Origin of the sequence: Lysobacter claricitrinus (genome assembly GCF_045866565.1) — a bacterium.
In the GTDB taxonomy this organism is placed as follows: Bacteria; Pseudomonadota; Gammaproteobacteria; order Xanthomonadales; family Xanthomonadaceae; genus Cognatilysobacter; species Cognatilysobacter claricitrinus.
On sequence record NZ_BAAFZV010000001.1, the window covers coordinates 57,672 to 172,465 of the forward strand.

The window sequence follows — 114,794 nt, forward strand, 5'->3', positions numbered from 1 at the left end:
CGCGCCGCGTCGCGCGCGTCGCCGATGCCCCGACGATGTCGCGCAGGCGTTCCGGCAGCGGCATGCGCAACGCCGCGCCGTCGCTGCGCGGCGCCGGCATCAACCTCGATGCGATCCAGGGCAGCGGAATCGCGAGCAGCCACGCGGGCCATTGCAGCAAGTCGTATGCGTCGCGAAGACCCATCATGCGCGGCGCTCCATCAACTGCACGAAGCGTTCGCGTGCGAGACGAACGGCTTCGTCGGTCGCGCGCGCGTCGACATGTGGACGGAATGCGCCGTCGAGCACCAGGCGACCGGGTCCGTCGATGAAACGCAGGTCGCGTGTCTGGAGGAAGCGGAGCCAGTCGTCACCATCGAGCCGATCCGCGTCGGCGCGAATGCGGCGCGCGGCGCGTCGCAGCAGCTCGGAACTTCGTGCGAGTCGCGCGACGCTCGTGTCCGCGGCGGCGAGTTCGGTATCGAACATGGCGATGGCCGTCGCGCGTCGGCGCGCGCGGCGTCGGAGCACGATCACGACGATCGCCGACAACGCCACCACCGCGGCCAGCAGCAGCCACCAGCCCGGCGCCAGCGGCCAAAGCGGCGGCGGCGGTGGACGATGTACGTCGCGCAGCAGCAAGCCGTCCGCCATCAGGCCACCTGCGCGACGCGGCCGCGAAGCAATGCTAGGCAGGCCTCGGATGGGTCGGTGGTCGACAGCGCCATGACGCGCACGCCGCGACCCGGCAGCGCTTCGGTCGCACGTTGCAGGGGCGCCGCGAACCGTGCGAGCCATCGATCACGCGTTTCGCGGTCGTCGAGTGCGACTTCGACACGGCCATCGCCGGTCGAGAACGGCACGCTCAGCGATGGTGGCGCGGTTTCGATCGGGTCGTTGAGCAACACGATGGCCGCGTCGTGATGGCGCGCAAGCGCGCTCCATCGATGCAATGGAACGGTTTCAAGACTCGACGGGTCGGCAAGCACGACGACCCGCGCGCCGGGACGCAGCAGTCGCTGCGCGCGTTCGAGCGCGGTCGGCAGGCCGAGGTCGTCTTCGGGACGCGTCGCATACCAGCGCGACAGCGCATCGATTACGCGCAACGCACCGCGCGGACCGCCAGCGGGCGACACCGGCGCCTCGCGCGGACTGGCGCGCAATACGGCGACACGGTCGCCCTCGCCGACCGCATGCCAAGCGATCACCGCGCCGGCGCGCGCCGCCTGCACGGACTTGAAGCGCACCCGCGTGCCGAAATACAGCGCCGCATTGGTGTCGACCACCAGCAGCGTCAGCCGTTCGCGTTCGGCGTGGAAGACCTTCGTGTGCGCGCGGCCGGTGCGCGCGGTCAGCCGCCAATCGACATGGCGCGCGTCGTCGCCGACCGTGTATTCGCGCGATTCGGCGTACTCCATGCCGCGGCCGCGCATCGGTGAATTGGCGAGGCCGGCGTGGGTCGTGCGCACGCGGCGCGCATGACGCGGGCTCGCCGCGACGCCGCGCAACGCGACGAGTTCGGTGATCGTCGGCGTGACGCCGTCGGGAACTTGCGGGGTGGCGTTGCGCATGGCGGCGCGCTCAGGGCAACGGCACCCGCGCCAGCAGCTCGCCGACGAGTCGACCACCATCCCAGCCTTCGGCCGTGGCCTCGAAACTGGGTAGCACGCGATGGCGAAGCACGTCGGGCGCAACGCTGCGCACGTCGTCCGGCGTCACGTAATCGCGGCCTGCGAGCCAGGCATGCGCGCGTGCGCAGCGTTCGAGTGCGATCGAGCCGCGCGGGCTCGCACCCCAGGCGATGCGTCGCGCGAGTGCGGCGTCGTAGCGCTGCGCATCGCGAGAGGCCAGCACGATTTCGACAAGGTAGCGTTCAACGGCCGGCGCGACGTGCAGCGACAGCACGTGGCGGCGCGCAGCGAACACGTCATCGACCGACAGCCGCTCGATCGCGGCCGTAGATGCGGACGTCGACCCATCGAGCGCGTCGCGCGCGCGATCACGTGCGAGCCGCAGGATTTCGGTTTCCACGTCCGCGTCGGGATAGCCGATCCGCACATGCATCAGGAAGCGATCGAGCTGCGCTTCGGGCAGCGGGAACGTGCCTTCCTGTTCGATCGGATTCTGCGTCGCCATGACGAGGAAGAGCTGCGGCAGCGCATACGTCGCGCGCCCGACCGTCACCTGACGTTCGCCCATGGCCTCCAGCAGCGCCGACTGCACCTTCGCCGGCGCGCGATTGATCTCGTCGGCAAGCAGCACGTGATGGAAGATCGGCCCCGGCTGGAACTCGAAGCGCCCGTCCTGCGGCCGCCACACCTCGGTGCCGGTGAGATCGGCAGGGAGCAGGTCCGGCGTGAACTGCACGCGCGCGAAATCGGCGTGCAGCCGGGCCGCGAGTGCGCGGATGGCGCTGGTCTTGGCCAGCCCGGGCGCGCCTTCCACCAGGAGATGGCCGTCGGCGAGCAGCGCGACCAGAAGGCGCTCGACAAGCGTCGACTGGCCGACGATCTCCGCTTGCAGCGCATCGCGCAGGTCGCTGAAAAGACGGTGCAGGCGCTCGGCGCCGGGGTCCGCATCCATGGTGTGTTCCTGCGCGTTCATTCGCGCATTCTGACCTGATCGCCCGCCGGGAGTTCCGACAGTGCCTTCACGAGCGTAATCACGCCGCCACCAACGGAAACGGGGCCGCTTGGGCCCCGTCCGTCGAACATCATTCGTCGATCGCTCAGCGCTGCGCGACGTGCAGCACCTTCGGCGTCACGAAGATCAGCAGCTCGGCCTTGTCCTTGGTGCGACCGTTCTTCTTGAACAGGTTGCCCAGCCACGGGATGTCGGCGAGGAACGGCACCTTGGTGATGTCCTTGCGATCCGTGAACTCGTAGACACCGCCGATCACGACCGTCTGGCCGTCCTCCACGAGCACCGCCGTATTGACTTCGCGCTTGCTGATCTGCGGAACCTGGCCGATCGAGGTGTCGATGAAGCCTTCGACCTCGTCCTTCTTGACCGACATGTTCAGGAACACGCGACCGTCGTTGGTGATCGTCGGGGTCACGCGCATCTGCAGGACGACGTCCTTGAACTGGACGTTCGGGGTCGGGACGCTACCCGCGACAGCAGGCGAAATCGTCACGTAGCCGACTTCCTTACCCTGAGTGATCACGGCCTCGCGCTGGTTGCTGGTGACGACGCGCGGGTTGGAGATCACCTCGCCACGCCCTTCGGTCTGAAGCGCGGACAGCTCGGCGTCGAGCAGATAGCCCGCGTTGAGAATCGACAGGCCGATCGCGCCGGCCGGGCTCGCAACCGGGAGGTTGGTCATCAGCGTGCGACTGATGGTGGCAGCAGTACCAGTCGATACGGCGTTGCCACGGGATGTGGCGTTAGCGGCCGATGCTTCCGCCGACCCGCCGAAACCGAGCGAGCTACGGTCGCCCGTCTTGCCTGAAGCGCCGCTTACACCGAATTTCGCGCCAAGCTCCCGCGAGAACGTATCCGTCGCGATCACGACGCGGGCTTCAATGACAACCTGGTCGACGGGCCGGTCGATGACGCGAATCAACTCCTTCATCGCCGCGACTTTCTTCGGAATGTCGCTGATCATGAGCGTATTGGTGCGCTCGTCAGAGACGAGGCGCCCACGCGACGACAGGAAGCCCGTGTCGCCGGTCTGAGCGCTACCTGCGCCAGATCCGCCGGCGCCGCCCGCGCCCTGGATACCCTTCGCTTCCGTCAACGCCTTAAAGATCGCATCGGCGTTGTGATAGTTGATCTGCACATACTCGGTAACGAGATCCGTGCGGTTGTCGATCGCGATGCGGGCGTCTTCGCGATCCTGCTCGTACTTCGCGATTTCGGACTGCGGCGCGACCCACACAACGTTGCCGCTGCGACGCTTGTCGAGGCCCTTGGCCTGCAGGACGATGTCGAGTGCCTGGTCCCACGGCACGTTGACGAGGCGCAGGGTCACGTTGCCCTGCACCGTGTCCGACGCGACCAGGTTGAGGCCCGATTCCTCGGCGATCAGCTGCAGGACGGTGCGTACCGGCACGTCCTGGAAGTTGAACGTAACCGGCTTGCCCGAGTAACGCGTCGCCGCGTTCGCAGCAGTGACCTGCGCAGCGGCGGCACGGACGTCAGCGGTGCCACCGACGGCGCGCGAACTTGTCGCGGCCTTCGGTGAAATCTCGACGATGTAGTCGCGGCCGGTCTGGTAGGCCATCGAGTCGAACGACCCGCTGGTATCGAGCACAAGCTGCGTGCCCGCGCCGCTGTTGCGCGGGTCGATGCGCGTGACCGGCGTGGCGAAGTCGCTCACGTCCAGCGTCTTGCGCAGGTTCGCTGGAAGCTGTGCGTTGCCGATGTCGATGACGACGTTCGAGCCCGTCTTGCGCAGGTCGGGCATCGCGCCGTCACCGCTGAAATGCACGACCAGGCGGCCTGCACCGTCTTCGCCGCGCTTGAAGTCGATGTCGGCGACGGAGACGGCCCCGGGCAATTGCTTCGCCGGGTCCAGGCTCGGTGCCGGGGCGACCGGCGCCGCGGGTGCAGGCGGTGCCGCCTGGACGCTGCCGAGAGCGGCCAGCATGCCGAGGGCGAGTCCCGCGAGCCGCACCCCGATCAGGGGACGGGCCGTCCTTGCGGATTGGGCAGTGTTCGAAATCATGATCCTCATCCCCTCAGCATCACTTGTTGTCGTCGAGTGCCAGCGTGGCCGGCCGTTCAAGCCAGCCACCCGCCCCGTCGGGCACCAGTTCCACTACTTCGATGCGATCCTCGAACACCGCGGTGACGCGGCCGTCGGACTGCCCCATGTAATCGCCCGGCCGCACGCGGTAGGTCACCTTGTCGGGTGCCATCACCAGCGCGGTGACACCCGCGCCCTTGCCGAGCGTGCCGACCATGTCGAGGCTGTCCAACGGGAAAGCCTCGAGCGGTTGCTTGCGTCGCGCCGAATCCGGACGCGGGCCGTTGCCGCCGCCGTCGTCGGTGAAGGCGCGGCTGAACGGATCACGCAGCGACTGCGCGGCGTATTCGAACGTTTCGAACTGTTGCATCACCGGAAGCGGGTCGAGCGGCGGCGCGGGACGCGCCTTCGTGTCGTCGAGCCACTTCTGGAGGTTGGGTGCGTCGCCGGGCCGGCTCGTGATGCCGCGCGCGCAACCCGCGAGGGCGGCGGCGAGCACGAAGCTCCGGACGATCGTGGATCGCATCGTCTGCATGTCAGCCTCCCTTCGCGCCGTTGGCCGGCTGACCGTTCGCGGGCGCCGCGCCGTTTGCCGGCGCTGCCTGCTTCGCGACTTCGTCTTCGTCGAGGTAGCGGTAGGTCTTGACCGTTCCCGACAGCTCGAGGAGGCCGTCGTTCGCCGCGACGCCGTTGCCGGCCTGCGCATTCTTCGGCTTCAGCGAGATGTCGTGCATGGTCATGATGACCACGCGCGGCAGCGAGGCCACGCCACTCATGAACGCGCCGAACTGGTGGTAGGTACCCACCATGCGGAGCGCGATCGGCTTCTCGGCGTAGAAGTCCTTCGGCTGCTCGTCGCCCGGCTGGAACAGCTCGTTGGTGATGCCGGTGGCGAGCGCGGTCTGCGAAATGTCGACGATGAGGTCGGGCATCTCGTTCTTGCTCGGCAGCTGGCGGAGCATCTGCTGGAGCTGCGCTTCCATCTGCACGAGCTGCTGCTTGAGCGCACCCAGATTGGCCGCCTCGCCCTGCTTCTTCTCGTAGGTCTGGCGCAGGTCGGCTTCGGTGCGTTCCAGGCCGGCGAGTTCTTCACGCTTGTCGCTGATGAAGAGGAACCAGAACAGGACGAGGATCACTACGGCGATGATCGCGCAGAACCCGGCCTTGGCCTGGCGCGACCACGAGCCGATGTTGTTGAAGTCGAGATCGAGTTTGCTCACGACTTGGCTCCCGGGGTGGTCGACGCCGCGGCAGGTGCCGGCGCGGGCGCAGCGGGGGTGGCAGGTGCGGCAGTCGCCGGAGCGGGCGTCGCCGCCGGCGCGGCCGGAGTCGTCGTTGCCGGCGCAGTCGTCGACGTGGCGGCCGGCGTCGCAGTCGCGGCATCCGGCACGCCGTCACCGTCGGTGTCGCGCGGTGCGTTCGGATCGGCGAGCTTGACGCTCAGGCTGAACGTGTACGGGAGGCCCTTGTCCTCGCCCTTTGCCTCGATGATCGAGAGCTGCGGATCCGTCATCCAGCCCGAACTCTCGAGGCTGCGCATGTAGGTACTGACGCGCGCATTGGACTGCGAGCGCCCTTCCAGCGTGAGCGACTGGTCGTCCTGCTTGATCGAGGTCAGGACGACGCCATCGGGGATGGTGCGGACCAGCGAATCGAACAGGTGGACCATCTGCGAACGGCTGGCCTGCAACTTCTCGATGACTTCCTTGCGGGCAAGCAGGCGCGCCTTGGTCTTGTTGAGCTCGGCGATCTCGGTGATCTGCTTGTCGACGTCGTCGATCTGCTGCTGGACGAAGGTATTGCGCTCCGTCTGGCCGTCGATCTGCGCGCCGTAGTACATGTTGATGCCCATCGCGAGCACCAGCGCACCGATCGCGGTGGCGCCGAGCATCACGCCAAACTCTTTCTGGCGCTGCTTGCGGCGCTCGACGCGCCACGGGAGGAGATTGATGCGTGCCATCAGTCGAAGCTCCTCAGCGCGAGCCCGCAGGCGATCATGAGCGAGGGCGCGTCCTGCGCGAGGGCGTGCGGCTGCACGCGCGGCCCCAGCGTCATGTTCGCGAGCGGGTTGGCGACCATCGTCGGCACGCCGAGCTGGTCTTCGAGCATCCGGTCGATGCCGGTAATCGACGCACCGCCACCGGCGATGACGAGCTGGTCGACGCGATTGAACTCGCTGCCCGCGTAGAAGAACTGCAGCAGGCGGCTGATCTGCTGGACCATCGCCTCCTTGAACGGCTCCAGCACTTCGGTCTGGTAGCCCTCGGGCAGCCCGCCCTGGCGCTTGGCCTGGCCGGCTTCCTCGTAGGACAGCCCGTAGCGGCGCATCACTTCGTCGGTGAGCTGCTTGCCGCCGAAGACCTGCTCGCGCGAGTAGATCGTGCGGCCGTTGCGGAGGACGTAGAGCGTCGTCATCGTCGCGCCGGAGTCGACCAGCGCGACGAGCCCGTCACGCGGCGTCTTCAGCTGCTCGGACAGGAGCGCGAAGGCGTTTTCGATCGCGAAGCTCTCGACGTCCATCACTCGCGCCGTGAGCCCGCCGAGTTCCAGCGCGGAGGCGCGGATCTCGACGTTCTCCGAGCGCGACGCCGCCAGCAGCACCTGCACGGTGTCCGGCGTGTTCGGCATCGGGCCGAGGACCTCGAAGTCGAGGTTCACTTCGTCGATCGGATACGGCACGTAGTTCGCCGCTTCCAGTTCGACCTGCGCCTCGAGCTCGTCACCGTCTAGATCCGACGGCATCGGAATGACCTTGGTGATGACCGCCGACCCGGCGACCGCGGCAGCGGCCCCCTTGGCGCGAGTGCCCGACCGGGCCACGGCGCGCTTGATGGCTTCGCCCACCGCCTCGACCTCGACGATGTTCTTTTCCACCACGGCATTGGGCGGCAGCGGTTCCACCGCGTAATGCTCGACGCGGTAGCGGTTGCCAGCCCGGGTGAGCTGCAACAGCTTGACTGCGGTCGAGCTGATATCCACGCCAACCAGGACCGGCTGGCTCTTCGTGATCACGCCCACATCGAATCTCCCCTGCCACAGGCGTTTGGACGCACTTCTTGCGGCACTGCCTAGATAACGGACTTTTCACCCCAAGGCAACCGGGCCATCACGATTCGTGATGCCTCCGACAAAAACCCGTCACCGGCTGGATGAACGGTTGAGGGGCCGGATCGCCGGAATTCCGACGTAGACGCCGACTTTGCCCGCCAGACCGTCCTCTATACTCACTTATCGATTTCTTTACGCGACGTCCTCGATGCCCCGTTTCCGTCGTCTTCTCCGCTGGGCGCTGTTCGCGAGCGCCGGCCTGCTGGTCCTCGGCCTGATTGCCGCCGGTGCGCTCTACGCGGTCATCGCCCCCAAGCTCCCGGACGTCGAGACCCTCCGCGACGTGCAGCTCCAGGAACCGATGTACGTCTACGCCAAGGACGGGCGCCTGATGGCCCTGTTCGGCGAGACCCGCCGCTATCCGGTCGACATCGAGAAGGTCCCGGACCTGCAGAAGAAGGCGTTCATCGCCATCGAGGACTCGCGCTTCTACGAGCACCACGGCGTGGATTTCACCGGTGTGGCCCGCGCGGTCTGGCTGCTCGCCACCACCAACGACAAGCGCGTGCCGGGTGGCTCGACCATCACCCAGCAGGTCGCCCGCCAGTTCTTCCTGAGCAACGAGTACAGCTACACCCGCAAGCTGGCGGAGATGATGCTGGCCATGCGGATGGAGCGCGAACTCAGCAAGGACGAGATCTTCGAGCTCTACCTCAACGTCAGCTTCTTCGGCAATCGCGCCTACGGCGTGGCGGCCGCGGCCGAGTACTACTACGGCAAGCCGCTCGACAAGCTCTCTCTGGACGAGATGGCCTCGCTGGCCGGCATCCCCAAGTTCCCGTCCGCGGCCAACCCGATCAGCAATACGGCACGCGCCAAACGCCGTCGCGACTACATCCTCGATCGCATGGCCGAGCTGAAGTTCATCAGCGCGGCGCAGGCGGCCGAGTCCAAGGCCGTGCCGATGCATGCGACGCCGCACGAGCGCCCCGTGGAGGTCTACGCGCCCTACGTCGCCGAGATGGTCCGGCAGGAAATGCTGACGCGCTATGGCCCGGAAGCGCTCACCAAGGGCTACCACGTCTACACGACGATCGACCCGACGCTGCAGGCGGCGGCCGACTCGGCGATCCGCGACGGCCTGCATACCTACGACCGCCGCCACGGCTGGCGCGGCGCGGAGCGTCATTTCGACCTTGCCGACGCCGACGACGCGGTCGCCGCCGGACGCCGCCTCGCGCCGTTCCCGGCGCAGGGCGAACTGCTGCCCGCGGTGGTGCTGTCGGCGCAGGCCGGCAATGCGCAGCTCGCGCTGGCCGACGGGCGCACCGTCACGATCGACGGCTCGCACGCCTGGGAAGGCATGAGTCTGGCGACGCTCAAGCGCGGCGACATGGTGCGCGTGCGCAACGTCGCGCCAGCCAGCGATGCGAAGGCGAGCGACGCAAAGCCCGCGCAAACCGCAGCCGCCGCCGGCTATCGCCTCGACCAGCTGCCGAAGGCGCAGGGCGCGCTCGTTTCGATCGACGCCATGAACGGTGCGCTGCGTGCGCTCACCGGTGGCTACAGCTTCGCCGGCAACAAGTTCAACCGCGCCGTGCAGGCCAAGCGCCAGCCCGGATCGAGCTTCAAGCCGTTCGTGTACTCGGCCGCGTTCGAACGCGGCTTCAATCCGGCGTCGATCGTTCTCGATGCACCGGTCGTGTTCAAGGATCGTGTGGGCCATCTATGGCGCCCGCAGAACGACACCGGCAACTTCGCCGGCCCGATGCGTCTTCGCGAAGCGATGGTGCAGTCGCGCAACCTGGTGTCGGTGCGCCTGCTCGACGCCATCGGCGTCGACTACGCACGTAAGTACATCAGCCATTTCGGCTTCGAAGAAAAGGACCTTCCGCCGAACCTGTCGATGTCGCTCGGCACCGCGTCGCTGACACCGATCTCGGTCGCGCGCGCGTACGCCGCGCTGTACAACGGCGGCTACCGCATCACGCCCTGGTTCATCGACACGGTGAAGGATCGCAACGGCGCGGTGATCTTCAAGGAGAAGCCACTCGTGGGCTGTCATGGCTGCGCGGTCGTCGCCGGCGCGACCGGCACCACCGTGCAATCCGCGAACAGCGTCGTCGACGGCTTCGATCTCGGCCCGTCGCCGAGCGCGTCCGCGCAGGCTGGCGCGAGCGCAGCGCCGCCCCAGGGCGGCGCGGATGCCTCGAAGTCCAAGAAGGTCGACACGACGGGGATGGCGATCGCCCCGCGCGCGATCGACGAACGCATCGGCTACCAGATCGTCTCGATCCTGCGCGACGTCGTGCTGCGCGGCACGGGCACGCCTGCGCGCGTGCTCAACCGCGAGGACGTCGGCGGCAAGACGGGCTCGACCAACGATCACCGCGACGCCTGGTTCTCCGGCTTCGGCGGCCCGTACATCACCACCGTCTGGGTCGGCCGCGACGACTTCAAGTCGCTCGGCTACCGCGAGTACGGCGGTCGCGCCGCGCTGCCGATCTGGATCGACTACATGCGCGTCGCGCTGAAGGATCAGCCGATCCAGCCGAACGATCCGCCGGATGGCATGGTCAAGGTCACCGTCGGCGCGGGCGGACGCCTGATCCCCGGCGGAACCGGCGGCATCACCGAGTGGGTCAAGACGGAAGACCTCGAGCGCATGCAGAGCGACATCGACTACGGCCCGTCGTCGCAGCAGCAGGACACCGGTTCGGAAGAGTCGTTCGACATCTTCTGATCCTCTGAACGGATGTCGACGCCGCGACAACGGGCGTCGACATCGGCGTGCTAGCGTGAAGGTGCCGGCGCGTGCCGGCGGCGGTTTCATCGCCTTGCCTGCCCACGGAGCCCCGCCATGCGCCCTGCCCGTCAGCACGCTCACCTGCACGCACAGTCGCGACTTCGCGAACGGCGCGAACGCCTCGCCGGTGAAGCCGCCCGGCTGATGGCCGAGAGCGGCATCGCCGATTACCACCAGGCCAAGCTCAAGGCGGCCGAGCGCCTCGGCATCCACGACGATGCGTCGCTGCCACGCAATACCGAGATCGAAGCCGCGCTGCGCCAATACCAGCGCCTGTTCGTCCGCGACAGCGCGGGCGAACTGCGCCGTCGTCGCGAAGCCGCGTTGGAAGCGCTGCGGTTCTTCCGCGCGTTCGATCCCCGCCTCGTCGGCCCTGTGCTGGAAGGCACGGCCGATGCGCGCTCGCCGGTGATGCTGCACCTGCATGTCGACGACGCGGAGTCGGTGCACCGCTTCCTCGACGACAACGACGTGCCCGCGCAGTCGCGCAGCCGACGCGTTCGCCTGGATCGCCATCGCGACGAGGACTTCCCGGTCTGGGTGTTCAGCGCGGACGGGCTGCCCTTCGACGTGACCGTCCTGCCGCACGACGTGCTGCGGCAGGCGCCGCTGTCGCCCGTCGACGAAAAGCCGATGCGTCGCGCGAACGTGGCGCAGCTGAGGCAGATCGTCGCCGAGGCGGAGATCGACGATTTCGAGCGCGGGCTGGGCTGAGCGCTGCGCGCGCGTTGCGGTTCACTGTCCACTAGGGACGAACCGGACAGTGAAGAGCACGACCGTCGCCCATCGGCGGTCGATGCGCCATCGAGCGTGGTCATCGATATTTCAGGACGCACCGAAACGACGAAGCCGCGGGCATGCCGCGGACGTGCCGCGGCTTCGTGAGCTTCTACTGCGACGAACGCAGGATCAGCGCTTCGACACGTCCTTGTAGTCGCGCTGCACCGCGCCCGTGTAGATCTGGCGCGGACGACCGATCTTGTTCTCCGGATCCTCCTGCTGCTCCAGCCAGTGGCTGACCCAGCCCGCGGTGCGCGCGATCGCGAACATCACCGTGAACATCTCGACCGGAATACCGAGCGCCTTGTAGATCAGGCCCGAGTAGAAGTCGACGTTCGGATACAGCTTGCGCTGCACGAAATACTCGTCCTTCAGCGCGGCTTCTTCCAGCTTCAGCGCGACTTCGAGCAGCGGATCGTTGACGCCCAGCTGGCCGAGCACGTCGTGCGTCATCTTGCGCACCAGCGCGGCGCGCGGATCGTAATTCTTGTAGACGCGATGGCCGAAGCCCATCAGGCGGAAGCCCGAGTTCTTGTCCTTGGCCTTGTCGACCGCACTGCTGACGTTCTCGGGACGACCGATCTCGGCGAGCATCTTCAGCACCGCCTCGTTCGCACCACCGTGCGCCGGGCCCCACAACGCAGCGACGCCGCCGGCGATGCACGCGTACGGATTGGCGCCGGTCGAACCGATCAGGCGCACGGTCGACGTCGACGCGTTCTGCTCGTGGTCGGCGTGCAGGATGAAGAGCAGGTCCAGTGCCTTCGCGGCGACAGGATGCAGCTCCAGCGGCTCGGCCGGCACTTCCTTCATCATGTGCAGGAAGCGCGTGGTGTAGTCGAGCGAATTCTTCGGATACCGGATCGGCCAGCCGATCGAATAGCGATGGCAGGCGGCGGCGATCGTCGGCACCTTCGCGATCAGGCGGATCGCGGCGAGGCGGCGCTGCGCCGGGTCCTCGAGGTCGAGTTCGTTGTGATAGAAGCTCGCCATCGAGCCGAGCATGCCGACCAGCATCGCCATCGGATGCGCGTCGTGGCGGAAGCCGTAGAGGAACGTGCGGAAGGCCTCATGCATCATCGTGTGATGCGTGACCTCGTGTTCGAACTTGTCGAACTCCTGCGTGGTCGGCAGTTCGCCGTTCATCAGCAGGTAGGCGACTTCGAGGAAGTTCGACTTCTCGGCGAGCTGCTCGATCGGGTAGCCGCGATACAGCAGCACGCCGGCGTCGCCGTCGATGTACGTGATCGCCGACTTGCAGCTGGCGGTGGCGGTGAAGCCGGGGTCGTAGGTGAAGCAGCCGGTTTCCTTCGGCAGCTTGGCGATGTCGATGCACGGAGCGCCCAGGGTCGGGTGCTGCACAGGCAGGGTTACGTTGGCATCGCCGGCGGTCAGGGTGACCTGCTGCAGGCCGGATTTGGTGTCAGACACGGAGCGCTCCTGTGAGGCATGCGCGGTGTCGCCGCGCGAAGGAGAAAGGTCGTTAGCGGTCGCTTTGCAAGCCGCGGATTATCGCACATACGCCTGCGTCGGCTGGCTGTGCCGATCGTCCAATGGCGTGGTCTCGGCCACGTGACCCCGCCGGCAAAACGCGCGCATCGACGCCGGAAACGCCAACGGCCGCCCTGGGGCGGCCGTCAACGAATATCGGTGCGGGCGAACCCGCGACCGGATTACTTCTGGGCGTAACGCTTGCGGAACTTGTCCACGCGACCGCTGGTGTCCACGATCTTGTGCTTGCCCGTATAGAACGGGTGCGAGGCCGAGGAGATATCGACCTTCACGAGCGGGTACTCGTTGCCGTCTTCCCACTTGATCGATTCCTTGGAGGGGATCGTCGAACGGGTCAGGAACGAGAAATCGGTGGTGACGTCCTGGAAGATGACGTCGCGGTACTCGGGATGGATGCCGGCTTTCATGGCATTCACCAATCTAGATTCGGGGAGCCCGGCAGTATACGGGCCGCCCCGGCGCCGTGCAAGCCATGTGACGGGTCGACCGCCTGAACGCCGTCAGGCGCCCAGGGCTTCGCGCATGAGCCGCTCGAACCGACCCTGGTCGTAGCGCATCAAGATCCGGCAGTTGTCGGCCGCCCCGCCCTCGCGGCGCCAGTCGACTATGGTGGCGCCGCGTGTGTGGCGACCCTCCAGCTCGATCGCGACCGGCCTTTCGACCAGCTCCGTCGCGCCCTCGGGCTCCAGCGCGTACGCCATCGCCAGCGCGTCGGCCGCGTGCCAATGGTCGCCGCGACGATTGCTCGACCACGTGCGCGTCTGCTTCGAGATCGAATCGTAGAAGCGCGCCTTCGGGTGGTTGGCCTGCATCCAGCGCTCGGCCTCGTCGTGCGAGAAGCCGTGCGCGACGGTCGCCTCCCAGTCGGAGAGGTCGATATGCGGAAACGCCTCGAACACGATCTTCGCGGCTTCCGGGTCGAACGCGATGTTGAACTCGGCGGCGGGCGTGATGTTGCCGTGCGCGGTGACGGCGCCGCCCATCACGACGAAGCGCGCGATGCGCGACGGCAGCGTGGGATCAAGCTTCAGCGCCAGCGCGATGTTCGTCAGCGGACCGAGCGCGACGAGCAGGAGTCTGCCCGCGTGCTCGTGCGACAACCGCAGGATCGCGAGCGCGGCGTGCTCGGACTCGGCTTGCTTCGCGGCCTTCGTGTAGCCCGTGTCGCCGAAGCCGTCGCGACCGTGCACGTACGCGGCGTCGCGCGCGGGATGCAGCAGCGGCGATGCGCAGCCGGCGAACACTGGCACGTCGACCTTCGCGACTTCGCAGAGCTTGAGCGCGTTGGCGACGGTGTGTTCGAGGCCGACGTTGCCGGCCGCGATCGTCAGACCGACGACGTCGTGGCGCGGATCGTTGAAAGCCATCAACAGGGCCAGCGCGTCGTCCACGCCGGGGTCGGTATCGATGAGGAGCGGGATGCGTTCGTTCATCGACCGATTATGCGCGAAGCACGCGGGACATCACGCCGAGGCGTAGCGGACGGCACCGCCGACCCAGCGCGCGACCACGCGCGCCGCCAGTTCCGGCGCGTGATCGGCGATGCGTTCGCCGAGTTCGTGCACGCGCGGCAGCAGGTCCGCATCGCGCGTGAGGTCGGCGACCCGGAATTCGGCGAGGCCGGTCTGCCGCGTGCCCAGCAGTTCGCCGGGGCCGCGCAGTTGCAGGTCGCGCTCGGCGATTACGAAACCATCGTTGGTCTCGCGCATGGTCGACAGACGTTCGCGCGCCATCTGCGACAGCGGCGGCTGATACAGCAGCACGCAGCTCGACGCCGCGCTGCCGCGCCCTACCCGCCCGCGCAACTGGTGCAGCTGCGAGAGGCCAAGGCGTTCGGCGTTCTCGATGATCATCAACGATGCATTCGGAACGTCGACGCCGACTTCGATCACGGTGGTCGCGACCAGCAGATCGGTCTCGCCATTCTTGAAGGCAAGCATCGCGGCCTGCTTCTCCGCGGGACGCATGCGACCGTGCACGAGTCCGAGCCGCAGTTCGGGCAGCTGCGCCGTGAGTTCGTCGAACGTGGTCTGCGCGGCCTTGGCGACCACTTCGTCGCTCTCGTCGATCAGCGTGCAGACCCAGTACGCCTGACGGCCTTCCGCGCATGCGCGACGGATGCGTTCGACCAGTTCGGGGCGACGGTCGGATCCGAGCACGACCGTCGTGACCGGCGTGCGGCCCGGCGGTAATTCGTCGATGGTGGAGACATCCAAGTCGGCATACGCGGCCATCGCGAGCGTGCGCGGGATCGGCGTCGCGGTCATGACGAGCTGGTGCGGCACGGTGCCGTGCGCGAGCGAGCCCTTGTCGACCAGCGCGAGTCGCTGGTGCACGCCGAAGCGATGCTGCTCGTCGACGATGGCGAGCGCGAGGTCGTGGAACGCGACGCCTTCCTGCATCAATGCGTGCGTGCCGACGACGACCTGCGCCTCGCCGGAGGCTACGTCGGCCAGCACCTTCGCACGCGCCTTGCCGGTGACCTTGCCGGCGAGCCAGGTGACACGCACGCCGAGCGGTTCCAGCCAACCGCGCAGGTTGTTGAGGTGCTGCTCGGCCAGCAGTTCGGTCGGCGCCATCAGTGCGGCCTGCTTGCGACCGCCGACGGCGAGCAATGCCGCCATCGCGGCTACGACGGTCTTGCCCGAGCCGACGTCGCCCTGCACGAGGCGAAGCATCGGTACCGGCTCCGCGAGGTCAACGGCGACTTCGGCGAACACGCGCGACTGCGCGCCGGTCAGAGCGAACGGAAGTCCATCGCGCAGACGATTGGCCACGCGGCCATCAGCGAGTGCGGGCGCGACGTGTGCGCGATGCGCGCGGCGCTGGCCGCGCAGGCTCAGGTGATGCGCGAGCAGCTCTTCGAGCGCGAGACGACGCTGCGCGGGATGCCGACCCGACAGGAGGGCGGCGATGTCGTCGTCGGCCGACGGGCGATGCACCGTCATCAACGCGTGTCGCAACGACGGCAGGCCGAGATCGGCCCACCACGCGGTGGGCAACAGCTCCAGCGCGTCGTCGGGCGGCAGGCGTTCGATCGCGAGGCCGATCAGGCGACGCAATGTCGCCGGCGCAACGCTCTCGATCTGCGGATAAACAGGATCGAGCGCACTGCCGAGCACTTCGTCCGCCTCGACGACGCGATAGCTCGGATGCACGATTTCCAGTCCCTGCGGGCCCAGCCGCGGTGTTCCGTAGCAACGCAGGCGCGTACCCGGTTGGAACTGTGCAACCTGCGTGGCGCGGAAGTGGAAGAACCGCAGTATGAGCGTGGCGTGCGAGTCGTCGGAGATCGCCACGCGCAGCATCGGGCGATAGCGGAAACCCTTCTCGACCGCTTCGACCACGCCCTCGACCTGCGCGGCGGCGCCGGGCTGCAGGTCGCGGATCGCGACGATCTTCGTGCGGTCCTCGTAACCGCGCGGCAACTGCAGCCACAGGTCCTGCAACGTGGCAAGCCCGCGCGAGGCGAGCTTCTCCGCAAGCGCGGGCCCACAGCCGCGCAGCGACGTCAGCGGCGCATCGCCGGCCGGCGCGAGGGCTGGCGTCGGTCGCGCCGCGCGGGCCATCGATCAGCCGAGGACGAGGATCGCGTCGACCTCGAAGTGCGCGCCCTTCGGCAGGCCCGACACCTGGATCGTGGAGCGCGCCGGGTACGGCGCCTGGAAGTAGTCGGCCATCACCGCGTTCACCGCGGCGAAGTCGGCGAGGTCGGTGAGGTACAGCCCGAGCCGGACGACGCCGTCGAGCGATCCACCCGCGGCTTCGCAGACCGCGCGCAGGTTGTCGAACGCACGCCGCGCCTGCGTCGCGATATCGCCGCTGACGAGCTCGCCGGTGGCGGGATCGAGCGGGATCTGGCCGGAGAGGAACACGGTGTCGCCGGCACGCACGGCCTGCGAATACGGGCCGATGGCGGCGGGGGCACGGTCGGTATGGATCGGCTGGCGCATGGCGATGAGGTCGAAGGGACGTGCGCGGAATGGTACGCGGTGATGCGGCATCGATTGTCGCGGGTCGCGTCGCATGGCGCGCGACGCGGCCGCCCGGCTGTTGCTAGACGCGCACCACCCACGGAATGACCGCGATCACCACGCCGACCAGCGCGAGCAGCAGGACGCTCGAAATGAAGTACGGCACCACCATCAGTGCGATGCCGCACAGCAGCGGCACGCCGGCGCCCTGTTTGCGACCGTACACGGCATAGCCGGCACCCACGGAGCTCAGCAGCACGCCGAGCAGCAAAATCGATGTATTCACGGACAGGCGCCGCCTGGCGACGCGTGACGCCGCCGCACGTCGCACGTGGAAGACCGTGCGCGGCTCATGCGCCCCGCGCGCGCACCGCGTCCATCAACGCGACGAACGCCGGTGATACCGACGCCCATGCGTCGCGGTCGTCGCCGAACAGCCGCGCCAGCATCTTCAACGATGCCACCGCGGTTTCGGTGGGCAATTGCGCGGCCTGCACCAAACGATCCGCGAGTTGCTCGAGTTCATCGGTTTCCAGGCCGACCAGCGTCGCGTTCGCTGCGCGCTGGCGCACTTCGAGGGCCGCCTGACCCAGCAGTTGCGGGATCGTCGACACGTCAGATGCGCTGCACGCCGAGCGCGACCGTCAACTTGCGAACCTTGCGCATGACATCGGCGAGGTGGCGGCGGTCGCTCACTTCGATGCCGAAGCGCAGCACGGCAACGTTGGCGTCGCGCTCGATGTATTCCACGCGGTCGATGTTCGCCTTGGCCTCCGCAATCGCCGCGGCGATCTGCGCGAGCGCGCCCGGGCGGTTGTCGACTTCGATCTTGAGCGCGGCATGGAAATCACCGTGCACTTCGCGATCCCAGCCGATCGGCACCCAGCGATCCGGCGACTTGCGGTAGTCGACGACGTTCGGGCAGTCCAGACGATGCACGACGATGCCGCGACCGGCCGTGTGGTAGCCCATGATTTCATCGCCGGGCACCGGCAGGCAGCAGCTTGCGAACGAGATGACGCCCTTTTCGTTGCCGGTGATCAGGATCTTGTCCTGCACGCCGTCGATCAGGTCTTCCGCGCGGCGCTTGAGGTTCGCGCCGCGCTCGCGTACCAGTGCGAGCGCCACCTGCGACGGCATGCGATTGCCGAGCGCGATGTCGGCCAACAGTGCTTCGAGGCGCGGATAGCGGTTCTCGCCGAGGTACGCCTCGAGGCGGATCGCCGGCACACGCTCGAGCGAGGTGTCGAGCGCTTCGAGCGCGCGGTCGAGCATGCGATGGCCGATCTGAACCGCGTCCTCGTGCTCGAGCTGCTTGAGCTGCTGGCGGATCGCGGTGCGCGCCTTGCCGGTGACCACGAACTCCAGCCACTGCGGCTTCGGCGTCGCCGAGCGCGCGGTGATGATGTCGATGCGCTGGCCGCTCGCAAGCTTGGTGCGCAACGGAACAAGCTTGCCGTCCACGCGCGCCGCGACCGCCGTCTTGCCGATGTCGGTGTGCACGGCGAACGCGAAGTCGAGCGCGGTGGAATTGCGCGGCAGCGACAGGATGTCGCCCTTCGGCGTGAACACGTAAACCTCGTCGGGGAACAGGTCGACCTTGACGTTCTCGAGGAACTCGAGCGACGAACCGGCCGAACGCTGCGATTCGACGAGATTGCTGATCCAGTGATGCGCGCGGCTCTGCGCGCCGTTGAACCCGTCGCCACCGAACTTGTACGACCAGTGCGCCGCGATGCCGCGCTCGGCGACGAGGTCCATCTCCTCGGTTCGGATCTGCACTTCGACGGGCGAGCCGTAGGGCCCGAACAGCACCGTATGCAGCGACTGGTAGCCGTTCGCCTTGGGAATCGCGATGAAATCGCGGAAGCGCGAATCGAGCGGCTTGTAGACGCTATGCGACACGCCGAGCGCGCGGTAGCAGTCGCCGACGTTGCGCACCACCACGCGGAATCCGAAGACGTCCATCACCTGGCGGAAGCTCTTATGTTCCGTGCGCATCTTCGTGTAGATGCTCCACGGCGACTTCACCCGGCTCACCAGCCGGTGAATGAGTTTTTCCTTCGCGAGCTTCTGGGCAAGGTTCGCTTCGATCTGGGCGAGCAGCTCGCGCCGCATCACCGGCTGCGTGCGGATGCGCTTGGCGATGACCGCGTGCCGCCACGGATGCAGGCCGCGGAAGCCGTGGTCCTGCAGCTCGGCCTTGAACAGGTTCATGCCGAGGCGCTGCGCGATCGGCGCGTAGATCTCCAGCGTCTCGCGCGCGATGCGCTGGCGCGATTCCGGGCTCTGCGCGCCGAGCGTGCGCATGTTGTGCAGGCGGTCGGCGAGCTTGATCAGGATGACGCGCAGGTCGCGCGACATCGCCAGCAGCATCTTGCGGAAGCTTTCGGCGGCGGCTTCCTGGCGGTCGCGGAACTGAAGCTTGTCGAGCTTGGTGACGCCGTCGACGAGCTCGGCGACGGTGGGCCCGAACTCTTCGGTCAGCTGCTCGTGACTGAGCTCGGTGTCTTCCAGCGTGTCGTGCAGGATGGCCGCGATCAGCGTCTCGACATCGAGCCCCTGTTCGGCCAGCACCTTGGCCACCGCGACTGGATGGGTGATGTAGGGCTCGCCGGATTTGCGGGTCTGGCCGGCATGCGCGGCGGCGCCGAGACGCCAGGCCTTGCGCAGCTGCGCGCGCTGTTCGTCGCTCAGGTACGCGGCCGCGCGCTCCAGCTCGAGGACGTACTCCGGCACCTCGTCGGTGGATACCGGCGGAGGCGCGACGGTCTTCGGGCTGGTGACGCGATCGAACGAACTCATTACGACCGACTATACGTCCGCGTCCCGACCACGCAACGTTTTCAGCGGCAGCGTCCGGCCGCCGGTTCGTCGCGAGCCATGAAGCGTGACGAGGCTCAGAAACGACAAACCCCGCCGAGGCGGGGTCTGTTCATCACGCGACGATCGAACTGATCAGTCGTCGCCCTTCGACAGGTCGTCGTCGGCGACCACTTCCGCGGCGGCCCACTCCAGCGCCTCGCGCTCCTTGCGCTCGCGCTCGGCCTTCTCGACCGCGTCGATGTATTCGTTGTCGATGCGGCGCGCGGCGATCTCGCGCAGCGCCAGCACGGTCGGCTTGTCGTTCGCTTCGTTCTCGAGCTGGGCGTCGACGCCGGCGGCGAGCTGGCGGGCGCGCTTGGAGGCCATCATGACGAGCTCGAAGCGGTTGTCGACGACCTGCAGGCAGTCTTCTACGGTGATGCGGGCCATGGGGCTCCCGGCGGCCGGACGGCACGCCACGTGATGCGAAAGGGGGTCGCAGTGTAGGGCCGGCCTGTCGAGGAGGCAAGCCTTTCCTTTGGAATCAGTCAGTTAGCCGGCGACCGGCCGCTCAGGACGGGTCGTCGACCAGCAGCGCGGTGATCAGACGCGAATGCCGCGCGACCTGCGGGTCGCGGCGCAGGCGGCTCGCGGTGAAGATCGCGCACATCTCCGACACCGCGGTCTCGAAGTCCTCGTTCACGACGAGGTAGTCGAACTCGCCGTAGTGACTCATCTCGTCACGGGCGGCGGCGAGACGCTGCGCGATCACGTCTTCGCTGTCCTGCCCGCGCTTGCGCATGCGCTCGTCCAGCGCGGCACGCGACGGCGGCAGGATGAAGACGGAAATCGCGTCCGGCACCTTGGCGCGGACCTGGCGGGCGCCCTGCCAGTCGATCTCGAGCAGGACGTCGCGGCCCGCGTTGAGCTGCGGCTCGACCGACTGCCGCGCCGTGCCCTTCCAGTCGCCGTGCACGCGGGCATGCTCGAAGAAGTCGCCGGCCGCGACCATCGCCTGGAACTCCTCGGCGGTGACGAAGTGGTAGTGCTCGGCGTGGCGTTCACCCGGCCGCGGCGCGCGCGAGGTGAACGAGATCGACAGCGAGATGTTCGGGTCGCGGGCGAGCACCGCGTTGACGATGCTCGATTTGCCCGCGCCCGAGGGTGCCGCGACGATGAAGAGGGTTCCGCGCATGGGCCGGTTCTGGTCTGCGGGTGTCGGCGGGGCCGGGCTGCCGAATCCTACCCGCTCCTGCGGAGCGGCGGTCCGGACGGGCCGTGGCTATTCGATGTTCTGGACCTGCTCGCGGATCTGGTCGATCAGCACCTTGAGGTCGATCGCGGCCGCCGAGGTGCGGCTGTCGACCGACTTGCTGCCCAGCGTGTTCGCCTCGCGGTTGAACTCCTGCAGCAGGAAGTCGAGCCGGCGACCGACGGCTTCCTTCAGCTTCAACACGCGACGCGCTTCCGACAGGTGGGCGTCCAGGCGGTCCAGCTCCTCGTCGACGTCGAGCTTCTGCAGCGCGAGCACCAGTTCCTGTTCGAGACGACCGGGGTCGACCGGCGTCGGCAGGTCGGCCAGGCGCGCTTCCAACCGCGTGCGCTGCCCTTCGCGGATCGCCGGGATGCATTCGCGGACGACTTCGCGGATGGCCGCGATGCCGTCGATGCGTTCGGTGATCGCCTGCGCGAGCTTGGCGCCTTCGCGTTCGCGCGAGGCGACGAATTCGTCGAGCGTGCGATCGAGCAGCCCCAGTGCGTCGGCATGCAGTGCGACGGGATCGATGCCCTCGCCCTTCACCACGCCGGGGATCTGCAGCAGCTGCGAGAAATCGGTGCGCAGGCCCGGGAAGTCGGTTTCGAGTTCGCGCGACAGGCGCGCGAGCTCGGCCAGGCGGTCGCGATTGACCTGCAACGCCCCGCCGCCGTCTGCAGCACGCAGGCGGAAACTGACGTCGACCTTGCCGCGGCTGATTCGCGCGCCGATGCGTTCGCGCAGGGCGGGCTCGAGCGCGCGCAGCTCGTCGGGCAGTCGCGTGGCGATCTCGAGGAAACGGTGGTTCACCGAGCGCAGTTCGCAGGCGAGCGTGCCCCACGGCGTGATGGATTCGCCGCTCGCGAAGGCGGTCATGCTGCGGATGGACATGCGGTTCGCTGCCGGTACTGCGGGGCGTGGATGGTACGCTCACGCGCCGTCGCCCGGATATCGCCGCCCATGAGCGCGACCGCTCCTTTCGCCCGTCCATCCGGGCGCGCGCCCGATGCACTGCGCCCCATCCGCATCACCCGCGGGTTCACCAAACATGCCGAAGGCTCGGTGCTGATCGAGTTCGGCGAGACGCGCGTGCTGTGCACCGCGACGGTCGAATCGAAGGTGCCGGGCTTCCTGCGCGGCAAGGGCGAAGGCTGGGTCACGGCCGAGTACGGCATGCTCCCGCGCTCGACCAACACCCGCAACGACCGCGAGGCCTCGCGCGGCAAGCAGGGCGGGCGCACGCTCGAGATCCAGCGACTGATCGGCCGCTCGCTGCGCGCCTGCGTCGACCGGCGCGCACTCGGCGAACGCACGATCACGCTCGACTGCGACGTGCTCCAGGCCGATGGCGGCACGCGCACCGCGGCGATCACCGGCGCCTATGTCGCGCTGGTCGATGCCGCGCAGTGGCTGCTCGCGCGCGGCGAGATCAAGCGCGATCCGGTCGTCGGCGCGGTGGCCGCCGTGTCGGTCGGGGTGTATCGCGGCGTGCCGGTTCTCGACCTCGACTACGCAGAGGACAGCGACTGCGACACCGACATGAATGTCGTGATGAACGACGGCGGTGGTTTCATCGAGTTGCAGGGCACGGCGGAAGGCCACGCGTTCCGGCGCGACGAGCTCAACGCGCTCACCGACCTGGCCGAGCGCGGAATCGCGCAGCTCGTCGCATTCCAGCGCGAGGCGTTGGGTCGCTGATCCACCCGGCGTACACCCGCCGGGCGTCAGGATGACGCGCATGAAGGTCGTCGTCGCCAGCGGCAACCCCGGCAAGCTCGCCGAGTTCGAGCGCCTGCTCGCGCCGCTGGGGTTCGACTGCGTCGCGCAGGGCGAACTCGGTGTCGAGGACATCGACGAAACCGGCCTGTCGTTCGTCGAGAACGCGCTGCTGAAGGCACGCCACGCCGCGCGCGTGACCGGCCTGCCCGCGTTGGCCGACGACTCGGGGCTTTGCGTCGATGCGCTCGACGGCGCGCCCGGCCTGTATTCCGCGCGTTACGCCGGGGAGCCGGCGGATCCCGCCGCGAACATCGACAAGCTGCTCGGCGAACTGCACGGCCGCGCCGACGATGAGCGCGGCGCGTACTTCCACGCCGCCATCGTGCTGCTGCGCCATGCGACCGACCCGCGACCGCTGATCGCCGAAGGCAGCTGGCACGGGCGCATCCTCGAATCGCGGCGAGGCGCCGGCGGGTTCGGCTACGACCCGGTGTTCCTCGACGTCGAACGTGGCGTGTCCGCGGCCGAGCTCGACGCCGACACCAAGGCGCGCGTCAGCCACCGCGGGCGCGCGGTCGACGTATTGCGATCCCGCCTGGCGGACTGGAGGTCGGCATGAGCATGCTTCGGGAAGACCTCGACGTCGGTTGGCAGTCGCGCATCGTGGCGATCGTCGCGGCGAGCGTGGCGACGGTGATCGCCTCCGTGGTCGCGGGCCTCGCCGCGGGGCCGATGGTCGCCACCGTCGTGCTGCTCGCGATGGCGCTGGCGGTGATGTCGCGCGTGCAATGGGCGGCGCTGGACGGGCCGGCATTGCTTCTGCGCGACGCCAGGACGGGTTATGCGTTCCGGCAGCTGCCCGCGCGACAGGTCACGCAGTTGCGCTACCGGCGCACGCTGCTGCCGTGGTGCCGGCTGCGGCTGGAGGCCGACCGGTTCGGCGTCGGACTGGTGCTCACCGGGCCGTCGCCATCGCATCCGACAGCGCGGGCAATCGCACTGTGGTTGATCGTGCACGGTCGACGCCGCACACGGATCGATACACCGCTGCTCGACGCGCTGGCCGGCATGCCGGAGCATGGTCCGACCCGGCAGCCGCACGACGCCTCACCCGCATGAGCCTCACCACCCCGCCGCTCTCGCTCTACGTGCATGTGCCGTGGTGCGTGAAGAAGTGTCCGTATTGCGACTTCAATTCCCACGAAGGCCGCGGCGCGCTTCCGCTCGCGCAGTACGTCGACGCGTTGATCGCCGACCTCGACTTCGATCTTCCGCTGGTCTGGGGACGCACGATCCGCACCGTATTCTTCGGCGGCGGTACGCCGAGCCTGATGCCGGCGGACCTCGTCGACCGCTTCCTGCAGACCGCCAGCTCGCGCCTGCGTTTCGCGCCGGACTGCGAGATCACGCTCGAAACCAATCCCGGCACGTCCGAGTACGGCAAGCTCGCCGATTACCGCGCCGCGGGCGTCAACCGCCTCAGCTTCGGTGTGCAGAGCTTCGACGACGGCTGCCTGGAACGACTCGGCCGCATCCATGATTCCGCGCAGGCGGCCACCGCGATCCGCCAGGCGCAGGACGCCGGCTTCGACGAACTCAATCTCGACCTGATGTACGCGCTGCCGGGGCAGGACCTCGCGATGGCCGAGCGCGACGTCGCCCGCGCGATCGAACTCGCGCCGACGCACATCTCGCATTACCAGCTCACGCTCGAGCCCAACACGGTGTTCGCCGCGCGTCCGCCCAGGCAGTTGCCGGACGACGACCTCGCCTGGGACATGCAGGAGCATTGCCAGTCCATGCTGGCGAAGGCCGGCTACGGCCACTACGAGACCAGCGCCTACGCCAGGCCCGGGCACCAGTGCGCGCACAACCTCAACTACTGGCGGTTCGGCGACTACCTCGGCATCGGCGCCGGCGCGCACGGCAAGATCACGCTCGGCGCGGAGCAGGCGATCCTGCGCCGCTGGAAGCACAAACACCCGGCGAAGTACCTCGAAACCGCGGGAACGGCCGCGGCGATCGGTGGCGACGAACGCGTCGAACCGGCACGCCGACCCTTCGAATTCATGCTCAACGCACTGCGCCTGCACGAAGGTTTCGCGTGGTCGCAGTTCGAATCGCGCACCGGACTGCCCCGCCATGCGATCGACGCGCCCATTACCGAAGCGCTCGAACGCGGCTGGCTCGCGCAGGACGCGGCGCGCGTCTGGCCCACCGACACGGGCCGTCGGTTCACCAACGACGTGTTGGAATTGTTCCTCGACGCGCCGGTCGAAGCTGACATCGGCGCCTGACCGTGGTTAGATCGTCTCAGTCAACGGGGAGAACTAGGTGTCCGTCCCATTTCCACCCCATCGGCGGATCCCGTCCGCAGACGCGATCGCGTCTGCGGCGCTGCCGCGGCGGGTACGGGACACCCTGGAGGCGGTGCATGCCGCCGTCTACGAGCTGGTGGTCGACCCGCTCGACCGCCTGATCCCGCACATCGAAGGTCGCTTCACGCACCTTCGCGACGCCGGCTCGCGCCACGCCGTGGGCGTGAGCTACATGGAGCAAGCGCAACTCCTGCTGAGGCGCCAGTCCGCTTTCATCGCGCAGTTCTCGCGCAACATCGACGCCGAGCTCGCCGGCCTGCGTGAAGTCGCACGGCAGCCGCAGCGCGCGCCCGACGCGATGCCGCTGATGCCGTCATTCGAGAACCTGCGACTGGTCGATGACGACGAAGCCGACGAGGTCACCGAGATCAAGGCGATCGCGCTGCGCCTGGAATCGCGCACGCCCCTTCCCATCCACCTGCTATGCCAGCGGTTCGCGGTGCTCGCCGAATCACCGGCGTTCGAACCGTCGCGACTGCCCGTCGGCCCGCAGCGCCTGTGCGAGCTGATGCTCGCCGCGGCCGAGTCGAACGGTTTCAGCCTGACGCTGCGCGTTGCGCTGCTACGCGAATTCGACCGCGCGATCCTCGGCGAATACGCGGGTGTCGCCGAATCCATCAACGACCTGCTGGTGCGGTTGCGCATCATGCCGGGCCTGTCGTTCGTGCCGTTGCGTCCGCGCGCGCGCGTAGCGACGACGTCGGGCGACGTGCTCTCGGCGGCCGCGGAACGCGAGCGTCCGCACACCGGCTGGACCGGTGCCGCGCCCAGCGAAGGCGACACGCCGACCTTCGAATTGCTGCAGGAACTGCTGGCGTCGCGGCGGTCGATGGCCGATCGCTTCCGCGGCGGCTTCGGCGGTGCCAATGCGAGTGGCGGGGGCGCAGGCGGCGGAACGCCGTCCGCTGACGGAAACACTGGCGCCGGCGGCCCCGGCGGTCCGTCGGCCGCCTTCGAAGCCGGCCGCACGACGGGCACGATCAGCACCAGTGCGCTCGCCGCCGCGACCGCGCGCCCGGAGCTTCCGACCGCCGTCGCGTTGCAACTTCTCGCATCCGCGGGCGACGACGTAGACGGCCTCGACATCGACGGCATCCGCCAATGGCTGCTGCTGCATGCGCGGCAGAAGCAGGGCGAAGCGGTTGCGCTGACGCGCGAAGACGCCGACATCTTCGAGCTGCTCGCATTGATGTACGCGCATCTCGAACGCGACATCCGTGCCGACGCGCCGGCGAAGACGATGCTCGATCGCCTGCGCCTGCCGCTGCTGCGACTGGCGCTGGCCGATCCCGGTTTCTTCCTGCGCGCCGCGCATCCGGCGCGCGAAGTGCTCAACGCCGTCGCCGAATCCGGCGCGCGCTGGTACGCGTCCGACGACATCGACCCGCAGCTGCTGCTGCAACTCGAACGCATCGTCGACGCCATCGCGCGCGCGCCCGACGACCTGTCCGGCGCGTTCCGCAGCGGCCTGTCGGCGCTCGAACAGCAACTGCAGGCGGTGGCGCGACGTTCGGAAATCGCCGAGCGCCGCAACGTCGAAGCCGCGCGCGGCAAGGACAAGCTCGCGGTCGCGCGTCGTCGCGCTGCGGACGTCATCGACAACGCATTGCAGTCGGTGCGCATGCCCGCGTTCCATCGCGGCATGTTGCGCAACGCCTGGGCCGATGTCCTCACCCTCGCGCACCTTCGCAATGACGAGGACAGCGCGGAGTGGACGTCGCTGGTCGAAGCCACCGATGAACTCGTGCACGCGGCCGCAGGCAAGGGCAGCGCCGGGCACGACCTCGTGCTGCTCGTCGACCAGTGGCTGTCGACGGTCGGCTACCACGCGGACGACGCCGCGCGCATCGCACGCATCCTCACCGGCACCGAAGACGAGGCCGGCGACGACGCCGCGACGCGCACCGAACTCGCGATGCGGCTCAAGTCGCGCGCGCGGCTGGGCGAAGAAACCGGTGCCGACGGTGACGGTAGCGGGCCGCTCGACGCCGAAGGCGAAGCGCAGGCGCGTCGCGTGCGCGACCTGCCGGCGGGCACGTGGTTCGATCTGCGTGGCGAACGCGGAGCGACCATGCGTCGGCGCCTGTCGTGGTTCAGCACGGTCACCGGCCAGACGCTCTTCGTGAATCCGCGCGGCCAGCGTGTCGCCGACGGCACGGTGGACGCGCTTGCGCGCGATCTCGCCGCGGGCCGCGCGCAGGTCGTGACTGCGGGAGACGGTCGCATCGTCGATCGCGCGTGGCGCGCCGCGCTGCAATCGCTGGGTGCCGGCGCGGGCGCCACACGCCGCCCGGAGCGCACCGCATGAACACCCTCGCCGACGAAGCACGCCGCAGCCGGCGGCGTCGCGTGGACGATCGCGTCGAAGTCATCGATGAGATGACCGGCGAGACGGTCGGCCAGCTCGGCAACGTGTCCGAAAGCGGCATGCTGCTGCTCGCCAGCGGCCCGCTGCGCGAAGACTGCCTGTACCAGTTGCGTTTCGTGCTGTCCGACCGCGCCGGCAATCGGCACCCATTCGAGGTCGGCACGCACCTGCTGTGGCAGAACGCCGCGGCCGCACCTGGCCAGGCGTGGACCGGTTTCCGTTTCCTCTCGCTCGACGACGGCCAGATCGACCGCCTGCGCGACTGGATCGACGCGCCCGGCGCGACCTACGTCTGATCGCGACGATGCAGTTGCGCCGGCTCGGGCCGGTGCAACGCAAACCCCTGCGCATGGTCGACACCGATCTCCGTGAGCATGCGGATGATGGCGTCGCTGTCGACCCACTCGGCCACCACCTGCATGCCGCGCTGATGGCCGATGTCGGTCACCGCGCGCACGATGGCGTGGCTCATCGGGTCGCTGGTGAGGTCCTGCACGAAGCTGCCGTCGATCTTGATGATGTCGACCGGCAGGTTCTTGAGGTACCCGAACGACGACATGCCGACGCCGAAGTCGTCGAGCGAAATGCGGCAACCGGCCTTGCGCAGCTGCCCCATGAAGCGCGAGACCTGCGCCAGGTTGCGCACCGCGAGCGTTTCGGTGATCTCGAAGCACAGGCGGCGCGGATCGATGCCGTGTTGCTCGATCAGCTCGAGGATGCGCGCGACGAAGGATTCGTCCTCGATGGTCGCGCCTGAAAGATTTATCGCCACCATCGACAGGCCGCGTCCTTCCGGATGCAGGTTGTCGATGTTCGCCAGCGCGGTTTCCACCACCCAGCGATCGATCGACGGCATCAGGCCGTAGCGTTCGGCCGCGGGAATGAAGGCGCCGGGCGGCACGATGCGATCGTCTTCATCGAGGAGCCGAAGCAGCAACTCGAGTCGCGTGCCGCCCGACAGGCTCTTGAGCGGATGCACTTCCTGGAAGTACAGGCGGAAGCGGTCGGCTTCCAGCGCCCAGCGCAGGCGATGCGCCCACTCCATCTCGGTACGACGCTGCGCCATCGCGTTGTCGCCGGTCGAGAAGAAGTGCACGCGATTGCGGCCGGCCTCCTTCGCCATGTAGCAGGCGCTGTCGGCCTGCGCGAACAGTTCCTTCAGGGAACTCGATGGATCCAGCAGCACGCCGCCGATACTCGCGGTGATGCCGTAGCTCGCCTGCTCCCACACGAAGGTGTAGCCGTCGATGTGCTGGCGCAGGCGTTCGGCCACCAGGCGCGCGGCGGCTTCGTCCTGCACGTCGCAGGCGAGCACGCCGAATTCGTCGCCGCCGAGTCGCGCGAGCACGTCGCCCGATCGCAACTGCTCACGCATCACCTGCGCGAGTTGCGACAGCAGCTGGTCGCCCGCGGCATGGCCCGAGGTGTCGTTGATCAACTTGAACTGGTCGAGATCGACGTACAGCAGCGCGTAGCGCGCGTGGCCCTGCGCCGAATGCGCGAGCGTGCGCTCCACATGGCGCTCGAACTCGCGACGGTTGTACAGCTCGGTCAGCGCGTCGTGCGAGGCCTGGTAGCTCAGCAGCTCGGTGAGCTGGCGCTGCTGCGAGATGTCCGATGCGACCACGAGCCGCTTCCACCGCCCGTTGATGCGTACGCGCGACATCGACACGCTGGCCCAGAAGCGGTCGCCGTTCGTGCTGCGCAACATCGCTTCGACGCTTTCCCAACCCGGATCCTCGACCTGCAGAACTTCCGCGCGACGGTGCGCATCCTCGAACAATGCGTCGATCGGCGTTCCGTCGACGTTCTCGCCGAGGCGAACGCGTGCGGCCTGGTTCGCGTACATGATGCGGCCGTCTTCCTCGCGCGCGAGCAGCACGAGCGCCGGAAGCAACTCGTTGACGACGCGGAAGCGCTCCTCGCTTTCGCGATAGCGATGGCTCATCGCTTCGCCGACTTCAAGTGCACGCCGCCGCGCACCGGCCAGCGCGGCGATCCACAGCGCGAACAGGACGCTGCCGGTGATTCCGGCGATCAGCAGCGGAAGGCTTTCGCGCACGTCGACGCGGCCATGGAGCGCGTCATGCATTTCCACGCGCCAGCGGCGACCGGCGAACGCGATGGTGTGGTTCTTCTGCCAGTCGCCCGCGCGCGGCGCGTCGCCGGGGCTGGAATCGAACACGATGGCGTTTGGCTGCGTGTCGACGTCGGTGACGCGCAGGTGCAATGCGCGACGCCACTCCGGACGGAACGCATCGGTCGCCAGCCGCGAGATGCGAAACGACATCGCGAGCGATCCGACGAAGCGTGCGCGTCGCGATTCCGGCGTCACCGGCGGCTCGCCCGGGCTGTAGGCCGGCAGGCGCAGCAGCAGGCCGTCGGGGACATGGTCGGGCGGATCCTGGATCAGCCGGAACGGCGCCGACATCACCGGCCGGTTGGTGTCGCGCGACTGCTGCAGAGCGACGAGGTTGGCCGGCTGCGTGCGCACATCGAGTCCGAGCACGCGCTCGTTGCCGGCACGCGGGGCGGTGTAGAGGGTCGGATAGTGCACACCATCGGCACGCATCTGCGGCACGGAATAGACGACGGCCTGCAGGCCCGGCAGGCGATGGCGCAGGTCGAGCGCGCGATAGAGGCGATCGAAACCCTGCAGGTCGACGTCGTGCGCCAGGAATCCCGTCTGCAGCGCGCGCAGGGCGAGGTCGTAGGAGCGCAGCTGCTCTTCCAGCGCGCCGATCTCGCCGTCGGCCAGCGCATCGAGCTGTTGTGCGTGTTCGAGGCGGGCGCGATGCAGCTGCGCGCCGACCAGGGCGGCGGTGAGCGCGAGGCCGACACCGAGTGCGACCAGGCTCGCGGCCCACGCGCGACGCGGGCGACGCACCGCACTGCGCGACGTACCGGCGGATCGGTCAGAATCCACGTCGTCGTCCCACGATGCTGTCGACATGACCGATCCTTCGCTCCCGTCCCTGTACGCCCGCCACGTCGAAGTACTTGCCGCGCGGACCGCCGTCGCGCTCGAGCGGGGTGGCTTCGACCACCTCGTCGTTCCCAGTGGCAGCCTGCACTACCAGGCGTTCGACGACCGTGACTACCCCTACGCGGTCAACCCGCAATTCAAGGCGTGGCTGCCGCTGGTTCGCAACCCCGGAAGCTGGCTGGTCGCTACCCCGGGTCAACGGCCGAAACTGATTTATCTTCAGCCCCGCGACTACTGGCACGTTGTTCCCCAGGCGCCCCGGGGTTGGTGGGTCGACCATTTCGACATCGTGGTGATCCGGACTGCGGAAGAAGCGGCGAACCACCTGCCCCCTCCCGGCAGGTGCGCGATCGTCGGTGAGCCGCAGAGCGCGCTCGGCGAGTATGCCCCGAACAATCCGCCCGCGGTCGTCGCGTACCTTGAATACCATCGCGCATTCAAGACGCCGTACGAGATCGCGATGATGCGCGAAGCATCGCGCATCGGTGTCCGCGCACATCGCGCGGCCGAGGCCGCGTTCCGCGAAGGGCTCTCCGAGTTCGACATCCACCTCGCCTATTGCGCGGCGGCCCGGCAGGACGCCAACGACCTGCCTTACGGCAACATCGTCGCGCTCAACGAGCATGGCGCGGTGCTGCACTACACCGAACTCGATAGCGATGCGCCGGCCGACATCCGCAGCTTCCTGATCGATGCGGGCGCATCGTTCGGCGGCTATGCCTGCGACATCACGCGCACCTATGCACGCGACACCAACGGCGAGTTCCAGGCGCTGATCAACGACGTCGACGCCGCGCAGCGTGGCATGTGCGCGCAGGTGCGCTCCGGCATGGATTACCGCCAGCTGCACCTCGGCGCGCACTTGGCGCTGGCCCGCGTGCTGCGCGAGCACGGCGTGCTGCGGGTATCGCCCGAAGCCGCGGTGGAAACCGGCGTCAGCGGCACGTTCTTCCCGCACGGCATCGGTCACGGCATCGGCCTGCAGGTGCACGACGTCGCGGGCTTCGCGGCGGACGACGCGGGCGGCGCGACGTTGGCGAAGCCCGAAGGTCATCCCTACTTGCGCCTGACGCGCACGCTGGCGCCGGGCATGGTGGTGACGATCGAGCCGGGCCTGTACTTCATCGACATGCTGCTCGACGACCTGCGCGCCGGGCCGCATGCCGGCAGCGTCGACTGGGTACGCGTCGACGCGTTCCGCCCGTACGGCGGCATCCGCATCGAGGACGATGTCGCCTGCACCGACGGCGAGCCGCTGAACCTGACGCGCGACGCGTTCGCCGCCGCCTGATCAGCGCGCAAACGCGACCGCCTTCATCCCGATCCAAACGGCGGCGAGGCCGAGCACCACGCTCGCGACGACATATCCCGTCGCGAGCGCGGCGTCGCCGCGGCGGATCATGAGCATCGTCTCCAGGCCGAACGCCGAGAACGTGGTGTAGCCGCCGAGGACGCCGGCGACCAGCACCAGGCGCGCCGGGCCGTTCAGACCGGGAAGCTGCTCGGCGATCGCGGCGAACAGGCCGATGAGCAGGCAGCCCGACACGTTGATCGCGAGCGTGCCGACCGGAAAGCGCCACGCCGTCGACGTCGCCAACAGCGCGGCGCCGACCGCATGACGCGTCATTGCACCCAACGCACCGCCGATGCCGACTAGGAACAGGTCGCGCATGTCAGCCCGTCGGCTCCGGTTCGAAGTCCAGCGATGCGGAATTGATGCAGTAGCGCAGGCCGGTCGGCGGCGGGCCGTCGGGGAAAACGTGGCCCAGGTGCGATTCGCAGTGCGCGCACTTCACTTCGACGCGGCGCATGCCGTGGCTCTCGTCCGCATGCTCGGCGACCGCGTCCGGCGTCGCCGGGCGCACGAAGCTCGGCCATCCGCTGCCAGAGTCGTATTTGTCGACCGAGAGAAACAGCCGCGATCCGCAGGCGACGCAGGTGTAGGTGCCCGCTGCCTTGTGGTTCCAGAACTTGCCGGTGAACGCGCGCTCGGTGGCGGAGCACCGGCATACCGCGTACTGCTCCGGAGTGAGTTTCGCGCGCCATTCCTCGTCCGTCGGCGCCCGCGCGATGTCGTTCCGCGTGTCGTCTGAACTCATGCCGCCTCCACTTCGAAAACCCGATCCTGCCGCGTTGCCGCCCCGTCGGGGATACGGCAAGCTACCCGCCCGATGGCCGGAACGCCATTCATCTAGACGGATGCCCCGCGTGCGACCGACTTTCCGCCTGCTCCCGTTATCGCTGTGCATCGCCATCGCCCTTCCCGCGATGGCAGCCGAGGAGCCGGAGGACTGGAGCCTGTGTCCGCTGCGCGATGCCGTGCCGACGTTCGAAGGGGTCGGTACGCCGACCTCCGGCGACACCAGCACGCGCATGACGCAGCCCACCGACATCGAGGGCGACACGCTGCAGGGCTCGGAATCGGCGGACACGCTGGTGCAGGGCAACGTGCAGCTGCGTCGCGGCGACCAGTTCCTCGGCACCGACCGCCTGACCTATAACCAGACCTCGGGCGACTACCGTGCCGAAGGCAGCGTGCGGTACCAGGATTCGGGCATGCGGATCGTCGCCAAGAGCGCCGAGGGCAACCAGGAATCCGACACCCACACGATCAACGACCTGCAGTACCAGCTGATGCGTCGGCGCGGCAACGGCGGTGCCGAGAAGATCACGCTGAAGGACCAGACCGGCGCGCTGTTCGGCGGCACCTACTCCACCTGCGACCCCGGCCAGCGTGCATGGGAGCTGCGTGCGAGGGAAATCGACATCGACCTCGCCAAGGGCCGCGGCGTCGCGCACAACGCCACGCTGCGCGTCGGCAAGGTGCCGGTGCTGTACGTCCCGTGGTTCGCGTTCCCGACCGACGACCGCCGCCAGACCGGCCTGCTGTATCCGTCGATCTCCAGCTCGAACCGCAACGGCTTCGACTGGAAACAGCCGATCTACCTCAACCTCGCGCCGAACTACGACGCGACGCTCTACCCGCGCTACATGAGCAAGCGCGGCCTGCACCTGGGCGCCGAATTCCGCTGGCTGTACGAGCAGGGCAGCGGCACCGTCTACGGCGCCTGGATGCCGAAGGACGACCTGCCGGGCCGCCGCCCGGAGCGCTACCTCGAAGACCTCAACGGCACGCCGATTCCCGGCGCGACGCTGCCCGACAGCAATCGCGGCCAGTTCGGCCTGACCGCCATCCACAACTTCGATGCCACCTGGTACGCCAGCGCGAACCTCGGCTGGGTCAGCGACACGCATTACCTCGAAGATTTCAGCAACAGCCTGTACGGCGTTTCCAGCTACTTCGTACACAGCGAGACCGGCGTGTTCGGTCGCGGCCGTTACTGGAATGCCGGCCTGACCGCCGACCATTACCAGCTCGCCGACTACACGCTGAGCGATGCCAACCTGCCGTACGACCGCCTGCCGCGCCTGTACGGCCACTGGGCGCAGCCGTTCGGTCGCTGGCTGGAAGCCGGTGTCGACGCCGAGGCCGTGCGTTTCCAGCACGTCACCTATGACAATCAAGCCGGGCAGTTCGATGGGTCGCGCCTTGACCTCAAGCCCTACGTCGCCGCCAACTTCGACGGCGCGAGCTGGTTCCTGCATCCGAAGCTGGCCTGGCGCTACACCGACTGGCAGCTCGACAACGAGTGGCAGACGCGCACCGCGACGCCTGTCACCAACCTCTCGCCGTCGCGCAGCCTGCCGATCGCCTCGGTCGACGCCGGCATGTACTTCGACCGCGACACGACGGTGTTCGGCACGCGCTACCTGCAGACCTTCGAGCCGCGCCTGTTCTATCTGAACGTCCCGTATCGCGACCAGAACGGCATTCCGCTGTTCGACACCGCGCCGATGACGTTCAGCTGGGGCCAGCTGTTCCGCGACAACCGCTACACGGGACCGGACCGCCAGACCGACGCCAACCAGCTCACCGTCGCGGCGACCACGCGCTTCATCAGCGAGAACGACGGCCGCGAGCGGTTGTCGCTCAGCCTGGGCCAGATCCGTTACTTCGAGGACAGCCGCGTCTTTCTTCCGGGCGCCGAGTCGCCGGTGTCGCAGGGCAAGTCTGCATGGGTCGCGGAAGCCAGCTTCGCGCCGAGCGATCGCTGGCTGATAAACGGCGCCTACCAGTGGGATCCGAAGATCCATGGCCAGGACCTCGCGAGCCTGCGCGCGCGCTACCTCGTGGGCGACCGCGGCATCGTCAACTTCGGCTACCGCTATCGCCGGAACACCACGTTCAACCCGGCGGTCGGCGGCAGCCCCGATCTCGTTCGCCAGGCGGATGTCTCGTTCCTGTACCCGATCACCGACAACTGGAGCGTGGTCGGCCGGTACTACTACTCGCTGCTCGACAAGAAGCCGCTCGAGGAGATCGCGGGCGTCCAGTGGGAAAGCTGCTGCCTCGCCGTCCGCGCCGTCGCCCGCCGCTACCTGCGCGACCGCACGGGCGACCTGAACAACTCTCTCCAACTGGAAGTTGAACTGAAGGGTCTGGGGTCGGCCGGGCAGAAGACGGAGCGCGTATTGCGCCGTGCTATCCTCGGTTACGACCGCGACGACCTGTATCTCGTCCCGCCGCAGACGGTGAGTCCGCCCGTCAACAACGGCACCTCCACGACTTCCGACCCGACCCCATGAAGACAACCTCCCGCCCGGTGAAGACGCTGCTTGCGTGCCTGCTGTCCGCCACGCTGCTCGCGCCCGCGTTCGTTCCGCTCACCGCCGTCGCGCAGCAGCAGTCGCAGACGCTCGATCGCATCGCCGCCGTGGTGAACGAGGACGTCGTCCTGCGCAGCGAGCTCGATCGCGCCGTCGCGAACATCCGCTCGCAGTACGCCGGCAAGGAAAACCAGCTTCCGCCCAACGACGTGCTCGAACGCCAGGTGCTCGAGCGCCTGATCCTGAGCAAGCTGCAGGTCGCGCGCGCCGAGGAAACCGGCATCCGCGTCAACGACGAGGAAGTCGACCAGGCGATCGCCGCGGTCGCGCAGCAGAACAACGTCGGCGTCGAGCAGTTGCGCCAGCGCGTCACCGCCGACGGCTCGACCTACGCCGATTTCCGCGCGTCGATCCGCGAGGAGCTGCTGATGCAGCGTCTGCGCCAGCGCTTCGCGCAGAGCCGCGTCAACGTCAGCGAAGCCGAGATCGAATCGGCGATGGCCGCTACCGCCCAGACGGGCAAGCAATACCACCTTGCGCACATCCTCGTGTCGCTGCCCGACGGCGCGACCGCGGAGCAGATCGACACCGCGCAGAAGAAGATCGACGGCATCAAGGGCCTGATCGACCGCGGCGAGCTCGACTTCCAGGCCGCGGCCGTGCGCTACTCCGACAGCCCGAACGCGCTGGAAGGCGGCGACCTCGGCTGGCGCGCGGCGGATGAAATCCCGAATGCGTTCGCGCAGCTGGTCAACAACCTGCAGCCGGGCCAGGTCACCGCGCCGATCCGCGGCCCCAGCGGCTTCCAGCTGCTGCGCCTGGTCGAAGTGCGCGACGCCTCGCAGGGTCCGGCGCAGATGGTCACGCAGTACCACGGCCGCCACATCCTGATCCGCATCGGCGACGGCAAGACCGACGACCAGGCGCGCGCCGAGGCCGAAACGCTGGCCGCACGCCTTGCCGGCGGCGCGGACTTCGCCGAGCTCGCCAAGGCGAACTCGCAGGACCAGAACTCGGCCGCACGCGGTGGCGACCTCGGCTGGTTCACCGCCGACGAATTCGGCCCCGAGTTCCGCAGCCAGGTCACGCTGCTTGGCGACAACCAGGTCTCCAAGCCGTTCCGCACGCAGGCCGGCTGGCACGTCCTGCAGCGTCTCGGCACCCGCGAGGCCAACGTCGGCGACCAGAACCGTCGTGCACAGGTCGCGGAAACGCTGGGCCGTCGCAAGCTCGAGGACCAGTGGAACCTCTACCTGCGCGAGCTGCGCGGCGAAGCCTATGTCGATGTGCGCGTCGGCGCGCAGGCCACGCCGGCGCCGGCCGCAGCGCCGGCGACCACGCCCGCGCCACCTGCGCCGGCATCCGGCGGCTGAGTGACCTCGCCCCGGCTCGCGCTGGTCCCGGGTGAGCCGGCCGGCGTCGGGCCGGAGTTGTGCGTCGCCCTTGCCGGGCGACCCCGCAGTCATGCGCTGATTGCCTACGCCGACCCCGGCGTGCTCGAAGCCGCCGCGCGCCGCGCCGGCCAACCGCTCCGACTCGTCGATCCCGACGACGCCGACGCCGCCCGCGCCGGCGCGCTCGGGATCGTTCCGTTTCCGGTCGCACAGACCGTGGAGCCCGGGCATCTCGAAGTCGCCAACGCGCGATCGGTGATCGATGCGCTGACCGCAGGGGCCCGCGCCTGCCTCGATGGAACGCTCGACGGCCTCGTCACCGGGCCTGTCCACAAGGCGGTCGTCAACGACGCCGGCATCGCCTATTCCGGCACCACCGAGCTGCTCGCCACGCAGGCCGGCTGCGAGGTGGTGATGATGCTGGGCCACGACGCGCTGCGCGTCGCGCTCGCGACCACGCATCTCCCGTTGCGCGACGTGCCCGACGCGATCACGCGCGACCGTCTGGCCCGCACGCTGCGCATCGTCGACGCGGCGCTGCGACGCGACTTCGGCATCGCATCGCCGTGCATCGCGGTGCTCGGCCTCAATCCGCACGCCGGCGAAGACGGGCATCTGGGGCGCGAGGAGATCGACGTCATCGAACCGGTGATCGAACGCCTGCGTGCGGACGGGCTGTGGCTCGCAGGTCCGTTGCCGGCGGATACCGCATTCCTGCCCCAGAAGCTCGCGGGCTTCGACGCAGTGCTCGCGATGTATCACGACCAGGGCCTGCCCGTGCTGAAGTTCAGCGGCTTCGAGCGCGCCGTGAACATCACGCTCGGCCTGCCGTATCCGCGCGTCGCGGTCGACCACGGCACCGCGCTCGACCTCGCCGGCCGCGGCCGCGCCGATCCGTCGAGCCTGTTCGCCGCCGCCGACCTGTGCGCGCGCCTCGCCGCGCAACGCCGCTCCATTCGCGCCTGACGACGTCGCGCCGGCGCCGGTCGCGCATCGCGGACGCGGGCTACGGGATAATCGCGGCATGACCACGAGCCACTTCACCGAGCCGCCGAAGAAGCGCCTCGGCCAGCACTTCCTGCACGAGCGCGGGATCATCTCGAAGATCGTGCAGGCCGTGGATCCGCAGCCGGGCGACCGGCTTGTCGAGATCGGCCCCGGCCAGGGCGCAATCACGTTCCCGTTGCTCGAGCGCCACCACGAACTCACCGTCATCGAGTTCGACCGCGACCTCATCGCGCCGCTCACCGAGGCGGCGCAGAACCTTGGCACGCTGCACGTCATCCATTCAGACGTGCTGAAGGTCGATTTCACCGCGCTCGCCGACGGCGGCACCATCCGGCTGGTGGGCAACCTGCCCTACAACCTGTCGTCGCCGATCCTGTTCCATGCGCTGGAGCACGCGCCCGTCGTGCGGGACATGCACTTCATGTTGCAGAAGGAAGTCGTCGACCGCATGGCGGCCGGCCCCGGCAGCAAGGTGTACGGGCGCCTGGGCGTGATGCTGCAGGCGTATTGCCGCGTCACCGCGTTGTTCGACGTGGCGCCCGGCGCGTTCCGACCGCCGCCGAAGGTGGACTCCGCGGTCGTGCGCCTCGTGCCCAAGCCTGCCGGGGACATCGCCGTGATCGATCGGGCCCTGTTCGCGCGCGTTGTCCACGACGCGTTCAACCAGCGCCGCAAGACCCTGCGCAACGCGCTGTCCAAGATCTGCGATGCCGACGCGATCATCGCCGCGGGACTCGACCCGCAGCATCGCGCCGAGCAGATACCGGTCGATGGCTTCATCGCGCTGGCCAATTCGCTCGCGCGCACCAATGCGTGAAGCCCGCGCGGTTCCGTCGCCGTGCGCGTGCACGTAAACTCGGGCGGATGAACGACGGCAATTCCCACGCGATCGGCGTCGAAGTACAGGCGCATTACGTCGAAAGCGAATCCGCGCCCGAACAGGACCGCTACGTGTTCGCCTACACGGTGCGCGTGCAGAACCACGGCACGGTCGCCGCGCGCCTGCTCGGACGGCACTGGATCATCACCGACGCGCACGGCCAGACGCGCGAGGTCGATGGCGACGGCGTGGTCGGCCACCAGCCGCAGCTGGAGCCGGGGCAGGCCTTCGAATACACGTCCGGCGCGGTTCTCGAAACCGACCTCGGCACCATGCACGGCAGCTATCGCATGCAGGCCGAGGACGGCACGCGCTTCGAAGCACCGATCCCCGCGTTCACCCTCACCGTGCCGCGCACGCTGCACTGACCGCGCATGACGGTCTGGGCCATCGGCGATCTCCAGGGCTGCTACGACGCCACGCAGCGCCTGCTCGAACGCATCGCCTTCGATCCGTCGAAGGATCGCCTGTGGTTCTGCGGCGACCTGGTCAATCGCGGCGGCCAGTCACTGGAGACGTTGCGGCTGGTGCATTCGCTGCGCGAGCAGAGCGTCGTCGTGCTCGGCAATCACGATCTTTCGCTGCTCGCGATCGGCGAGCGCCGCGAAGAAGAGCAGCGCAAGGTCAATCCGGATCTCCTGAGCATCGTCACCGCGCCGGATCGCGACGAGCTGCTCGCGTGGTTGCGCAAGCAGAAGCTCATGCACGTCGACCGCGAACTCGGCTGGTCGATGCTGCATGCGGGCATCGCGCCGAAGTGGACGATCTCCATGGCCGAACGCCATGCGCGCGAGGTCGAGAAGGTGCTGCACGGCGACCAGTACGGCCGACTGCTCAAGCACATCTACGGCGATGCACCGGCGTGGAATCCGCGGCTTGCGGGGATCGATCGCTGGCGCGCGATCATCAACATCTTCACCCGCATGCGCTTCTGCAGCCCGCGCGGACGCATCAGCTTCGACGACAAGGGCGCGCCCGGCACGCAGCCGGTCGGCCTGTACCCGTGGTACGAAGTGCCGGGCCAGGCGCCGCGCGACCTCAAGATCGTCTGCGGCCACTGGTCGGCGCTGAACCTCTTCATCGGTCACGGCGTGCACATGATCGACACAGGCGCGGTGTGGGGCGGCAAGCTCAGCGCGCTGCGCCTGGATACCGACGAGCTGCAGCTTGCACAGGTCGCGGGGCGCGACGTCCCGGCACAACCGCCGAAACCGCGCCCGCAGAACCGCGACGGGCGACGCGACCACCGGGGCGGCCAGCGCGATCGCGGCCAACAGCAGCAGCGGCCGCCGCGCAACGATCCGAAACCGCAGAACGGCTGACGCATTTCGCCGAATCAACGGGCCGACGGCGCGCGTCCGATGTCGCCGCCACTGCGCGGGCGATCAGCGGCGCTCGAGATCCACGAAGTCGAACGCGAAGGCGTGCTGCGCATCCGCGGCATGGTGCTCGCGCGCCACCTCGCACCACTGACTCGCATCGAACGCCGGAAAATGGGCGTCCGCGCGCGGCACCGCGGTGTCGACGAGCGTGAGGTGCAGTGTCGTGGCGATCGGCAGCGTCGCCTCGAAAACGCCGCGACCGCCGATCACCGCGAGTTCCGCAGCGCCATCGGCCTCTGCGAGCGCTATCGCCTCGTCGACGCTCGCCACGGCGTCCATGCCCTCGAATGGCACGCGACCACTGCGTGTGAGCACCAGGTTGCGTCGCCTCGGCAATGCGCGGCCAAGTGATTCGGCGGTCAACCGCCCCATCAGGATCGGCTTGCCCAACGTCAGCGCCTTGAAGTGCTTGAGATCGTCGGGCAGGTGCCACGGAAGGCGGTTGTCGACACCGATCGCGCGTTCGCGATCGAACGCGACCACGAGCGAAATGCGCATCAGACCGCCACCGGCGCCTTGATCGCCGGATGCGGGTCGTAGCCTTCGATCGCGATGTCATCGAACGTGAAATCGAACAGGTCGGTGACGTCCGGATTGAGCACGAGCTTCGGCAACGCGCGCGGTGTGCGCGTCAGCTGTTCGCGCGCCTGATCGACATGGTTCGAATACAGGTGCGCATCGCCGAGCGTGTGCACGAAGTCGCCGACGCCGAGCCCGCACACCTGCGCGACCATGTGCGTGAGCAGCGCATAGCTCGCGATGTTGAACGGGATACCGAGGAAGATATCACCGCTGCGCTGGTAGAGCTGGCAGCTGAGTTTTCCGTCGGCCACGTAGAACTGGAACATGGTGTGGCACGGCATCAGCGCCATCTTCGGCAGGTCGGCGACATTCCAGGCGCTCACGATCAAACGTCGCGAATCGGGATTGCGCTTGATCTCGTCGACGACCCATTTGATCTGGTCGATCTCGCGGCCGTCGCTGCCGGTCCAGCGTCGCCACTGCTTGCCGTAGACGGGGCCGAGCTCGCCGTCGGCGTCGGCCCATTCGTCCCAGATGCTGACCTTGTTGTCGCGCAGGTAGGCGACGTTGGTGTCGCCCTTCAGGAACCACAGCAGCTCGTGGAGGATCGAACGAAGGTGCAGCTTCTTCGTCGTGACGAGCGGAAACCCCTGCGCAAGATCGAAGCGCATCTGCCAGCCGAACACGCTGCGCGTGCCGGTGCCGGTGCGATCGGCCTTGACCGTGCCGTGGTCGAGCACGTGCTGCAGCAGGTCGAGGTAGGCGCGCATGCGATCAGTCCGGCGTCGATGCGAGCTGCGGCTGCACCGTGGGCGCGCTGCGCGAGCGCCACAGGCAATACAGGCCGAATGCGAACACCGGCAGCTCCAGAACCTGCCCCATCGTCAGCCAGCCGAACGCGAGGTAGCCGAGTTGCGCATCGGGCATGCGCACGAATTCGACGAGGAACCGGAACGTGGCGTAGAGCACCGCGAACAGTCCCGACACCGCCCAGCGCGGACGCGGCCGGCTCGAGAACCACCACAGTACCGACGCCATGACGACGCCTTCGAGCACCGCCTGGTACAGCTGCGACGGATGGCGCGCGAACGCGTCGAGCGCGCCCTTGGCGTGCAGCTCGCGCAATTGCTGCATCGTCATGGATGCGTAGGGCTGGTCGAGGCTGCGCGGAAAGATCACGCCCCAGCCGCCGCCGGTGAACTTGCCCCACAGCTCGCCGCCGATCCAGTTGCCGATGCGGCCGAAGCCGAGGCCCAGCGGTACCAGCGGCGCGACGAAATCCATGGCATCGATGAAATGCATGCGGCGTCGATGGCACCACAGGCCCACGCCGGCCATGACGCCGAGCAGGCCGCCGTGGAAGCTCATGCCGCCTTCCCAGATGCGCAGCAGCATCAGCGGATTCCTGAGGAAGTCGCCGAACGCGTAGAACAGGATGTAGCCGATGCGCCCGCCGAGCACGACACCGAGCATCCCGTAGAACAGCAGGTCACCGAAGGCCTGCTCGTCGACGCCGGGCAGCCGGCCCGCGCGGATGCGCCGACGGCCGAGCATCCAGGCGGCGATGAACGCGAGCATGTACATCACCCCGTACCAGTGCACCTGCACCGGACCGAGGTGGAGGGCGATCGGGTCGATGTCGTGCAGATACGTCATCAGGTCGGGCCGATGGCGGAGAAGGCCGCCATTGTCGCCGCTCGGCAGGCTGTCGTCATAGGCCGCAAGGCCCGGCGCCGCGATTCAGAGCAGATGCGGGCGATCGGGCAGCTCGTTGGTGTCGACGTAGCCGGCCGGGCGCGCGAAATGCCGTTCGAGCAGCGCCGAAATCGCCTCGATCGCACGCATCACCCCGCCTTCGGTGTCGCCCGCGCGCATCGCGGTTTCCAGCCCGGTGCAGATCGCGGCCCATTCGTCGTCGGACACGCGGCCGTTGAAGCCGCGGTCGGCGACGATCTCGATCGCGCGGTCGGCCAGCAGCATGTAGACCAGCACGCCGTTGTTGGCGTCGGTGTCCCACGCGCGCAGGCGGGTGAACACGTCGATGGCGCGGTCGCGCGGGCCGTGGTCGACCAGCGCCAGGCGCAGGGGCAACGCGGCTTCGACCGCGAAGCAGATCTCGCCCGTATGGCGCGCCTCGCTCGCGGCGATCGCACCGGCGATGCGCTCAAGCGCATCGGGTGGAAACGCACGGGCCGAGGACGGCGCGAACAGATGGCGAAGCGCGCGCATCACCAGCTCCCCGAGGCGCCGCCGCCTCCGCTCATGCCGCCACCGCCGCCCCAGCCGCCACCGCCGCCGAAGCCGCCCCCACCGAATCCTCCGCCGCCAAAACCGCCGCCGCCCCAGCCGCCAAAGCCTGCGTCACGCGCATAACGCACGCGACGCCCGCCAGCGAGGGCGAGCAGGAAGCCGAGCAGGCCGCCGATCGCGCCGATCCAGACGACCTGCGACAGCATCCATGCCAGCGCGCCCGCCACGCCACCGCCGATCACGCCGCGAACGCCGGCTGGCGCACCGCCGAACAGGCCGCGCACGAACTGCGCGACGAAGAACGCGGCGATCAGCCCGAGCATGGGGTTGCCGTGTTTCGCCACTCGCGAACCCGTCGCGTCCTGCGACGCCATCGGCGGCGGCAGCGCTTCGCCGTCGATGATCTGCGTAAGGGTCTTCGTCGCTTCGACCAGGCCGCCCGCGTAGTCGTCCTGCTTGAAGTGCGGCGCCATGTATTCGTTGATGACGCGGCTGGCGATCGCATCGGGAATCGCGCCTTCGAGCCCGTAACCGACCTCGATGCGCGCGCGGTGGTCGTCCTTGGCGACGATCACCAGCACGCCGTCGTCGGTCTTCTGCCGGCCGAGCTTGTACTGGTCGAACGCGCGCGTCGCGTACTGCGAGATGTCCTCGGGCTGCGTCGTCGGCACCATGAGGATCTGCAGCTGCGCGCCCTTGCGCTTCTGCAGGTCGAGCGCCTGCTGTTCGAGCTTCTGGCGCGTGGTGACGTCGATCGTGCCGGTGGTGTCGACCACCGGCGACGTCAGCGGCGGGATCGGCGCCAGCTGCTGCGCGAACGCGACGAACGTCGTCGCGACCAGTGCGGTCGCGACGACAAAACCGACAAGGCGGGCGCGCATCGGCGTTCGATCAGCCCTGCGTCTGCGGCGTCGTTGCCGGCGCGGTCGACGGCGGCGGCGTGGTCGCAGGCGGCAGCGCCTGCGGCGCCGGTGCGGCGGGTGCCGGCGTAGCGGGCGCGGTGTTCACCGGCGGCGGCGCACTGAAATCGACGGTCGGCGCGGTGGAGATCTGGGCCTCGTTCTCGACCGTGAAGTTCGGCTTCGGCTTGTAGCCGAACATCTTCGCGGTGATGTTGGTCGGGAACTGGCGGATGTAGGTGTTGTAGTCCTGCACCGTCTGGATGTAGCGCTGGCGCTCGACGGTGATCCGGTTTTCGGTGCCTTCCAGCTGCGCCTGCAGTTGCAGGAAGTTCTGGTCGGCCTTGAGCTGCGGGTAGTTCTCGGTGACCACCAGCAGCCGCCCGATCGCGCTCTGCAGCTGCGCCTGCGCGGCCTGGAACTGCGCGAGCGAGTTGGGGTCATTCGCGTTGACGTTGATGCTGCCCACGCGCGAACGCGCCTCGGTCACTTCCGTCAGGACGCGCTCTTCATGGCTCGCGTAGCCCTTCACCGTGGCGACCAGGTTCGGCACCAGGTCGGCGCGGCGCTTGTAGACGTTCAGCACCTGCGACCAGGCGGCGTTCACCGCCTCGTCCTTCTGCTGGATGGTGTTGTAGCCGCACCCGCTCAGCAGCGTGGCGAGCGTGAGCATCAGCAGGACAGTAAGCAGCTTGCGCATTTCGGGCCTCGGTCGTCGGTCGGCGTCGCCGGCGGGACACCCTACCGGCAGCGGCAATAAATACGACGTGACGGCCGCCAGCGCTAGGGCTGGAGCTGCCCGCGCATCGCGCGCCGACGCATGGCGAGGTTGAGGCTCTCGACCAGCGCCGAGAACGCCATCGACCCGTAGATGTAGCCCTTCGGGATGTGCAGCCCGAAGCCTTCGACGATCAGGTACGCGCCGACCAGCACGATGAAGGCGAGCGCGAGCATCTTGATCGACGGGTTGGCGTCGATGAAACGCCCGAACGGGCGCGACGCCAGCAGCATCACCGCCACGGCGAGCAGGATCGCCGCCACCATCACGATGCGCTGGCTGGCCATGCCGACCGCCGCGATCACCGAGTCCAGCGAGAACACGATGTCGATGACGGCGATCTGCGCGATCACCAGACCGAACGAGGCGGCGGGCTTGCTGTGGACGTCGGCTTCCTCGCCTTCGCCGACGATCAGGTCGCGGATCTCTCCGGTGCCCTTCACCAGCAGGAAGATGCCGCCGACGATCAGCACGAGGTCGCGGATGGAAATGCCGCGGCCGAACAGCTCGAACAGCGGGTCGGTGAGGCCCGCCAGCCACGCCAGCGTCAGCAGCAACGCGATGCGGGTGAGGCAGGCCACCGCGATGCCGAAGCGCCGCGCGCGGTCACGCGCGACGGGCGGCAGTCGGCTTACCGCGATGGAAATAAAGACGAGATTGTCGATGCCCAGCACGATCTCGATGGCGCTGAGCGTGACCAGCGTGATCCAGGTCTGGGGGTCGAGCAGCATCTCCATCGCGGTCGGGTCCGTCGTCGTGGGCCGCGCAGTTTACGCGGCGTGTGCGGACAGGCGCGGCAGCAGGATCGCGCCCCAGGTCACCAGCACGTTGAGCATCATCACGAACACCGCGGCCGAGCCCATGTCCTTGGCGCGGCCGGCGAGCTCGTGGTGCTCCGCGCCGTAGCGCTCGATCACCGCCTCGATCGCGGAATTCAGCAGCTCCACGCCCATCACCGCCAGCATGGAGCCGATCAGCAGCGCGCGCTCGACGCCGGTCTGCCCCAGCCAGCAGGCCGCCGGTGCGAGCACGGCGAACAGCCAGACTTCGAGGCGGAAGGAGGATTCGTGGATCCACGCCGCGCGCAGGCCCTGCATGGACCAGCGGGTGGCCTGGAGGATGCGCAGCGGGTGCCGCGGAAGGTGTCCGACGGTGTCGGCCATGGCGATGCTCTCTGTCGACGGCCGGCCCGGGGCACCGCCCGCCCAAGCGGCTTGCGACGGCGCGAATCCCCGGTCCGCGCCCGGGCCGATTGTGGCACGCGGCCGCGGGCGTGGCCCGGGCGTTGGCGGTCAGTCTTCGTGAATTGCGACGCCGCGACTGCCATCCGGGCGGATCCAGCCGCGGAACATGCTGCCGCTGTTGAACGGCATGGCGATGTTGCCGTCGCGGTCGAGCGCGATCGCGCCGCCGTCGCCACCCATGGCCGGAATGATCTTGTTGATGACGTCGTCCGCGGCCTGCTGCAGCGGCACGTTGGTGTACTCGACGCGCGCGCAGATGTCGCGCGCGGCGTTGGCGCGGATGTAGAACTCGCCCCAGCCGGTGCCGGACACGCCGCAGCGCTCGTCGGCCCAGGTACCGGCACCGATGATCGGCGAGTCGCCGACGCGACCCCAGCGCTTGTTGGTCATGCCGCCGGTGCTCGTGCCCGCGGCGATGTGACCCGCCTTGTCGAGCGCGACCGCGCCGACCGTGCCGAGATAGCGACGCACGTTGCCGTCGTCGCCTTCGATCACGGCGGCCTTCTGCGCGGCTTCCTTCTTCCGCGCTTCCTCGAGCTGCTGCTTGCGCATCGGCGTGTCGAACCACGTGTTCGGCACGCGTTCGATGTCCTTCTGCGTGTCGGCGAACGCCTCGGCGCCCGCGCCCGCGAGCATCACGTGCGGGCTGCGTTCCATCACGGCGCGCGCGAGCTTGATCGGATTGCGCACGGTGGTGACGCCTGCGACCGCACCGGCGCGTCGCGTATGCCCTTCCATGATCGATGCGTCGAGTTCATGGCCGCCCTTCGCGTTGAACACGGCGCCCTTGCCGGCGTTGAACCGCGGCGACTCCTCCAGCACCAGGATCGAGGCTTCCACCGCGTCCACGGCTGCACCGCCTTTCTGCAACACCGCATTGCCGGCATCGAGCGCGCGATTGAGTGTGTCGCGGATCTCCTTCTGGTCGGCCTCGCTCAGCGTTTCCTTCGGCACGAAGCCCGCGCCGCCATGGATGACGAGCGCGGTGCGTGCGGGTGTCGGCGACGACGTCTGGGCGTTGGCCGTCATGGCGAGGGCGAGCAGCAACAGCGGTGCATAGCGACGCATTGTCGGACTCCGGTCGGATCAGTCGAGCATAACGGCCGCTCGCGGCCGGTTGCGAGCCTGCATTCCGACATTGCAATGCAACATCAATCTTGACCGAAACATCACGACGCTGAATTCCCCAGCGCGGCAGTGGGGTTTGCCCCTTCCGGGCGAAATGCCTTGTTTCCAAGCGTTTGTGCGCGATACGCCCGCATGTCCGAAAACGCGAGAACGCAGTTCGCCGGAATGCCCGGACACCATCACTTGACATCGTTCAACGCGCGTTCTGATTGTCACGTCCGCGCCGGACTCCTGCCCCTCGGCGCGCCGGTCGACGTCAAACGACGCGGCCATCTCCCCCACCTCTGATGGAGCAGCAATGAACAGCACCAAATGCGTCCTCGCGTTGGCCATTTCCGTGGCCCTGATTTCGACCGCCGCGCACGCCGGCACCCTCGTCCGTGCGCAGAAGAATCGCATCGACAACCAGTACATCGTGGTCTTCAACCCGTCGCGCCTGGCGGTGCCCGCCGGCCTCGCGCGTGACAAGGGCCTTGCGACCGCGTCGGAAAATTCGGCCGTCGATCTCGCCGCGCGCTTCGGCGGCGACGTGAGCATGGTCTATCGCAATGCCGTGCAGGGCTTCGTCGTGCGCGCCCCGGAAGCGGTGATCACGCGCATGCTGAAGGATCCGCGCGTCGCCTTCATCGAAGAAGATGCGACCGTCACCGCGACCGCCACGCAGAGCGGCGCGACCTGGGGCATCGATCGCATCGACCAGCGCTCGCTCCCGCTGAGCGGCACGTACACCTACGACTACACGGGCTCGGGCGTGCATGCGTACGTGATCGACACCGGCATCCTGTCGACGCATTCGCAATTCGGCGGCCGCGTCGGCTCGGGCTATACGGCCATCAGCGACGGCCGCGGCACGACCGACTGCAACGGTCACGGCACGCACGTGTCCGGCACGATCGGCGGCTCGACCTACGGCGTCGCCAAGTCGGTGTCGCTGGTGCCGGTGCGCGTGCTCGACTGCAGCGGCTCGGGCAGCAACTCGGGCGTGATCGCGGGCATCGACTGGGTGCGTACCCATGCGATCAAGCCGGCGGTGGCGAACATGAGCCTCGGCGGCGGTGCGTCGTCGGCGGTCGATACCGCCGTCAACAACCTGTCGAACGCGGGTGTCGCAGTTGTCGTCGCCGCAGGCAACGACAACTCGAATGCGTGCAACTACTCGCCGGCGCGTGCGGCTGGTGCGATCACGGTGGGCGCGACCACGTCCTCCGATGCGCGGGCGTCGTACTCGAACTACGGCGGTTGCCTCGACCTGTTCGGCCCGGGCAGCTCGATCAAGTCGGCGTGGTACACGAGCACCACCGCAACCAACACCATCAGCGGCACGTCGATGGCCTCTCCGCACGTCGCAGGCGCCGCAGCGCTCTACCTGCAGCGCGTGCCGTCGGCCACGCCGTCGCAGGTGCGCAGCTGGCTCACCACCAACGGCACCACGGGCAAGGTCACCAGCCCGGGCAGCGGTTCGCCGAACATCCTGCTGTACTCGCGCTGAGAGATATCGATGCGCATGGAAGGCGGCCTTCGGGCCGCCTTCTTCGTTGCATCACTGCGAGCGCAGCGCTTCGATGGGATCCAGTCGCGACGCCTTGCGCGCCGGATAGAAGCCGAAGAAGAGGCCGGTCGCGACCGAGAAACCCGCAGCGAGCAGGATGATGCCGCCGTCGAGTTTCACCGGCAGCGAGCCGAATCGACCGACGGCCATCGCACCCAGCACGCCGATGCCGATGCCGAGCGCACCGCCGATGAGCGAGATCAACATCGCTTCGGCGAGGAACTGGCGCTGGATATCGCGCGGGCCCGCGCCCACCGCCATGCGCAATCCGATTTCACGGATACGCTCGGTCACCGACACCAGCATGATGTTCATGATGCCGATGCCGCCGACGATCAGCGAAATGCTCGCGACCGCGCCGAGAAGCAGCGACATCAGCTTCGTCGTCTGCGTACGCGTGGCGACGACTTCCGCGATGTTGCGCACGTTGAAGTCGTCTTCGTCGCCCGGCTGGATCTTGTGGCGCTGGCGGAGCAACGCCTCGATCTCGCCCTGCGCGTAGTCGAGATCCTTGGCGTCGCCGACACCCACGGCAATCTGCATCACCGCGCCCGCCGGCAGGCCCATCGCGCCCATCAGGCGGCGACGCGCGGTTTCCAGCGGCACGACGACGAGATCGTCCTGGTCCTGCCCGAAACCGCCCTGGCCCTTGGACTTGAGCACACCAGCAACGGTGAATGGCACGCGGCCGAGGCGGATCGTCTGGCCGAGCGCGTCGTCGTCGCCGAACAGTTCGCGACGCACGGTCTCGCCGATGATGACAGACTTGCCACCCGCGTAATCGGACTGCGAGAAGCCGTCGCCGCTGGCGAACTGCCATTCGTTGATCGAGAACCAGTCCGGCTCGACACCCTGCCACGACGTCGACGCATTGTTCTCCGCGAACACGGCCTGCGTATTGCCGCGCAACGTACCGGCGACGTACTGGATTTCCGGGATTTCGTGGCGGATCGCTTCGGCGTCCTTGTCGGACAGGGTGAAGAACGAACTCGACGACATGCGGATGCCGCCAGTGCCGCGGCCCTGTCCCGGCATCACGTCCAGGCGGTTCGAGCCGAGGCCGGAAACCAGCTTGTCGATCTCCGCCTGCGTGCCCTGCCCGACCGACACCATCACGATCACCGCAGCGATGCCGATGATCACGCCGAGTGATGTCAACGCGCTGCGCAACCAGTTGCCGCGCAGCGAGAACGTCGCGGTGCGAAGGGTTTCGGCCAGTTTCATGTCGCGCCCTCCGTCCAGGGCCCGGCGTTTTCGGGCGGCGCGATGTCGGGCACGCGCGTCTCGTCGGTCTGCGGGTGCAGCTCGCCGTCGCGCATCACGAATACGCGATCGGCATGCGCCGCGACTTCCGGGTCGTGCGTGATCAGCACGACGGTGTGGCCATTGTCGCGAAGTTGCTTGAACAGCGCGAGGATCTCTTCGCCGGTCTTGGTGTCGAGCGCGCCGGTGGGTTCGTCCGCGAGCAGCACGGGCGGACGATTGATCAATGCGCGCGCGATCGCGACGCGCTGCTGCTGGCCGCCGGACAGTTCGCTCGGGCGATGATGCGTGCGCGCGCCGAGCCCGACCGCCTCCAGCGCCGCCTGCGCGCGCTGCACGCGATCGGCGCGCGCCATGTCGGCGTAACCCAGCGGCATCGCGACGTTCTCGAGCGCGTCGAGTCGCGTGAGCAGGTTGAAGCCCTGGAACACGAAACCGATCGTGCGCAGGCGAAGTTGCGCGCGCTGTTCGGCGTCGAGCGTGGCGACGTCCACACCATCGCAGAAGTAGACGCCTTCGCTCGGCGTGTCGAGGCACCCGAGCAGGTTCATCAGCGTGGATTTGCCCGACCCCGACGGGCCCATGATCGCGACGAACTCGCCGCGACCGATGTGCAGGTCGACGCCGCGCAGGGCGACGACTTCGGCCTCGCTTCCCGGGGAGTAGACCTTGCCGAGTCCGCGCGTCTCGATGACGGCGTCGGTCATTGCGCCTTGCGCTCCACGCCCGTGATCACCGCATCGCCTTCCTTGATTCCGCCGCCCGAGACTTCGGTATACGAGCCATCGCTCGCGCCGAGTCGCGCCATCGTCATCTTCGGTGCGCCGTCGACGAGCAGGTACAGCGGCGCGCGACGTGCAGCGAGCAACTGGTCGACGCCGCGGTCCCACGCCTGCTGCTGGTTCGCATCGAGCGTGGCGCGGAACGACGCGAACTGCTGCGTCATGCGCTCGGCCATGCGCTGTCGCATCGCGGCGTCGCCGCCACCCGATGCGCCGCCGGTGCTTCCACCCGGCGCGCGTGCACCGCCGCCCGGGCCGCCACCGAACAACCGGCTGCCGCTTGCACCCGACTGGCTCTGTGCCTGCGCCATGCGCGCCTGCTGGCGCTGGCGCATCTGCTCGACGGCCGCGTCGAACGCCGCCTTCTGGTCGGCGTTGAGATCGAGCGACGTCGCAAGCTTCTGCATGTCGTCGGTCATGCCCATGCGGCCGCCACCCGATCCGCGCGTGGCGCCCGCCTGCGCACCGGCCTGCATCGCTGCGGCCTCCTCGTCGGTCGGCTTGTAGCGCAGCGCCGCGTTCGGCACGCGCAACACGTTGTCGCGGCTGCTGACTTCGATCTCGGCGTTTGCCGTCATGCCCGGCAGCAGCTTGCCGTCGCGGTTGTCCACTTCGATCACGACCGGATACGTCACCACGTTGTTCGTAGTCGTCGCCGACAGCCGCACCTGCGACACCTGGCCGACGAAGCGCCGGTCCGGATACGCGTCGACGGTGAACGTCGCGCGCATGCCTGCCGCGACCTGGCCGATGTCGGCTTCGTCGACGGCGAGTTCGATCTTCATCTTCGACAGGTCTTCAGCCAGCTTGAACAGCTCCGGCGCCTGCAGGCTCGCGGCCACGGTCTGTCCGGGCTCGATGCTCCGCGTGAGCACCACGCCATCGACCGGTGAATGGATCTCGGTGCGACCGAGGTTGAGGTGTGCGGTGCGTGCGCTGGCCTGCTGCTGCGCGATCTGCGCGCGGTTCGCATTGAGTGCGGCGCGCGCGCGTTGCAGCGTGGCGAGAGCGAGGTCGACGTCGGATTGCGCGACCAGTTTCTGCTTGCCGAGTTCGGCCTTGCGCGTGTAGTCGACCTGCGCATTGCGCAACTCGGCCTCGGCCTCTGCAGCGGTCGCCTGCGCGGCGTTGATCTGCGCGCTGCCCTGCGCGATCTGCGCTTCGTAGGTACTGGGATCGATGCGCGCGAGCACCTGGCCCTTGTGCACGCGGTCGTTGTAGTCGACGAGCACGTCGGTGACCTTGCCGGACACTTCGCTGCCGACGACGACGGTCGAGATCGCGCTGAGCTGGCCGGTCGAGGAGATCACCACGCGGATATCGCCGCGATCGACCTTGGCCGTGCGGAACCCGCCATTGCCGTCGCCCGCGGAGGCCTTGTGGTGCTTCCACCCCCAGCCACCAGCCGCGGCCAGCACCAGCAGGGCGATCAGGGCGATCAGGCCGCGACGGCGCGCGGGACGGGGTGCGACAGAACCGGGTCGACTCATGCGTGGGTTTTCGTAGGCGGATGCAAAAGGGCGTCAACGACTGGCAACGCGCGAACGCGTCGTCCGTTGACAGACAGGATCAACGACGGAGCCGGATGGTCGCGACTGTCCCTTCGCCCGGTGCACTCTCCAGTTCCACCGTCCAGCCGAACCTTTCGCCGAGACGGCGCACGATCGACAGGCCAATGCCCATGCCGTCGGCGCCGTCCCGGTCGTGCCGGTAGAAGGCGTCGAAGGCCTTCGCCAGCGTTTCGCGGTTCATGCCGACCCCGGTGTCGCGCACTTCGATGCTGTCCGGCCCGAGCACCACATCGATGCGGCCCGCCTCGGTGAAGCGGACCGCATTGCTCAGCAGATTGCCGACCATCAGCGACAGCACGCGACGCGGCGCGTCGATGAACCCGCCGCCCTCATCACGGACCACGATCTCGACCGGTTTGTTCCCGAGTTCCGCGCGCGCGAGTTCGACTTGGTCATCCACGACTTCATGGACGTCGAAGCGCTCGCTCTCGGCTTCGATCTCGGCGTCGCGGGCGAGGATGAAGAAGGCGTCGATCACCGACTGCATGTCGTGCCCGGCGCGCTGGATGCGGCCGACCGCGCGGCGCGAGCGTTCCGGCAGCTCGCCATCGGCGGCCATGATGTCGGACGCCACGCGAATCACGGTGAGCGGCGTGCGCAGCTCGTGGCTGGCGTCGCGGGTGAACTGGCGTTCGCGGTCCACGAATTCGCCGACGCGGCCCGCCATCCCGCGCAACGCATGTGCGAGGCGGCGCACTTCCATGCCCGAATCGATCGGCAGGTTCGCGGGCGACAACAGTCCCGCATTCGGCGCGATCGGATCCCAGCGCGACACCACGCTCGCCAGCCAACTCACCGGCGCGACCATGCGTTTGGACGTGCGATACGTCAGCCACGCCGAGATGTATGTGACCAGCAGCGCGAGCAGCAGGCTCAGGCCGCCGGTCCAGAAGATCGCGAGGTCGCTGTATTCGGGATCGAATTCGACGTACAGCGTGCCGCTGGCGCGTTTTTCGACAAGGACCGCCGGCGAACCCCATATCGGGACGTGATAGCCCGTGCGTGCGCTGCGAAGCGCCGGCGGGATCGCATCCATCGATGCGCCCGCGGGCACGAAATACGTCGCCATCCGCGAGTTGTGCGGCATGGACGTGCGCGGTGACGCGTCGACCGCTGCCCACGCATTGCCCGCTTCGTCGCGCAGCCGGTCCTTCAGCAGCACGTGGCGAACGCCCAGCTCCGCGCACGCGATGCCGAGCGCCATCACCAGGCTCGCGAGGAGAGCCTGGACGATGAACGCGATCTTGATCTTGCGGGGAAGACCGTGCGCCATGCGGTCGCCGGATTACTCCGGCGGCTGCGAAATGTCGGCGATGCGGTAGCCGGCCGACTGCACGGTGTGCAGCAGCTGCTTGTCGAACGGCTTGTCGATGGTCTTGCGCAGGTTGTAGAGATGGCTGCGCAGGGTGTCGGAGTCCGGCAGGCCGTTGCCCCAGATCTCGCGCTCGATTTCCTGGCGGCTCACCACGCGGGGCGATTCGCGCATCAGGATCGTCAACAGGCGCAGGCCGATCGGCGAGAGCTGCAGTTCGACGCCGCCGCGGGTCACGCGCAGGCTGGCCGGGTCGAGCACGAGGTCGGCCACCTTCAGCACCTCGCCACCCACCTGGCGGCGCTCGCGACGGATCAGGGCGCGCAGGCGGGCCTCGAGCTCCTGGATCGCGAAGGGCTTGGTCAGGTAGTCGTCGGCGCCGGCGGACAGGCCGGTGAGCTTCTCGTCCAGCGTGTCGCGGCTGGTCAGCATCAGCACCGGGGTCGACTTGCGCGCTTCCTCACGCAGCCGCTTGCACACTTCGACGCCGTCCAGGCGCGGCAGCATCAGATCGAGCACGAGAACGTCATAGCTGTTCTCAGCGGCCAGCCGGTAGCCGTCGAGGCCATCGGCCGCATAGTCCACCTCGAAGCCGCGGCTTTCGAGGTATTCGCCCATCATCTCGGAGATATTGCGGTTGTCCTCGATGATGAGGACAAGGCCGCCGTCGCGATTGGTCTGCATGGTGAGGAGCCCTCCTTCAGTTTTGTGAAAGGTGCCCGGGGCCGAGTCTATACGCCGTGAAGAACTCCGATTTCACTCAAACCACCCTGACCTCGATGAACGCACGAATTCTCAGCCCCCTCCTGCTGCTTGGCTCCAACATCTTCATGACCTTCGCCTGGTACGGGCACCTCAAGTTCAAGAGCGCGCCGCTTAAGTGGGTGATCCTCGCCAGCTGGGGCATCGCGCTGTTCGAGTACTGCCTGCAGGTGCCGGCCAACCGCATCGGCAGCAATGTGTTCAGCGCCCCGCAGTTGAAGGGCATGCAGGAGATCATCACGCTGCTGGTCTTCGCGGTCTTCTCGATCTATTACCTCGGCCAGCCGCTGCGCTGGAACCATTGGGCCGGCTTCGTGCTGATCGTCATCGCCGGCTGGCTGATCTTTCTCGACTGAAGCGGCAGGCGCATCATCGACGCACGCCCGGAGTGCCGCCATGCAGCGCTTTTCCAGCTTCCGCGAGTTCTATCCGTTCTACCTGAGCGAACACGCCAACCCGGTCAGCCGCCGACTGCATTTCGTCGGCAGCGTCGGCGTTCTGGTTTTCGTGATTGCCGCATTGCTCACGGGTGACGCACGCTGGTTCATCGGCGCGCCGCTATGCGGCTATGGCTTCGCGTGGGTCGGGCATTTCGTGTTCGAGAAGAACCGCCCCGCCACCTTCCGCCATCCGCTGTATTCGCTGATGGGCGACTGGGTGATGTTCAAGGACATCCTGACCGGACGCGTGAAGCTCTGAGCGGCCGCCGAACGGCAGCGTCGCCTGCGTTCGCGGGACTAGGCTGTGGGCATCCCCCACGGAGTCCACCCATGAAGCGCGCCGCACTGGTCGTTTTGCTTCCACTCCTCGCCGCCTGCGCGACCGACGGCGACTGGGAGTCGCACCACAACTCGTCGGACGCGGCACTGCAGGCGCAGTGCAAGGCGGAGGCCTCCGGCATCGCCGATGCCGATGCGCGCGCGACGGCGTTCGAGGCGTGCATGTCGCGCGCCGGAGTCACGCGCAACCACTGATCAACCGCCGCGTTCCTCGCGTTTCGCGCGGTTCCAGTAAGCGTCCTGCGCGTCGAGATCGAGCGACGCGAGGTCGACGCCATCCGCGGCGGCCATGCGCTCCATCGCACGGAAGCGTCGTTCGAACTTCGCGTTCGCGCGACGCAGCGCGATGCCCGGGTCGACCTTCGCATGCCGCGCAAGATTGGCGGCGACGAACAGCAGGTCGCCGATCTCGTCTTCCAGCCGATCACGGGCCGCGTCGTCACCGTTCGCCAGCGCCGCGAATTCCACGCGCACTTCGTCGATCTCTTCGTGCAATTTGTCGATGACGGGCGCCGGGCCTGGCCAGTCGAAACCGATCGTCGCCGCGCGTTTCTGCAGCTTCACCGCACGCTGCCATTCTGGCAGTCCCCGCGCGATGCCGGCGAGCACGGATGAATCCTGCTCCCCTTTCGACGCACGCTCCTCGCGCTTGATCGCTTCCCAGCTCTCGAGCTGCGCCTCGGCGTCCGCGAACGACACATCGCCGACGAACACGTGCGGATGCCGGCGCACCATCTTGTCGTTGATCGACTCGACGACGTCGGCGAACGCGAACGTACCCTGCTCTTCCGCCATGCGCGCGTGGAAGACGACCTGCAGCAACAGGTCGCCGAGTTCACCCTGCAGGTCGTGAAGATCGCCGCGCTCGATGGCATCGGCGACTTCGTAGGCTTCCTCGATGGTGTACGGCGCGATGGTCGCGAAGGTCTGCTGCACATCCCAGGGGCAGCCACCGTCGGGGCTACGAAGCTTCGCCATGATCGCCAGCAGCGTCGAAACGTCGCGCGGATCGCCCGGCATCGTCATGGCGACAGCGCCTGCTGCGCGGCAGCCGCCCAGTCACGCCACGGTAGTTGCGGGTCGCCGATCGCGATGAAGTCGCCATTGAGCAGCGTGTCGCGGACGTTGTAGCGCAGCGGCCGGCCACGCGGATCCACGACCTCTCCCCCCGCACCTTCAAGGATCGCCTGCCCCGCCGCCGTGTCCCACTCGCAGGTGGGGCCGAAGCGCGGATAGAGATCGAGCCCGCCTTCTGCAATGCGGCAGAACTTCAGCGACGAGCCGAGGTTGAGCTGCTCGACATCGCCGCGCGTACGCATTGCGTCGATGAACGCTTCGCTCCGGCCGTCCTTGTGCGAGCGGCTCGCGGCGACGTGCATCGGCGAGTTCGCAGGTGCGCGGATGCGTACCGGATCATCGTCGCCCTCCAGATGCTCGCGACGGAACGCGCCGTGCTGCGCGCCGCCGTGCCAGATCGCGCCGGTCACCGGGGCCTGGATGACGCCCCATGTCGCGACGCCGTCTTCCACCAGCGCGATGTTGACGCTGAACTCGCCATTGCGCTTGACGAACTCGCGCGTGCCGTCGAGTGGGTCGACGATCCACAGCCGACGCCATTCGCGCCGAACCTCCGCCGCGACCTTGTGCTCCGCCTCTTCGGACAGCACCGGGATGTCGGGCGTCAGTCGCGCAAGGCCGTCGACGATGCACCGATGCGACGCGAGGTCGGCTTCGGTCAGCGGCGAATGATCGGTTTTGCTTTCGACATCGAAGTCCGCCTCGTACACCGCGAGGATCGCGCGCGCGGCGTCGACGGCGAGCGCGATTACCGATTCGCGCAGTGATGGATCAATCACGGGAACTCCTCAGCCACTCGCGGGCGATGAACAACGCCGCGATGGAGCGGCCTTCGGAAAAATCGTCGCGCAGGATCAGTTCGCCGAGTGCATCCAGCTTCCATGGCACGAGGTCGAGCGGCTCGGGTTCGTCGCCCGGCAGGCGCTCCTCGTAGAGGTCGCGCGCGATGACCAGCTGCGTCGCGTGGCTCATGTAGGTGGGCGCCAGCGACAACTCGCGCAGTCGCAGCAGCGAACGCGCACCGTAGCCGGCCTCCTCCTTCAATTCGCGGTCGGCCGCCTGTTCGGGCGTTTCGCCGGCGTCGATGCGGCCTTTCACCAGCCCCAGTTCGTAGCGATGGAAACCGGCCGCGTATTCGCGCACAAGCAGCACCGTATCGTCGTCGAGCATCGGCACCACGATCACGGCACCGTGGCCGCGTCCGTGCAGGCGCTCGAACTGGCGGCGCTCGCCGTTGCTGAACTCAAGGTCGAGCCGCTCCATGCGGTAGGGGCCGGCGTCGTGCTCGGTGACGCCGTGGATGGTCGGCAGCGTCTTCATGCGGCCCTCGGCGACAGGCCCGTGCGACGCGGGATAATGGCGGAATGAACAGGCTCGATCACGACGCGATCCTAGCAGGGGCAGGCGAAAGCCCGTCCGATTCCTGGCGCCGCCGCGACCTCGACGTCGTCTGGCATCCGTGCACGCAGATGCGCGAGCACCCGCACCTGCTGCCGCTGCTGCCGATCGCGCGCGGCGAGCGCGAATGGCTGGTGGGCATGGACGGGCGCCGCTATCTCGACGCGGTGTCGAGCTGGTGGACGTGCATCCACGGCCACGCGGAGCCGCGCATCGCCGAGGCGATCAGCACGCAGGCGCGCACGCTCGAGCATGTGATCCTCGCCGGTTGCACGCATGCGCCCGCAGTGGAGCTGGCCGAACGCCTCGTCGCCATCGCGCCGAAGCAGGCCGGGCGTGCGCCACTCGCCAAGGTGTTCTTCGCCGACAACGGTTCCGCGGGCGTGGAAGTGGCGCTGAAGATGGCGTTCCACTGGTTCCGCAACGCGGGCGACATGCGACGGACGAAATTCGTCGCGCTGGAGAACAGCTATCACGGCGAGACGCTCGGTGCGCTCGCGGTCGGCGACATTCCGCTCTATCGACGCGTGTACGCGCCGCTGCTTGCCGAAGCGCTGTTCGCGCCGTCGCCGGATGCGTTCCTCGCCGTCGATGGCGAGACTGCGGAGCAACGCGCGCATCGCGCCGCCGATGCACTGGATGCGCTGCTCGCGCAGCATGGCGAGAGCGTGTGCGCGCTCATCCTTGAACCGCTCGTGCAATGCGCGGGCGGCATGCGGATGCACCACCCCGCCTACCTGCAGCGCGTGCGCGCGATATGCGACGCCTACGGCGTGTTCCTGATCGCCGACGAGATCGCTGTCGGCTTCGGTCGCACCGGCACGATGTTCGCGTGCGAGCAGGCGGGCATCGCGCCGGACCTGCTTTGCCTGTCCAAAGGTCTGACCGGCGGATCGCTGCCGCTGGCGGCCGTGCTGGCCACGCAGCGCATCTACGACGGCTTCCTCGACGACTCGCGCGACCGGGCGTTCCTGCATTCGCACAGCTACACCGGAAATCCGCTCGGATGCGCCGCGGCGCTGGCGTCACTCGCCATCTTCGACAGCGACGACGTCATCGCGCGCAACGTGGGGACATCCCGAAAGATGGCCGACCGCGCCGCGCCGTTCCGCACGCATCCGAACGTGGTGGACGTGCGACAGACCGGCATGATCGTCGCGATTGAACTCGCTCCCGACCGCGATGCCGCGGATGGCACGGCGGTCGAAATCGCCGGTCGCCGTGGCCTGCGCGCCTACCGTGAGGCGATCGCGCGCGGCGTGCTGCTGCGACCGCTCGGCGACGTCCTCTACTGGTTACCGCCCTACTGCGTGGCGGATGACGCACTCGACCTGCTGGCCGACACCACGCGCCGTGCGATCGACGCCGCGTTCGGAGGCCCGACATGCGCGTGACCCGAGTGCATGTCGCGCAGCCGCTCGCCACCGGTGCCGAGATCGTGCTGCCCGAGGGGCCCGCGGCGCACCTGACGCGCGTGCTGCGGCTCGGTGTCGGCGACGCCTGCGTCGTCTTCAACGGCGACGGAAACGACTACGCCGCAACGTTGACCGTCGTGGGCAAGCGCGAAGCGCGGCTACGTATCGAGGACGCCGCGCGCGTCGATCGCGAGTCGCCGTTGCGCATCACGCTGCTGCAGGGCGTGGCGAAGGGCGAAAAGATGGACCTGATCCTGCAGAAGGCGACCGAGCTCGGTGTCGCGTCGATCGTGCCCGTGTGGTCGCAGCGCAGCGACGTGAAGCTCGACGGCGATCGCGCGGCGAAGCGACTCGACCACTGGCGCAACGTCGTTGCGTCGGCATGCGAGCAGTGCTGGCGCGCGACCGTGCCGGACGTCGCCGCGCCGGTGACACTGGCGGCCGCGCTTGCCTCGCTGGAGCCGCATGCGATGCGGTTGCTGCTCGATCCCGAAGGCATGCATTCACTGCGCACCATGTCGCTCGACGACACGGCGTCGATCTGCATCGCGGTGGGCCCGGAGGGCGGATGGTCGCCGCTCGATCGCGAGCAGCTGCAGTCGGCCGGGTTCGATGGCCTCCGCCTGGGACCGCGCATCCTGCGTACGGAAACCGCGGGGCTCGCCGCCATCGCGGCCCTGCAGGCGCGTTTCGGCGACCTCGTCTAGCGCGGGCACCGCAAACAGAAAGGCCGCCCTCGGGGCGGCCTTTCGCGTCACCGACACGGCGTGCGGATCATGCCGCCTCGCGAACCTCGCGCAGGCGCTGCTCGATCTGCAGGAGGTCCGGCAGCAGCGCCGGCTCGTCGTTGAGGCGCACCAGCGCCTGCACGCCCGACGGCAGCTCGCCCTCGTTCGATTCGATGGTGAGCGCGGTGCGCGACACCGTGACCAGGCGCGGGAAGCCCTGCGTCACGATCGCGAAGAACGGAATGCGGCGATCGCCGCCCAGCGCCTTCAGCACGATGACCTTGGTGCCGAGGCCGGGCTTGTCTTCGCCGATGCCGGCAAGGCGCGAGAACGCGATCAGCGGAATCTGCCAACCGCGCCAACGGAAGCGCCCCAGCAGCCAGTCCGCGCCGGTCGCCTCGCCTTCCGGCTCCGCGTACGACAGCACCTCCGCGATCGTCGCGTTCGGCAGCAGCAAACGGCCGCCGGCCACCTGGATCAGCACGCCGCGGATGTCACTCGATTCCTGCATCCAGCTGGGCTGCGACGCAGGCATCGCCGTCGGCGTGTACGGCGCGGGCTCCGCGTCGTCATCGTCGGGTTCGATGCGGCCCATCGCCACCGCCTGCGACAGCACGACGTCGAGCGTGGGGTCGGCGTCCGCCATTGGCGAATCGACCTCGTCGGCGTCGTCTACCTCATCGGCGTGCGCTTCGGTCGCGGATCGTTGCCCCGTCGGGGCTACGGCGACCGGCCCGCGTGGCGGGTAGGGATTGCGGTTGCGGTTCTTTTTCTTGGACACGACGGGACCTCTCAGCGGCTCCAACGGCCGGCGAGTTGTGCAGCGAGTTCGGAAGGCGGCGCGCTGTGCGCACCACGCGCCGCGACCGCAGAGGCCGCAGCGGCGTCGTAGCAGCCGTCGGTGGATTGGGCGCCGACGAAGGCGCCGTCGGCAATGCGCGACGCGATCACGTCGGCGAGTGAAGCGTCGGCGCCACTCAGCACGATCACGGCGCTCTCGGCGGCCGGCAGGCTAGCGACCAGATGATCGGCGGCTCCTGCGCGGAACGCCGAGCCATTGTCGTCGAGGCCGACATCGTCGCCGAGCACATAGACATTGCCAGCCTTCATGGCGTCACCGGGGATGGCGAGCGCGACGGGCAGTGCGGACGCACGTTGCAATTGCGCGACCAGCTTGTCGTAGCGACCACCGTCGAGGCGCTGGCGCAGCAACACCGGACGCGGAAAGCGAGCCGGCAATGCGCCCAGCAGCTGGCGAACCGCGTCAGGGCCGCCAATGCCGGCGAGCACGAGCACCGCACCCGCCACATCCGCCAAGACGGGCGCAGCGACGTCGGCCGCCGGCTTCGTATCGTCCACCAGCTCCAGCGAAGCGATACGGCGTTCGAGTTCGCCGATGTCATGCGTGCGCACCGCTGCGTTCGACATGGCAGGCGACGCAGCCGCCGGTGTCACATCGTCCGCAAGGCTGAGCTCACCAAAGCCCATCGAGGGCAGCGGCGGCGGGACGATCGGCGCAGGCGCCACGTCGTCGAACGACACGTCCTCCACCGCAACGAAATCATCGACAAGCTCGCCCTGCCATTCGACGTCCGGCAGCGCCGGCATGTCGGGCAGCGGCGTATCGGGCAGCTCGGCGTCGAGTTCCGCGAGCAGCGGATCGAAATCGCTCGCGCTGAAATCGGGGCCCGTCACCGGCGGCAGGCCGTCGAAACCGCTGGCGTCGAATGCGCCGTCCAGTTCGATACCGGCCGATTCCGACACCGGCATGTCGATCGCGGCCGGCTCGAATTCCAGGCCGTGGACCGAAAGCACGTAGTCCTCGACACCCGCGTCCGCAGCTTCACCGTGCGGGGGATCGAACACGGAGAAATCCTCGCCGCCGGTCGCGCCTTCCGGCAACGACACCTGCGCCGCGGGCGGGAATTCGGGCTCGTCGGTTGAAATCAGTTCTTCGAGCTGCACCGACAGCGGATCGATCGCCGGCACGATGTCGGCGCCCGCGACCGGCGGCAGCACGTTCTCGCGATGATGCAGCTTGGCCGCCAGGTGACGGCGCCAGCGCGCGGCCTCCCAGCCATCGCGTGCGGCGGCTACGTCGGCCTCCTCGAACATCACTTCGATGGCCGGGTCGCCGAGCATGCTGTCGAAACGATCGAGCGCTGCTTCGCTGATCGGGTCGAGCACGATCATCAATACATCGGGCGACGCGCCGCGGATCGCATCCGGCGACGACGAGCCCGGATCCTCTTCGGCAACGATGTCCGCACCGATCTCCAGCAGTGCACCGCGCACGCTGTCACGCGCCGCGCCGGGCCGCGCGAGGAGTGCGACGCGCCGGCTGGTGTCACTCATGCGCATGCACCTGCTCGAGCAACTCGTTGACGTTGCGCATCAGCTCGGGCTCCTGGTACGGCTTGCCGAGATAACGGTTGACGCCGAGTTCGAACGCGCGCTGGCGATGCTTCTCGCCGGTACGCGAGGTGATCATGATGATCGGTACGTCGCGCAGTCGCGATTCGCCCTTCATCGCGCCGGCGAGCTCGTAACCATCCATGCGCGGCATTTCGATGTCGAGCAGCATCAGGTCGGGCACGCGCTCGGCCATGCGCTCCAGCGCATCGATGCCGTCCTTCGCCGTGACCACTTCGTAGCCGTGGCGTTCGAGCACGCGACCGGTGACCTTGCGCATCGTGACCGAGTCGTCGACCACCATGACCAGCGGCACCACGCGCTTCTCGACCTGCACCACCACCGGCTGGAAGTCGCGCGGCAGTGTTGCCTGGCGACGCACCAGCGGTGCGACGTCGAGGATCACGACGACGCGACCGTCGCCCATGATCGTCGCGCCGAAGATGCCCGGCACCGACGCGACCTGCGGACCGACCGGCTTGACCACGATTTCGCGGTTGCCGATGACCTGGTCGACGGTGACCGCGGCGCGGAGTTCACCGGCGCGGATCAGCAGCAGCGGCACCTGCAGCAGGCCTTCGGCCTTCGCCGGCGTGCCGCCGAGCAGGCGACCGAGGTCGTGCACGGCGTAGTCCTCACCGCCGTAGCGGTAGGTGCCACCGTCCTCGCTCTCCATCGACTTGGCGAGTTCTTCGCGCGAGATGCGGCCGACGCCGCGCACCGATGCGATCGGCACCGCGAAGGCGGTCTCGCCGATGCGCACGAAGACGGCCTGCGTGACCGCGAGCGTCTGCGGCAGGCGCAGGGTGAACGTCGTGCCCGAACCCTTCGTGGTGCGGATGTCGATCGTGCCGCCGAGCTGGCGCACTTCCGACGCGACCACGTCCATGCCGACGCCGCGACCGGCGAGGCGGCTGACTTCATCGGCCGTCGAGAAGCCCGGCTCGAAGATCAGCATGTCGAGGTCGGACTCGGCCAGCGCCACGTCGCTGCGGATCAGCCCGCGTTCGACACCGCGACGGCGGATCGCCTCGCGATCCAGGCCGCGGCCGTCGTCGCCGACTTCCAGCACGACTTCCGACCCTTCGCGGCGCACCGCGATGCGGATCGTGCCTTCTTCGGTCTTGCCGGACGCGACGCGCTTTTCAGGCGATTCGAGGCCATGCGCGACCGCGTTGCGGAGCATGTGCTCCAGCGGCGCCGTCATGCGCTCGAGCACGTTGCGATCGAGTTCGCCCTGCGTGCCTTCGAGCTTGAGCAGTACGTGCTTGCCGGTTTCGCCGGACGCCTGGCGGACGACGCGACGCAGGCGCGGCAGCAGGCCGTCGAACGGCACCATGCGCGTGCGCATGAGGCCTTCCTGCAATTCCGACGATACGCGCGACTGCTGCAGGAGCAGCGTGTCGTACTGACGCGTGAGGTCGTCGAACGTCGCCTGCAGCGAGGTCTGGTCGGCCGCGGACTCGGAAAGCGCGCGGGTCAGCTGCTGCAGCGTGGAGAAGCGGTCGAGCTCCAGCGGATCGAACGTCGCCTCGCTCGTGTCCTCGCGCTTGTAGCGCGCGACGATCTGCGCTTCCGTCTCGATTTCGAGACGACGCAACTGGTCGCGCATACGCGTGTTGGTCGCTTCCATTTCCGCGATGGCGGAACGGAACGCGCCGAGCTGCTGTTCGAGGCGGGCGCGATAGATCGCGACCTCACCGGCGTAGTTGACGAGCCGGTCGAGCAGGTCGGCGCGGATGCGCACCTGTTCCTGCGGCGCGCGAACCGCGATGTCGTCGTCGTCGGCGATATGCGACTGGTCGCCGATCGGTGCCGACAGCGGCTTGAGGTCGGCAACCGGCGCCGGCACGGCGGGCGTCGAACGCTGCGGCTCGGCGGCCTGCGCCGGCATCGGCATGCGTTCGCCGCGTGCACGTGCTTCGAACTGCGCGATCAGCGCGAGCGGCATGCCAATCGCGCGGTGCTCGCCGACGCGGGTAACCATCGCGTGCAGTCGGTCGAAGCCGCGTTCGAGCAGCGACACGCCGTCGCGACCGAGGTCGCTGCGGTGGTCGACGACTGCTTCGAGCAGCGACTCCATGACGTGCCCGAGTTCGCCCACGGCCATGATGCCGGCCATGCGAGCGCCACCCTTGAGCGTGTGCAGGTCGCGCTGCAGGCCGACCAGCGTTTCGCGCTCATCCGGCTGCTGGCGCAGCTGCGCGAGCAGGCCGTCGGAGTGGTCGAGAAGATCCGCGCCTTCCTCGACGAAGATGTCGACGAGTTCGGAATCGAGGCCGGTGAGGTCGAGCGCGCTGTCCGGATCGGCTTCGTCGGCGACGCTCGACGGCATCGCGCCACCGCTTTCCACCGCCGCAGTTGCCGCGGCGATCGCCACGCGCACCTGTTCGGCCATGCGTTGCTCGGCGGCCATGCGCTCCAGGCGCTCGGCTTCCGCACGCTGCGCCTCGAGGCGAGCCTGCTCGTGCTCGATCGCGTCAAGGCGTTCGCGCTCGATGCGCTCGGCTTCGGCATGTTCCGCTTCGATGCGTTCGCGTTCGGCGCGTTCGGCGGCGAGGCGTTCTTCTTCGACGCGACGCGCTTCGGCCTGTTCGGCGGCGACGCGTTCGGCTTCGATACGTGCGGCTTCGTCCGCTGCAGCGCGCTCGGCTTCCACGCGCGCCGCCTCTTCGGCCGCGAGACGGTCCGCTTCGGCGTTTTCCGCTGCGATGCGTTCCTGCTCGAGACAGTCGGCCTCGGCCTGTTCCGCCGCAATGCGCTCGGTTTCGGCCTGTTCCGCTGCAACGCGCTCGGCTTCGGCGCGCGCGGCCTCTTCGGCTGCAACACGCTCCGCTTCGGCGTGTTCGGCGGCAAGGCGTTCGGCCTCCGCATGTTCCGCGGCGATGCGTTCCTGCTCAAGGCGCTCGGCTTCTGCCTGTTCCGCGGCGAGGCGCTCGGCCTCTTCGCGATCGGCGTCGTCAACCGGCTCCGCAACGAACTGTTCGGCGACTGCTGCGTCGTACGCCTGCTCGGACGCCGCGATGCGTTCCGCTTCGGCCTGCTCCGCCGCGATGCGTTCCTGCTCGACGCGCTCGGCTTCCGCCTGCTCGGCAGCGCTACGCTCGGCTTCGGCGCGCGCCGCGTCTTCGGCCGCGCGCTGGGCTTCGGCTTCTTCCGCCGCGAGACGATCGGCTTCGGCCTGCTCCGCCGCAATGCGCTGCTGTTCTGCACGCTCGGCCGCGGCGCGTTCGGCTTCGGCCTGCTCCGCGGCGATGCGCTCGGCGTCGACTCGCGCGATTTCCTCGGCGATGCGCTGCTGTTCCGCCTGCTCGGCGGCGATACGCTCGGCTTCCGCCTGCGCGGCTTCCAGCTGTTCGAAATCTTCCGCGGCCGATGCCTCGACCGGATCGACCGGCATCGCCTGGCGCGCGTCCGGCAGGCTGTCGCGCAGCGCGACGACGCGCTCGGCGAGGCCTTCGAAACGCGGCACGTGCGGGCGGTCGGCCTGCAGGCGCGCAAGCGTCGTACGGATCGCGGCAGCGACCTCGGCGATCGCTTCGACGCCATCGTGCGTCGCCGGCGTACCCGCGGCGAGCAGGCGCTTGATGTACGCCTCGGTCGGACCGGTGATCGCCGGGATCACCGGCACCTCGGTCATCGCGAATGCGCCATTGAGCGTGTGGATTGCGCGCTGCAGACGGTCTTCGGCACGCAGCGGTTCGCGACGCGCGCTTTCCAGCCAGTCGTCGATCGTCGCGAGGTGGCCGTCGACTTCCGTCGCGAGGATCTCGAGCAACACCGGATCGACGTACGCGGGCTCGCCCGGATCTTCGACCGGCAGCGCAACGACAACCGGCGCGGCCTCGACGACCGCTTCGACCGGCGTAACGACCGGTGCGGCGGCCGCGTCCGGCGCGTAGAAGACCTCTTCGCCCTTCTCGAGGCGATCGGCGATCGCTTCCAGGCCGGCCAGGTCGGCCGTTACCGACGCCGTACCCGCGAGGGCGGCGTGGAATTGCGGCAGCGTGGCGACGGCGTGGTCGATGAGCGACGCGACCGCGGAACTCGGCGGACGCGTGCCATCGAGCACGCGGTTGAGCATGTTCTCGATCTTCCAGCTGAACTCGCCGAGCACCTTGGCGCCGACGAGGCGGCCGCTGCCCTTGAGCGTATGGAAGACGCGGCGCACCGAGCGCAGGCGCTCGAGATCATCCGGCTTGGACTTCCAGTTCGCGATGTAACTCGCGACGTTGTCCATTTCCTCCGACAGCTCCTCGAGGAAGACCTCGCGGATGTCGTCGTCGATGTCCGCATTGGATTCGAAGCCACCGAACACCACGCCGACCGGCGCGACCGGCGCCATTTCGACCGGCACGATCGAATCGAGCGCGCTCGCGTCGACCGCCACCGACTCGTGCACGACGGGCGTCTCTTCATCGCGCGCCTGCAGGTCGATGACCGCCAGCGATTCCGCGATATGCTCCAGAACGGCTTCGTCCTCGCCCGCTTCGACGATCGGCGTGGCCGACGCATCGACGGATTCCGGGTGCAGCGCCTCCGCGATCGCGGCATCGACCGCCGGTTCGGCGTCGACGGCAGGCGACGCTTCGACGTGCGCCGGCGCGGCCGGGATCGGCCAGTAGCTCAGCGATTCCAGGCTCGACTGTGCGATGTCGAGCATGCCGTCGCGGTTCGGACGGTGGTCGCGCAATGCTTCGAGGAAGTACTCGAGGCTGGCGAGCGCATCGGCGAGCGCGTCGAGCTCGGCGCTGGTCGGCACGTGGTGGCGGTCGATGAGCTCGCGCTGCGAATAGCGCGCGATCGCATCGAGATAGTTGGCTGGCGCCGGCAGGTGCACCATGCGCATCGCGCCGGCGACTTCGTCGAGCAGGCGGGGCACTTCCGCGAGTTCGGCATGGTCCCAACCGGTTTCGACGAATGCGACGAACGACTGGCGCGCGTCGCCGAAGTTGGCGATCGCCTCGCGCACGACAATGTCGAGCACCTTGCGCGACTCGCGTGCGAGCGCGGTGTCGCCTTCGTCCTGGTCTTCGAGGCCGAGGCGTGCAACCTGGTCGTCGAGCGATGCATCGACGTAGAGCAGCGCGCCGGCGATGTCGAGCAACGCGTGTTCGTCTGCCGTGCGGCGGCCGTTGACCACGTCCGACATCGCGTCGCGCTGCTGCATGACGACGCCGCGGGCAGTGCCCAGGCCCATCATGCCGAGCGTGTCGCCGACCTGCGTCAGCGCATCGACCTGCGGGCGGAGTTCCGCCACGTCGATGCGGCCGGTGCGCAAATGGATGTCGAGCGCGTCCTTGACGCGCATCAAGTCTTCCTTGATCGCCGCCGAGACCGTGTCGAGCAGCGCGCGGTTGCGACCGCTTAGCGAGCCGCGCGCATGCGCGATCTCGCTTTCGCTCGGACGCTGCGCGTCGAGGTCGAAGGTTTCGCGGATGTCGTCCAGGCGCGGATGCGAGGCACCGCTGTGGGCGACGTGATAGAGCAGCTGGCGCGTGGGCTCCGCGGCGAGGTCGCCAGCGGACAGCTCCATCGCGTCCTGTGCGGTGTCGTGCACGCCGCGCTCGACGCCGGCGAACGCCTGGCGCAGGCCACGGCTGGTCGGCATCGCGCCATCGGCGATCGCCATGGCGACGCCTTCTGCGACCCAGAGCATGCGCAAACGGGCTTCGTTGCCACCGGCGCGCATCAGCTCGCCGATCGCGCCGACGATGGCGCGCGCATCGGCCGGGTCGCCGGCCTCCGGCCATGCGGCCAGCGCGGTCGACAGACGCTCGGCCGCAGCATTCGCGTCGGCGTTCGCGTCCGCGGCTTCCGCGGCGGGCACCGGCACATCGATGTCCGGCGCGAACAGCATGCTTTCGCTCAGGCCCGCTTCGCCGCGCGCGGCGCGCAGCTCGTTGAGCAGCGGCAGCAGCACGATCGGAATGTCGCGATGGCCGCCCTGCAGGCGCTCCAGATAGTCGGGCAGCTGCACGACACCACGCAGCAGCGCCGCGCAGGCTTCGTCGCGGTCGGCGACGTCACCCGTCTGCAGCGCGGACGCGAGGCGTTCCATCTCGGTCGCGACCATCGCGGGCGCGTCGAGCTCGATCATGTGCAGCGTTCCGCGCACCTGGTGCAGGTGCGTGGAGCAGGCGCGCATGCGCGCGGAGTCGGTCGGATCCTCCAGGAACGCTTCGATTTCCTGACGCGCGAGGCGGAGGGTTTCGTCGAGTTCCGGCTTGATCCAGCCGAGGGTGGTTGTATCGATCACTTCACGCATCGCGATCATCGTGCACCTCGCGCCCGAGCGGCCGTGCACAACGCACTCCCTGGTGGGAGCGCGGTCGCGTCGCGGCAGTCAGGTGCGTGCCAATTCATTCTTCAGGTCGTCCGTTCGATCAGGCCGGGAGCTTGAAGTCGGCGACCGAGCGACGAAGGTCCGCCGCCAGCTGCGCGAGGTTTCCAATCGAGGCCGCCGTCTGGCTCGCACCCTGCGAGGTCTGCGCGGTGATCGATTGAATCGTGGTCATCGTCTGCGTGATGTTCGTTGCAGCGAACGACTGCTGCTGCGCGGCCTGCGAGATGCCCTGAATGAGGGTCGAGAGGTCGGTCGAGACCTTTTCGATCTCGCCCAGCGCGGTACCCGCGTCCTCGGCCAGTCGTGCACCGGCGACGACTTCCGACGTCGTCTGCTCCATCGACGAGACCGCTTCGTTGGTATCGCTCTGAATCGTCTGGACCAGCGTTTCGATTCGCTTCGTCGCGTTGGACGCGCGTTCTGCAAGGCGCTGCACTTCGTCGGCGACGACCGCGAAGCCGCGGCCCGCTTCACCGGCCGAGGCCGCCTGAATTGCCGCGTTCAGCGCGAGGATGTTCGTCTGTTCCGAGATGTCGTTGATCAGTTCAACGATCGAACCGATTTCCTGCGACGACTCGCCGAGGCGCTTGATTCGCTTCGAGGTTTCCTGGATCTGGTCACGGATCGAGTCCATGCCCGCGATCGTCTGGCGCACGACGCCGGCGCCCTTGGTCGCGATCTGCACCGAGCGCTGTGCAACCTCGGCGGACTCGGCGGAGTTCTTCGAAACCTGGTCAATCGATCGCGCGATCTCGTTGATCGCCTCGGAGGCCGAGCCAATCTCCTGCGCCTGGTGTTCCGCGGCTTCCGCGAGCTGCGTCGCCGTCGCCTGCGTTTCCTGCGCGCTGGCCGCGACCTGCACCGACGTATCGGTAATCGTCTGCACGAGGCTGCGCAGCTGTTCGACGGCGAAGTTGATGGAGTCCGCGATCGCGCCGGTCATGTCTTCGGTGACCGTCGCCTTCACCGTCAGGTCGCCTTCTGCGAGCGAACCCATTTCGTCCAGCAGGCGCATGATGGCCTCCTGGTTACGGTCGTTGAGTTCCTTCGTGGTCTGGTAACGACGCTGCTGCTGCTTGTTGAGCGCGTAGAGCAGGCCCAGCAGCGAGAAGATCGTCAGCGCACCGGCGATGATCGAGATCCAGATGTTGCCGAGCAGGCTGGTGTCCTTGATCGAGCCGATCGAGGTGAACGCGCCGAACAGCTTCTGCGCCTGGTCGAGCAGGTCGCCCGACTTCGCGGTGATGCCGGCCGCCGCGTTCTGCGCGCCGATCAGGTTGCGCGAGGACGCGGTGATCGCGTCGAGGTCCTTCTTCATGCCCGCCCACTGCTGCTCGACCTGGCCGAGCTGCGACACGGCGGCGCCGGCGGTCAGCGGCAGGATCTTGTTGGCGTCGTCGCCCTTGCGAAGGCCGGCGAGCACGGTCGAGAAGAGGTTGGCGTCGCGTCCGAGCGCGTCGGCCGCGGCCTGCGCGGCCGCGCCGCCGCTACGGATTTCCGCGATGCGGCGCGCCATGGTTCCGGAGACGACGACCTGGCGCAGTGCGATGTAGACCTGCGAGGACGGCGAGCCTGACGCCGACATCGCGCGGACCAGCTCATCGAGCGTGGCCTGGAAGTTCGGCAGGTTCTGGTTGAACTTGTCGGCGTGGCCGGCCAGTTCGACGATCGCCTGCTCCGACGCCAGCACCTGGTCGGCGTTCTTGCCGATCGGGCCCCATGCTGTGGCGACGTCGTTGATCGCGCTACCCGCGCGGCTGTCGTCGCCGTAGCTGCTCTGCAGGTTCTTGACGTCGTCTTCGATGCGCGCCTTCGTGTCGCGGAAGGTCTTGAACGCCTCGGCGTTACCGCCTACGGCCTCGGTGCCGCGCACTGCGAGCTGCTGCGAGAGCACCTGCAGTTCCGACGCCGACGAGCTGGCGCCGCTGAGGCGGCCGGCCTTGTACGACGCGTAACCGACGTTTGCGCCTAGCACGACCAGCGACGTGATCAGCAACGCCACCCAGGTGTTGACTTTGATGTCACGGCCTTTGCCGGCGACGTTATCCATCGTGCTGCTCATGGTTGAACCTCAGGTCTTCGTGCAGGGCCGTCAGGCGGCGGCTTGTCGGAATTCGGGAGTGCGGGCGAGCAGGTCGAGGCTGAAGACGCCCCAGTCGTACTCGCCCACGTGATAGGCGCGATCGATGAAGTTCGCGTAGCGGCCCTGGGCCAGCGGTTCGAACGCTTCGTCATCGAGCTTCTGCTCATCGACGAACGAACGCTGGCCGAACAGTTCGTCGACCAGCACCGCGACGTCGCCGCCGGACTGACGCACGAGCAGCACGCGCAGGCTCTCGTGCAGGACGGTGCGCTCGCCTTCGAGGAACTGCTTCATGTCGACGATCGGCAGCAGCTGGCCGCGGACGTTGGCGACGCCGAGCATCCACGGCTGCGTGCCCGGCACCGGCGTGATCTGCGGAACGGTCAGGATTTCGCGCACCTCGCCGAATTCGGAGGCGAGGCGGCGCGAGCCGATGCGGTAGCCGACACCGCGCCACAGACCCGGCGCGTCGAGCTGCTCCGGCAGGCCCGCGACGTGCGCGAGCGAGCGGCGCTCGTAGTCGACGAGCACGTCGAACGGGCTCATCGCGAGGTTCATGTCAGGCGCCCAGGAGTTCGTTGATGCGCGCGATGAGTTCTTCCTCGCGCGGCGGCTTGACGATGTAGTCCTTCGCGCCCTGGCGAAGGCCCCAGGCGCGATCGGTGTCCATGCCCTTGGTGCTGACGATCAGTACCGGGATGGCCTTGGTCTCGGCGTCGCGCGACAGCGCGCGCGTGGCCTGGAAGCCGTTCATGCCGGGCAGGACGACGTCCATGAGGACGAGGTCGGGACGCTCGCGGCGGCAGGTTTCGATGCCGTCTTCGGCGCTGCCGGACGTCATGACCTGGTGGCCGTTGCGCTCGAGGAGCTGGGTCATGACCGCCGACTCGGTCGGCGAGTCTTCGATCAACAGGATGCGTGCCATTGGTGCCCTTCCCCCCGGTCAGGCGTTGACGTGCTTGCGGATCGCGTCGAGCAGTTCTTCGCGGGTGAATGGCTTCGTCAAATACTGCTCGGAGCCGACGATGCGGCCCCGCGCCTTGTCGAACAGACCATCCTTGGAGGACAGCATGATGACCGGCGTCGACTTGAAGCTCTGGTTGTTCTTGATCAGCGCGCAGGTCTGGTAACCGTCGAGCCGCGGCATCATCACGTCGACGAAAATGATCTGCGGATGCTGGTCCGCGATCTTTGCCAGCGCTTCAAAGCCGTCCGAGGCGGTCACCACGTCACAGCCCTCGCGCTTGAGCAGCGTTTCAGCCGTGCGTCGAATGGTCTTCGAGTCGTCGATGACCATGACCTTGAGGCCGCCCAGGCTGCCGTTGCGGGCGTCATCCTGCATTCGTAAATCCCCCAGCGCTGCGTCTGGCAGCGCGCGAAGCCTTTATTTCAAGCCCCGGGAGGGCTGTCAAGCAGGCAATTTTCGTCACGACAAAACTGAAGAAGTGGCACTTTTGGTCAGGTCCCCGCCTGACCCACTGCTACCATCGGCAGCCCCGACCGCGGCTTGAGCCATGCCCCTCGACATCGTCGTCGTGATGGACCCCATCGGCTCCATCAGGATCGCCAAGGACTCCACGTTCGCGATGCTGCTGGAGGCCCAGCGGCGTGGCCACCGGCTGTCGTACGTCATGCCGGGTGGCCTTTCGGTTCGCGATGGTCGCGCGATGGCGCGCATCGCGCCGCTCCGCGTCATCGATGATCCCAACGGATGGTTCGAACTGGGAGATGCGTCACAGGTCGAGCTGGGTACGGGTCACGCCGTGCTCATGCGCAAGGACCCGCCGGTCGACGCGAACTATCTCCACGACACCCAGATCCTCGGTCTTGCGCAGAACACGGGCGCGCTGGTGGTCAACGACCCGCGCGGCCTGCGCGACATGAACGAGAAACTGACCGCGCTGGAGTTTCCGCAGTGCTGCCCGCCGACGCTGGTCAGTCGCGAAGCGAACGCGCTCAAGGCCTTCATCGCCGAACACGGCGAAGCGGTGCTGAAGACGCTCGACGGCATGGGCGGCCGATCGATCTTCCGCGCGCGCCACGGCGACCCGAACACCAACGTGATCCTCGAGACGCTGACCGAAAGCGGCCAGCACCTCGCGATGGCGCAGCGCTACATCCCCGAGATCACCGACGGCGACAAGCGCATCCTGCTGATCGACGGCGTTCCGGTCGACTACTGCCTGGCCCGCATTCCGCAGGGTGACGAGTTCCGCGGCAACCTCGCGGCCGGCGGTCGCGGCGAAGGCAGGCCGTTGAGCGAGCGCGATCGCTGGATCGCCGCGCACGTCGGCCCGGCGATGAAGGCGCGCGGCATGCTGTTCGTCGGCCTCGACGTGATCGGCGACTACCTGACCGAGGTCAACGTCACCAGCCCGACCTGCATCCGCGAACTCGACAAGCAGTTCGGCCTGAACATCGCCGGGCAACTGTTCGACGCGATCGAGGCGAAGGCGCGCTGATCGCATGACGGTCGTCGGTCCCGCGCACGATCCGCCACTGGTCGAATCGCACCGGCTCGGCTGGACGATGGCGATCTCGCTCGGCGTGCATCTGTTCGTGATCCTGGCGATCGGCTTCGCACCGGAAAAGGCGGCACCGGTGGTGCCGACGCTGGATGTCATCTTCACCGAGACGCAGAGCGCGCTGACGCCCAAACAGGCGGATTTCCTCGCGCAGGCCAGCAACCAGGGCGGCGGCGAGCACGAGAAGACAACGCGTCCGCGCGAGGCGCAAAGCGGCGCGTCGCCGCAGCCCGAACCGGGCGTCGCACCGCGCGAATTGCGCGCGCAATCGCCGGCACCTGCACCGCCGCCGCAGGCGCGCATCGTCAGCAGCACGCGCGGGCCGTCCATCGCGCCACAGGCGCAGGTCGCTCCGACGCCAAACGACGTGCCCGCGCCGGTCGGCGACCAGAAGATCGAACGCGACGAACGCATGGCGCGACTCGCCGCGGAAATCCACCTGCGATCGCAGCGCTACGCCAAGCGCCCGAAGCGCAAGTTCGTGTCGGCGAGCACGCAGGAATACGTGTGGGCGAGCTACCTGCGTGAGTGGGTCGATCGCGTGGAACGCGTCGGCAACATGAACTACCCCGACGCGATCCGTCGCCATCACCTTTCGGGACAGGTCGTCATCACCATCGCGATCCGTCGCAACGGCAGCGTCGAGCGTGCGGACATCGTGCAGTCGAGCGGCATTCCCGCACTCGACGAAGCGGCGATGCGCATCGCTCGCCTCGCCGAACCGTACCCGCCGCTGCCGCGCACGCAGGAAGATCCCGACATCCTGCACGTCACCCGCACGTGGTGGTTCCGTCCCGAAGGGCGGATGGTCGACGACTAAGCGGGACGCCTGCGTCGCGGGCGTCTATTTCGCTTTGCGCGCCTGCTGCTCGACCAGCGTCAGTGCGACGTTGTTGCGCAGGTAGGCGGGCTCGACCCGCTCGGGCGCGATCGCGCCGCCACGTCCGGCGATGCGCAAGGCGAGGCGCGCGATGTCGGCCGCGTGCGGCAACGCGGCAGCGTCGACGGTGGCCAATTGCGATGCAAGGCGCGCGGGAAGTGCGCCATCCTGTGCAGCGAAGCCGGTGCCGACGCCATGCCAGCCACCGCCGTCGATCACGACGTCCCCCGCTGCGAGCAGTGTCTCGTTGCCGATCGCGTCGAGATCACTGCCGTTCCAGCGAAAGCGTGCGACGTACAGCTCGTTCATGCGCGCATCGATCGCCGCGAGCATGGGCGCGCCTTCGTTCGCCCGCGCCGCGGGAAGCGCGAGTGCGGCGAGCGTGGACACCGGCACGAGCGGACGATCGAGACCGAGTGCAACGCCCTGTGCGATCGCGATCGCGAGCCGCACGCCAGTGAACGCGCCCGGGCCGCGACCGACCGCGATCGCGTCGAGTTGCGAGCGCGCGATGCCTGCATCGGCCAGCAATGCCTGCGCCCACGGCAACGCGAGCTCGGTGTGGCGTCGCGGCGCGATCTCGTAACGCTCGACGATCTCGCCGTCGACGGCGAGCGCGACGGAGCAGGCTTCGGTGGCGGTTTCGAATGCGAGCAGTTTCATGGCGCGGATGGTCGCATTTCACGCCGTTCCGAGCAGCGGCTGCTGGGGCGACGCGGCATCGCCGTCCGCCGTCGCGCCGAAGAACGCGCGAACGTGCTCGATGTTGCGCGTCTTGGGAAACGGCGGAAGCGAATTGAAGAACGTGGTGCCGTACTGGCGATTCACCAGGCGCGGATCGCAGAGCACCAGCACGCCGCGGTCGGTCTCGGTGCGGATCAGCCGGCCGACGCCCTGCTTCAGCGCGATCACCGCCTGCGGCAGCTGTTCGTCGCGGAACGGCACGCCGCCGTTGCGACGGATGGCGTCGAGTCGCGCCTCGAACACCGGATCGTCCGGCGCGGCGAACGGCAGTTTGTCAATCACCACGACGCTCAATGCATCGCCGGCGACGTCGACGCCCTCGCGAAAACTCGCGGCGCCCAGTAGCACGCCGTTGCCGGATGCACGGAACCGTTCGAGCAGTACCGAGCGCGGCGCCTCGCCCTGCACGAACAGCGGCCACGGCCCATCAAGCAGCAGTTGGGCGGCCTCACGCAGTGCGCGATGCGATGCGAACAGCACGAACGCGCGTCCGCCCGACGCTTCAAGCACCGGGCGCACGGCGTCGACCACCGCGGTCGTGTAATCGCGCGCCGACGGTTCGGGCAGATTCTTCGGCACGTAGCACAACGCCTGCTCGTTCCAGTCGAACGGGCTGGGCGCGAGCATGGTCTGCGGCTGCCAGAGTCCCAACTTGATCGAGAAATGCTCGAAACGCCCGCCGACCGCGAGCGTCGCCGAGGTGAACACCCACGCGGCCTGCGTGCGCGCGCGATGCTGCGCGAGCGGCCCGGCGACATCGAGGGGCGTGCGGCTCAGGCGGAAGCCGCGTGCGGTGAGTTCGTACCAGAGCACGCTGCCGTCGTCGCGTTTTTTCGGCACTGCGTCGTCGCCTGCGCCCGTGTCGTCCTCGGTCTCGTGGACGTCGACCGCGTCGTGATCCGCCTCGTTGCGCCAGCGCGACAACCGATCACGGAACTCGTTCGCGCGTGCGAGGCAACTGTCGAAACCCGGTGACGTCGACGCCAGCGGACGCAGCGTGTCCTGCAGCACCGCCAGCGCGTCATCCAGCGCGTCGAATGCGGCCTCGACCGCAGGCGCTTCCTGCGCACGCCGGCGCGTACCGCGCACGGGCAACTCGTCCATCGCGCTGCGCAGCTGGCGCACGCGGAACTCGAGGTCGTTCGCCGGGCCCTGCACCGCCGCGAGTGCGCCAGTCACCTGCCGGCATTCCAGCAGCGCATCGCGCGAGAGTTCGACCAGGGGGCGCGCACTCAGCGATTCGCCGAAGAACTGCGCGGCGAGTTCGGGCAGCTGGTGCGCCTCGTCGATCACGAACGCTTCCGCGCCCGGGAGGATTTCGCCGAAGCCTTCCTGCTTGAGCGCGAGGTCGGCCAGCAGCAGATGGTGGTTGACGACGACCACGTCGGCCGCCTGCGCGCGCTGGCGCGCGGAGACGACGAAGCAGTCGGAATAGAACGGGCATTCGGTGCCGAGGCAGTTCTCCGCCGTGCTCGTCACCAGCGCGTGCAGCGGCGAGTCTTCCGGCAGGTCCTCGAGCTCGGCGAGGTCGCCCATGCGCGTGCGCCCGGACCACGCGACGATGCGCTGGAACTGCGCGACCTGTTCGCGACTGCTGAAGCGCGGCTCGCCCTGCGCCTGCCGCATGCGGTAGTGGCAGAGGTAGTTCGAACGCCCCTTCAGCAGCGCGCTGGTGTGGCCGACGCGGAGCGCGTTGCGCACGCGCGGCAGGTCGCGGTGGTAGAGCTGGTCCTGCAGCGCGCGGGTGCCGGTCGAGATGATCGTCTTGCGGCCGGACAGCAGCGCCGGCACGAGATACGCGAACGTCTTGCCGGTGCCGGTGCCGGCTTCCGCCAGCAGCGTGCCGCGCGCGTCGAACGCGTCGGCGATCGCCGCGGACAGATCCTGCTGCGCGGGGCGGGAACGGAAGCTTGCGATCTCGGATGCGAGCGGCCCGCCGTCGGCGAGCGCCGCGCGGCTCGCATCGGCCAGGCGGGACGACGTCATGTCAGTAGCGCGGCGGCGGCTTGACCGTGCACGCGTCGCGTTGCTTGGCCAACGCCACCACGCGGGCACCGGCGCCTGCATCGCCCGACGCCTCGCGCAGCCCTTCGACCTGCACCAGCATTTCGAGCGTGCGACGACACAGCGGGCCCACCGTCGGCCCCGCTGCACGTGCGCGCTGCGCGAAATCGAACGCGGCGTCGACGTGCCGTTCGAGCAGCGCGAGCTCTGCGCGCTCCTGCAGCAGTGCGGGGTCCTGAGGACGCTCGGCCAACGCGCGATCGAGCACGGCTGCGGCATCGGCAATGCGGCCCGCCTGCTCGTCGCGCCGTGCCTGCTCGCGCAGGTCCGCTACCAGCGGATCCTGCAGCGGCTGAACTTCGACCTCGGTCGCTACGGTCGCGCCCGCGGCACGCACACCGGCGACGATCGCGGCCGCGTTGTACGACGGCGCAGGCGGTGCCGGCGGCGGTGCGCTCGCGCAACCGGCAAGCGTCACCAGCAACGCGGCGGAAAGACGCCTCATCGGTTACCGCCCGCAGGTTCCGGCGGCGGCGCGGTGTCGGCTGGCGGCGGAACGCGCTTGGCGGGGTCAGGGTCGGCGCCGTGGTCGCGGCCGAACAGCGAATTCCAGAAGCCGCCACCGCTGTCCTGCTGCTGCGCGTCGGCGCCGTCTTCGCTGCCATCGGACACCGGATTCGGCGAACCGTAGGCGCAGGCGGTGCGGCCCGGTGCGTAACCCGGAACGAACGGGAAACGATCGGACCCCGGGCAGCCCGGATCGGTCGTGTTGTTGCCGGCCACCCACTGCCAGTCGAGCCCGTCGTCCGGCACCTTCAGCGCCGCGGACGGCAGGTGCGCGAACAGCGCCGACCACACGCGCATCGCGCCGGTCGCGCCGTACAGGCCCGTCGTCTTGTTCTGGTCGTTGCCGACCCAAATGACCGCGAGATGGTCACCGGTGAAGCCGGCGAACCAACTGTCGCGGCCATCGTTCGAGGTACCGGTCTTGCCGGCCGGCGACAACCCGCCGCGACCGTCCGCGATCAACTGGTGCGCCGTGCCGCGATTGACGACCTGCTGCATCGCATAGGTCACCAGGCGCGCCGCCACAGCGTCGCCCGGTTGCGCGGGTGCGGACGGTTTGTCGTAGCGATTCAGAGCGCGACCGTTGGCGTCGAGCACGCCGCGCACCGCGCGCAGCGGTTGGATCTGTCCGCCCGACGCGAGGAACTGGTAGAGCTGCGCCATCGCGTACGGGCTTTCATCGACCGCGCCGAGGATCAGCGACGGGTTGACGTTGCCCTCGATCTCGATGCCCGCCAGCGTACGGATCAGGTCGGCGAGGCGCTGCGGCGTGACCTGCATGCCGACGCGCACCGTCGCCTGGTTCATCGACAGTGCGAGCGCATCGATGACGCGCACCGTGCCATGACTGCGGCCGTCCGAATTACCCGGCGACCACGGCTTGCTGCCCTGGATCTTCACCGTGATCGGCGAGTCCTCGACATAGCTCGCGAGCGACCAGCGATTGGGCTCGGCCAGCGCGAGCAGATAGACGAACGGCTTCAGCAGCGATCCGACGGGACGCTGCGCCTCGACCGCACGGTTGAAGCCATGCTCGGTGAATTCGCGCGCACCGACCGCCGCGACGATCTCGCCCGTGTGCACGTTGGTGACGACGACGCCAGCTTCGAGCGGCGGACGCTTCGGCGATTCCAGCTGGCGCAGCGTCTTGGTCACCGCGCCTTCGGCATAGGCCTGCGCGGACGGCGACATCGCCGTCATCACGCTCAAGCCTGCGCCGACAAGGCCTTCGGACGGGAAGTCGCGCGCGAGCTGGCGGCGCACCAGGTCGACGTAGGCCGGGAAGCGGTTGGGCGCAAGACTCGTCGGATTCGGCGTCACGCCCAGCGGCGCCTTTTGCGCGCGGTCGTGCTCGGCCTGGTCGATCAGGCCCGTCTCCAGCATCTTGTCGAGCACGAAGTTGCGGCGTTCGAGTGCGCGGTCGCCGTGCACGCGCGGGTCGTAGTACGACGGGCCACGCACGATTCCGATCAACAGCGCGATCTGCTCGGTGTTGAGATCGTTGAGATCGCGACCGAACCAGAACTCGGCGCCGGCGGCGACGCCGCGGATCGCCTGCGAGCCGTGCTGGCCGAGATAGACCTGGTTGAAGTAGGCCTCGAGGATGACGCTCTTGTCGTAGCGCGCGTCGATCAGCAGCGCGTAGATGATTTCCTTGAACTTGCGGGTGAACGTCTGTTCCTGGCCGATGCCGAGCAGGCCGGAACGCGCGAGCTGCTGCGTCAGGGTGCTGGCGCCCTGGCGCTTCTCGCCGCTGCGCAGGTTGACCAGCACCGCGCGCGCCAGACCCGAGAAGTCGATGCCGATGTGGTGGTTGAAGTCGCGGTCTTCCACCGCCTGCAGGCCCGTGACGAGCAGGTCCGGCACTTCATTGATGCGGACGAGGCGGCGTTCTTCCTGCTTCTGGCCGTACAGGGTCGCGATGCGCGCGGGATCGAGGCGATGCGCGCGCAGGCTGCGATGCGATACCGCGTCGCGCACGCTCATCACGCGACCGCCCGACAGGATCACTTCCACCCGGCGCGCCGGGACTGCGCCGTCGACATCCGCGAACCCGCGCGACGCGATCGTCCAGCGCCCGCCCTGCTGCGCGTACGTGCCTTCGCGCGCGCCGTCGCCCGCGTGGTACGCGGCCGCGTCGAGTTCGGTCTTCAGCGTCGCGGCATCCATCACGACGCCCGGCGCCACCTCCAGCGGTCGTGCATAGACGCGCGTCGGCAGCTGCCAGCGCAACTGCCCGAAGCGCTGTCCCACCTCGTGGTTCAGGTAGGTGACATAGGGAATCAGGAAGCCCAGCGCGAGCCCGACCAGCACCAGCGCGATGGTGAGCAGGCGGCGGCGCCAACCGGGCCGGCCGCCTGCGTCGGCGGTGTCGTCGTCTTCGTCGTAATCGATTCGGGCCACGGAATGCGAGAATGAAGGGCCGGAAGCCCGCTTGCCGCGAGTCTAGCGCAGGCGCCCCGAGCCACCCTTGGCCCATGACGATGCCCGAGTCGCCCCACCCTCAACGTTCAGCTGCCGCGCTGCTCGCACTTTTCTACGCGCGACGCGGCGTCGGGCTTGCGCTGCGGGGTGCGCGGCGCCTGGTATCGGGGGGCTTGGTCTATCGACCCAATGGCAAGGGACCGTCGAGAGAGGAAGCTCGATCCCGCGGCACGACGGCCGACACGTCGGTACTCATCGTCGATCAGCATTTGCCTCGGCCAGATGTCGACTCCGGCTCGGTGCGGATGAGCGCAATCGCGAAGATTTTTCAGGGTCTGGGATTCGGCGTCTCCATCATCGCGGATGATCTGAGCCCGGGGCCAGGGAGCGACAATTACGCGACGCCAAGTTTTGGCACGATGTTGGACGTCGTCCGCTGGCTGCGTGCCCGTCGAAACGAAATCCGCTTGGTCATCCTGTCACGCCATACAACGGCCAGTCATTGGACACCGTTAATCCGCGAACTGCTGCCAGAAGCGCGCATCGTTTTCGATACGGTGGATCTGCACTACTTGCGCGAGTCCAGGCACGCGTCGCGCGTCGGCTCAACGATGCTCGAGCTTCTCGCGCGAATAACTCGGTCTCGTGAATTGGATGCTGTGCGCGCGACCGACTGCACTTGGGTGGTGAGTCCGGTCGAGAAGACACTCCTCGAGCGCGAGTGCCCGGAGTCGCGCGTTCAACTCGTGTCCAACATCGTCGACGTTCTGCCGAATCGGCCAGGTTTCACTGATCGTGCAGGATACTTATTTGTCGGTAACTTTTCGCATGAACCGAATGTTGATGCCATCGAATGGCTTGCTAGCTGGTGGCCCATAGTTCGAGCGGAGCGCCGGTCAGTGCATCTGAAGGTAATCGGCGGGGGCATGCCTCGACCTTTGAAGCACAAACTGGAACGGGTCGACGGCATCGAAGTCCTTGGGCATGTAAAGGATCTTGAGTCTTTTCTGCGTTCGTCGCGCGTGATGCTTGCGCCCCTGAGGTACGGCGCGGGAGTAAAGGGCAAAATCAACGCTGCGTTTGCGGCCGGCCTGCCGGTGGTCGGGACGCCGTGTGCCATGGAGGGCATGATCGACACAGCTGCAATGTCGTTGGGTCTAGGCGATACGCCGGAGTCACTGGCACGCGCGGCAGTGCGCGCGCACGAAGATGAAGCGCTCTGGCAGTCACTAGCTGAAGCTGGCGTTCAACAAGCCACCCGTGCCTTCTCCACCGCCGTTGCAGTGGGCGCGATCTGCCGTACTTTGGGCGCCATCGGCGTCGATCAGCCGTCTCGCCGATGAAAGTGCTGCTGATCGCCTACGAATTCCCGCCGAGCCCGTCTCCCCAAGCGCTCCGATGGGCCTATCTCAGCCGCGAACTCATCCGCTTAGGCCACGAGGTCCACGTCCTCACGCCTGACTTAGGCCCCGTCTCGAGCGGGCCGTCAACGACCATTCTGTCGCCGGAGCTAGTCCTTCACCGAACGTACGCTGGTCCGGTGCGGGGATTGATCGCGTGGCGTCGAAAGCGTCGTGCGATTCGCACCGAGAGGGAGCGTGATGGCAAGACGGCGATGGAGTCAACGCAAAAGCCAAGGCATCGGCTCGCGCCTCTCGTGATCAACCGGCTCTACAAGCTGTCGGAACATGTGTTTTTCCCGGATATCCGCTGCGAATGGCGTCCTTTCGCCAAAGCGCGTCTGAGCCGTCTGCTGCGCGGCGAGGCGTTCGACGTCGTTATCAGTTCGCACGAGCCCGCAACTACACTCGAGCTTGGCCTTCATGCGAAGAAAGGTCGAAGCATTCGGTGGATCGCGGACCTCGGAGATCCGGTGCTCGCGCCCTACACTCCGCGGCGTTGGACGTCGCGCGCTAACAGCCTGGAGCGTACGACATGCGAGACGGCGGATACGGTCTCGGTTACCGCGGAGTCTGCTGCTGAATTGCTAATCCAACGACACAAGCTGCGTCGCCGCCCCGTGGTAATGACGCAAGGCTACGAGGCGACTCCAGCGAGCGCCCCCCCCTTGCGCGGAGCCTACTTGGAGATGGTCTACACGGGTCGCTTCTACAGTTTTCGGCGCGCAGAGGCGCTTTTCGAAGCTGTGGCAGCAACCCCGGGAGTTCGGTTGAGCGTGGCCACTGCCAGCATGCCAATGTCCCTGGCGCGTATCGCCGCTCGATGTCCAGACCGGTTCCGTCTGCTTGGACTCATTGAGCACGAAGAGGCACTCGTTCTGCAGAAGAACGCTCATGTGCTGGTCAACATCGCTAACGCTTACTCGACCCAGATTCCGGGGAAAATTTACGAGTATCTCGGCGCCCAAAGGCCAATACTCCACCTGACACACGGCGCCTCGGACGCGGGCGCGGAGCTCGTTCGTGCGCTGCGGCGCGGCTGGGTCGTGCAAGACGACCGTCAGGATATTCAACACGTTCTCCAACAACTCGTAGCGCTCGGTTCGAGCTACCGAAACGACGTTGACTTGTCGCTGTCGACCGTAGAGCAGTACTCGTGGACGGCAATTGGCGCACGCCTCGACAAGCTGATGCGCGATTACAGCGACAGCTAGGCGCGGCGCGCCTGCTCCACGCCCGGTATCGCCGCAAGTTTTCCTAGCACCGCGGACAACTGTCCGTAATCAGCGACGCGCAACCGCAGCCGCAGCGTGACCTGCGAGCCACCGCGCGCATGTTCCGTGTTGAGGCTGCCGACACCGACGCCGTGCTGCGCGACGATGTTGGTGACGTCCTTCAACAGCCATTTGCGATCAATGGCGATGAGTTCGACGTCGACATCATAGGCATTGCCGGCACGCCGCCATTCGACCGGAAGGATGCGTTGCGGTTGCGACGCGGCAAGGCGCTGGAACGCGACGCAGTCGGGACGATGCACGCTGACGCCGCGCGCCTTGGTCAGGTAGCCGGCGATCGCTTCTCCCGGCAACGGCTGGCAACAACGCGCGAGTTGCACCAGCAGGTTGCCGACGCCTTCGACCGTGAACTCGGCGCCGCGACTCCGCGCCTTCGGACGCTCGGTGGTAGCGGGCGCAGCAGGCGGCACCGCATCATGCGACGCGCGTTCGTGTTCGAGCAGCACCCGCCCGACCTGGTGCGGGCCGACGTCGCCCAGCGCGACGAGCACGTGCAGGTCCTCGTCGGTATCGGCATGGAAACGCTCGCGCGCGGGCGCCAGGTCCGCGTTGAGCAGCGACAGTCGACGCAACTCCTTTTCGAGCATCTCGCGACCGGCCTGCTCGTTGCGTTCGCGGTCGAGGCGGTTGAACCAGTTGCGTACCTTCTCGCGCGAGCGCGCGCTGGCGAGAAAACCGTTCGACGCCATCAGCCAGTCGCGCCGCGGCTCCGACACCTTGCCGGTGAGTATCTCGACGTGATCGCCGCTGCGAAGCTTGTGATCGAGCGGCACGATGCGGCCGTCGATCTTCGCGCCGCGACAGCGATGCCCGACCTCGGTGTGCACGTGATAGGCGAAGTCGAGCGGCGTCGCGCCGGTCGGCAGGTCGACCACCTCGCCCTTCGGCGTCAGCACGTAGACGCGATCCTCGACCAGTTCGCTGTCGAGCTCGCCCGCAAGTGCGCCCTCCTCGCCCGCGGCGTCCAGCAGCCGACGCATCCACGCGATCTTGCGTTCGAACGCCGCGGTGGCCTGTCCGCTCGACGCACCAGGCCCGCCGCCTTCCTTGTACTTCCAGTGCGCGGCGACGCCGAGTTCCGCCTGGCGATGCATGTCGTGCGTGCGGATCTGCACTTCGAGCGTCTTGCCTTCCGGCCCGACCACCGCGGTATGCAGCGAGCGATAATCGTTGCGCTTGGGCCGCGCGATGTAGTCATCGAACTCGCTCGGGATCGGCGCCCACGTGGCGTGCACGATGCCGAGCGTGGCGTAGCACGCGGCGACGTCGTCGACGAGAACGCGCACGGCGCGCAGGTCGTACAACTCGCTGATCGGCACGTTCTTGCGCTGCATCTTCTTCCAGATGCTGAAGATGTGCTTCGGTCGACCGGCGACGTCGGCCTCGATGCCCTGCGCGACGAGCGCGTCGCGCAACGTGTCCTTGACGTCCTCGATGTAGCGCTCACGGGCGACGCGCTTCTCATCGAGAAGTCGCGCGATCTGCTGGTAGGTGGCGGGTTCGAGGAAGCGGAACGCGAGGTCCTCGAGTTCCCACTTCAGCTGCCAGATGCCAAGCCGGTTGGCGAGCGGCGCATGGATGTCCCGCGTGAGCGCGGCCAGCGCGCGTTGTTCGTCTTCCGGCAGCGCGCCGGCGTTGCGCATGCGCGCGAGCTGGCGCGCGAGCAGGATCGGGACGACGCGCAGGTCGCGCACCATTGCCAGCAACAGGCGGCGCAGGCCTTCACTGCCTCGCCCGCCCGGGTGCTTCGCGTGGAGGTCCGAGACCGGTTCCGCGGCGCGCTGGCTGTCCACGAGTGCCGCGACCGCAGGGAAACGCGCGCTGAAGCTCGCATCGAGCGCACCGGCGGCTCCCGGCCAGTCGTGCACCAGCGCCGCGGCCACCATGTCGCCGTCCGCGCCGAGCGTCGCCAGCGAGGCGAGCATCGATTCGATGGATGACCACGTCGGCGTATCGACCGGGGGTATGGCCGCGGCCGCGAAGGCCTCGCGCAGCGACGCACCGAGCGCCGTGGCGGCCGGGTGCGCGAGCGTGTCGGCGAATCGGTGCGTCGGCGGGGACGACGGCGCGTTCATTCAGGGCTGCGAATCGGAGCGGTCTACACTAGCCGGCATCCGCCCGGAGGAACAGTTCATGGCTCAAGTCCGCATGCATGCCCTCGTCTTCGCCGTCGCCCTCGCCTGCGGGATCGGCGCGGCCAACGCAGCGCAGCCGCCCATCCAGCAGCAGATGTCGCCGGAGGAGTTCAAGGCGGCAGGGTTGGACAAGCTGAGCGCCGACGAGTTGGCACATCTCAATACCTGGCTCGGCCGCACGATCGAAGCCGAGACGCAGAAGGCGGCGGTCGTCGCGAAGAAGAAGGTCGAGGACGACAACCGCGGCTTCTTCAGCTTCGGCTCCACCGACCCGATCAAGAGCGCCGTCACCGGCGAGTTCCGCGGCTTCGAGCAGGGGCGCACCTACACGCTGGACAACGGCCAGGTGTGGCGCCAGATCGATTCCGCCACCCTCGCCGGCGTACGCGTGATGCACCCCGACGTGGTCATTTCGCCAAGCGTCGTCGGCAACGCGTGGTACATGGCCATCCACGGCTATGGCACGCGCGCGAAGGTCATGCGCGTCAAGTAACACGTCGAGACGTCAACCGCCCAGCTGCGCGAGTCGCTGGGCGAGTTTCTTGGGCGATGCGCCGCCGCGCGCGCCCAGTTCCTGCGCGAACAGCGAGACGCGCAATTCCTCGAGATCCTGGCGGAAGCCCTGCCATGCGGGATCGTCCGCATTCGCGGCGTCGAGCGCCTGCGCGAACGGGCGCACTTCGAGCATGCGCGCCTGGTCGCGCGCGGGATCGCGCAGGGCGCGCTCGGCACGCAGTGCGAGCGCCTTGAGATAACGCGGATATTCGCGCAGCAGCGCGGCAGGACTGTCGCGCAGGAAGCCAGGCGGCGTGAGCGACGCGAGATGCGCGCGCATGTCGTCCAGGTTGCCGCTGGCCCACCCCATCAGCGGCGATTCGAACTTCGCGCGCGCCTCCGCCACGGCGGCGAGGATCGCTTCGGCCTGCCGCAGGCGCTCGGTCGCTTCCGGGAACAGGCCTTTCGCGACCTGGTCGCGGCGCGACTCGAACGCGTCGGCGTCGCGGACCGCGTCGAGCCCGTCCGACGTCAGCGCATCGAATGCGCCTTCGACGAGGTCGAGGCGCAAGCGGTCGCCTTCCTTCAGGCTCGCCGCTTCGCCCGAGCGCGGTGCGGCCGATTCGATCGCCGCGTACAGCAGCGCGGTCTTTGGCGACACCGGCAACTGCTTGCGCGCCTGGCGCATGCGATCGGTCATCGCGATGCGCAGCAGCCGCCGCACGCCCGCGGGATGCGAGCGCTCGGCCTCCGCCCGCTGCGCGAAGACCTGCAGCGATGCGTTGTCGCCATCGTCCTGCAGCGCGGGAAACGCCGGCACGCCGCCAGCACCGCGCACGCTTTCGGGAATGCGGGTGGGCGGGAACGTGGTGAGTCCTTCCTGCGCCAGTCCGTTCGACGCCTTTTCGGCGAACGCGTCGGCCGCCATCGCACCGAAACGTTCGCGCAGGTGCGCGAGGTCGCGTGATTCGGCGAGCACGTGGCGACCATAGCGATCGAGCAGCCGAAGGTTGACGCGAAGATGCGGCTCGATCGCCGATTCGTCGAAGTCGGTCGCGGCCACCTGTGCGCCCGTGAGTTTCGACAGAAAGCGTCCGAGCGTGCCGGCGAATGCGTCGGCCTCCGACGGACGCCCGGCGTTCCACGCGCCATGCCCCTCGGCGAACGCGCGCGCGAAGTCGGGCACGGGAACGAAATTGCGGCGGATCGCCTTCGGCAGCGAGCGGATCAACGCGGCCGCCTTGTCGCCGACGAACCCCGGCGCGAGCCACGACAGCTGCGGCGCATCGAGCGCGTTCAGCAGATGCAGCGGCACCGCGATCGTCATGCCGTCATCGGGCGCGCCCGGTTCGAAGCGGTACTTCACGGCCAGCTGCACGTCGCCCATGCGCAGGAACGGAGGGAAGCGCGACGCGGTGCTGGCCTCGCCGATCATCAGGTCGTCGAGCGACCACTCGAGCGCGGCCTTCTCGTTCGCCGGCAACTTCGCGTACCACGCATCCAGCGCCTGCGCGTTGTGCATGTGCGGCGGCAGGCGGTCGAGGTACCACTGCGCCATCCACTCCTCGTCGACGACAAGCCCCGCGCGGCGCTGCTTGGCTTCCTCGTCCTTGGCTTTCTCGTACGTCGCGAGGTTCTTCTTGAGAAACAAGGACCGCGTGTTGATCTCGCCGCTAACGAGCGCATCGCGCGCGAAGATGACGCGGCTCTCCTCGGGGAACAGCGCGCCGTAGTGGATCGGCCGCTTCGGCGCGAGCACGAGGCCGAACAGCGAAATCTGTTCGCTCCCGATCACGCGACCCTGCGAGCGCGACCAGCGCGGATCCGACTGCCGACGCGACAGCAGGTGCGGCAATTCGTCGATCGCCCACTGCGGCTCGACGCCGGCGTTGGTCAGCGCCCACACGCGCTCCGTGTCCAGCAACGTGGCCGACAGCACCCACGGCGGCGGTTTCCTGGCAAGCGACGATCCCGGAAACAGCTGGAACTTGCGACCACGCGGTCCGTCGTAGCCCCGGTCTGTGCGCTGACCGATCTGCGTGGGCAGGCCGGCGAGAACCGCGCGATGGAGCTTCGCGAAATGCTGCGCCGCGGCTTTCGTACCGTCACCCGGGGCCGCAGCGGCGCCATCGCGTGTTTCGGTTTGCGACGACGACGCATCCGGTTGGGCGGCGATGGGGGACGCGGATCCCGGCGCGCTTCGCGCGGCCACTGGCAACGCGGCATGGCTGCGCGTATCGGCCTTGCGAGTGCCAGCAGCCTGCTTCGCGTCGCGCGCGACTTGCGTTGAAACCATTGGCGGGTGCGCGGGCGCGATCGACCACCCGAGCTCCTCGGCCATCAGCTTCAGCTGGCGATGCAGCTCACGCCATTCGCGCATGCGCAGGAAGCCCAGGAAGTGCTTGTCGCACCACGCGCGCAACTTCGACTGCGTGAGTTCGGCGTGCGCCTGCTCGTAGGCCTCCCACAACTTGAGGATGCCGACGAACTCCGAACGCATGTCGGCGAACTGGGCGTGCGCGTTGTCGGCGGCGGCGCGCTGGTCGACAGGACGCTCGCGCGGGTCCTGAATGCCGAGGAATGCGGTGATCACCAGCATCTCGCGCAGCACGTCATGCGCGTTCGCGGCCACCAGCATGCGCGAGAGCTTCACGTCGACGGGCAGTCGCGACATCACGCGGCCGATCGCGGTGAGCTTGCGGTCGCCATCCACGGCGCCGAGCTCCGCGAGTTGCTGCCAACCGTCGGCGACGGCGCGTGGATCCGGTGGCTCGAGGAACGGGAAATCCTCGATGCGTCCAAGCCCCAGCGCGAGCATGCGCAGGATCACGCCCGCGAGTGCGGCGCGGCGGATCTCGGGGTCGGTGAACTCCGCGCGCGACTGGAAATCGGGCTCCGAGTACAGCCGGTAGCACGTGCCTTCCGACACGCGCCCGCAGCGCCCCATGCGCTGGTTGGCGCTGGCCTGGCTGATCGGCTCGATGTGCAGGCGGTCGAGCTTCGCGCGCGGGCTGTAGCGTTTTACGCGCGCCAGGCCGGGATCCACCACGTACCGGATGCGCGGCACCGTCAGCGATGTCTCGGCGACGTTGGTCGCCAGCACGATGCGCCGCTGCGATCCCGGATTGAACACGCGATCCTGGTCGCGCGCGCTCAACCGCGCGTACAGCGGCAGCACTTCGGTATGCCGGTACTTGCGACGCTCGAGCGCCTGGTGCGCGTCGCGTATTTCGCGCTCGCCCGGCAGGAAGATCAGCACGTCGCCGCGAGGATCTTCGCTGGTGATCTCGTCGCAGGCCGACACGATGGCTTCGTTGACGGTGCGCGCGCCGTCGCGCTGCGCGTCGTCGGCAAGCGGAGCGCGACGCGTTGTCGCCGTGGACGTCGCATCCGATTCGCCCTCCAGCGGCCGGTAACGCACCGACACCGGATAGCCGCGCCCTTCCACGCTCACCACCGGCGCCTTCCCGAAATGCGCGGCGAAGCGCGCGGTATCGATCGTCGCCGAGGTGATGATGACCTTGAGGTCCTTGCGTCGCTGCAGCAGCTGCTTGAGATAACCGAGCAGGAAGTCGATGTTGAGCGAGCGCTCGTGCGCTTCGTCGATCAGCAGCGTGTCGTACTTCGACAGCCAGCGGTCGGACTGGATCTCGGCGAGCAGGATGCCGTCGGTCATGAACTTGACCACGGTGTCGTCACCGACGTTGTCGTTGAAGCGCACCTGGTAGCCGACGGCGCCACCCATCGGCACCTTCAATTCCTCGGCGACGCGACGCGCCACCGCGCGCGCGGCGATCCGGCGCGGCTGCGTACAACCGATCATGCCGCCCGCGCCGCGACCGGCCGCAAGGCACAGCTTCGGGATCTGCGTGGTTTTGCCCGAGCCCGTCTCGCCCGCGATCACCACGACCGGGTGTTCACGTATCAGGCAGACAATGCGCTCGGCTTCGGCCGCGATCGGCAATGTGTCGTCGACCGTCGGTGCCGGAAGGTTGCGTGTGCGGGCTTCGCGCTGCGCAACCGAGGCAGCCAGCGCCCGTTCGAATGCGTCGCGCCGCGACGGGTCGTCCGGCGCCTGGTTCCAGCGCGTCCACAGCCCGAGCAGGCGGCCGCGATCACGCGTCATCGCGTCGTCGACGCGGCGTCGCGCGGAATGCGTGTCACGTGTCGGATCGATAGAGGGCGTGGATCGGTTCAAGACGAATTTTCGATTTCACAACGGCCGGTCGCCCGCCTATTTTGACCGGACTCGCGGCAACACGATCGGAGAATGCAGATGCAGAAGGGAACCGAGCGCAACGGACGCACCACCGGCAACGGCGGCGCACAACTCGCCGGCAGCATGCCCGCGGTCAATATCGGGATCGCGGAAGACGATCGCAAGGCGGTGGCGGAGGGCTTGTCGCGCTTCCTGTCCGACGCGTTCACGCTGTACCTGAAGACCCACAACTTCCACTGGAACGTCACCGGGCAGATGTTCAACGCGCTGCACGTGATGTTCGAGGGGCAGTACACCGAGCAGTGGGGCGCGCTCGACGACATAGCCGAGCGCATCCGCGCACTGGGCTTCAATGCACCGGGCTCGTACGCCGAGTTCATCCGCCTGAGCTCGCTACCCGAGGAGCCGGGCCTGACCGAGACCGTCGACTGGCGTGAGATGGTGCGCCAGCTGGTCGTCGGCAACGAGCACGTCTGCCGCACGGCGCGCAGCGTGCTGGCACGGGCCGACGAGGCGGGCGACGACCCAACCGTCGACCTCATGACCCAGCGCCTGCAGACCCACGAGAAGTACGCCTGGATGCTGCGCTCGCTGCTCCAGTGAGCGACCCGTCGCACACCCGGAGGCCGGCCCTGCGCCGGCCTTCGTCGTTTTCAGGCACGGTCGGGCCACGAAGCCGGATAATTCCGACACCGGATCGCGCGATGGCCCGGTAGGCGGCGTGACGTCGCGTCTCCATTGTTCCGACACGACCGAGCCTTCCGACCGCATGAGCGACACCGCCCTCGACCTGCTCCATCGCATCTTCGGCCACACGGCGTTCCGCGGCGAACAGGCGCACATCGTCGAACACGTGGCCGGCGGCGGCGACGCGCTGGTGCTGATGCCTACTGGCGGCGGCAAGTCGCTGTGCTACCAGATCCCCGCGCTGCTGCGGGACGGCTGCGCGATCGTGGTGTCGCCGCTGATCGCGCTGATGCAGGACCAGGTGGAAGCGCTGCGCCAGGTCGGCGTGCGCGCGGCCTTCCTCAATTCGACGCTCGATGCCGAGGCGGCTGCGCGCGTGGAGCGCGAGCTGCTCGCCGGCGATCTCGACCTGCTCTACGTCGCCCCGGAACGCCTGCTCACCGGCCGCTTTCTGTCGCTGCTCGACCGCGCGACGCTGGGCCTGTTCGCGATCGACGAAGCGCACTGCGTCTCGCAGTGGGGCCACGACTTTCGCCCCGAGTACCGCCAGCTCACGGTGCTGCACGAGCGCTGGCCCGACGTGCCGCGCATCGCGCTCACCGCCACGGCCGATGCGCCGACGCGCCGCGAAATCGTCGAGCGCCTCGCACTGGAGGATGCGAAGCAGTTCGTCAGCTCGTTCGATCGCCCGAACATCCGCTACACCGTCGTTCCGAAGGACGGCGGCGGCACGCGGCAGCTGCTGGATTTCCTCGAACGCCATCCGGGCCAGAGCGGCATCGTCTACGCGATGTCGCGCAAGCGCGTCGAAAGCGTCGCGGAACAACTCTGCAAGGCCGGCATGAAGGCCCTGCCCTACCACGCGGGCATGGATGCTTCGATCCGCGCCGCAAACCAGCGCCGTTTCCTGCAGGAGGACGGCATCGTGATGGTGGCGACCATCGCATTCGGCATGGGCATCGACAAACCGGACGTGCGCTTCGTCGCGCATGTCGACCTGCCGAAGTCGGTCGAAGGCTATTACCAGGAAACCGGGCGCGCCGGCCGCGATGGCGACGCCTCGGAGGCGTGGCTGAGCTACGGCCTTGGCGACGTCGTCAGCCTGCGACAGATGATCGAGCAGGGCGAGGCCAGCGGCGAACGCAAGCAGCTCGAACTGCGCAAGCTGGATGCGTTGCTCGGCTATTGCGAATCCACCGAATGTCGGCGCCAGGCGCTGTTGCGCTGGTTCGGCGAAGAGCGCGCGGGTGACTGCGGCAACTGCGACAACTGCATTTCGCCGCCGCAGAGCTGGGACGGCACGGAGGCCGCGCGCAAGGCGCTGTCGTGCATCTATCGCACCGGCCAGCGTTTCGGCGTCGGCCATCTCGTCGATGTGTTGCGTGGCACGCGTACCGACAAGGTCGGCCAGTTCCGCCACGAGTCGCTGGCGGTGTTCGGCATCGGCAGTGACCTCGACGACCGCCAGTGGCGCAGCGTGTTCCGCCAGCTCGTCGCCGGTGGTTACGTCGATGTCGACGTCGAGCATTTCGGTGCGTTGAGGCTCACCGAGGCGAGCCGACCGGTGCTGCGTGGCGAGACGACGCTGCGTTTTCGCACCGAGCCGAAAGCGACCTCCCGCGCGCGCGGCGCGCGGCGCGCGTCGGAAGCCGAAGCGTTCGATCTCGACCCCGCATCGCTCGCGCGCTTCCAGTCGCTGCGCGAATGGCGTTCGCAGATGGCGCGCGAGCAGAACGTGCCTGCGTACGTGATCTTCCACGACGCCACGTTGCGCGCGATCGCCGAATCCGACCCCGCCGATCTCGAAGAACTCGCACGCGTTCCGGGCATCGGTACGAGCAAGCTCGACCGCTACGGCGAGGCCGTACTGCAGCAGCTGTTCGACGCGGCGTAGGTCGGGTCGCGTCGCGGGATTGCGTCGAGCGCGCCGAGCCGGACGCGGCGCGCGTCAGGCCACCGCGGGGTCCGCGCTCGGGCAGCTTCGCAGCAAGGCCTCGTCCGCACCGCGCGCAACCGCGAACCCGTTGAGGCCGATGTCGAGCACCAGCTCGTCGCCCAGCATGGTCAGCTCGCGCTCGACGGTGCGCACATAGCGAAGCCCGCCGGGCGCCAGCACGGGCAGCTCGGGAGCGAACCGGGTGGGCACCACGACGAGCGCGCCATCGCTGCTGCGTCGGTACAGATCGAGCTTCACGTCCGTCCCCTTGCGGCGGCGTGGGGACAGTAACCGCGTCCCGGTCCGGCAGCCTATCGGGACAAGTACCCATTCACCTGAACGGGCCGGGCGCGACGGGACGGATGGCCGCCGCTGCCGGACCGACGGCGAATGTGACAGCGGCTGTATGGCGACGGCGTTCACGCACATCTTGATGCGCAGGTCGCGTTTCGCGCGAAGGCACTCGCCTGTCCGCACGTCGGCCCGGTTGCTGGAACGACCTGCATCGACGCCGCGTGCGTGCATTCTCGTAGGCCCGATTGGAAGCCCACCATGGCCAGCGCACGCGTGCTCGTGATTCCCGGTTCTAACCGCACCGGGTCGTTCAATCGCCGCCTGGCAGCGCTGGTTGCACGCGAGTTGCGCGCAAGAGGCGCCGACGTGGTGGAGGTCGACCTGCGCGACTACGCGTTGCCGCTGTACGACGGGGATCTCGAAGCCCAGCACGGCGTGCCCGAACCCGCGCGTCGACTGCATGCGATGTTTCGCGAGAGCGCCGCCGTGTTCATCGTCACCCCGGAATACAACGCGGGCATTCCGCCGTTGACAAAGAACACCATCGACTGGATTTCGCGCATGCGCGACGACGGTGGCATCCCCGCGGCATTCGGCGGGCCGCTGTTCGCGCTGGGTTCGGCGTCGCCCGGCGGACTCGGCGGCTACCGCGGCCTGATGGCGCTGCGGCAATCGCTGGAACTCGGTCTCAATGCGCGGGTGATTCCACAGATGGTGTCGGTCAGCCGTGCGGGCGATGCGTTCGATGCATCCGGCGAATTCACGTCACCCGCGCACGTGCAAAGCGTCGAACGCACGGTGGCGGCGTTGCTCGACGCGGTGGCGGTGCCTGCCGCCGCATCTTGACGTTCGCGTTCCGAAAGGCGGTGCGAGCCGGACGACGACGCGACGACCGGTCGCGTGTGTGCAGGCCCCCCATGTTTCGTCCACCCGGCCATCCTGGACTGTCACCGGCACCGCCGCCATCCGCGCATGTTCGGCCGCGCGCATGAGTTCCGGATCCCGAGTTTGGACACATCCCTGAACGTGCCGGCGTGACGAAACCGCGGCGAGCGGTGCCCATCTGAACGACCGCTGTCGTGAACGCCGTCGACCGATTGACCCGCTGCGCGCCGCAAACCTACGGTTGGGCTCGTCACGTCGATGCCCGGGGAGGGAGCCGCCATGCAGACGCCGCGCATCATCATGTCGACGCGTGACGCTCGACGACTCGAGACATTGCTGGCGTCGCCCGTATTCGCCGGCTCGGAAAGTGCACAACACCTCGAAGAGGAAATCGCGCGCGCGGACGTCCGCCAGCCGCAGGATGTTCCGGCCGACGTGGTGACGATGGATTCCAGTGTCGTCATCGAGGACGAGAGCACCGGCGCCGAACGCACGGTGCGCGTGGTGTATCCCGACGTCGCCTCTGCGAGCGCGCAGTACGTGTCGGTGTTCGCACCGGTCGGCGCGGCGTTGCTCGGCCTGAGCGTCGGCGATGCGATCGATTGGCCGATGCCCGGCGGCCGCATGGCGCGCCTGCGCCTCAAGGCCGTGCTCTACCAGCCCGACGCGGCCGGCATGCCCGAATAACTCTGCGTAGCGGTCGTGAACCTTGCGCACGTAAACGCGTGCCGCCGTCACGGACAAGCAGACGCGCCGGGCAGACCGCGAACTACAATGCGCGACGCCTGCTTCGCCTGCCGGGAAACGTTCTTGAACGTCGCATTGCTGATCGCTTCTGTCGCTGCATCGCTGATGCAGGCATCTCCCGCATCGGCGCAACACGCGTCCCACGCCGGCATGCACATGCCGCCTGCGCCACCCGCGCAGACGGCCGAAGACGCACCGTCGCCCGCACCGGTCGACCACTCGACGATGCAGCACGGCGACATGGGCGGCATGGCGATGCCGGAGCATCGGTCCCGCATGGCGATGACCGGCGCGCTCGGGTCGTATGCGATGGGCCGCGAGAGTTCCGGCACGTCATGGCAACCGGACACGTCGCGCCACGACGCCCTGCATGCCATGCACGGCGACTGGATGTTGATGGCGCACGGTGTGGTCAACGTCGTCGCCGATCACCAGTCCGGTCCGCGCGGGGATGACGCGACCTTCGTATCGGGCATGCTCATGGGCATGGCGCGGCGTCCGCTCGGCGACGGCACGCTGCAGTTCAAGGCGATGCTCAGCCCCGATCCGTTGATGGGCGCGCGCGGCTATCCGCTGCTGCTTGCGAGCGGCGAAACCGCGAACGGCGAGGATCGCCTCGTCGACCGCCAGCATCCGCACGACGCCTTCATGGAACTGTCCGCGTCGATATCGCACAACCTGGGTCCCGCGAGCAGCGTGTTCGTCTATGGCGGCCTGCCCGGCGAACCGGCATTCGGCCCGCCGGCGTTCATGCATCGCGAAGCGATCATGGACTCGCCGGAAGCGCCGATCACGCATCACTGGCTCGATTCCACGCACATCAGCATGGGCGTGCTGACGGCGGGCGTGGTGCACGATCGCACGAAGATCGAAGTCAGCCGCTTCAACGCACGCGAACCGGACCAGCATCGCTGGAACATCGAAACCGGCGCGCTGGATTCGACCGCCGTGCGCGCGTCTTGGAATCCGACCGGTACGCTCGCGCTGCAGGCCAGCTGGGGCGACTTCCGGGATCCCGAACTGCTGGAGCCGGGCGTGGATCAGAAGCGCTGGTCCGCGAGTGCGCTGTACGCGCGCGACGTGGCGCCGGGACGGCGCGTCGCGGCGACGCTCGCCTGGGGCCGCAAGTCGGTCCAGCATCACGGCGAGTCGTTCGATGACGACGCGTTCGCCGCCGAGGCATCGCTGAAGCAGGACGACTGGACGTTCTTCAGCCGCGGCGAACTCACCGAGAACCGCGAACTGGTCGACGCGGACGACGGGCACGGCGCGGCGTATCGCGTTGGCAAGGTGTCGCTGGGCGTCGTGCGCGACATGCGCATCAGTCGCAGTGTTTCGTTCGGTGTCGGTGGCCTGGTCGCGGTCGATTTCGTGCCGGAAGGGCTGGCCGATGCATACGGCGGCCGACACGCGACCGGCGCGATGGCGTTCGCCCGCTTCAAACTCGACTAGGCGCTGCGGGCCGACGACGTGCGCGCGCTGTCGAACCGACCCTTCAAACCGGCGATGTGCGCATGATCGATCGACACGGGCCCCGCCCGGCTGCCGCCTGCGCCGGGTCGGCCCCGATGGTGCGCGGCGCGGCGCAGATGGCCACGATTGATCCGGATCAAGTCGCGACGGCCGCCCTGCCGATAGCGTGCGGTCCGTGGCCACGAACGACGCCCTCCTCGACCGCGCATTGCTGGAGCGGTACAACCGCCCGGGCCCGCGATACACGTCGTATCCGACGGCGCCGCAGTTCCGCGAGGACTTCCGCGAAGCGGAGCTGCATGCGGCGATCGCGGCGAGCAACGGCGACCCGATCCCGCGACGGCTGTCGCTGTACGTGCACGTGCCGTTCTGCACGAGCCCCTGCTTCTATTGCGGCTGCAACCGCATCATCACGCGCGACACCGAGCGCGGCGATGCCTATCTCACGCGCCTGTATCGCGAAATCGCCATGGTGGCCGACCTGTTCGACCCCGACCGCGAGGCGATCCAGGTGCATTTCGGCGGCGGTACGCCGAACTTCCTGTCGCCGACTCAACTCGGCGAATGCGTGGACACGTTGCAGCGGCATTTCCGTTTCGCCCATGAACGCGAGCGCGACGTCTCGATCGAACTCGATCCACGCTTCATCTCGCCGTCCGACGTCGCGCACCTCGCCCGCATCGGTTTCAACCGTGCCAGCCTGGGCGTGCAGGACTTCGACCCCGCGGTGCAGACGGCGGTCAACCGCATCCAGAGCATCGACGAAACGCGTGCGGTGGTCGATGCCTGCCGCGACAACGGTTTCCGCTCGGTCAACATCGACCTGATCTACGGGCTGCCGAAGCAGACACTGCACGGCTTCGACCGGACGCTGGACGAAGTGCTGTCGATGCGCCCCGACCGGCTCGCCGTGTACAGCTACGCGCACCTGCCGGAGTTGTTCCGGCCGCAGCGCCAGCTCGACGAACGCGATCTGCCGACGCCCGACACCAAGCTGTCGTTGCTCATGCTGGCCATCCAGCGGCTGACGAACGCCGGCTACCTGTACATCGGCATGGACCACTTCGCCCTGCCCGATGACGACCTCGCGCGGGCGCAGTCGCGCGGCGGACTGCACCGCAACTTCATGGGCTACACCACGCATGCCGACAGCGACCTCATCGGCTTCGGCGTGAGCGCCATCAGCCATGTCGGCGACACCTTCAGCCAGAACCCGCGTGACCTGCCGAGCTGGGAGATCGCGCTGGACCAGGGCCGACTTCCGGTTTTCCGCGGCCTGCACCTGTCCGAGGACGACCAGCTGCGCGCTGACCTTATCCAGTCGCTCATGTGCCAGGGCGAAGTGCCGGTCGATGCACTCGAGCGCCGCTACGGAATCGAATTCGACGACTACTTCCAGTCCAGCCTCGAAAAGCTGGCGCCGCTGCAGGCCGACGGTCTCGTCAGGATCGACCGCAACGGCATCCACGCCACCGCGCAGGGCCGGCTTCTGCTGCGCAACATCGCGATGTGCTTCGATGGCTATTTGGACCGGCCGGCCGATGTCGCGCGCTCGCGGTTCTCGCGCGCGATCTGATCGCTCGATGATCACGCGCTAGTTCAACGCGTCGACAGCAGCGCGCCACGCAGCATCGGGTGGCCATTCGCAACGTCGGTCCACACCGCGCGCAGGCCATCGCCAGCCATCACCAGTCGCGGCCAACCGGTGCCGCGTCCGCGCCCCGCAAGCCTGGCGATGACCCGCTCGCGATCCACCCGCGTGCCCGCCGAAGGCACATGCGCAACGTGGACATCCTGACCGTCACCCGCTTCCGTGATCCACGCGACCCACGCGCCGTGCGCATCCAGCGCGACGTCGACGCGGCCCTGCACCTGCGGCGATGACGCGACATGGATCGCATCGCCGAAGCTTGCGCCGCCGTCCTCGCTGCGTGCGAACCGCACCGTCGGCACGTCGCCGTGCATCGTGTACCAGGCCACGACGACATCGCGGCCGTTGCCCGCCACCGCCGGGCCGTTGACCGGGCAGGCCGGCATACGCCAGCCATCGTCGTGCACGCGCTGTGGTGGCGACCAGCCCGCGCCGTGGCGCGCGATGATCGAGATGTCGCGGATCTCGCCCGCCGCGCGATCGCGATACACCAGCCGTGGGCCGTCCGCGAGCACGGCGACGTCGGTCTGGCAGCAGTCGCAGGTCGTCGCGTCGATCGCCGACTCGTTGCGTCGCGCGAGCGCGCCATCGAACACCGCGGTACGCAGCATCGTCGCGTGCTCGGGCTCGGCCACGTGGTCCATGCCGGCCATCGCGCCGTGTCCGCCTCCGCCGTGCATCGCGTGGCCGTGCATGTCGCGCGAGGTTTCACGGCCATCGAGCCACGCAATTCCGAGTGCGCCACGACCCTCGGGCCACAGCACCGCAAACCCGTGTTCAGTAGCGGTGCCGTCGGTGTTCACCGCGATCGGTGTCGACCACGTGCGGCCGCCGTCGGTGGAACGTGCCAGCACGATGTCGCGCGCATGGCCGGTTCCGATGCGGCGCAACCACGTCGCCCACAACGCGCCATCCGCGGTCTGCCGAACGTGCGGTGTATCGGCGGTATTGCCGATGCCGACGCCTTCGGCAATCGGCTGCGGCGTGCTCCATGCGCCGTCGCGCCAACGCGCGAAGCGCAGGTGCTGCATGTCGCCGTCCTGCTCGATCCACGACAGCAGCAACGAACCGTCGGGCGCTGCAGCGAGGTCGGGTTGCTGCGCGGCGTCGACCGGAAGTGTCCATGGCGAGTCCGCGGGCACGGCGGTGGCCGGTGCTGTCGACGCGTGCGGCACAGGCGCGGCGACATGCGCCGCATCGTTCCGGCCACAGGCCGACAGCGCGATCGCGACCGCGACCGCGAGAACGAGAAGTCGCGAACGGATGTCAGTCGTCATACCGCACCTCCAGTGACCACGTGCGCTGGTTGTAGGGATGGAAGTTCCAGTAGGTGCGGTCGCCGAGGTTGTCGACGCCGACCGCGCCGCTCCAGTGCGCGCTCGCGCGGTAATGCACGCGCGCATCGACCACGAGGAACGGGCTGGTGCCGAAGTACGTGTGGCTGTTCACGTCGCTATTGTCGAGCGTGTTGAACTGGCGACCGCTGTATCGCGCAGCCCCGGTGAAGCTCCAGTGCTCGCCCGGGTGGTAGGTCGCCACCAGGTTGGCGCGCCAGCGTGGCACGCGTGGCTGCCACTTGCCTTCGCTGGCCGGGAAGTTCCTGTTTTCCTCGACGATCGAATCGGCGAACGTCACGCTGCCGTCGACATCGAGGGCGTCGATACCGGCACCGGTCAGGGACGTCGCAAGCTCGAGCCCGTTGGTGCGCACCAGCCCGACGTTCTGGATGCTGGTGACGTTCGGCACGATGGTCACGTTGGTTTGCGAATACAGCGCGTCGCGCGTGTGCTCATGGAAGTACGTCGCCCGGAAGTGGCCATAGGCGACGTCGCGAACGTACGACAACTCGGACGTGACCGAGCGCTCGGGCGCAAGGTCGGGCTCGTTGATGACGATCATGTTGGTCGCCGTGCTGCCCTGGAACAGTTCGCTGACGGTCGGAAAGCGCACCGCGCGACCGATCGACGCCTTGATCGATGCGTTGTCCGACATCCCCAACTGCGCGGCGAATTTCGGCGACAGGTCCGACGCGTGCCGCGGTTGGTAGGGCGTATCAGCGGTCGCGCCCGCCGTGTAACCGCTTCGCGCGTCCCAGCGTTCGTTGCGCAGGCCGAGCATCGTCGTCCAGCGCGGGGAGATGGCCCACGTGTCCTGCATGTAGGCGCTGCGAAGTTCGGTGGAGCCGCCGAAGCCCGAAGTGCGCGCCGACGACGTGCCGCGCAGCCAGTCGGTCGTCGAATAAACCGTCGTCACCAGCTTGAAGTTGTCGTCCTGCACGCCCCCTTCGAACGTGTGTGACGTGCCTGGACGCCATGTCAGCGATGCGGACAGGGTCGTCCATCCGGTTCCGGACGCATCGGCGATGCGGCCCTCCCCGCCGTTCCCGGCTCCAGGCAGGGCGACCGTCGGTGAGCGGGTGAGGTCGCGCGCGTATTGATAGCGACTCGCCGATAGCGCGTAGTCGAACGTGCTGCCGGAATGCCGGCGCAGCGTCAGCCCGTGCATGCGATGCAGCTGTTCGTTGCGCGTGGGTGCGATTGCCGTCGGCGCTAGCGTGTATGGACGGCCGTCGACGACGATGGGGCCGGCATAGATGGGTGCGCCGGCCGCGTCGTGCAGATACGTTTCGGCGTCGCGATCCGCATCGTTCGTCCACACGCCGAAGACGTAGCTCAACCGAAGATCCGCTGCGAAGTCGTAGGCGAGCTTGAGCTTGGCTTCGTCCTGCGCGGTATCGGTCTGCCCGTACGCACCGACGATGAAGTACGGCGCGTTCTTCGTGTTGCGGTCGGCAATGGCGCCGGTCACGACGGTCCCGGCCGGATTGGCCGGCGCGGGCGTATTGGGCGGCGTCACGCTAGCGAACGCGATCGGGTGGCCATGGCTGTCGAGTCGATTCAGCGACAACCATGCCGACAGCGCGCCCCAGCGATCACCGAACGACGCCCCCAGCGACGTTGCCGGGAACGTGTCGTCTGTGCCGTACACGTGGAAGCGTTCGACGCTGTAGCCAACGCGCGCATGCGCTTCGAAGCGCTGCGGCATGCGCGTCACGTAGTCCACCACCGCGCCGACCGAATTGCCGGAGTACGCCGCGGAAAACGGGCCGTACAGCACGTCGACGCGCTCGATTTCCTCGGGATTCACCAGTCCCCAGCGCGGCGTGAACGTCGCGCCATTGCCAAGCAGGTTCGACAACAGGATGCCGTCGGCATACACCAGCGAACGCGCGCTGTTGTTGGTGCCGGATGCACGCGTTGCGAGCACCGCGTGGTCGTAGTCACCGATGTAGCGTTTGCGCACCAGCAGGCTCGGCAGATATTTCAGTGCATCCTCGGCGTCGGTGGCGTTGATCGTGCGCATGACCTGTTCGCCGGTGACGCCTTCCATCGTGGTCGGCAGTCGCGTCGGCAATGAAGTGGGTTGCAGGCCGCGGACGTACAGTGTTTCGAACGTCACCGGGTCGCGCGGCGCGGCGGGATCATGGGTGGGTTCGTCGGCGGCGAGCGCCGTTTGGCTCGCCAATGCGGCGAGCAGCATGAAAGCCAAGCGCGCGTAGCGCAGGCCGTGGGAGTTCGGGGTTTTCATCGCAGGATCGCGCAGGTGCGGCCCGTCACGAGTGCACGCGCGGGTCGACGGTCGGATGGTGCGCGGCGGGCCGCGCAGCGTTCAGGTCGCGATGTAGGGCGGCGGACCCTGTGCACCGAGTGCAGGCACCGGCGCGGCGGTAGCGCGTTGCACGACCGCGCGCACCGACCACGGCGCGAGCGCGAGCGGCGCCGCGGGCGACCACGACACGCGGGAGGCATCGGTCAGGCCCGACAGCAGCGGGCAATACGGACAATCGTGGCTGTCGTGCGACGGCGCGCGTTCGGGAGCCGGCGCGCGCGCCGCCATGCGCGCCATCATCGCCATGTGCACGCGATGCTGTTCCGGCGTCATGCCAGCCATGTCGTGCATCGACATCCCGTGCATCGATTGCTGCATTGTGTGCGAGGGCGTGGCCTCGCCATCGGCACAGGCGACCGGACCCGCGCCGAGCCGGCCGATCGTCGGCAACAACGCGAGCAGCAACACCGCCACGAGGGCGAGCACTGCGGACGGTGTGCGGGCGACGGCGGGCATGGCGCTATTGTCTCCCCGCGCGGCCGGCAGCGTCTTGGCGTCGATCAAGCCTCACGACGGCCGGAAGGATTCTGCGGGGCGCATTCGGCGAAAAGTCCCGCGTGCTCGGATGGCGCGTCAGTCCGTCGCGATGGGCTTACGAAGCGCGCCCGGCGCATGAATGGTGGGTCGTGATGGATTCGAACCATCGACCAGCGGATTAAAAGTCCGATGCTCTACCGACTGAGCTAACGACCCACATAGCCCGGCGTCGCCGGGGGCGCGATCTTACCGCAGACGCCCGCTGGCTTCAGCCCGCGACGTAGCGCGTGGGGTCGGCGACACCGGCCGCTTCGAAACCCTGCGCGCGCAGGCGGCAGGCGTCGCACTGCCCGCAGGCGCGGCCGTCGGCGTCGGCCTGGTAGCACGACACGGTGAGCCCGAAATCCACGCCGAGGCGTACGCCTTCACGCGCGATGTCGGCCTTGCTCATGAACTGCAGCGGTGCGTGCACGCGCAGGCCGGCGCCTTCGACGCCCGCCTTGGTCGCGAGGTTGGCGAGGCGCTCGAACGCGGCGACAAACTCGGGGCGGCAGTCCGGATAACCCGAATAGTCGACCGCGTTCACGCCGCAGAAGATGTCGTTCGCACCGAGCACCTCGGCCCAGCCGAGCGCGATCGACAGCATGATGGTGTTGCGCGCCGGCACGTAGGTGACCGGGATGCTCGAACCGGTATCGCCGGAGGTCGGCACGTCGATCGCGCTATCGGTCAGCGCCGAACCGCCGATGGTGCCGAGGTCGACCACGACCGTCTTGTGCTCGATCACGCCGAGCGAGTGGGACACGCGCGCCGCTGCGTCGAGCTCCGAGGTATGCCGCTGGCCGTAGCGAACGCTCAGCGCGTAGACGTCGAACCCCTGCGCCTTCGCCATGGCGACGACGACAGCGGAATCCATGCCGCCGGAAAGAAGAACGACGGCCCTGCGGGCGGGGAAGGAAGTGGATGTCATCAAGGCGTCGAACGAAAGAATGCGGAGTCATGCGACGAGCGGATGCCGACGCGCGCTGCGTGGACATGCACCGGAGCGATGCATCACGCCGCGCGACACGTCAACGCCCGGGTTCGTCGCCCCAGAGGATCTTGTGCAGCTGCAGCTGGAAGCGCACCGGCAGCCGGTCGTCGACGATCCACTGCGCGAGTTCGCGGGGCGCGACCTGGCCGAAACTCGGCGAGAACAGCACGTCGCAGCGCGAGGTCAGTGCATGCTCGGCGACGATGGCACGCGACCACTCGTAGTCCTCGCGCGAGCAGATCACGAACTTGATCTCGTCGTGCGGCGTCAGCAGCGGGATGTTCTCCCAGCGGTTGCGGTGTACTTCGGCCGAGCCGGGCGTCTTGATGTCGACGACGCGCGATACGCGTGGATCGACGTCGCCGACGTCGAGCGCGCCGGAGGTTTCCAGCGACACCGCGTAGCCGGCGTCGCACAGGCGCTTCAGCAGGATCGTGCAGCGCTTCTGCGCCAGCGGCTCGCCGCCTGTCACGCACACGTGGCGGACGCCGAGGCGCGCGACTTCGGCGAGGATCGCGTCGATCTCCCACCAGTCGCCGCCGTGGAACGAATACGTGGTGTCGCAGTACTGGCAGCGCAGCGGACAGCCGGTGAGGCGCACGAAGACGGTCGGCCAGCCGACGCTGTTCGACTCGCCCTGCAGGGACAGGAATATCTCGGTCAGCCGCAGGCGCTCCGGCGCTGCGGCGGCCGCGGTGACGGGGACGCTCATCCGGCGATTTTACCGCCCCGCCCGCCCCGGCCGGCGCAGGCGAGCGTGCCCGTTCAGGCGATCAGCGACCCAGTGCGCGCAGGCGGTCGGCTGCGGACCGGGCCGCATCGGTGCCCGGATAGTGGGCGACCACGTCCGCGTAGGCGCCGCGGGCCGCATCGTCGTCGTGCAGGTTCTGGCGGGTCAGGCCGAGCTTGAGGGCCGCGCCCGGCGCTTTGTCGTGGGTCGGAAAGCGGTCCAGCAACTGCGTGAACGGCTCGATCGCCTGCGCATAGTTGTGCGTGGCGTAGTAGCTCTCGCCCAGCCAGTAAAGCGCGTTCGGCGCGTACACGCCGCCCGGGTAACGGTCGAGAAAGTCGGAGAACAGGCGTGATGCATCGGCGTAGCTGCCGGCCTTCAGCGCATCGAACGCGGCGTTGTAGGCAGCCAGTTCGGCGCCGGTCGGCGTCGCGCTGCCGGCGGCGGCCGCGGGGGCCGGCTTCGTCGCTTTCGCCGGTGCGGCCGTGCCGGCCGGCGGTTTGGCGGTGGCCGGGGGACGCGCTGCTGCGACCGCGCCTGTCGCACCGGCCTTGGCCGTGGACGCGGGCGATGCCGCGGGCGCAGGCGCCGCGCCGCCTTCTAGGCGCTGCAGGCGGCCGTCGACATCGAGGTACTGCGTGCGCAGCGACGCGCGGAGTTGTTCGTTCGCCTGCTGCGATTCCTCGAGCTGGCCACGCAGCGACTGCACTTCGTTGCGCAGCTGCGCGATCTGGTTCACCAGGTCCACGTTCTGCGGATTTGCCGCACGCACCTCGAGCGCGGCGACACGGTCGGCAAGGCTTGCGCGCTGCGCGGCCGCCGGAAACGGCGCGACGAGGACCAGTGCGATGGCGAGCGCGAGTGCGCGCGGTGCGGTCATGACGATTCCCCGGGGTTCCGATCGTGCGATCGAGTATGCCGCGTGCGGGCGGCGATCCGACTGTCGCGTCGATGAATGCGCGTCGCAAACGGAAACGGGCCGCGCGTGGCGGCCCGTTCGCGACGAACGCGTATCGGTCAGCGCGCGCTGTAGCTGATTTCGACGCGACGGTTCTTCGACCAGCAACCTTCACCGGAATCGGTGCAGATCGGCTTCTCTTCGCCGAAGCTGTTCGTGGTGATCTGCGACGACTGGCCGCCCGCGGCCTGCATCGCCGAAGACACCGCATTCGCGCGGCGCTCGCCCAGCGCGAGGTTGTAGTCGCGGCTGCCGCGCTCGTCGGCGTGGCCGTCGAGCGTCATGCGCGAGGACGGGCGGTCGCGCAGGTACTTCGCGTGGCAGTTCACGATCGCCTGGAATTCCGGCTTCAGCGTGTCCTGGTCCAGATCGAAGTACACGATGCGCTGACGCAGGCAGGTGTCGGTGTCGAGATCGTTCGGGCCGTACATGCCGGCGGTGGTCGGGCCGTTGTCGATCACGGGCTGCGTGGTGCCGACGGTGCCGTTGTCGACGGGCGGCGTTTCCTTGACCTTCTTCGAGCACGCCATCGCGAGGGTGCACATCGCGGCGACGATCAGGAGCTTGCTGGCGGACTTGGCGTTCATTCGTGATTTCCTTCGTTGGCGTTTCGGATGGACGTCGGCCGCGTCAGCGCGGCGTGCGGTATGGGCCCCAGGCCGGCTCGCGGACGTCGCCATCCGCGAGTACGAGGCGCTGGCGGACGCGGGCGTCGGCCGACAGCGCGTACAACACGCCGCGTCCGCCTTCGCGCGCGGCGTAGATGAGCATGCTCGCGTTGGGCGCGAAGCTCGGGGATTCATCGAGGTTGCCGGGCGACAACAGGCTCCAGCGCGCGCTGCCGAGGCTCGAGTCCATCAGCGCGATGCGATACGTGTTGCCGGCGCCCTGCGCGGTGGCGATCTTCTTGCCGTCGTACGAGACCGTGGCGCTCGCGTTGTACGACCCCTGGAAGCTCACGCGCGTCGCGCTGCCGCCGGATGCCGACGCACTGTAGATCTGCGGGCGGCCGCCGCGGTCGGAGGTGAAGTAGATGCGCGAACCATCCGCGCTCCACGTCGGTTCGGTGTCGATCGAATAATGGTTCGTGACCTGCGTCAGCGCGCGGCTGCCGAGGTCCATCACGTAAACCTCGGGATTACCCGAGCGCGACAGCGTCATCGCGAGGCGACGACCGTCCGGCGAGAACTCCGGCGAACCGTTGATGCCGCGGAAGTGCGCGACGACGTCGCGCGCACCGGTCGCGATGGTCTGGATGTAGATCGCCGAGTTGCCGCCCTCGAAACCAACATAGGCCAGGCGCGCGCCGTCCGGGCTCCACGACGGCGACATCAGCGGTTCGGTCGAACGCACCACGGTCTGCGGGTTGTAGCCATCGCTGTCGGCCACGACCAGCGCGTAACGCGCGCCGTTGCCGGCCCCGCTCTGCGTCACGTAGGCGATGCGGGTGAAGAACGCGCCGCGCACACCGGTGACCTTCTCGTAGATCGCGTCGGCGATCTGGTGCGCGACGTCGCGCATCTGCCCGCTGCGCGCGGTGAGCGCGAAGCCAAGGAGACGCGTCTGCTTGGCGACGTCCAGCAGTTCGTATTCGACGCGGAATGCGCCGCCGCCCGCATCGAGCACGCGGCCGACGACGACGTAGTCCTGGTTGATTGCGCGCCAGACCGGATAGTTGACGTCTTCGCCGCGCGTAGGCCGTTCCGGCAGGCCGTCGACCGGCAACGACTTGAACTGGCCGGAGCGATTGAGGTCCGCCGCGACGATTGCGGCCTCGTCGGTGGCGCCGGTGCCGTTCTGGAACGGCACTACCGCGATCGGCAGCGCGGCCGCGTTGCCGCCGACGATGTCGATCTCAAGGCCCTGCTGTTGCGCGCCCGCGGCCATCGGCAACAGGCAGGCGAAGCACAGGATCAGACACGAAACCAGACGACCCATCGCGATTCCTCTCGTTCCGGCGGGCGCATACAGGTAGCAGCCCGTTCGTGAATCCTAGCTCACACCTGAACCGTTTAGCGTCTTGACAGCGGACGCATCGCCCGCCGTTCAGGGCGCGCGGAAATTGAGCGTGAGCTCGCGCTTGAAGACTTTCTCGAAGCCCGCGTACGGCAACGGCTGCGCCTTGAGCACCGCGGCCTCGATCGATCGGCGGCCCGCCTCGTCGTAGACGCAGGGCGAGGTGACCTGCGCGTCGATCACTTCGCCACCGGGAAGCTGGCGGATCACGAGCCGGCACATCGCATTGGGCGGGATGTTGTCGGGACGCACCCATTTCGCTCGGATCGCCTCCTGCAGCGCGGACGCATAGCGACCGAGCAGCCCGTCGTCCGCCGGCCCGCTGCCTGCGGCCTGCGCATCGGCCTCGGCGGCCAGCTGCGACGCCGACGCGGCGCGCGGCGCGGTCAACTGGGCAAGACGCTGCTCCGCCGCCATCGCTTCGCGCGACGCCGCGGCGCGGCGACGACGGATCTCCGCCAGCTGCGCTTCCTTCTGGTCCTGCTGACGCTGCTGCGCCTGCTGCTGCGCGTCGACCGGCGTGGTGAGGTCGGCCTGGTCCTGGCGATGCTTCTCGTCCTGCACCTTGGTTTCGGTCGCCTTCTGCGGCGTCGGCGTGTCGACCACCGCCTGCTGCTCGACCTCGTCCGGCTGCGTCAGCTGTTGCTGCGGCTTGGGCTGCGCCTCCGGCGGCGCGGTTTCGGGCTCGGGCTCCGGCACGGGTTCGGGCAGCGCGTCCTCGACGGGTTCCGGGCGATGGCGCAGCGTGCGCTGCATCGCCGACGACAGCTGGCCGACGTCGACGACATCCGCCGCCATGCCGCCGGCGCTGGCCTGCATCAGGTCGTGCGGCCGCATCGCGAACCACAGCAGCAACGCCAGCACGACGTGCAACCCGATCGCCAACGCGATCGCGGTGGCGTCGTCGGCCGGGCGGACCTTCACTTCGCCTGGCCCTTCGGCGAGCTGATCAGCGACACCTTGTCGACGCCCGCCTTCTTCAGCAGGTCGATGGCGTCGGTGACGGTCTGGTAGCTCGCCTTCGCATCGGCGCCGATCAGCACCTGCGCGTCATGGTTCTGCGCGACGATCGTCGACAGCCGCGCGGTGAGCTGCGCGCCGGTCACGGCCTCGTTGCTGCCGGCCTTCACCGCGAGGAAGTAGTTGCCGTCGGCATCGACCTGCACGACCACCGGATCGGTCTTCTGCTGCAGCGACTTCGCGTTCGACTTCGGCAGATCCACGTCGACGCCGAGGTTCAGCAGCGGCGCGGTGATCATGAAGATGACGAGCAGCACGAGCATCACGTCGATGTACGGCACGACGTTGATCTCGGACTTGAGCTTGCGGCGACGATGCCGCCTGAGCGCGAGCGACATGGCTCAGCCCTCGAGGTGCGATTGTCGCTGCAGGATGGACGAGAACTCTTCAGCGAACGCCTCGTAGCGCGACGCGAGCCGCTCCACCGCGGTCGCGAACCGGTTGTACGCCCACACCGCGGGAATCGCCACGAACAGACCCATCGCGGTGGCGAGCAGCGCTTCGGAAATACCCGGCGCAACGTCCTTGATACCGACCTGCTGCGAACTCGCAAGCAGCGAATGCATCGTCACCATGATGCCGAATACGGTGCCGACCAGTCCGATGTAAGGCGACGTCGAGCCGATGTTGGCGAGCAGTTCGAGATTGTGTTCCAGCGAGTCGAGTTCGCGCGACGCGGTGGCGCGCATGCCGCGCTGCGCGGCTTCGAGCTGTGCATCGGTATCGGCGCCGCGGCGCTGGCGCAGGCGGTTGAAGTCGCGGAAACCGGCTTCGAAGATCGCTTCCATGCCGCCGACGTCGCGCCCTCGGCCGCTGGCGCCTTCGTAGAGCTTGGTGAGTTCGGAACCCGACCAGAAACGCTCCTCGAACTGCACCGCTTCGCGCTTGGCGCGACGCAGCAGCGCCGACTTGCGGAAGATGATCACCCACGAGCCGATCGACGCGACGATCAGCAGCAGCATGATCAGCTGCACCGGAAGGCTGGCGTGCGTGACCAGCTGCACGAGGTCGAGCGAGCCGGCCGGCGTCGCCGCGGTTGTCGCGGCCTGTGCGGCGTCGGCGAGCGGGTGCGCATCGACAGGCGTCGCGTCCGGCAACGCGCTCGGTGCGGACTGCAGCATCAGCGACATCGCGCTCATCGGGCGGCCTCCATGGCCAGGTGCGTGAGGAGCGTGCGCGGGCGATGCGATGCGGTCATTCGGGCTCTCCGGTCCATGCGGCGGACGGTCAGATCGGGGTTTGAAGGGCGGCGAGCTGCGCGTGCAGCCCGGCCGGGATCGGCGCGGGACGGAACGTCGCCGCATCGAGTGCAGCGATTCGGACCGTGGCGTCGAGAAGACGTTCCCCGTCGCGGTCGATCGACTGCCGGAACATCAGGCTTGCGCGGCGGCATTCGGCCAACTCGCAACGCACGTCTAGGGCGTCGTCGAGGCGTGCGGGCTTGAGGAAATCGAGCGTCATCGCGCGCACCGCGAACACCAGGCCCGCGGCCTGCAGCGACGCCTGTCCATGGCCGTTCGCGCGCATCCACTCCGAGCGCGCGCGCTCGAGGAAGGCGACATAGCGCGCGTGGTAGACCACGCCGCCGGCGTCGGTGTCTTCCCAGTAGATGCGGACCGGAAGGCTGAACATGCGCTCCGTGCGGTGCGTGCGGGGGCGGGCCAGTCTACCCGCCGCGCGACGACGGGATCGACCGCACGGTTCGCGCGGCATTCAGTCGGCGGCGGATTGCACGGCCGTGCGTCATTACGACGGCGAGGTCGCCACCCGGATTACGCGGTCAGACGGCCGGCGGCTCGAACAGATCGGTCGCCTTGGTCCGCGGGGTGAAGCCGAGATGCCGGTACGCCTTCTGCGTGGCCATGCGGCCGCGCGCGGTGCGGATCAGGTAGCCCTGCTGGATCAGGTAGGGCTCGACGACGTCCTCGAGCGTCCCGCGTTCCTCGCTGAGCGCCGCGGCCAGCGATTCCACGCCGACCGGACCGCCGTCGAACGATTCGATGACGATGCCGAGCAGGCGCCGGTCGAGCTCGTCGAACCCTTCCGGATCGACCTTGAGCATCGTCATCGCGTCGAACGCGGTCTGGCTGGTGATGTTGCCGTCGCCACGCACCTGCGCGAAGTCGCGCACGCGGCGCAGCAGGCGGTTGGCGATACGCGGCGTACCACGCGAGCGGCGCGCGATTTCCGCGGCGCCGTCCGGCGTGCAGGCGATGCCGAGGATGTGCGCGGACCGCTGCACGATCTTCGTCAGTTCCTCGGCGCTGTAGAACTCCAGGCGCTGCACGATGCCGAAGCGGTCGCGCAGCGGCGCGGTGAGCAGGCCGGCGCGCGTGGTGGCGCCGATCAGCGTGAACGGCGGCAGGTCGATCTTGATCGAACGCGCCGCCGGGCCCTCGCCGATCATGATGTCGAGCTGGAAATCCTCCATCGCCGGGTAGAGCACTTCCTCGACCAGCGGCGACAGGCGATGGATCTCGTCGACGAACAGCACGTCGTGCGGCTGCAGGTTGGTGAGCAGCGCCGCGAGGTCACCGGCCTTCTCGATCACCGGGCCGGAGGTCTGCCGCAGGTTGACGCCGAGTTCGTTGGCGATGACCTGGCTCAGCGTGGTCTTGCCGAGGCCGGGCGGGCCGAAGATCAGCACGTGGTCGAGCGCTTCGCCACGGCCCTTGGCGGCCTCGATGTAGATCTTCATCTGCTCGCGCACCGGCACCTGGCCGAGGTATTCGTCCAGGCGCTTGGGGCGGATGCTGGCCTCGACGGCGGCGTCTTCCGACGTCGCGCCGGCGGCGATGATGCGGGTCTCGGTCATACCGGGATTATGGCCCGGCGCCGCTCACGCGGTGCGACGCTCAGATCTCGACCTGCGCGCCCAGCTCGACGAGGCGGTTGCCGGGGATGCGGAAGAACGTCGTCGCCGGCGCCGCGTTGCGATGCATGAGCGCGAACACCTTGTCGCGCCAGAACGGCATGCCGCGATGCTTGCTGGCGACGATGGTCTCGCGGCTCGCGAAGTAGGTGGTGTCCATCGGGTCGAAATGGATGCCGCCCCTGTCGCACGACCGCATCAACGCGAGCGGCACGTCCGGCGTTTCCATGAAGCCGAACTTGATGGTCACGCGATAGAAGTCGTCGCCGATCGATTCGATCTTCAGGCGCTTGTCCTTCGGCGCCATCGGCACCGTCATCGGCTCGACGGTGAGGAACACGTTGCGCTCGTGCAGCACCTTGTTGTGCTTGAGGTTGTGCAGCAGCGCCTGCGGCACAACGCCGCGATCGGCGGTGAGGAACACCGCCGTGCCCGGCACGCGCACCGGCGGCGACAGCATCAGCCCCGGCAGGAACACGTTGAGCTGGATGCCTTCCTTGCGCACTTCCTCGTGCAGCAGCGCGCGGCCGCGGCGCCAGGTGCGCATCAGCGTGAACGAGGTGATGCCGATGAAAAGCGGCACCCATGCGCCGACACCGGTCAGCAGTTTGCCGCCGTTGGCGATGAGGAAGGCGAGGTCGACGATCAGGAACACGCCGCAAAGCGGCAGCACCCATTTGCGCGAGTCGTCCCAGCGCGTATATGCGACCACCGCCAGCAGCAGCGTGTCGATCAGCATCGTGCCGGTCACCGACAGGCCGTACGCGGTGGCGAGGTTGGTCGCGCTCTGGAACGACAGCGTCAGCAGGATGACCGCGCCGAGCAGCATCCAGTTCACCGAGGGCACGTAGATCTGGCCGATGGTCTGGCGCGAGGTGTGCTTGATGGTCAGGCGTGGCAGGTAACCGAGCTGGATCGCCTGTCGCGTCACCGAATACGCGCCCGTGATCACCGCCTGCGATGCGATCGCCGCGGCGACGGTGGCAAGGCCGAGCATCGGGATCTGCGCCCAGTCGGGCATCGACATGTAGAACGGATTCGCGCGCGCCGCCGGGTTCTGCAGCAGCACCGCGCCCTGGCCGAAGTAGTTGAGCACCAGCGCCGGCAGCACGAACGCGAACCAGCCCCAGCGGATCGGCTTCTTGCCGAAATGGCCCATGTCGGCGTACAGGGCTTCGCCACCGGTGATGGCGAGCACCACGGCGCCCAGGATGAAGAGCGCGTGGCCGCCGTGCGTGGTGAAGAAGTTGAACGCCCAGTACGGGTTCAACGCGTCGAGTACCGACGGATACCGCACGATGTTGTGCGCGCCGAGCAATGCCAGCGCGATGAACCACGCGATCATCACCGGCCCGAACGTCTTGCCGACGCGATCGGTGCCGAAGCGCTGGAACGAGAACAGCGCGACGAGGATCACCAGCGCGACCGGCATCACCCAGTGGCCGAACGCAGGCGAGATGACACGCAGGCCGTCGAGTGCACCGAGCACGGTGACCGGCGGCGTGATCATGCCGTCGCCGAAGAACAGCGACGCACCGAAGATGCCGAGGATGCCGACGGTGTAATTCAGCCGTGATCCGCTTTTCAGCGAACGCTGCGCGAGTGCGGTGAGCGCCATGATGCCGCCCTCGCCTTCGTTGTCGGCGCGCATGATCACGATCACATACTTCAGCGTGACCACCAGCATCAGCGCCCAGAACGCGAGCGACAGCAGGCCTTTGACGGTGTGCGCGTCCGGCGTCAGCCCGTAATGCGAGAGGAACATCTCCTGCATCGTGTAGAGCGGGCTGGTGCCGATGTCGCCGAACACGACGCCGACCGCGCCCACCACCAGCGTGGCGAGCCCTGCATGCCCGTGACCGTGGGCATGGCCGTTGTCGCCACCGTTGGAAGACGTGGTCGTGGAAGCGGATGCGGTCATGAAACGTCCTGGAACGGTCCGTCGCTCAGCGGAGCGCGGACTGTAGCGCCCTGCGGATGATGGTCGCGGTGTCGTCGCCGGCCTGTGCGGCGTCCTTGGCCATGCGCACCGCTTCGGCCGGCTTGTAACCGAGCTGCTGCAGGGCGACGACCGCCTCGGATTGCGGATCGGCCGGCATGCCGGTGTTCACGCCGAGCGACGAACCCGCACCGATCAGGTCGGCCGCACGATCGCGCAGCTCGACGACGATGCGTTCGGCGGTCTTCTTGCCGATGCCGGGAATACGTGTCAGCGCCGTGACATCGCCCGCCTGCACGAGGCGCGCGAAATCATCGACGCTCACCGCGGAAAGAATGGCCAGCGCGATCTTCGCGCCGATGCCGGTGACCTTCTGCACATCGCGGAACAGCCGCCGCTCGCTTTCGCGCAGGAAGGCATACAGCGACACGCTGTCTTCCTTCTGCGCGTAGTGCGTGAAGAGCACAACCTCGCGCCCGGCCTCGGGCAGGTCGTAGAACGTGCTCATCGGCGCCTCGAGCTCGTAGCCGATGCCGCCGGCCACTTCCACCATCAGCCAGGGCGGCTGCTTCTGGACGAGGATCCCGCGCAGGCGACCGATCACGCGAGGACTCCACGCGGGCGCGGGCATGCCGCGCGAACGCGCGCGCTGCACCCGAAGCCGTGAACCCGTCCGATCATGCGTCGTATCCCGTGCCGCCCACCCGGCGGCGCGCATTGTGCGCTCATTGCGACCACGGTGCGCCCTGCCCGTCTCAGCTGCCGCGCCGGCGCAGGTGGGCGACCGCGATGCCGGTGCGGCCGGCGGTCGCGCTCATGTGGGCGTGGGTCAGCGCGACCGCCAGCGCGTCCGCGGCGTCGGCCTGGATCTTCTGCTCGGGCAGGTTCAGCAGCAGCCGCACCATGTGCTGTACCTGCTGCTTGTCGGCCGCGCCGCGCCCCACCAGCGACTGCTTGATCAGGCGCGGCGCGTACTCGCTCACCGACAGGCCGCGACGCACCACCGTCGCGATCGCCGCGCCGCGTGCGTGGCCGAGTTTCAGTGCGCTGGTCGCCGACTTGTCCATGAAGACGGTCTCGATCGCGACCTGGTCGGGCTTCCATTCGTCGATCAGCGCGTCGAGGCCCTCGCAGAGCAGCCCGAGGCGCTTGGGGAAGTCCTCGGCGTCGAGCAGCTTGAGCGTGTGCGCCGAGACGTAGGCGCATTTGCCCGTCGCGTCGACGTCGATGAAGCCGACGCCGGTGCGTTGCGAGCCCGGATCGATACCGAGGATGCGGGTCACGATTGCGCCGCCGTCAGGCGTACGCGTCCTCGTCGAGTTCGGCGTTGGAATAGACGTGCTGCACGTCGTCCATGTCTTCCAGCCACGCGAGCAGCTTGGCGACCTGTTTGGCGGTGTCGCCTTCGACCTTGACGTCGTTCTCGGCGCGCATCGTCACCTGCGCCTCGCCCGGCACGAGGCCCGCGGCTTCGAGCGCGGCCTTCACCTCGACGAACGATTCCGGCGCCGTGAGCACGTCGATCGAACCGTCCTCCGGATAGACGACGACGTCATCGGCGCCGGCATCAATCGCCGCTTCGGTGATGCGGTCTTCGTCCGCGCCTTCGCCGAACCAGATCACGCCGCGCTTGTGGAACATGAAGGACACCGAGCCGTCGGTGCCGAGGTTGCCGCCGAACTTCGAGAACGCGTGGCGGACGTCGGCGACGGTGCGTACCTTGTTGTCGGTGAGGCAGTCGACGATCACCGCGACGCCGCCCGGCGCATAGCCTTCGTAGCGGATTTCCTCGTAGGTGACCCCTTCGAGTTCGCCAGTGGCCTTCTTGATCGCGCGTTCGATCACGTCCTTCGACATGTTCACCTGCAGCCCGCGATCGATCGCTGCGCGCAGGCGTGGATTGCCGGACGGATCGCCGCCGCCCGCGCGGGCGGCCACGCCGATCTCGCGAATGACCTTGGTGAAGATCTTGCCGCGCTGGGAATCGACGGCGTTCTTGCGGGCTTCGATCGAGGGACCACGACCCATCGGGCACGTCCGGACAAACAGGGAAACGGGGCGCGGATTTTACCGGATCGGCCGCTCGCCACCGCGACCCGTTCAGTGCTCGAACCGCCCTTCACGCAGGAACGTCGCCGCCTGTCTCGCCGCGGTGGGCGACAGCACCAGCCCGCTGTGGGTCGCGTGGACGATGAGATGGTCGGCCAGGCCCTCCAGCCGCGTCTCCGAAACGGCCACCGTGCCGTCATTGGGGCCGTGGATGCGGCCGATGACCCGACCGAGCCCGAGCGGCAGGGTGCCGGCGATCGAGCCGACCTCCGCGCGCCCGTGCCAGGGCCGGCAGCCGTCGCGCAGCAGGCGTCGGCTCGTGCCAAGCCAGCGACCGACGCCCGGCAGCCGCGCCAGCCCATCCGCGGCCGCGCTGCCGCACAGCGGCGAGCCGAGGCAGACCACTCGCTCGACCGGCAGATCGGGCTCGGCGTCGAGTGCGGTCAGCGTCATCAGTCCGCCCAGGCTGTGGCCGATCACATGGCACGGGCTCCTGCGCGCGGCTTCGGTGATCGCGCGTATCGCCCGCGTGGGCCGCTCGCGCGAACTCGCGTAGCCGATGAATTCGGTTTCGAAGCCTTCATGCGCAAGGCGACGCGCAAGCACCGCCATCGAGGCCGGTCGCATCCACAGGCCATGCACGAGCAGAACGCGCGAAGTCGTCATCACTGCGACATCGGGCCGATCACGCTGTCGAGCAAGGGTGACGAACGCCATGGGCGACGTCGCGGCGTGCGTCGTCGATCAGCCGCGCGCCGGACGCCGCAGGATGAATTCGAGATCGCGCACGCGGCCGACCGGGAACTCGTACGTGCCCACCTTTTCGAAGCCGTAGCGCGCGTAGAAACGCTGCGCGCCCGCGTTTTCGCTCCACACGCCCACCCACAGCGTGTGCGGACCGTCGCGTTCGAGCCACGCCATCGCCGTGTCCATCAGCCGCGCGCCCTGCCCGCCGTTCTGGACCTCGCGCAGCACGTAGAGGCGCTTGAGTTCGCGATCGCCCGGCGCGACGTCCGCATGCGGCAACCCGCACGGCCCCGCCGCGCAATGCCCGACCGCGCGGCCGTCGTCTTCAAGCAGCCACACCGCGTAATCGGGATGCGACAGGATGGTCGCCTGCTTGCCGACGTCGTATGCGTCGTCGAGGAAGGCCCGCAGGTCCTCGCGCGAATACAGATGACCGAACGACTCGACGAACGTCGCAGTGGCGAGCGAGGACAGCGTCGCCGCGTCGTCGACCGTCGCGCGGCGGATCTGCAGGCTCACTCCGCCTTCGCCTCGCGAGGACGCACCGCCACATGGACCTCGGCGAGTTGCGCGTCCGGGATCGGCGACGGTGCGCCGGTCATGAGGCATTGCGCGCCGGTGGTCTTGGGGAACGGGATGACGTCGCGGATCGATTCCGTGCCCGCCATCAGCGCGGCGATGCGGTCGATGCCGAAGGCGATGCCGCCGTGCGGCGGGGCGCCGTAGCGAAGCGCTTCGAGCAGGAAGCCGAACTTGAGTTCGGCTTCGTCGCGGCCGATGCCGAGCAGGTCGAACACCGCCGACTGCATGGCCGAGCGATGGATGCGGATCGAACCGCCGCCGATCTCGTTGCCGTTGAGCACCATGTCGTAGCCGCGCGACACCGCGGTCGACGCGTTCGCGCGCAGATCGGCTTCATCGTCGACGCTGGGCGCGGTGAACGGGTGATGCAGGGCGACGAAGCGCTGCGCTTCCTCGTCCCATTCGAACATC

The 114,794-nt window shown here is 68.1% G+C and carries 106 protein-coding genes and 1 tRNA gene (2 of these 107 cut by a window edge); 32 read left to right on the forward strand and 75 right to left on the reverse strand.

Translation table 11 applies throughout. The features are described 5' to 3' along the window. The 9 genes from ACKTTN_RS00190 to ACKTTN_RS00230 all read right to left on the reverse strand — a co-directional run. Positions 1-187, reverse strand: the 5' end (the start) of a protein-coding gene (locus tag ACKTTN_RS00190; protein ID WP_407907863.1) for a vWA domain-containing protein. 815 nt of this gene lie to the left of the window's left edge; 187 of the gene's 1,002 nt are visible here — the first part of the coding sequence; it begins with the start codon at positions 185-187; its stop codon lies beyond the left edge, outside the window. After that, positions 184-633 carry a DUF4381 family protein gene (locus ACKTTN_RS00195; RefSeq protein ID WP_407907864.1) on the reverse strand — a complete coding sequence of 150 codons (450 nt, stop codon included), beginning with the start codon at positions 631-633 and terminating at the stop codon, positions 184-186. Before ACKTTN_RS00195 ends, ACKTTN_RS00190 begins: the two co-directional genes overlap by 4 nt. Next, complete coding sequence (locus tag ACKTTN_RS00200; RefSeq protein WP_407907865.1) at positions 633-1,610, reverse strand: DUF58 domain-containing protein; 978 nt, start codon at positions 1,608-1,610, stop codon at positions 633-635. Before ACKTTN_RS00200 ends, ACKTTN_RS00195 begins: the two co-directional genes overlap by 1 nt. Next, positions 1,561-2,583 carry an AAA family ATPase gene (locus ACKTTN_RS00205; RefSeq protein ID WP_407907866.1) on the reverse strand — a complete coding sequence of 341 codons (1,023 nt, stop codon included), beginning with the start codon at positions 2,581-2,583 and terminating at the stop codon, positions 1,561-1,563. Before ACKTTN_RS00205 ends, ACKTTN_RS00200 begins: the two co-directional genes overlap by 50 nt. Before the next feature lie 124 nt (positions 2,584-2,707). Beyond that, on the reverse strand, positions 2,708-4,648 hold the full coding sequence (locus ACKTTN_RS00210; RefSeq protein ID WP_407907867.1) for a type IV pilus secretin PilQ: 1,941 nt from the start codon (positions 4,646-4,648) through the stop codon (positions 2,708-2,710). Between the two features lie 19 nt (positions 4,649-4,667). Then, positions 4,668-5,195, reverse strand: a complete 528-nt coding sequence (locus ACKTTN_RS00215) for a pilus assembly protein PilP (RefSeq protein ID WP_407908680.1) — start codon at positions 5,193-5,195, stop codon at positions 4,668-4,670. Between the two features lie 10 nt (positions 5,196-5,205). After that, entirely contained in the window at positions 5,206-5,889 is a 684-nt protein-coding gene (locus ACKTTN_RS00220) for a type IV pilus inner membrane component PilO (protein ID WP_407907868.1), read from the reverse strand. Next, on the reverse strand, positions 5,886-6,629 hold the full coding sequence (locus ACKTTN_RS00225) for a PilN domain-containing protein (RefSeq protein ID WP_407907869.1): 744 nt from the start codon (positions 6,627-6,629) through the stop codon (positions 5,886-5,888). Before ACKTTN_RS00225 ends, ACKTTN_RS00220 begins: the two co-directional genes overlap by 4 nt. Next, the gene (locus tag ACKTTN_RS00230) at positions 6,629-7,687 is read right to left on the reverse strand and encodes a pilus assembly protein PilM (RefSeq protein ID WP_407907870.1); all 1,059 of its coding nucleotides are present in this window, start codon (positions 7,685-7,687) and stop codon (positions 6,629-6,631) included. Before ACKTTN_RS00230 ends, ACKTTN_RS00225 begins: the two co-directional genes overlap by 1 nt. Positions 7,688-7,925: 238 nt before the next feature. Here ACKTTN_RS00230 and ACKTTN_RS00235 point away from each other — a divergent pair, with 238 nt between their 5' ends. Beyond that, positions 7,926-10,460, forward strand: coding sequence for a penicillin-binding protein 1A (locus tag ACKTTN_RS00235; protein WP_407907871.1), 2,535 nt, complete (start codon positions 7,926-7,928; stop codon positions 10,458-10,460). Between the two features lie 117 nt (positions 10,461-10,577). Continuing rightward, positions 10,578-11,237 (forward strand): hypothetical protein, encoded by a 660-nt coding sequence (locus ACKTTN_RS00240; protein ID WP_407907872.1) that lies wholly within the window; start codon positions 10,578-10,580, stop codon positions 11,235-11,237. A 195-nt stretch (positions 11,238-11,432) separates the two neighbouring features. On the opposite strand, the gene ACKTTN_RS00245 is transcribed toward ACKTTN_RS00240, so the two are convergent. The 11 genes from ACKTTN_RS00245 to ACKTTN_RS00295 all read right to left on the reverse strand — a co-directional run bounded on the left by ACKTTN_RS00245 (position 11,433) and on the right by ACKTTN_RS00295 (position 21,725). After that, positions 11,433-12,734, reverse strand: a complete 1,302-nt coding sequence (locus ACKTTN_RS00245) for a citrate synthase (RefSeq protein WP_407907873.1) — start codon at positions 12,732-12,734, stop codon at positions 11,433-11,435. 242 nt (positions 12,735-12,976) lie between these two features. After that, the gene (locus ACKTTN_RS00250) at positions 12,977-13,222 is read right to left on the reverse strand and encodes a type B 50S ribosomal protein L31 (RefSeq protein ID WP_027082033.1); all 246 of its coding nucleotides are present in this window, start codon (positions 13,220-13,222) and stop codon (positions 12,977-12,979) included. A 93-nt stretch (positions 13,223-13,315) separates the two neighbouring features. Further along, positions 13,316-14,248, reverse strand: coding sequence for a nucleoside hydrolase (locus ACKTTN_RS00255; protein WP_407907874.1), 933 nt, complete (start codon positions 14,246-14,248; stop codon positions 13,316-13,318). 30 nt (positions 14,249-14,278) lie between these two features. Next, entirely contained in the window at positions 14,279-16,384 is a 2,106-nt protein-coding gene (recG, locus tag ACKTTN_RS00260) for an ATP-dependent DNA helicase RecG (protein WP_407907875.1), read from the reverse strand. A 3-nt stretch (positions 16,385-16,387) separates the two neighbouring features. Further along, positions 16,388-16,768, reverse strand: coding sequence for a RidA family protein (locus ACKTTN_RS00265; RefSeq protein ID WP_407907876.1), 381 nt, complete (start codon positions 16,766-16,768; stop codon positions 16,388-16,390). A 103-nt stretch (positions 16,769-16,871) separates the two neighbouring features. Then, positions 16,872-17,075, reverse strand: coding sequence for a hypothetical protein (locus ACKTTN_RS00270; RefSeq protein ID WP_407907877.1), 204 nt, complete (start codon positions 17,073-17,075; stop codon positions 16,872-16,874). A 64-nt stretch (positions 17,076-17,139) separates the two neighbouring features. Next, on the reverse strand, positions 17,140-17,403 hold the full coding sequence (locus ACKTTN_RS00275; protein ID WP_407907878.1) for a hypothetical protein: 264 nt from the start codon (positions 17,401-17,403) through the stop codon (positions 17,140-17,142). A gap of 1 nt (position 17,404) precedes the next feature. Further along, positions 17,405-19,594 carry a RelA/SpoT family protein gene (locus ACKTTN_RS00280; RefSeq protein ID WP_407907879.1) on the reverse strand — a complete coding sequence of 730 codons (2,190 nt, stop codon included), beginning with the start codon at positions 19,592-19,594 and terminating at the stop codon, positions 17,405-17,407. 153 nt (positions 19,595-19,747) lie between these two features. After that, a complete protein-coding gene (gene rpoZ / locus ACKTTN_RS00285; protein ID WP_027082026.1) occupies positions 19,748-20,044 on the reverse strand; it encodes a DNA-directed RNA polymerase subunit omega in 297 nt (98 codons plus the stop codon). A gap of 121 nt (positions 20,045-20,165) precedes the next feature. Then, positions 20,166-20,789: a guanylate kinase gene (gene gmk / locus ACKTTN_RS00290; RefSeq protein ID WP_407907880.1), complete on the reverse strand. Its 624-nt coding sequence runs from the start codon at positions 20,787-20,789 to the stop codon at positions 20,166-20,168. An 87-nt stretch (positions 20,790-20,876) separates the two neighbouring features. Further along, a complete protein-coding gene (locus tag ACKTTN_RS00295) occupies positions 20,877-21,725 on the reverse strand; it encodes a YicC/YloC family endoribonuclease (protein ID WP_407908681.1) in 849 nt (282 codons plus the stop codon). Positions 21,726-21,809: 84 nt separating this feature from the next. Between ACKTTN_RS00295 and rph the strand changes: the two genes are divergently transcribed. From rph to ACKTTN_RS00325, 6 genes are read left to right on the forward strand one after another with little or no spacing between them, the layout of a single operon-like run. Further along, positions 21,810-22,547 carry a ribonuclease PH gene (gene rph, locus ACKTTN_RS00300; RefSeq protein ID WP_407907881.1) on the forward strand — a complete coding sequence of 246 codons (738 nt, stop codon included), beginning with the start codon at positions 21,810-21,812 and terminating at the stop codon, positions 22,545-22,547. Between the two features lie 40 nt (positions 22,548-22,587). Next, positions 22,588-23,187: an RdgB/HAM1 family non-canonical purine NTP pyrophosphatase gene (rdgB, locus tag ACKTTN_RS00305; protein ID WP_407907882.1), complete on the forward strand. Its 600-nt coding sequence runs from the start codon at positions 22,588-22,590 to the stop codon at positions 23,185-23,187. Next, entirely contained in the window at positions 23,184-23,687 is a 504-nt protein-coding gene (locus tag ACKTTN_RS00310) for a hypothetical protein (protein ID WP_407907883.1), read from the forward strand. Before rdgB ends, ACKTTN_RS00310 begins: the two co-directional genes overlap by 4 nt. Further along, a complete protein-coding gene (gene hemW / locus ACKTTN_RS00315; RefSeq protein WP_407907884.1) occupies positions 23,684-24,865 on the forward strand; it encodes a radical SAM family heme chaperone HemW in 1,182 nt (393 codons plus the stop codon). Before ACKTTN_RS00310 ends, hemW begins: the two co-directional genes overlap by 4 nt. Positions 24,866-24,902: 37 nt before the next feature. Then, positions 24,903-27,254 (forward strand): DUF1631 family protein, encoded by a 2,352-nt coding sequence (locus ACKTTN_RS00320; protein ID WP_407907885.1) that lies wholly within the window; start codon positions 24,903-24,905, stop codon positions 27,252-27,254. Beyond that, a complete protein-coding gene (locus ACKTTN_RS00325; protein WP_407907886.1) occupies positions 27,251-27,610 on the forward strand; it encodes a PilZ domain-containing protein in 360 nt (119 codons plus the stop codon). The genes ACKTTN_RS00320 and ACKTTN_RS00325 overlap by 4 nt, the downstream gene beginning before the upstream one ends. Here the strand turns inward: ACKTTN_RS00325 and ACKTTN_RS00330 are convergent. Continuing rightward, the gene (locus ACKTTN_RS00330) at positions 27,601-30,267 is read right to left on the reverse strand and encodes a bifunctional diguanylate cyclase/phosphodiesterase (RefSeq protein ID WP_407907887.1); all 2,667 of its coding nucleotides are present in this window, start codon (positions 30,265-30,267) and stop codon (positions 27,601-27,603) included. The genes ACKTTN_RS00325 and ACKTTN_RS00330 overlap by 10 nt on opposite strands. Here ACKTTN_RS00330 and pepQ point away from each other — a divergent pair. Continuing rightward, positions 30,266-31,591 carry a Xaa-Pro dipeptidase gene (gene pepQ / locus ACKTTN_RS00335; protein ID WP_407907888.1) on the forward strand — a complete coding sequence of 442 codons (1,326 nt, stop codon included), beginning with the start codon at positions 30,266-30,268 and terminating at the stop codon, positions 31,589-31,591. The two genes, ACKTTN_RS00330 and pepQ, sit on opposite strands and share 2 nt — an antisense overlap. Here pepQ and crcB read toward each other — a convergent pair whose 3' ends face one another. Next, complete coding sequence (crcB, locus tag ACKTTN_RS00340) at positions 31,592-31,972, reverse strand: fluoride efflux transporter CrcB (RefSeq protein ID WP_407907889.1); 381 nt, start codon at positions 31,970-31,972, stop codon at positions 31,592-31,594. 1 nt (position 31,973) lies between these two features. Beyond that, positions 31,974-32,399, reverse strand: coding sequence for a peptide-methionine (R)-S-oxide reductase MsrB (gene msrB, locus ACKTTN_RS00345; RefSeq protein WP_407907890.1), 426 nt, complete (start codon positions 32,397-32,399; stop codon positions 31,974-31,976). Between the two features lie 109 nt (positions 32,400-32,508). Between msrB and lptD the strand changes: the two genes are divergently transcribed. The 6 genes from lptD to ACKTTN_RS00375 are packed head-to-tail and all read left to right on the forward strand — an operon-like array spanning position 32,509 to position 39,572. Then, complete coding sequence (lptD, locus tag ACKTTN_RS00350; RefSeq protein ID WP_407907891.1) at positions 32,509-34,947, forward strand: LPS-assembly protein LptD; 2,439 nt, start codon at positions 32,509-32,511, stop codon at positions 34,945-34,947. After that, positions 34,944-36,341 carry a peptidylprolyl isomerase gene (locus ACKTTN_RS00355; protein WP_407907892.1) on the forward strand — a complete coding sequence of 466 codons (1,398 nt, stop codon included), beginning with the start codon at positions 34,944-34,946 and terminating at the stop codon, positions 36,339-36,341. Before lptD ends, ACKTTN_RS00355 begins: the two co-directional genes overlap by 4 nt. Beyond that, positions 36,342-37,328: a 4-hydroxythreonine-4-phosphate dehydrogenase PdxA gene (gene pdxA / locus ACKTTN_RS00360; protein ID WP_407907893.1), complete on the forward strand. Its 987-nt coding sequence runs from the start codon at positions 36,342-36,344 to the stop codon at positions 37,326-37,328. It abuts the gene before it with no gap. Positions 37,329-37,386: 58 nt separating this feature from the next. Further along, positions 37,387-38,187 (forward strand): 16S rRNA (adenine(1518)-N(6)/adenine(1519)-N(6))-dimethyltransferase RsmA, encoded by an 801-nt coding sequence (rsmA, locus tag ACKTTN_RS00365; protein WP_407907894.1) that lies wholly within the window; start codon positions 37,387-37,389, stop codon positions 38,185-38,187. 47 nt (positions 38,188-38,234) lie between these two features. Beyond that, entirely contained in the window at positions 38,235-38,618 is a 384-nt protein-coding gene (gene apaG / locus ACKTTN_RS00370; protein WP_407907895.1) for a Co2+/Mg2+ efflux protein ApaG, read from the forward strand. Between the two features lie 6 nt (positions 38,619-38,624). Next, positions 38,625-39,572 (forward strand): symmetrical bis(5'-nucleosyl)-tetraphosphatase, encoded by a 948-nt coding sequence (locus ACKTTN_RS00375; RefSeq protein ID WP_407907896.1) that lies wholly within the window; start codon positions 38,625-38,627, stop codon positions 39,570-39,572. A gap of 63 nt (positions 39,573-39,635) precedes the next feature. On the opposite strand, the gene ACKTTN_RS00380 is transcribed toward ACKTTN_RS00375, so the two are convergent. The 9 genes from ACKTTN_RS00380 to ACKTTN_RS00420 all read right to left on the reverse strand — a co-directional run bounded on the left by ACKTTN_RS00380 (position 39,636) and on the right by ACKTTN_RS00420 (position 46,393). Beyond that, complete coding sequence (locus ACKTTN_RS00380; RefSeq protein ID WP_407907897.1) at positions 39,636-40,130, reverse strand: dihydrofolate reductase; 495 nt, start codon at positions 40,128-40,130, stop codon at positions 39,636-39,638. After that, complete coding sequence (locus ACKTTN_RS00385; RefSeq protein ID WP_407907898.1) at positions 40,130-40,924, reverse strand: thymidylate synthase; 795 nt, start codon at positions 40,922-40,924, stop codon at positions 40,130-40,132. The genes ACKTTN_RS00380 and ACKTTN_RS00385 overlap by 1 nt, the downstream gene beginning before the upstream one ends. Before the next feature lie 4 nt (positions 40,925-40,928). Next, positions 40,929-41,810 (reverse strand): prolipoprotein diacylglyceryl transferase, encoded by an 882-nt coding sequence (lgt, locus tag ACKTTN_RS00390; RefSeq protein WP_407907899.1) that lies wholly within the window; start codon positions 41,808-41,810, stop codon positions 40,929-40,931. A gap of 84 nt (positions 41,811-41,894) precedes the next feature. After that, positions 41,895-42,383 carry a TPM domain-containing protein gene (locus ACKTTN_RS00395; protein WP_407907900.1) on the reverse strand — a complete coding sequence of 163 codons (489 nt, stop codon included), beginning with the start codon at positions 42,381-42,383 and terminating at the stop codon, positions 41,895-41,897. Beyond that, positions 42,383-43,285, reverse strand: a complete 903-nt coding sequence (locus ACKTTN_RS00400; RefSeq protein WP_407907901.1) for a TPM domain-containing protein — start codon at positions 43,283-43,285, stop codon at positions 42,383-42,385. Before ACKTTN_RS00400 ends, ACKTTN_RS00395 begins: the two co-directional genes overlap by 1 nt. Positions 43,286-43,295: 10 nt before the next feature. Further along, complete coding sequence (locus ACKTTN_RS00405; protein WP_407907902.1) at positions 43,296-44,003, reverse strand: LemA family protein; 708 nt, start codon at positions 44,001-44,003, stop codon at positions 43,296-43,298. Between the two features lie 83 nt (positions 44,004-44,086). Beyond that, the gene (locus tag ACKTTN_RS00410; protein WP_407907903.1) at positions 44,087-44,818 is read right to left on the reverse strand and encodes a TerC family protein; all 732 of its coding nucleotides are present in this window, start codon (positions 44,816-44,818) and stop codon (positions 44,087-44,089) included. A 33-nt stretch (positions 44,819-44,851) separates the two neighbouring features. Beyond that, positions 44,852-45,244, reverse strand: a complete 393-nt coding sequence (locus ACKTTN_RS00415) for a diacylglycerol kinase (protein ID WP_407907904.1) — start codon at positions 45,242-45,244, stop codon at positions 44,852-44,854. Positions 45,245-45,373: 129 nt separating this feature from the next. Continuing rightward, complete coding sequence (locus ACKTTN_RS00420) at positions 45,374-46,393, reverse strand: isoaspartyl peptidase/L-asparaginase family protein (protein WP_407907905.1); 1,020 nt, start codon at positions 46,391-46,393, stop codon at positions 45,374-45,376. 397 nt (positions 46,394-46,790) lie between these two features. Between ACKTTN_RS00420 and ACKTTN_RS00425 the strand changes: the two genes are divergently transcribed. After that, positions 46,791-47,942, forward strand: a complete 1,152-nt coding sequence (locus ACKTTN_RS00425) for a S8 family peptidase (protein WP_407907906.1) — start codon at positions 46,791-46,793, stop codon at positions 47,940-47,942. Between the two features lie 51 nt (positions 47,943-47,993). Here the strand turns inward: ACKTTN_RS00425 and ACKTTN_RS00430 are convergent, their stop codons facing one another. From ACKTTN_RS00430 to ACKTTN_RS00450, 5 genes are all read right to left on the reverse strand, one after another. Further along, positions 47,994-49,226 (reverse strand): ABC transporter permease, encoded by a 1,233-nt coding sequence (locus tag ACKTTN_RS00430; protein ID WP_407907907.1) that lies wholly within the window; start codon positions 49,224-49,226, stop codon positions 47,994-47,996. Then, positions 49,223-49,972, reverse strand: coding sequence for an ABC transporter ATP-binding protein (locus tag ACKTTN_RS00435; protein ID WP_407907908.1), 750 nt, complete (start codon positions 49,970-49,972; stop codon positions 49,223-49,225). The genes ACKTTN_RS00430 and ACKTTN_RS00435 overlap by 4 nt, the downstream gene beginning before the upstream one ends. Next, positions 49,969-51,537, reverse strand: coding sequence for an efflux RND transporter periplasmic adaptor subunit (locus ACKTTN_RS00440; protein ID WP_407907909.1), 1,569 nt, complete (start codon positions 51,535-51,537; stop codon positions 49,969-49,971). Before ACKTTN_RS00440 ends, ACKTTN_RS00435 begins: the two co-directional genes overlap by 4 nt. A 79-nt stretch (positions 51,538-51,616) precedes the next feature. Continuing rightward, positions 51,617-52,891 carry a sensor histidine kinase gene (locus ACKTTN_RS00445; RefSeq protein WP_407907910.1) on the reverse strand — a complete coding sequence of 425 codons (1,275 nt, stop codon included), beginning with the start codon at positions 52,889-52,891 and terminating at the stop codon, positions 51,617-51,619. Between the two features lie 12 nt (positions 52,892-52,903). After that, on the reverse strand, positions 52,904-53,614 hold the full coding sequence (locus tag ACKTTN_RS00450) for a response regulator transcription factor (RefSeq protein ID WP_027081995.1): 711 nt from the start codon (positions 53,612-53,614) through the stop codon (positions 52,904-52,906). Positions 53,615-53,709: 95 nt separating this feature from the next. Here ACKTTN_RS00450 and ACKTTN_RS00455 point away from each other — a divergent pair, with 95 nt between their 5' ends. The 3 genes from ACKTTN_RS00455 to ACKTTN_RS00465 all read left to right on the forward strand — a co-directional run bounded on the left by ACKTTN_RS00455 (position 53,710) and on the right by ACKTTN_RS00465 (position 54,666). Continuing rightward, the gene (locus tag ACKTTN_RS00455; protein ID WP_407907911.1) at positions 53,710-54,048 is read left to right on the forward strand and encodes a DMT family protein; all 339 of its coding nucleotides are present in this window, start codon (positions 53,710-53,712) and stop codon (positions 54,046-54,048) included. Positions 54,049-54,088: 40 nt separating this feature from the next. Further along, positions 54,089-54,391 carry an Mpo1-like protein gene (locus ACKTTN_RS00460; RefSeq protein ID WP_407907912.1) on the forward strand — a complete coding sequence of 101 codons (303 nt, stop codon included), beginning with the start codon at positions 54,089-54,091 and terminating at the stop codon, positions 54,389-54,391. A gap of 71 nt (positions 54,392-54,462) precedes the next feature. Next, positions 54,463-54,666, forward strand: coding sequence for a hypothetical protein (locus ACKTTN_RS00465; RefSeq protein ID WP_407907913.1), 204 nt, complete (start codon positions 54,463-54,465; stop codon positions 54,664-54,666). On the opposite strand, the gene mazG is transcribed toward ACKTTN_RS00465, so the two are convergent. From mazG to nudE, 3 genes are read right to left on the reverse strand one after another with little or no spacing between them, the layout of a single operon-like run. Further along, positions 54,667-55,497 (reverse strand): nucleoside triphosphate pyrophosphohydrolase, encoded by an 831-nt coding sequence (gene mazG / locus ACKTTN_RS00470; RefSeq protein WP_407907914.1) that lies wholly within the window; start codon positions 55,495-55,497, stop codon positions 54,667-54,669. It abuts the gene before it with no gap. Continuing rightward, the gene (gene cysQ, locus ACKTTN_RS00475; protein ID WP_407907915.1) at positions 55,494-56,327 is read right to left on the reverse strand and encodes a 3'(2'),5'-bisphosphate nucleotidase CysQ; all 834 of its coding nucleotides are present in this window, start codon (positions 56,325-56,327) and stop codon (positions 55,494-55,496) included. The genes mazG and cysQ overlap by 4 nt, the downstream gene beginning before the upstream one ends. Beyond that, positions 56,320-56,868, reverse strand: coding sequence for an ADP compounds hydrolase NudE (gene nudE, locus ACKTTN_RS00480; RefSeq protein ID WP_407907916.1), 549 nt, complete (start codon positions 56,866-56,868; stop codon positions 56,320-56,322). Before nudE ends, cysQ begins: the two co-directional genes overlap by 8 nt. Before the next feature lie 44 nt (positions 56,869-56,912). Here nudE and bioA point away from each other — a divergent pair, with 44 nt between their 5' ends. Then, positions 56,913-58,340, forward strand: coding sequence for an adenosylmethionine--8-amino-7-oxononanoate transaminase (bioA, locus tag ACKTTN_RS00485; protein WP_407907917.1), 1,428 nt, complete (start codon positions 56,913-56,915; stop codon positions 58,338-58,340). Next, positions 58,331-59,068, forward strand: a complete 738-nt coding sequence (locus ACKTTN_RS00490) for a 16S rRNA (uracil(1498)-N(3))-methyltransferase (RefSeq protein WP_407907918.1) — start codon at positions 58,331-58,333, stop codon at positions 59,066-59,068. The genes bioA and ACKTTN_RS00490 overlap by 10 nt, the downstream gene beginning before the upstream one ends. Positions 59,069-59,135: 67 nt before the next feature. Here the strand turns inward: ACKTTN_RS00490 and ACKTTN_RS00495 are convergent, their stop codons facing one another. The 7 genes from ACKTTN_RS00495 to pilG form a co-directional block, all read right to left on the reverse strand. Next, on the reverse strand, positions 59,136-59,870 hold the full coding sequence (locus tag ACKTTN_RS00495; RefSeq protein WP_407907919.1) for a chemotaxis protein CheW: 735 nt from the start codon (positions 59,868-59,870) through the stop codon (positions 59,136-59,138). Between the two features lie 11 nt (positions 59,871-59,881). Then, positions 59,882-61,444 carry a chemotaxis protein CheB gene (locus ACKTTN_RS00500; RefSeq protein WP_407907920.1) on the reverse strand — a complete coding sequence of 521 codons (1,563 nt, stop codon included), beginning with the start codon at positions 61,442-61,444 and terminating at the stop codon, positions 59,882-59,884. Continuing rightward, entirely contained in the window at positions 61,437-67,778 is a 6,342-nt protein-coding gene (locus ACKTTN_RS00505; protein ID WP_407907921.1) for an Hpt domain-containing protein, read from the reverse strand. Before ACKTTN_RS00505 ends, ACKTTN_RS00500 begins: the two co-directional genes overlap by 8 nt. Positions 67,779-67,887: 109 nt before the next feature. Next, entirely contained in the window at positions 67,888-69,909 is a 2,022-nt protein-coding gene (locus ACKTTN_RS00510; protein ID WP_407907922.1) for a methyl-accepting chemotaxis protein, read from the reverse strand. Between the two features lie 30 nt (positions 69,910-69,939). Continuing rightward, the gene (locus ACKTTN_RS00515; RefSeq protein ID WP_407907923.1) at positions 69,940-70,488 is read right to left on the reverse strand and encodes a chemotaxis protein CheW; all 549 of its coding nucleotides are present in this window, start codon (positions 70,486-70,488) and stop codon (positions 69,940-69,942) included. Position 70,489: 1 nt separating this feature from the next. Continuing rightward, entirely contained in the window at positions 70,490-70,855 is a 366-nt protein-coding gene (locus ACKTTN_RS00520) for a response regulator (RefSeq protein ID WP_407907924.1), read from the reverse strand. Positions 70,856-70,873: 18 nt separating this feature from the next. Next, positions 70,874-71,272 (reverse strand): twitching motility response regulator PilG, encoded by a 399-nt coding sequence (gene pilG, locus ACKTTN_RS00525; RefSeq protein ID WP_407907925.1) that lies wholly within the window; start codon positions 71,270-71,272, stop codon positions 70,874-70,876. 172 nt (positions 71,273-71,444) lie between these two features. On the opposite strand from pilG, the gene gshB reads away from it, so the two are divergent. Next, on the forward strand, positions 71,445-72,392 hold the full coding sequence (gene gshB, locus ACKTTN_RS00530) for a glutathione synthase (protein WP_407907926.1): 948 nt from the start codon (positions 71,445-71,447) through the stop codon (positions 72,390-72,392). Positions 72,393-72,396: 4 nt separating this feature from the next. Next, the gene (locus tag ACKTTN_RS00535) at positions 72,397-73,275 is read left to right on the forward strand and encodes an energy transducer TonB (protein ID WP_407907927.1); all 879 of its coding nucleotides are present in this window, start codon (positions 72,397-72,399) and stop codon (positions 73,273-73,275) included. Positions 73,276-73,299: 24 nt separating this feature from the next. Here the strand turns inward: ACKTTN_RS00535 and tsaB are convergent, their stop codons facing one another. From tsaB to mrcB, 4 genes are read right to left on the reverse strand one after another with little or no spacing between them, the layout of a single operon-like run. Continuing rightward, on the reverse strand, positions 73,300-73,998 hold the full coding sequence (gene tsaB / locus ACKTTN_RS00540; RefSeq protein ID WP_407907928.1) for a tRNA (adenosine(37)-N6)-threonylcarbamoyltransferase complex dimerization subunit type 1 TsaB: 699 nt from the start codon (positions 73,996-73,998) through the stop codon (positions 73,300-73,302). A gap of 18 nt (positions 73,999-74,016) precedes the next feature. Further along, complete coding sequence (locus ACKTTN_RS00545; protein WP_407907929.1) at positions 74,017-76,065, reverse strand: ATP-dependent DNA helicase; 2,049 nt, start codon at positions 76,063-76,065, stop codon at positions 74,017-74,019. A gap of 1 nt (position 76,066) precedes the next feature. Next, entirely contained in the window at positions 76,067-76,588 is a 522-nt protein-coding gene (locus tag ACKTTN_RS00550) for a hypothetical protein (protein ID WP_407907930.1), read from the reverse strand. Beyond that, positions 76,585-79,053: a penicillin-binding protein 1B gene (gene mrcB / locus ACKTTN_RS00555; RefSeq protein WP_407907931.1), complete on the reverse strand. Its 2,469-nt coding sequence runs from the start codon at positions 79,051-79,053 to the stop codon at positions 76,585-76,587. The genes ACKTTN_RS00550 and mrcB overlap by 4 nt, the downstream gene beginning before the upstream one ends. Before the next feature lie 80 nt (positions 79,054-79,133). Between mrcB and ACKTTN_RS00560 the strand changes: the two genes are divergently transcribed. Next, a complete protein-coding gene (locus ACKTTN_RS00560; protein ID WP_407907932.1) occupies positions 79,134-80,417 on the forward strand; it encodes a glycosyltransferase in 1,284 nt (427 codons plus the stop codon). Further along, positions 80,414-81,688 (forward strand): glycosyltransferase, encoded by a 1,275-nt coding sequence (locus tag ACKTTN_RS00565; protein ID WP_407907933.1) that lies wholly within the window; start codon positions 80,414-80,416, stop codon positions 81,686-81,688. The genes ACKTTN_RS00560 and ACKTTN_RS00565 overlap by 4 nt, the downstream gene beginning before the upstream one ends. Here ACKTTN_RS00565 and ACKTTN_RS00570 read toward each other — a convergent pair. Further along, positions 81,685-83,844: a RelA/SpoT family protein gene (locus ACKTTN_RS00570; RefSeq protein ID WP_407907934.1), complete on the reverse strand. Its 2,160-nt coding sequence runs from the start codon at positions 83,842-83,844 to the stop codon at positions 81,685-81,687. The two genes, ACKTTN_RS00565 and ACKTTN_RS00570, sit on opposite strands and share 4 nt — an antisense overlap. Positions 83,845-83,902: 58 nt before the next feature. Between ACKTTN_RS00570 and ACKTTN_RS00575 the strand changes: the two genes are divergently transcribed. Beyond that, positions 83,903-84,397: a hypothetical protein gene (locus ACKTTN_RS00575; protein WP_407907935.1), complete on the forward strand. Its 495-nt coding sequence runs from the start codon at positions 83,903-83,905 to the stop codon at positions 84,395-84,397. Positions 84,398-84,409: 12 nt separating this feature from the next. On the opposite strand, the gene hrpA is transcribed toward ACKTTN_RS00575, so the two are convergent. Continuing rightward, complete coding sequence (gene hrpA / locus ACKTTN_RS00580) at positions 84,410-88,576, reverse strand: ATP-dependent RNA helicase HrpA (RefSeq protein ID WP_407908682.1); 4,167 nt, start codon at positions 88,574-88,576, stop codon at positions 84,410-84,412. A 99-nt stretch (positions 88,577-88,675) separates the two neighbouring features. On the opposite strand from hrpA, the gene ACKTTN_RS00585 reads away from it, so the two are divergent. Together ACKTTN_RS00585 and recQ are read left to right on the forward strand one after the other, a co-directional pair. After that, positions 88,676-89,221: a Dps family protein gene (locus ACKTTN_RS00585; RefSeq protein ID WP_407907936.1), complete on the forward strand. Its 546-nt coding sequence runs from the start codon at positions 88,676-88,678 to the stop codon at positions 89,219-89,221. 166 nt (positions 89,222-89,387) lie between these two features. Beyond that, a complete protein-coding gene (gene recQ, locus ACKTTN_RS00590) occupies positions 89,388-91,199 on the forward strand; it encodes a DNA helicase RecQ (protein WP_407907937.1) in 1,812 nt (603 codons plus the stop codon). Positions 91,200-91,253: 54 nt separating this feature from the next. Here recQ and ACKTTN_RS00595 read toward each other — a convergent pair whose 3' ends face one another. After that, positions 91,254-91,499 carry a hypothetical protein gene (locus ACKTTN_RS00595; protein ID WP_407907938.1) on the reverse strand — a complete coding sequence of 82 codons (246 nt, stop codon included), beginning with the start codon at positions 91,497-91,499 and terminating at the stop codon, positions 91,254-91,256. Positions 91,500-91,793: 294 nt separating this feature from the next. Here ACKTTN_RS00595 and ACKTTN_RS00600 point away from each other — a divergent pair, with 294 nt between their 5' ends. From ACKTTN_RS00600 to hemN, 4 genes are all read left to right on the forward strand, one after another. Beyond that, a complete protein-coding gene (locus ACKTTN_RS00600) occupies positions 91,794-92,381 on the forward strand; it encodes an NADPH-dependent FMN reductase (protein WP_407907939.1) in 588 nt (195 codons plus the stop codon). 318 nt (positions 92,382-92,699) lie between these two features. Beyond that, a complete protein-coding gene (gene rnk / locus ACKTTN_RS00605; RefSeq protein ID WP_407907940.1) occupies positions 92,700-93,107 on the forward strand; it encodes a nucleoside diphosphate kinase regulator in 408 nt (135 codons plus the stop codon). 123 nt (positions 93,108-93,230) lie between these two features. After that, positions 93,231-94,619, forward strand: coding sequence for a hypothetical protein (locus ACKTTN_RS00610; protein ID WP_407907941.1), 1,389 nt, complete (start codon positions 93,231-93,233; stop codon positions 94,617-94,619). Positions 94,620-94,815: 196 nt separating this feature from the next. Next, complete coding sequence (gene hemN / locus ACKTTN_RS00615; RefSeq protein WP_407907942.1) at positions 94,816-96,216, forward strand: oxygen-independent coproporphyrinogen III oxidase; 1,401 nt, start codon at positions 94,816-94,818, stop codon at positions 96,214-96,216. 23 nt (positions 96,217-96,239) lie between these two features. Here the strand turns inward: hemN and ACKTTN_RS00620 are convergent, their stop codons facing one another. The 21 genes from ACKTTN_RS00620 to aspS all read right to left on the reverse strand — a co-directional run. Beyond that, positions 96,240-97,568, reverse strand: a complete 1,329-nt coding sequence (locus tag ACKTTN_RS00620; protein ID WP_407907943.1) for a sialidase family protein — start codon at positions 97,566-97,568, stop codon at positions 96,240-96,242. Next, complete coding sequence (locus ACKTTN_RS00625) at positions 97,558-99,879, reverse strand: TonB-dependent receptor (protein WP_407907944.1); 2,322 nt, start codon at positions 99,877-99,879, stop codon at positions 97,558-97,560. The genes ACKTTN_RS00620 and ACKTTN_RS00625 overlap by 11 nt, the downstream gene beginning before the upstream one ends. 81 nt (positions 99,880-99,960) lie before the next feature. Continuing rightward, positions 99,961-100,416 carry a DUF2946 family protein gene (locus ACKTTN_RS00630; protein WP_407907945.1) on the reverse strand — a complete coding sequence of 152 codons (456 nt, stop codon included), beginning with the start codon at positions 100,414-100,416 and terminating at the stop codon, positions 99,961-99,963. Between the two features lie 161 nt (positions 100,417-100,577). Next, a tRNA-Lys gene (locus ACKTTN_RS00635) sits at positions 100,578-100,653 on the reverse strand. A gap of 52 nt (positions 100,654-100,705) precedes the next feature. Continuing rightward, entirely contained in the window at positions 100,706-101,407 is a 702-nt protein-coding gene (gene queC, locus ACKTTN_RS00640) for a 7-cyano-7-deazaguanine synthase QueC (protein WP_407907946.1), read from the reverse strand. A 100-nt stretch (positions 101,408-101,507) separates the two neighbouring features. Further along, positions 101,508-102,182, reverse strand: a complete 675-nt coding sequence (gene queE, locus ACKTTN_RS00645; protein WP_407907947.1) for a 7-carboxy-7-deazaguanine synthase QueE — start codon at positions 102,180-102,182, stop codon at positions 101,508-101,510. Positions 102,183-102,243: 61 nt separating this feature from the next. Beyond that, positions 102,244-103,080 (reverse strand): tol-pal system protein YbgF, encoded by an 837-nt coding sequence (gene ybgF / locus ACKTTN_RS00650; RefSeq protein WP_407907948.1) that lies wholly within the window; start codon positions 103,078-103,080, stop codon positions 102,244-102,246. A gap of 137 nt (positions 103,081-103,217) precedes the next feature. After that, complete coding sequence (gene pal, locus ACKTTN_RS00655; RefSeq protein ID WP_407907949.1) at positions 103,218-103,745, reverse strand: peptidoglycan-associated lipoprotein Pal; 528 nt, start codon at positions 103,743-103,745, stop codon at positions 103,218-103,220. Between the two features lie 43 nt (positions 103,746-103,788). Beyond that, positions 103,789-105,096, reverse strand: coding sequence for a Tol-Pal system beta propeller repeat protein TolB (gene tolB, locus ACKTTN_RS00660; RefSeq protein WP_407907950.1), 1,308 nt, complete (start codon positions 105,094-105,096; stop codon positions 103,789-103,791). Positions 105,097-105,204: 108 nt separating this feature from the next. Beyond that, entirely contained in the window at positions 105,205-106,098 is an 894-nt protein-coding gene (locus ACKTTN_RS00665; protein WP_407907951.1) for a protein TolA, read from the reverse strand. Further along, a complete protein-coding gene (tolR, locus tag ACKTTN_RS00670) occupies positions 106,095-106,532 on the reverse strand; it encodes a protein TolR (RefSeq protein WP_407907952.1) in 438 nt (145 codons plus the stop codon). The genes ACKTTN_RS00665 and tolR overlap by 4 nt, the downstream gene beginning before the upstream one ends. A 3-nt stretch (positions 106,533-106,535) precedes the next feature. Then, positions 106,536-107,333 carry a protein TolQ gene (gene tolQ / locus ACKTTN_RS00675; RefSeq protein ID WP_407907953.1) on the reverse strand — a complete coding sequence of 266 codons (798 nt, stop codon included), beginning with the start codon at positions 107,331-107,333 and terminating at the stop codon, positions 106,536-106,538. An 88-nt stretch (positions 107,334-107,421) separates the two neighbouring features. Further along, the gene (ybgC, locus tag ACKTTN_RS00680; protein WP_407907954.1) at positions 107,422-107,826 is read right to left on the reverse strand and encodes a tol-pal system-associated acyl-CoA thioesterase; all 405 of its coding nucleotides are present in this window, start codon (positions 107,824-107,826) and stop codon (positions 107,422-107,424) included. Positions 107,827-107,974: 148 nt separating this feature from the next. Next, a complete protein-coding gene (ruvB, locus tag ACKTTN_RS00685) occupies positions 107,975-109,009 on the reverse strand; it encodes a Holliday junction branch migration DNA helicase RuvB (protein ID WP_407907955.1) in 1,035 nt (344 codons plus the stop codon). A 40-nt stretch (positions 109,010-109,049) separates the two neighbouring features. Then, the gene (locus tag ACKTTN_RS00690) at positions 109,050-110,987 is read right to left on the reverse strand and encodes a potassium transporter Kup (RefSeq protein ID WP_407907956.1); all 1,938 of its coding nucleotides are present in this window, start codon (positions 110,985-110,987) and stop codon (positions 109,050-109,052) included. 25 nt (positions 110,988-111,012) lie between these two features. Continuing rightward, positions 111,013-111,609, reverse strand: coding sequence for a Holliday junction branch migration protein RuvA (gene ruvA, locus ACKTTN_RS00695; protein WP_407907957.1), 597 nt, complete (start codon positions 111,607-111,609; stop codon positions 111,013-111,015). Positions 111,610-111,760: 151 nt separating this feature from the next. After that, positions 111,761-112,288, reverse strand: a complete 528-nt coding sequence (gene ruvC / locus ACKTTN_RS00700) for a crossover junction endodeoxyribonuclease RuvC (RefSeq protein WP_407907958.1) — start codon at positions 112,286-112,288, stop codon at positions 111,761-111,763. Between the two features lie 13 nt (positions 112,289-112,301). Continuing rightward, the gene (locus ACKTTN_RS00705) at positions 112,302-113,033 is read right to left on the reverse strand and encodes a YebC/PmpR family DNA-binding transcriptional regulator (RefSeq protein WP_407907959.1); all 732 of its coding nucleotides are present in this window, start codon (positions 113,031-113,033) and stop codon (positions 112,302-112,304) included. A gap of 72 nt (positions 113,034-113,105) precedes the next feature. Then, positions 113,106-113,720: a lipase family alpha/beta hydrolase gene (locus ACKTTN_RS00710; RefSeq protein WP_407907960.1), complete on the reverse strand. Its 615-nt coding sequence runs from the start codon at positions 113,718-113,720 to the stop codon at positions 113,106-113,108. A gap of 78 nt (positions 113,721-113,798) precedes the next feature. Then, positions 113,799-114,320, reverse strand: coding sequence for a GNAT family N-acetyltransferase (locus ACKTTN_RS00715; RefSeq protein ID WP_407907961.1), 522 nt, complete (start codon positions 114,318-114,320; stop codon positions 113,799-113,801). Continuing rightward, positions 114,317-114,794, reverse strand: partial view of an aspartate--tRNA ligase gene (gene aspS / locus ACKTTN_RS00720; protein ID WP_407907962.1) — the final stretch only. Its footprint extends 1,295 nt past the window's final position; only the last 478 of its 1,773 coding nucleotides appear in the window; the start codon falls outside the window, past its right edge — the gene reads right to left on this strand; it ends in the stop codon at positions 114,317-114,319. Before aspS ends, ACKTTN_RS00715 begins: the two co-directional genes overlap by 4 nt.

Coding starts and splice junctions, on each gene's coding strand:
- ACKTTN_RS00195 (WP_407907864.1), bottom strand. CDS start 633: ATGGCGGACGGCTTGCTGCTGCGCGACGTACATCGTCCACCGCCGCCG.
- ACKTTN_RS00200 (WP_407907865.1), bottom strand. CDS start 1,610: ATGGTGGTCGACTCGTCGGCGAGCTGCTGGCGCGGGTGCCGTTGCCCT.
- ACKTTN_RS00205 (WP_407907866.1), bottom strand. CDS start 2,583: ATGAACGCGCAGGAACACACCATGGATGCGGACCCCGGCGCCGAGCGC.
- ACKTTN_RS00210 (WP_407907867.1), bottom strand. CDS start 4,648: ATGATTTCGAACACTGCCCAATCCGCAAGGACGGCCCGTCCCCTGATC.
- ACKTTN_RS00215 (WP_407908680.1), bottom strand. CDS start 5,195: ATGCGATCCACGATCGTCCGGAGCTTCGTGCTCGCCGCCGCCCTCGCG.
- ACKTTN_RS00225 (WP_407907869.1), bottom strand. CDS start 6,629: ATGGCACGCATCAATCTCCTCCCGTGGCGCGTCGAGCGCCGCAAGCAG.
- ACKTTN_RS00235 (WP_407907871.1), top strand. CDS start 7,926: ATGCCCCGTTTCCGTCGTCTTCTCCGCTGGGCGCTGTTCGCGAGCGCC.
- ACKTTN_RS00240 (WP_407907872.1), top strand. CDS start 10,578: ATGCGCCCTGCCCGTCAGCACGCTCACCTGCACGCACAGTCGCGACTT.
- ACKTTN_RS00250 (WP_027082033.1), bottom strand. CDS start 13,222: ATGAAAGCCGGCATCCATCCCGAGTACCGCGACGTCATCTTCCAGGAC.
- ACKTTN_RS00255 (WP_407907874.1), bottom strand. CDS start 14,248: ATGAACGAACGCATCCCGCTCCTCATCGATACCGACCCCGGCGTGGAC.
- recG (WP_407907875.1), bottom strand. CDS start 16,384: ATGGCCCGCGCGGCGCGACCGACGCCAGCCCTCGCGCCGGCCGGCGAT.
- ACKTTN_RS00265 (WP_407907876.1), bottom strand. CDS start 16,768: ATGCGCCAGCCGATCCATACCGACCGTGCCCCCGCCGCCATCGGCCCG.
- ACKTTN_RS00280 (WP_407907879.1), bottom strand. CDS start 19,594: ATGAGTTCGTTCGATCGCGTCACCAGCCCGAAGACCGTCGCGCCTCCG.
- rpoZ (WP_027082026.1), bottom strand. CDS start 20,044: ATGGCCCGCATCACCGTAGAAGACTGCCTGCAGGTCGTCGACAACCGC.
- gmk (WP_407907880.1), bottom strand. CDS start 20,789: ATGCGCGGAACCCTCTTCATCGTCGCGGCACCCTCGGGCGCGGGCAAA.
- ACKTTN_RS00295 (WP_407908681.1), bottom strand. CDS start 21,725: ATGACCGCCTTCGCGAGCGGCGAATCCATCACGCCGTGGGGCACGCTC.
- rph (WP_407907881.1), top strand. CDS start 21,810: ATGAGCGCGACCGCTCCTTTCGCCCGTCCATCCGGGCGCGCGCCCGAT.
- rdgB (WP_407907882.1), top strand. CDS start 22,588: ATGAAGGTCGTCGTCGCCAGCGGCAACCCCGGCAAGCTCGCCGAGTTC.
- ACKTTN_RS00310 (WP_407907883.1), top strand. CDS start 23,184: ATGAGCATGCTTCGGGAAGACCTCGACGTCGGTTGGCAGTCGCGCATC.
- hemW (WP_407907884.1), top strand. CDS start 23,684: ATGAGCCTCACCACCCCGCCGCTCTCGCTCTACGTGCATGTGCCGTGG.
- ACKTTN_RS00325 (WP_407907886.1), top strand. CDS start 27,251: ATGAACACCCTCGCCGACGAAGCACGCCGCAGCCGGCGGCGTCGCGTG.
- pepQ (WP_407907888.1), top strand. CDS start 30,266: ATGACCGATCCTTCGCTCCCGTCCCTGTACGCCCGCCACGTCGAAGTA.
- ACKTTN_RS00330 (WP_407907887.1), bottom strand. CDS start 30,267: ATGTCGACAGCATCGTGGGACGACGACGTGGATTCTGACCGATCCGCC.
- crcB (WP_407907889.1), bottom strand. CDS start 31,972: ATGCGCGACCTGTTCCTAGTCGGCATCGGCGGTGCGTTGGGTGCAATG.
- msrB (WP_407907890.1), bottom strand. CDS start 32,399: ATGAGTTCAGACGACACGCGGAACGACATCGCGCGGGCGCCGACGGAC.
- ACKTTN_RS00355 (WP_407907892.1), top strand. CDS start 34,944: ATGAAGACAACCTCCCGCCCGGTGAAGACGCTGCTTGCGTGCCTGCTG.
- rsmA (WP_407907894.1), top strand. CDS start 37,387: ATGACCACGAGCCACTTCACCGAGCCGCCGAAGAAGCGCCTCGGCCAG.
- apaG (WP_407907895.1), top strand. CDS start 38,235: ATGAACGACGGCAATTCCCACGCGATCGGCGTCGAAGTACAGGCGCAT.
- ACKTTN_RS00375 (WP_407907896.1), top strand. CDS start 38,625: ATGACGGTCTGGGCCATCGGCGATCTCCAGGGCTGCTACGACGCCACG.
- ACKTTN_RS00380 (WP_407907897.1), bottom strand. CDS start 40,130: ATGCGCATTTCGCTCGTGGTCGCGTTCGATCGCGAACGCGCGATCGGT.
- ACKTTN_RS00385 (WP_407907898.1), bottom strand. CDS start 40,924: ATGCGCGCCTACCTCGACCTGCTGCAGCACGTGCTCGACCACGGCACG.
- lgt (WP_407907899.1), bottom strand. CDS start 41,810: ATGACGTATCTGCACGACATCGACCCGATCGCCCTCCACCTCGGTCCG.
- ACKTTN_RS00395 (WP_407907900.1), bottom strand. CDS start 42,383: ATGCGCGCGCTTCGCCATCTGTTCGCGCCGTCCTCGGCCCGTGCGTTT.
- ACKTTN_RS00400 (WP_407907901.1), bottom strand. CDS start 43,285: ATGCGCGCCCGCCTTGTCGGTTTTGTCGTCGCGACCGCACTGGTCGCG.
- ACKTTN_RS00405 (WP_407907902.1), bottom strand. CDS start 44,003: ATGCGCAAGCTGCTTACTGTCCTGCTGATGCTCACGCTCGCCACGCTG.
- ACKTTN_RS00410 (WP_407907903.1), bottom strand. CDS start 44,818: ATGGAGATGCTGCTCGACCCCCAGACCTGGATCACGCTGGTCACGCTC.
- ACKTTN_RS00415 (WP_407907904.1), bottom strand. CDS start 45,244: ATGGCCGACACCGTCGGACACCTTCCGCGGCACCCGCTGCGCATCCTC.
- ACKTTN_RS00420 (WP_407907905.1), bottom strand. CDS start 46,393: ATGCGTCGCTATGCACCGCTGTTGCTGCTCGCCCTCGCCATGACGGCC.
- ACKTTN_RS00430 (WP_407907907.1), bottom strand. CDS start 49,226: ATGAAACTGGCCGAAACCCTTCGCACCGCGACGTTCTCGCTGCGCGGC.
- ACKTTN_RS00435 (WP_407907908.1), bottom strand. CDS start 49,972: ATGACCGACGCCGTCATCGAGACGCGCGGACTCGGCAAGGTCTACTCC.
- ACKTTN_RS00440 (WP_407907909.1), bottom strand. CDS start 51,537: ATGAGTCGACCCGGTTCTGTCGCACCCCGTCCCGCGCGCCGTCGCGGC.
- ACKTTN_RS00445 (WP_407907910.1), bottom strand. CDS start 52,891: ATGGCGCACGGTCTTCCCCGCAAGATCAAGATCGCGTTCATCGTCCAG.
- ACKTTN_RS00450 (WP_027081995.1), bottom strand. CDS start 53,614: ATGCAGACCAATCGCGACGGCGGCCTTGTCCTCATCATCGAGGACAAC.
- ACKTTN_RS00455 (WP_407907911.1), top strand. CDS start 53,710: ATGAACGCACGAATTCTCAGCCCCCTCCTGCTGCTTGGCTCCAACATC.
- ACKTTN_RS00460 (WP_407907912.1), top strand. CDS start 54,089: ATGCAGCGCTTTTCCAGCTTCCGCGAGTTCTATCCGTTCTACCTGAGC.
- ACKTTN_RS00465 (WP_407907913.1), top strand. CDS start 54,463: ATGAAGCGCGCCGCACTGGTCGTTTTGCTTCCACTCCTCGCCGCCTGC.
- mazG (WP_407907914.1), bottom strand. CDS start 55,497: ATGACGATGCCGGGCGATCCGCGCGACGTTTCGACGCTGCTGGCGATC.
- nudE (WP_407907916.1), bottom strand. CDS start 56,868: ATGAAGACGCTGCCGACCATCCACGGCGTCACCGAGCACGACGCCGGC.
- bioA (WP_407907917.1), top strand. CDS start 56,913: ATGAACAGGCTCGATCACGACGCGATCCTAGCAGGGGCAGGCGAAAGC.
- ACKTTN_RS00490 (WP_407907918.1), top strand. CDS start 58,331: ATGCGCGTGACCCGAGTGCATGTCGCGCAGCCGCTCGCCACCGGTGCC.
- ACKTTN_RS00500 (WP_407907920.1), bottom strand. CDS start 61,444: ATGAGTGACACCAGCCGGCGCGTCGCACTCCTCGCGCGGCCCGGCGCG.
- ACKTTN_RS00505 (WP_407907921.1), bottom strand. CDS start 67,778: ATGATCGCGATGCGTGAAGTGATCGATACAACCACCCTCGGCTGGATC.
- ACKTTN_RS00510 (WP_407907922.1), bottom strand. CDS start 69,909: ATGAGCAGCACGATGGATAACGTCGCCGGCAAAGGCCGTGACATCAAA.
- ACKTTN_RS00515 (WP_407907923.1), bottom strand. CDS start 70,488: ATGAACCTCGCGATGAGCCCGTTCGACGTGCTCGTCGACTACGAGCGC.
- ACKTTN_RS00520 (WP_407907924.1), bottom strand. CDS start 70,855: ATGGCACGCATCCTGTTGATCGAAGACTCGCCGACCGAGTCGGCGGTC.
- pilG (WP_407907925.1), bottom strand. CDS start 71,272: ATGCAGGATGACGCCCGCAACGGCAGCCTGGGCGGCCTCAAGGTCATG.
- gshB (WP_407907926.1), top strand. CDS start 71,445: ATGCCCCTCGACATCGTCGTCGTGATGGACCCCATCGGCTCCATCAGG.
- ACKTTN_RS00535 (WP_407907927.1), top strand. CDS start 72,397: ATGACGGTCGTCGGTCCCGCGCACGATCCGCCACTGGTCGAATCGCAC.
- tsaB (WP_407907928.1), bottom strand. CDS start 73,998: ATGAAACTGCTCGCATTCGAAACCGCCACCGAAGCCTGCTCCGTCGCG.
- ACKTTN_RS00545 (WP_407907929.1), bottom strand. CDS start 76,065: ATGACGTCGTCCCGCCTGGCCGATGCGAGCCGCGCGGCGCTCGCCGAC.
- ACKTTN_RS00550 (WP_407907930.1), bottom strand. CDS start 76,588: ATGAGGCGTCTTTCCGCCGCGTTGCTGGTGACGCTTGCCGGTTGCGCG.
- ACKTTN_RS00560 (WP_407907932.1), top strand. CDS start 79,134: ATGCCCGAGTCGCCCCACCCTCAACGTTCAGCTGCCGCGCTGCTCGCA.
- ACKTTN_RS00565 (WP_407907933.1), top strand. CDS start 80,414: ATGAAAGTGCTGCTGATCGCCTACGAATTCCCGCCGAGCCCGTCTCCC.
- ACKTTN_RS00570 (WP_407907934.1), bottom strand. CDS start 83,844: ATGAACGCGCCGTCGTCCCCGCCGACGCACCGATTCGCCGACACGCTC.
- ACKTTN_RS00575 (WP_407907935.1), top strand. CDS start 83,903: ATGGCTCAAGTCCGCATGCATGCCCTCGTCTTCGCCGTCGCCCTCGCC.
- ACKTTN_RS00585 (WP_407907936.1), top strand. CDS start 88,676: ATGCAGAAGGGAACCGAGCGCAACGGACGCACCACCGGCAACGGCGGC.
- recQ (WP_407907937.1), top strand. CDS start 89,388: ATGAGCGACACCGCCCTCGACCTGCTCCATCGCATCTTCGGCCACACG.
- ACKTTN_RS00600 (WP_407907939.1), top strand. CDS start 91,794: ATGGCCAGCGCACGCGTGCTCGTGATTCCCGGTTCTAACCGCACCGGG.
- rnk (WP_407907940.1), top strand. CDS start 92,700: ATGCAGACGCCGCGCATCATCATGTCGACGCGTGACGCTCGACGACTC.
- ACKTTN_RS00620 (WP_407907943.1), bottom strand. CDS start 97,568: ATGACGACTGACATCCGTTCGCGACTTCTCGTTCTCGCGGTCGCGGTC.
- ACKTTN_RS00625 (WP_407907944.1), bottom strand. CDS start 99,879: ATGAAAACCCCGAACTCCCACGGCCTGCGCTACGCGCGCTTGGCTTTC.
- ACKTTN_RS00630 (WP_407907945.1), bottom strand. CDS start 100,416: ATGCCCGCCGTCGCCCGCACACCGTCCGCAGTGCTCGCCCTCGTGGCG.
- queC (WP_407907946.1), bottom strand. CDS start 101,407: ATGACATCCACTTCCTTCCCCGCCCGCAGGGCCGTCGTTCTTCTTTCC.
- queE (WP_407907947.1), bottom strand. CDS start 102,182: ATGAGCGTCCCCGTCACCGCGGCCGCCGCAGCGCCGGAGCGCCTGCGG.
- ybgF (WP_407907948.1), bottom strand. CDS start 103,080: ATGACCGCACCGCGCGCACTCGCGCTCGCCATCGCACTGGTCCTCGTC.
- pal (WP_407907949.1), bottom strand. CDS start 103,745: ATGAACGCCAAGTCCGCCAGCAAGCTCCTGATCGTCGCCGCGATGTGC.
- tolB (WP_407907950.1), bottom strand. CDS start 105,096: ATGGGTCGTCTGGTTTCGTGTCTGATCCTGTGCTTCGCCTGCCTGTTG.
- tolR (WP_407907952.1), bottom strand. CDS start 106,532: ATGTCGCTCGCGCTCAGGCGGCATCGTCGCCGCAAGCTCAAGTCCGAG.
- tolQ (WP_407907953.1), bottom strand. CDS start 107,333: ATGAGCGCGATGTCGCTGATGCTGCAGTCCGCACCGAGCGCGTTGCCG.
- ybgC (WP_407907954.1), bottom strand. CDS start 107,826: ATGTTCAGCCTTCCGGTCCGCATCTACTGGGAAGACACCGACGCCGGC.
- ruvB (WP_407907955.1), bottom strand. CDS start 109,009: ATGACCGAGACCCGCATCATCGCCGCCGGCGCGACGTCGGAAGACGCC.
- ACKTTN_RS00690 (WP_407907956.1), bottom strand. CDS start 110,987: ATGACCGCATCCGCTTCCACGACCACGTCTTCCAACGGTGGCGACAAC.
- ACKTTN_RS00705 (WP_407907959.1), bottom strand. CDS start 113,033: ATGGGTCGTGGTCCCTCGATCGAAGCCCGCAAGAACGCCGTCGATTCC.
- ACKTTN_RS00710 (WP_407907960.1), bottom strand. CDS start 113,720: ATGACGACTTCGCGCGTTCTGCTCGTGCATGGCCTGTGGATGCGACCG.